This is a genomic window from Herbaspirillum sp. WGmk3, from assembly GCF_023952535.1.
GTDB lineage: Bacteria > Pseudomonadota > Gammaproteobacteria > Burkholderiales > Burkholderiaceae_D > Herbaspirillum > Herbaspirillum huttiense.
Window position 1 is genome coordinate 998709 of the sequence record NZ_JAKYWT010000002.1, and the last position, 114035, is coordinate 1112743.

Below are 114035 nucleotides of genomic sequence, written 5' to 3' on the forward strand. Positions count from 1 at the left end.
GGAGCGGGAGAAGAGTCTCGAACTCTCGACCTATACCTTGGCAAGGTATCGCTCTACCAACTGAGCTACTCCCGCATCGAAAACAGAACGCTATTATAAGGCAGCGTTGGTATTTGTCAACTATCGATCTTAATTATTTAATTATTTTTTTCTGTTCCCGGCATCGGCTTCTCTGATCATCGGCATCGCGCGGCGCAGGTAGTACAGCATCGACCATACCGTCAGCACCGCCGCCACCAGCAGCAGCAGGCTGCCCCACAGTCGCGTATCGATGAAGCCAAACAGGCTGTCGTAGTACAGCAGCATGGGGATGGCGATCATCTGTGCGGTGGTCTTGATCTTGCCCAGCGAACTGACCGCCACCGACTTGGAGGCACCGATCTGGGCCATCCATTCGCGCAGCGCCGAGATGGCGATCTCTCGGCCGATGATGATGAAGGCGATCACCGGATGCACGCGGTCCAGATGCACCAGCACCAGCAAGGCACCGGTGACCATGAGCTTGTCGGCCACCGGGTCGAGGAAGGCACCAAAGGCGGAGGTCTGGTTCCAGCGGCGCGCCAGGAAGCCATCGAACCAGTCGGTGGCGGCCGCGACGATGAACACGGCCGTGGCGGCGATGCCTTGCTCGTAGCGGTTCAGGCCAATCTCAGGGAGGTAGTAGACCCCGACGACCAGAGGAATGAGCGCCACCCGCAACCAGGTCAGCAGAATCGGAATATTGAAAGGCATACGTCTTGGAGGGTTGGAGCGGCGTACACGAAAAAAAATTTACCGAATAGTAGCAGAGTCGTCCCCTGCTGCGCCCGCCTTTACGTCGGCGCGCGCAGCAACGGGTCAGCCGAGTGAACGAACTCAGTGCAACTGGCGGTAGATTTCTTCGGCCAGCTGGCGCGAGATGCCTTCGACGGAAGCCAGGTCATCCACGCTGGCATCGACCACCCCGCGCAGGCCACCGAAGCGCACCAGCAGGCGCTGGCGGCGCTTGGCACCGATGCCCTCGATCTCTTCCAGGCGCGAGGTCTGGCGTGCCTTGGCGCGCTTGGCGCGCATGCCGGTGATGGCGAAGCGGTGCGCTTCGTCGCGGATCTGGGCGATCAGCATCAGTGCAGCCGATTCCTTGCCCAGTTCCTTGGGGGCGCGGCCATCGGCGAAGACCAGGGTTTCCAGGCCGACCTTGCGCCCTTCCCCCTTGGCTACGCCGACGATGAGACTGATGTCCAGACCCAGTTCGGTCAGCACCTGACGCGCCATCTCGACCTGGCCTTTGCCGCCGTCGATGAGGACGATATCCGGCATCACGCCTTCGCCATTGGCCACCTTTTCGTAGCGGCGCGTAAGTACCTGGCGCATGGCGGCATAGTCATCGCCGGGCGTGATGTCGTTGATGTTGTAGCGGCGATATTCACCGTTCTGCATCGCATGGTGATGGAACACGACGCACGAGGCTTGCGTGGCTTCACCTTGCGTGTGGCTGATGTCGAAGCATTCGGCGCGCAGTTCGTCCAGGTCTTCACGTTCCAGTTCCAGCACTTCAGCCAGTGCACGCGTGCGGGCCTGTTGCGAGCCCTGCTCGGACAGCAGGCGCGCCAGTGCGATCTCGGCCCCCTTGGCGGCCATTTCCAGCCACTGGCGGCGTTGGCCCTGCGGCTGGAAGGTCAGCGTGATGCGGTGGCCGCACTGCTCCATCAAGGCCATCATCAGCGCCGGATCATCGAACTCGGTGCCGACGATGAGCGAGCCGGGAATGAACTTGTCGATGTAGTGCTGGGCCAGGAAGGCCTTGAGCACTTCAACCTCGATGCTCTCCTCGGCGGTATCCATCGCATCATCCACGTGCGTGGGGAAATAGGCGCGATCCCCGAGATGGCGGCCGCCGCGCACCATCGCCAGATTCACGCAGGCACGTCCGCCCTGCACCGTCACGGCGATGATGTCGATGTCGGCGTCGCTGACCGTCTCCATGCTCTGCTGGTGCAGGACGCTGGAGAGTGAACCGATCTGGTCGCGCACGGCAGCGGCCTGCTCGAACTTCAGGTCGGCGGCGAAGGCGTGCATCTTCTGCTCCAGCGCTTCCATCACTTCGCTCTGGCGGCCGCGCAGGAATTTGGAGGCATTCTCCACGTCGAGCGCGTAATCCTCGCGGCTGACCAGGTTCACGCAGGGACCGCTGCAGCGGTGGATCTGGTGCAGCAGGCAAGGCCGCGTGCGGTTGGTGAAGACGGTGTCTTCGCAGGTGCGCAGCAGGAACACCTTCTGCAGGATCTGAATCGATTCCTTCACGGCCCCGGCATTGGGGAACGGGCCGAAATACTGGCTGCGCTTGTCCACCGCGCCGCGATAGTAGGCCATGCGCGGAAAGGCGTGGCCGGTGATCTTCAGGTAGGGATAGGACTTGTCGTCGCGAAAGAGGATGTTGAAGCGCGGACGCAGCGTCTTGATGAGATTGTTTTCCAGCAGCAGCGCTTCGGCCTCGCTGCGGGTGACCGTGGTTTCCAGGCGCGCGATGCGCTCGACCATCATGGCGATGCGCGGGCTGGTCAGGGTCTTCTGGAAATAGCTGGAGACGCGCTTCTTGAGGTCACGCGCCTTGCCCACGTAGAGCACGTTGTCTTCAGCGTCGAAGTAGCGATAGACACCCGGCAGGTGCGGCAGCCGGGCAACCGTCTCCAGCACGACTTCACGCGGGTCGGGGAGCGGGGATACTGGAATCTCGGACATGAGCGGAAGCGAAAAACTTACAGCGACTGCAGCAGCGCGCGTGCGGCCAGGTAGCGCGGATCGGCTTGCAGCGCATCCCAGGCCAGCGCCTCGCCACAGGGCAGCAAGGTCGCGCGGCGCGCGGCGGAGGCGGCGTCGGTGCCGCCCTGAAGACCGGCGAGAATGGCGTCGGCCTTGTCCGGCGAATTGCAGATCAGCGCCACATCACAGCCTGCATCCAGCGCCGCCTGTGCGGTTTGCAGCGGACCACCGGCGACACTGGCACCGTGCATGCTGAGGTCGTCACTGAAGATCACCCCCTGGAAGCCGAAGCGCTCGCGCAGCATCGACAGCCAGACCTTGGAGAAACCGGCCGGTTGCGCATCCACCTTGGGGTAGATGACGTGCGCCGGCATCACGGCGGCCAGGCTCATGCCCAGCCAGTCATAAGGGGTGGCATCATCGCCGAGGATCTCATCGAGGCCGCGCTCATCGACCGGAATGGCCACGTGAGAGTCGGCCGTGACGAAACCATGGCCGGGGAAATGCTTGCCGCAATTGGCCATGCCTGCCAGCGCCAGGCCGTGATTGAGGCTCTTGGCCATGAGCGTGACCACGCGCGGATCGCGATGGAAGGAACGGTCGCCGATGACGCTGGAGACACCGTAATCCAGATCCAGCACCGGGGTGAACGACAGGTCGATGCCACAGGCGCGCAGTTCGGCGGCGAGCACGAAGCCGGTGGCCGTGGCCACCTTGGTGGCTTGCAGCACGTCGCGATCCCAGAGCTGGCCGAGCTGGCCCATGGCCGGCAGACGCGTAAAACCATCGGTGCGGAAACGCTGCACGCGGCCGCCTTCGTGGTCCACGGCGATCAGGATGCCGGGACGCGCCTGGCGAATGGCATCGGTCAGCGCAACCAGCTGCGCACGGTTTTCATAGTTGCGGGCAAACAGGATGACCCCACCCGTCAGCGGGTGCTGGAGGCGCCCGATATCGGCGGCGTCCAGCGTGGTGCCGACCACGTCCAGCATCACCGGACCGAGCGGCTTGACGGCTTGATTCATGACTTCTCCACGATGACAAAGGCGACGGCGTATTCCACTTCGTCGGTGACGGAAACCTGGGCGCTCAGCCCCTGCTCTTCCATCCATTCTTGCAAGGCGCCGCTGCAGACCACCACCGGCTTGCCGCTGGGCGCGTTCAATACCTGCATGGCGCGCCAGGTCATGGGCATGCGCATGCCCATGCCGATGGCCTTGGAAAAGGCTTCCTTGGCGGCGAAGCGGGTGGCCAGGAAACGCACACCGCGCGCTTCCACCTTGGCTTTGCGGCGCAGATATTTTTCCATTTCCTGCGGGCCCAGGATCTTGGCGGCGAAGCGGTCGCCGTGACGTCCCAGGGTCGCCTCCAGGCGCGAGATCTGGAGGATGTCAGTACCGATGCCGTAGATCATGCGGGGCGCCTCAAACCTTGGCCTTGAGGGCGTCCAGGCGGGCCTTGACCATGATGGCCTTCATCTCGGAGACCGCATTGCGCCAGCCGGCAAAGACCGCATGCGCGACAACGGCGTGGCCGATGTTCAGCTCAGCGATCTCGGGAATGGCGGCGATGGCCTGGACGTTGGTGTAATGCAGCCCGTGGCCGGCATTGACCTTCAGGCCGAGCTTGACGCCAGCCTGCACGGCGATGCGGATGCGCTCCAGCTCTTCCTGCTGTTCACGCTCGCTGGTGGCATCGGCATAACGGCCTGTATGAAGTTCGATGACAGGGGCGCCCGATTCTGCGGCGGCCTGGATCTGCTCCACATCCGGATCAATGAACAAAGAGACGCGAATGCTCTCCTGCTGCAACTGGCGGATCGCCGCCTGCACGTCGGCAAAATGGCCGCGCACGTCCAGGCCGCCTTCGGTGGTGACTTCGGTGCGCTTCTCCGGCACCAGGCAGACATCCTGCGGCTGGATGCCACAGGCGAAATCGATCATTTCTTTGGTGACGGCGGCTTCCAGATTCATGCGCGTCTGCAGCAGCGGGCGGATGGCCTTGACGTCCTCATCACGGATGTGGCGGCGGTCTTCACGCAGGTGCAGGGTGATCGCATCGGCACCGGCTTCCTCGGCTTCCAGCGCGGCGCGGATGGGATCGGGGTAACGAGTGCCGCGCGCATTGCGCAAGGTGGCGACGTGATCGATGTTGATGCCCAGGTCGATGACCGGGCCGGCAGGCTGCAGGAAACTCATGGTGTCAGGAAGCTTCGTTGGAATGATGTCGGGATGTGCTCAAGGCTGCACGTGAAGAACCGTGCAGCCAGTTCCGGATTGTAGCGGCTCGGGATCGCACGCGGGAACAGACGGGATCAATTGGCAGCATGTTCTGGCCCGCGGCAGAGGAGCCGCCGCGCATCACAGCTGCATCAGGTCGATCAGGATCTGGCGCGTGTTCAGCTGCGCACCGCCCAGGTGATGCGACAGCAGGTAGCGCATCAGGAACTTGCTCTGCAATTGCGTGGTGGGGTCGCTGTAGTCTTCGCGCTCCATGTCCAGCAGCGTCTTGCCGGAGACCTTGGGGGCACGATCGGAAATGCGTTCAGGACGCGTGCCCTGCTCCGGATCAACGACGTAGATGCCATCGGGCTGCACGGTCTTGCCGCTGGTCACGCAATGGCTCCAGTTGCCGGCCACGCCGGTCTGCTTCAACAGGATGCGTTCGAACTGGCGCAGCACGATGGGAGCATTTTCGCCATGGGCCAGCTTGTTGAGGGTGGCCACGTAATGGTCGAACAGCGCCGGGTGCGCATCTTCGCGCGCCAGCAGCTTGACCAGCAATTCATTGAGGTAGAAACCGCACAGCAGCGCTGATTTTTCCAGCGGCAGCAGACCGCCTACCCATTCGGCATCGGTCAGCGTGCGCACTTCGGACTTGCCGCTCCACGACAGCGACAGCGGCTGGAAGGTCTGCAAGGCTCCACGCAGTTTGGAATGCGGACGCTTGGCCCCCTTGGCCACCAAGGCGATACGGCCGTGATCCCGGGAGAACACGTCGATGATCAGGCTGGTTTCCTTGTAGGGATAGCTGTGCAGCACGAAGCCCGGCTGCGCCAGGACCTTGTGCTCCTTCTCCGGCACCGTGCGGCTGCGCGCACGGGGCGCAGCCGGCTTGCGCGCCGGGGCCTTGGCCGGTGCCTGGGGCGCGACCGGCGCGGCCGGATCAGCTACCTGGCCGTCGAGCTGGGGTTCGTTGAGCATGGTGGTCATGGATATCCGTCCTGAATGCGTGAAGCCACGTCGTTGGGGCGCGGCGTAATGCCATGATTATGCAGGGATTGCGCGCAGCCCGCAGAAGGCCGCACGCGGGCTCACTCGTAGCCGTAGGCGCGCAGGCCGGCTTCGTTGTCGGCCCAGCCCGATTTGACCTTGACCCAGATCTCCAGATAGACCGGACCACCGAAGAGGCGCTCCATGTCCAGGCGCGCCTGCGTGGAAATTTCCTTCAGGCGGGCGCCCTTCTGGCCGATCACCATGGCCTTGTGGGTGTCGCGCTCGACCAGGATGGCCGCGAAGATGCGGCGCAGGTTGCCTTCCTGCTCGAACTTCTCGATCAGGACCGTGCTGGTGTAGGGCAATTCTTCACCGACGAAGCGGAACACCTTCTCCCGCACGATTTCGGAGGCCAGGAATTTCTCGCTGCGGTCGGTGATGTCGTCTTCGTCGAACATCGGCGGATTCTGCGGCAGCAGCTTGCGCACTTCTTCCTGCAGGCGATCAAGCTGGAAGCGCTGCTTGGCCGAGACCGGCACCACAGCCGCAAAATCATGGTGCGAAGCCACTTCGCGAGCGAAGGGCATGAGCGTGGTCTTGTCCTTGTTGCGATCCGCCTTGTTCAACACCAGGATGCAGGGCACGTTGGCCGGCAGGAGATCGAGCACCTGCTTGTCGGCCGGGCCGAAGGTACCGGCTTCGATCACGAAGAGGATCACGTCCGACGCCGTCAGGGTATTGGTGACGGTGCGGTTCAGGGTCTTGTTAAGGGCATTGCTGTGACGCGTCTGGAAGCCCGGCGTGTCGACGTAGACATACTGGGTGTTCTCGATGGTCTGGATGCCGGTGATGCGGTGGCGCGTGGTCTGGGCCTTGCGCGAAGTGATGCTGACCTTGGCGCCGACCAGCACGTTCATGAGGGTCGACTTGCCAACGTTGGGACGACCGACGATGGCGATGTAGCCGCAACGGTAATCGCTCTCGGGGGTCTGCGCCGATGCGTCATCGGCCATGGGGGAATCTGTCATGCTGTTCTGGATTGCGAGGCGGATGAAGCCGCCGAAATGGGTTCTGCTGCGGCCGTTTCAGTGCGGTCGCCGGTGGTCTTGCCTTCGTTGCGCGCCGCAACCGGCGCACCCTTCTGTTCCTTGGGTTCCTTCTGCTCCTTGGCTGGCTTGGCAGGCTTGCTGCCATTGGCCGTCGAGGCGTCGGGACGATTGCCCTTGCCCGCATCGTGTTCGGGGGCATCCGGCTGGATGGTGGCAATGCCGGCCAGTTTCAGCTGGGTGGTGCGAGCACGCGGCTTGCGGCCGGCAGACGGCGTCTTGGCCAGTGCCAGTTGCACCGCTTCCAGGGCCAGCTTGGCGGCGGCCTGTTCGCCGGCGCGGCGGCTGCCGCCGGTACCGAAGACCTGGATGTCCAGCTTGGGCACCAGGCATTCGATCTCGAATTCCTGGCTGTGGGCCGCACCATGGGTGGCGATGACGTTGTACTGCGGCAGCGGGATCTTCTTGCCCTGCAAAAACTCCTGCAGCAGGGTCTTGGCATCCTTGCCCAGGGTCTTGGGATCGACGTGTTCCAGTACCGGGACATAGAGCGAGCGAATCACCGCACGCGCTGCCTCGAAACCGGAATCCAGGAAGATCGCGCCAAAGAGCGCCTCCAGCGTATCGGCCAGGATCGAGGGACGGCGGAAGCCGCCGGATTTGAGTTCGCCTTCACCCAGGCGCAGGAACTGCGAGAGCTCCAGCCGCTGGGCGATTTCATACAGGGATTGCTGCTTGACCAGGTTGGCGCGCAGGCGCGAGAGGTCGCCTTCGTCGATCTTGTCGTAGCGTTCGAAGAGCAGCGAGGCCACCACGCAGTTCAGCACCGAATCGCCGAGGAATTCCAGCCGCTCGTTATGCAAGGCGCTATGGCTACGGTGGGTCAAGGCCTGCTGCAGGAGCGAAGCATCCTTGAATGGGTGGCCTAGCCGTTGTTGCAAGAGTTGAGGATCCATTTTTTCATCCGTCATTCAGTCTGCCGCCCCGATACGCGCAGTGGCGCGTGGATCGGGGATTACCAGCCTGACCAGTCAGCGGGATCGGTTCAAAGCAAAGCTGAAAACTGCTCCGGGTCTGCCTCCACAATGCAAAGTTGCCAATTGGAAACTGCAGAAACTGCGCAAGCTGCTGGACCAGGATGCGGCGCGCTCTTAGTGGAAGCTGCCGATCCGCTTGATATCGCCCAGGTTCATCCAGACAAAGAAGGCCTTGCCGACGATGTTCTGGTCCGGCACGAAGCCCCAGTAGCGACTGTCGAGGCTGTTGTCCCGGTTGTCGCCCATCATGAAATATTCACCCGGCGGCACCGTGCAGGCGAAACCTTCGGCGTTGTAGGTGCACAGCTCATGATGCGGGAAGGCATCGGGATTGGGCACGAAGTTGGGAGCACGCTCATCAGTGAGAATCTTGTGCTCCACGCCGGTCAGGTTTTCCTGCCATTGCTTATAGTACGTCAGATTTTCGTCATCCAGATAATCCGGCAGCGCTTTGTAAGAAATTTGTTCACCATTAACCGTTAAGCGCTTGTTTTTATAGACTATTTTATCACCAGGCACGCCCACCACGCGCTTGATGTAGTCCACCGACATGTCCTTCGGGTACTTGAAGACCATGACGTCGCCGCGTTGCGGCTGGTTCACTTCGATGATCTTCTTGTTGATGATGGGCAGGCGGATACCGTAGGTGAATTTGTTTACCAGGATCAGGTCGCCCACCAGCAGCGTCGGCACCATCGAGCTGGACGGGATCTTGAACGGTTCATACAGGAAGGAGCGCAGGCAGAACACCAGCGCGATCACCGGGAAGAAGCTGCCGGAATATTCGATCCAGGCCGGCTGCTTCAGGTGGCGCGCCTGCAGGTCGGCACGGGCGGTGGCGACGGTACCGTCACGCTTGACGCCTTGCGCCTGGTCGCGCGCGACAGCGGCGTCGAACTCGGCCAGGGCGGCGTCGGCGCGAGCGCGGCGCTGCTTGGAGAGGAAGAAGGTGTCGGCAAACCAGATCACGCCGGTCACCAGCATCAGCACGAACAGAATGAGTGCGAAGTTGCCCAACAAAGCCTGCATGTTATTTATCGTCCACTTGTAAGATTGCCAGGAATGCTTCCTGCGGAATTTCGACCGAGCCCACCTGCTTCATGCGCTTCTTGCCGGCCTTCTGCTTTTCCAGCAGCTTGCGCTTGCGGGAGATGTCGCCGCCGTAGCACTTGGCCAGCACGTTCTTGCGCATGGCCTTGACGTTTTCGCGCGAGATGATGGTCGCACCAATGGCCGCCTGGATCGCCACATCGAACATCTGGCGCGGGATCAGTTCGCGCATCTTGGCCGCCACCTGGCGACCGCGGATCTGGGCTGCGGCACGGTGCACGATGATGGCCAGCGCATCGACCTTTTCGCTGTTGATCAGCATGTCGACCTTGACCACGTCTGCCGCACGGTATTCCTTGAACTCGTAGTCCATGGAGGCATAGCCGCGCGAGGTGGACTTCAGGCGATCGAAGAAGTCCAGCACGATTTCGGCCATCGGCATTTCATAGGTCAGTTGCACCTGCTTGCCGTGATAGCTCATGTTCATCTGGATGCCGCGCTTCTGCGTGCACAGGGTGATGACCGAGCCCACGTATTCCTGCGGCATGTACAGGTTGACGGTGACGATGGGTTCGCGGATTTCCTCGATCTTGGACACTTCCGGCATCTTCGACGGATTGTCCACCATCAGCATGGTGCCGTCGCGCTGCTGCACTTCGTACACCACCGTCGGCGCGGTGGTGATGAGGTCCATGTCGAACTCGCGCTCCAGCCGTTCCTGCACGATTTCCATGTGCAGCAGGCCCAGGAAGCCGCAGCGGAAGCCGAAGCCCAGCGCCTGCGAGACTTCCGGCTCATACATCAGGGCGGCGTCATTGAGCTTCAATTTTTCCAGCGAATCGCGCAGGGCGTCGTACTGGTTGGCTTCTACCGGGAACAGGCCCGCAAACACCTGCGGCTGCACTTCCTTGAAGCCGGGCAGCGGTGCCGGGGCCGGCTTGCCAGCCAGGGTGATGGTGTCGCCCACGCGCGCGGACTTCAGTTCCTTGATGCCGGCGATGACGAAACCGACCTGCCCTGCCGTCAAGGAGTCGCGCGATTGCGACTTGGGCGTGAACACGCCAATGCTTTCGGTCAGGTACTGGGTCTCGGTGGCCATCAGCAGGATCTTGTCCTTGGGACGCAAGGTGCCATTGACGATGCGCACCAGCATGACCACACCGACGTAGTTGTCGAACCAGGAATCGATGATCAGCGCCTGCAGCGGCGCATCCGGGTCACCCTTGGGGGCCGGCACCTTGGCCACGATGGCTTCGAGTACGTCTTCCACGCCCAGGCCGGTCTTGGCCGAGCAGGGAGTGGCGTCGGCGGCGTCGATGCCGATCACGTCTTCGATCTCGCTCTTGGCGTTGTCCGGATCAGCGGAGGGCAGGTCGATCTTGTTCAAGACCGGCACCACTTCCACGCCCAGGTCCAGGGCGGTGTAGCAGTTGGCCACCGTCTGCGCTTCCACGCCCTGGGAGGCGTCGACCACCAGCAGCGCGCCTTCGCAGGCCGACAGCGAGCGCGAGACTTCATAGCTGAAGTCGACGTGACCCGGGGTATCGATCAGGTTGAGGTTGTAGATCTGGCCATCCTTGGCCTTGTAGGCCAGGGCTGCGGTCTGGGCCTTGATGGTGATGCCGCGCTCGCGCTCGATATCCATCGAATCCAGCACCTGGGCTTCCATCTCGCGGTTGGACAAGCCCCCGCACAACTGGATGATGCGGTCGGCGAGCGTGGACTTGCCGTGATCGATGTGGGCGATGATCGAGAAATTACGGATATTGTTCATTAACAGACTGGAAACGATGAAAAAAGGCGCTCTGTAGCGGGCTTTGCCCAGCCGAGCGCCTTTGCAACAGCTTATTCGACCCGGCATTTTACCGGAATTCACAGGGACAAGCCCGACTTTCCGGTGCCAGGCCGTGCAGCCGGACTTGGCTGCGACAACACAACTTATTTCATTTCAGCAACAAATGCGTGCAGGCGCGCCTTGTCCAGATGGTAATGGCACAACTCCTGCCACTGACCATTACTGCCCTGCCCCATCAGCACCGGCACCAGCTCGTCGTAACGCGCGACCAGCGCCTCATCGGCATCCACATCGACCATCTCGATCACGGCCGGGATCTCGCCCAGTGCCTGGCGCAAGGCGTCACGCAGGTCTTCGCACAGGTGGCAGTAGCTGCGCGAATAGATGATGAAGTGCAAGGCTTGCCCTGCGGCTGAGGGCGAAGAAGGGGTGGTCATAGGCTCATATGAAAGTTTCTTCCCTCAGCCCGACGCGAACCAAGGAAAAAGGCTGCGGCCCCAGGGAGCCGCAGCCTTCATGCTGAAGTATCAGGCAATTTTACGGAAAAATGGCCCGGCCTCAGTTGCCGCCGTTCGGACGCAGCGGCACGAACTGCGAGGAGTCGCCACGGCGCACCAGCACCGCAGCCCGCTTCTTGGCATCGAGCTTGGCCACCAGCTGGCCGAACTGCTTGCTGTCGTTGACATCGACCTCGTTGAGGCGCTGGATCACATCGCCCGGACGGATGCCGGCGGCGGCAGCGGCACCGCTGACGTTTTCCACCAGCACGCCGTTGTCGACCTTCAGCTCCTTCTTCTGCGCATCACTCAGGTCGCTCACCACCAGGCCCAGGGAGTTGGGGGTGTTGTCGGGCTTGGCCTTCTTTTCCTCGGCCTGCTTGGGCTTGTCGGCTTCCAGCTCGACCACGGTCACGCTGACGTCGCGGGCGCTGCCCTTGCGCCAGATATTGACGGTGGCCTTGGCTCCCGGCTTGGTGGCACCGACCATGCGCGGCAGGTCGCTGGGGCGCTCGATGGCCGCACCGTTGTATTTCAGGATGATGTCGCCTGCCTCAAGGCCCGCCTTGTCAGCCGGGCCACCGGCTTCCACGCGTTGCACCAGCGCGCCTTGCGCGCGGGCCAGGCCCAGCGATTCGGCCACATCCTTGGTCACTTCACCGATCTGTACGCCGATACGGCCGCGCGTGACGCGTCCGCTGGCCTTGAGCTGGTCGGCTACCCGCAGCGCCTCATCAATGGGCACCGCAAAGGAGATCCCCATGAAGCCGCCGGAACGGCTGTAGATCTGCGAGTTGATGCCGACCACTTCACCCTTGAGGTTGATCAGCGGACCACCCGAGTTGCCCGGGTTGACCGCCACGTCGGTCTGGATCAGAGGCAGGTAGTCACCGGTGTCGCGCGCCTTGGCCGAGACGATGCCGGCGGTCACAGTATTTTCCAGGCCGAAGGGCGAGCCGATGGCCAGCACCCACTCACCGACACGGATCTTGTCGGAGTCGCCCATGTTCAGGCGCGGCAGGTTGCTGCCATCGATCTTGAGCACGGCCACGTCGGTGCGGGTATCCGAACCCACGATCCTGGCCTTGAATTCACGTTTGTCGGTCAGGGTCACGTAGACCTCGCTGGCCCCATCCACCACGTGCGCATTGGTCATGATGAAACCATCGGCCGAGATGATGAAGCCCGAGCCCACGCCACGCGGCACTTCTTCCTGCTGGCCCTGGCCACCCTGCTTGCCATTGCCGCGCGGGGTGCCCGGCTGCTGCTGACGCGGGATGGGAATACCGAAGAAGCGGCGGAAGAATTCCTGCATTTCCGGATCATCCATGCCGCCACCCTGCCCCTGGGCATTCTGGCGTACGCGCTCGGTAGTACGAATATTCACCACCGCCGGACCGGTGCGCTCGACGATGTCAGCGAAGTCAGGCAGGGCTGCCACCGTGGGCGAAGCCACGGGAGGCGCGGCCTGCACGGCCGGTGCTGCAGCGAAGACGGAAGCGGCCAGCAAGGCGCCGGCAAGGGTTTTCTTCATGGGAGTCATTGCAACGGTCTCTTTTATTTGGATTTCAGTTCAATGGAATTGGCTACCTGACGGATTGCAGCGGCGGGCACTTCTCCAACGACCGTCAGCCAGTAATCGCCCTGGCGTCGGCCCAGGATGTTCATGGCACCCTGCTGTATCGTACCCTCTTCCCGGCCCTGGCTGCCCGGCTCGATGAAGACCGAAATGGCCGCCAGCCCGTCGGAAAACACGATCTGCGAGACTTCGCGCTCAGCCGGACGGTTCTGTGCCGGTGCCGCGCCCGCTTCGCCACTATCGGAAATCACGCGCCGCACCTGCTGGATCTTCTGGAAACCCGGCGGCGGCGTGATCTGCCAGGCAGACAGGTCGGCCGGCACCAAGGCCGCCTTCTCGATGCGCCAGCCACGCGTGTCCTTGTAAGTGGGGTTGACCCGGGCACGATCAATCCCCCCGATGTCGATCTGGGTAAAGGCGATCTGTTCGATCACCTCGCCGCGGCCATCCAGCGTCTGCGCGCGCAAGAGCAGGCCGGTGGCCTGGTCGGCGCAGAAACGGTAGCCGTAGCGCAGCTTGTCGCGCGGTGCCAGCACGATGACCTGGCAGCTGCGGCCGGCCACACGTTCATCGCCATCGGACTGCAACCGGTAGAAGCGCGCCAAGTCCTCCGGGCGTGCATCGACGATGGCCGGAAAGGTGTCGCGCGTGACCCGTTTTTCCCGGCGCACGATGCGCTGGTCGGGGTCATAGCTGGCCACATCCTCGTTGTCGCGCACGAATTCGCGCGGCTTGCCATCGAGCAGCTCCAGCTTTTCCAGCTCGCTCTTGCCGGCTACCACATGGGTGACCCGCGAGCTGCGCATCTGCGCCGCCTGCTGATAGACGAAACTGCCTGAGTAATTGAGACGCTGGGCAGCAGATTGCATTTTTTGCAATTGCACCAGCAACGCGGAAGAAGTGGTGGCTTCACTGGCCGCAGTTGTAGAAACGCCATCCGCCGCTTGAGCGGATGGCGTCAAGGAGAACCCTAACAACGTGGCCAGCAAGCACAGTACGCCGTACAGACGCCCCGTCAGATGCATCTTACTTGTCTGCGTCCGAGGAGAAGGCTGCGGAACGGGCGTATTGCGCCGAACTGTAGGAAGGCGAGAAGCGCTGGTGAGCGAACAGGTAGTCGTCGATGCGCGGATCGCGCTTGACTTCACCCTGCTGGGCCAGCGAGCTCAGTTGATTCACGTTCTGCGGATTGCCGTTGGTGTCAGCCACGGTAGCAATGGCCGAAGGCACATTGACCGGAGCCGACGCCACCTGGGCCACCGGTGCAGCCACTTTGGCGTCCGCCGTCACCACCGCTTGCTGCGGCATGGCCACGAACACGGCGGCCACGGCAGCAGCAGCCGCTGCGGCGCTAGGCATCAGGAAACGCACCAGGCGGCCTGGACGGCTCGCGCGATGGTCGCCATTGGCAGCCGCCACAGCTTGCACCACCGGAGCAGCCGCGGCTGCCTTGACCGGCTCGGCCACTGCGGCCTGCGGGGCAACGATGGTCGGTTCGGCATCGAGCAGCGCGCTCATCTTGGCCGAGAAGCCGGCACTCAGGGAGACATCCATCTCCTCCGAACGCAGCACCTCGCCGATGCGATGGTAATCCTCCCAAGCGTCCTGGGCGTCCTTGGAAGAACGCAGGGCCGCGAAGGCAAGGGTCATTTCTTCAGTGCTCAGCTCACCATCGGCGAGGGCTGAGATCTGTTCTTTGGTCGTTACTTTGGTATCCATGTGCAGTCACCCGGCAAATATCTTAGTTCCATACCCGCTTTATTATTTTCTTTTTGACAACAGGCTTGTGGCCTCATTACCAGCGCTTGTCCGCTGCCGTATCCAGCAATGGACGCAGCTTCTCGGCAATAGCTTCCCGGGCGCGGAAAATGCGGCTGCGCACGGTGCCGATCGGACAATTCATCGCATCTGCAATCTCGTCGTAGCTCAACCCCTCGATCTCGCGCAACGTGATGGCAGTACGTAATTCTTCCGGCAATGCCTCCATCGCCACGTTGACCGTCTGAGCAATCTGCTTGGTGGCCAACATCGACTCTGGAGTGTTGATGTCCCTCAGATGGTCTGCATCGTCAAAAGTTTCAGCTTCTTCTGCATCTGCTTCTGTCGAAGTTGGCGCCCTGCGTCCCATGGTGACCAAATAGTTCTTGGCAGTGTTGATGCCGATGCGGTAAAGCCAGGTATAGAAGGCCGAATCGCCGCGGAATTGCGGCAGCGCGCGATAAGCCTTGATGAAGGCTTCCTGCACCACGTCTTCGGCTTCGGCCTGGTCACGCACCAGGCGTGACACCAGGCGCATCAGCTTGCGTTGATACTTGACTACCAATAGCTCGAACGCCTTCTTGTCGCCACGCTGGACGCGCTCAACAAGCTGTTGGTCTATTTCGCGTTCTGTCGTCAAACCGGATTCCTTGTTTTTTATGGCCGTGTTGTTTTATCGTCATTGCCTTTGGCAGATGCTTCCAGCTCGGCAATTTTCAAGCCCGACGGCCTCATTTTTCCAGCAGTCTTGCCTTGGCCGTATTGTGACTGATCAGCCAGCGGCACGCCACGGAAAGTGCACGGAATGTATCTTCAGAGACGGAATCCGTGAGGATGGGGATGGTACGTATCTTGCCGTTTTCCAGCCGCAGGCGCAGGAACAGCATGCCCGGCCAGATGGTGCTGCCGGCCAGCAGCTGGGCCAGTCCGGCCTTCATCACCTGGGGCTTGGCGCGCGCCGAGGGCAGCAAGTGTTCCACCACGCGGATCTGCCCGGTGCCGGAAATGTGCAACCAAATGACTTTGCGATCACGCAACACCAGCACCAGGGCCAGTGCGGCAGCGAGGACGCTGGCCATGGCCAGCGCGATGCGCGCCACCCAGGACAGCGAACCCGGCATCCCGAACGCCAGCACCACGCCCGTCAGGGCCACGCACAGGCAAGCGAAAGCCGTCACCAGCAGCAACAAGCGGGAAGGTTTGATATCTGCGGAAACGGCGATCGACATGAGATACCCGGAAGCAAGGCGCACCCGCAACAACGGGCAGCATAAAAACGACAAACCCGGCTTCGGTAAGGAAGCCGGGTCTTGCATTTTACATCTTGCCGATGACCAGGGTACCGTTGGTGCCGCCGAACCCGAAGGAGTTCTTGACGGCAATATCGATCTTCATGTCCCGCGCCTGGTTGGCGCAGTAATCCAGATCGCACTCCGGATCCTGGTTGAAGATGTTCATCGTCGGCGGCGACACCTGATTGTGCACTGCCAGCACGGTCAACACCGTTTCCAGGCCACCGGCACCACCCAGAAGGTGACCGGTCATGGATTTGGTCGAATTGACAACCATCTTGTAAGCATGGTCGCCGAATGCGGCCTTGATCGCGTCGGATTCGTTCTTGTCGCCCAAGGGGGTCGACGTACCGTGCGCGTTCAGGTACTGCACTTCATCCGGATTGACGCCGGCATCGCGCAGTGCATTGAGCACGCAGCGGCGCGGACCATCCAGGTTGGGCGCAGTCATGTGGTAAGCATCGCCGCTCATGCCGAAGCCGAGCAGTTCTGCATAGATCTTGGCGCCACGGGCCTTGGCGTGTTCGTACTCTTCGAGCACCATCACGCCGGCACCCTCGCCCAGCACGAAGCCGTCGCGATCCTTGTCCCAGGGGCGGGACGCAGTCGCGGGATCGTCGTTGCGGGTCGACAGTGCGCGCGCCGAAGCGAAGCCACCGATACCCAGCGGCGAAACGCTGGATTCAGCGCCGCCGGCCACCATCACATCCGCATCGCCGTACATGATCATGCGTGCGGCAGAGCCGATGCAATGCAGGCCGGTGGTGCAGGCGGTGACGATCGCCAGGTTGGGGCCCTTCAGACCGAACTTGATGGACAAGTTGCCCGAGATCATGTTGATGATCGAGGCCGGAATGAAGAAGGGGCTGATGCGGCGCGGACCACGGTTGGTCAGTTCGGCATGGGTTTCTTCGATCAGCGGCAAGCCGCCGATGCCCGAACCGATCATGACGCCAATGCGCTCGGCATTCTCATCGGTCACCGTCAATCCACTGTCCTGGATGGCCTGGATACCGGCGGCCATGCCGAAGTGGATGAAGGTATCCATATGACGCGCTTCCTTGGCGGGGATGTAATCCTCGATATTGAAGCCCTTGACTTCACCGGCGAAGTGCGTGGTGAAGGGGGTTGCGTCGAACTTGGTGACGGTAGCGATGCCGGACTTGCCTTCCTTGATGGCACTCCACGTATCGGCGACGTTGTTGCCGACAGGCGAGATGCATCCCAGGCCGGTAATGACTACACGACGTTCACGAGTGCGGCTCAAGCAATTCTCCTGAAACTTTGACCAAAGCCCTTATCAGGCCTTGACTTGCGACTTTGCGTAGTCGATCGCCTGTTGCACGGTGGTGATCTTTTCAGCTTGTTCGTCGGGGATTTCCATTTCGAACTCATCTTCCAGCGCCATGACCAGCTCGACGGTGTCCAGCGAGTCGGCGCCCAGGTCGTCCACGAACGACGATTCGTTCTTGATGTCGGCTTCGGCGACGCCCAGTTGCTCAGCGACGATCTTCTTCACGCGTTGTTCGATATCGGACATAGTGTTCCTCCAGAGGGATGATAGGTTACAAAAGTGCGCGCATTTTAGCAGGTTTGCGCGCGGAAAATTTACTTTTAACTATTCCTGGCAAGATTGTGCCAAGTCCAGCTTAACTGCAAACAAAAGTCGTCAAAAGGACTTGAATCAAGCCCCCAAGACTTACTTAACCCATGTACATGCCGCCATTGACATTGAGCGTCGTGCCGGTGATGTAGGCCGCTTGCGGCGAGGCCAGGAAGGCCACCGCATAGGCGATCTCCTCAGCCGCACCCAGGCGTCCCAGCGGAATCTGCTGCAGGATGGCGGCGGACTGCTGCTCGTTCAGCGCCTTGGTCATGTCGGTATCGATGAAGCCGGGCGCCACGCAATTGACGGTGATGTTGCGGCTGCCGATCTCACGCGCCAGCGCGCGGCTCATGCCGGCCACGCCGGCCTTGGCAGCGGCATAGTTCATCTGGCCGGGATTGCCGGCCTCGCCCACCACCGAGGTGATGTTGATGATGCGGCCGGTACGGGCCTTCATCATGCCACGCAGCACGGCGCGCGAAAGGCGGCCGACGGCGGTCAGGTTGGTGGCGATCACGCTGTCCCACTCCTCGTCCTTCATGCGCATGGCCAGTTGGTCCTGGGTGATGCCGGCATTGTTGACCAGGATGGAGAGCGCGCCGAATTCCTTCTGCACCCGCTCCACCAGCGCCACGCTGGCTTCGGCATCATTGACATTGAGCACCGCACCACGGCCGGCTTCCGGACCCAGCGCCGCCAGGTATTCGGTGATGGCGGCAGCGCCCGACTCCGAGGTCGCCGTACCGACCACCTTGGCACCCTGTCGGGCCAGTTCGGTGGCGATGGCACGGCCGATGCCGCGCGAAGCGCCGGTCACCAGGGCGACCTGGCCTTGCAGATTCAATGCACTCATTTCAGCAACTCCAATACTTTGTTCAAGGATTCCTGGTCGACGATGGCTTCACCCACCAGGTCACCATTGATGCGCTTGGTCAGGCCGGTCAGCACCTTGCCCGGACCGCATTCGATCAGGTGCGTGACGCCGTCGGCGCCCATCTTCTGCACCGTCTCGACCCAGCGTACCGGCGCAGCCGCCTGGCGCACCAGGGCATCCTTGATGGCAGCCGGATCGTTGACCACGGCCACATCGACGTTGTTGATCAGCGGGATCTGCGGCGCGGCGAAGGCGACGTTGGCCAGATAGGCTTGCAGGCGGTCCGAAGCCGGCTTGAGCAGCGAGGAGTGGAACGGCGCCGACACCGGCAGCGGCAGCGCGCGCTTGGCACCCTTGGCCTTGGCGATGTCGCAGGCACGGCCGACAGCGGCCTTGTGGCCGGCGATCACGACTTGTGCGGGGGCATTGAAGTTGACGGCCTCGACCACTTCACCTTGCGCCGCTTCGGCGCAGGCAGCACGCACGTCTTCATCAGACAGACCGAGAATGGCGGCCATACCACCCTGCCCGACCGGCACCGCTTCCTGCATGGCTTGCGCGCGGAAGCGCACCAGCGGTACCGCATCCTTGAAGGCGATCACGCCGGCGGCGACCAGTGCCGAATATTCGCCCAGGCTGTGGCCGGCGACGAGCACCGGTGCCTTGCCGCCTGCAGCCAGCCAGGCGCGATAGAAGGCCACGGCAGCCGTCAGCATGACGGGCTGGGTGTTGGTGGTCAGGTCCAGGTCTTCCTTGGGACCTTCAGCGATGAGCTTGCCCAGGTCGAACTGCAGGGCATCGGAAGCTTCTGCGACGGTCTGACGGACGACTTCATTGTCGGCGAAACCATTGAGCATCCCGATGGCCTGCGAACCCTGGCCCGGGAAGACGAAAGCGAATGTTGTCATGCTTGGAAGTAGATAATTTGGATGAAAATGCAGGAAATCGAAGAGATCAGTGAACGAAAGGACTGCCGCAGCAGCCCCCTGCCCGCTTTACATGCGCGCCAGCACGGCGCCCCAGGTGAAGCCACCGCCGACGCCTTCCATCATGACGGTATGACCCGGCCGGATGCGGCCATCGCGCACCGCCTGGTCCAGCGCCAAGGGAATGGAGGCGGCCGAGGTATTGCCGTGTTCAGCCACGGTGACGACCATCTTTTCCAGCGGCAGCCCCATCTTCTTGGCCGTGCCCTGCATGATGCGGATATTGGCCTGGTGCGGCACCAGCCAATCCACCTCGGTGGATTGCATCCTGGCCGCTTCCAGCGCTTCGCGCGCCACCTTGTCCAGCAAGGAAACGGCCAGCTTGAAGACGGCCGGGCCATCCATGTAAAGGTAGGCGCTGCCGGCGACGGCACCGTTGTTGACGCTGCCCGGCACGCACAGGATGTGACCGTGGCTGCCATCGGCATGCAGCTTGGTCGCCAGCACGCCCGGCTCCTGCGAGGCACTCATGATGACCGCACCAGCACCATCGCCGAAGAGCACACAGGTGGTGCGATCCTTGAAATCCAGAATGCGCGAGAACACTTCGGCACCAATGACCAGAACGTTCTTGTGGGCACCGGATTTGATGAAGCTGTCCGCCACCGACATGGCGTAGACAAAGCCGCTGCAGACGGCCTGCACATCCATGGCCGGCGCACCATTGGTGATGCCCAGCTTGCGCTGGACCACACAGGCGGTGCTGGGGAAGCCACCCAGGTGATCCGGGGTGGAGGTGGCCATGATGATCAGATCGATGTCATTGGCCTGCATGCCCGCCGCTTCCAGGGCGCGCTGCGCCGCGTGCAGGGCGAGATCACTGGAAAGCTGGCCCGGCTCGGCATAGTGGCGCGCGGAGATGCCGCTGCGCGTGACGATCCATTCGTCCGAGGTCTCGATGCCCTGCTCGGCCAGCTGCGCGGCCAGCTCATGGTTGGTGACGCGCTTGGCCGGCAGGTAGCTGCCGGTGCCGACGATTTTGCTGTAAGTGGTCATGCCGTCTTCTTGCTCTGTTAGTTCGGTTGATCCAGCGAGACCGGTGCGGGCTCGAAAGCCTTGGCAACGGCCTCGGCCGTGCGCCCCTGCTCCTGGGGCATCAGCTCCGCCATGCTGGCGGCAATACGGGCGAGCACATCATACTTGGCCGCATCATATGCGCGGCGGATGGCCCATTCGAACGCATACACATCGGCCCCGCCGTGGCTCTTGAAGACCAGGCCCTTCAGGCCCAGCAAGCTGGCGCCATTGTAGCGGGAAGGATTGAGGCGGCGCGACAGCGCCTTGATGGCACCATAGGCGATCAGGGCACCGAGCTTGTTGATGATGCCCTTTTTGAATTCGCTGGTGAGCACCTGCTTGACGAAGCGCCCCAGGCCTTCGGAGGCCTTCAGGGTCACGTTGCCCACGAAACCGTCGCACACCACCAGGTCGGTCGTGCCTTCGAAGATGTCGTTGCCTTCCACGTTGCCGTAGAAATTGAGGATACCCTTCTCATGGTCGCCCCGCAGCAGGGCGGCGGTCGCCTTGACCAGCTCGTTGCCCTTCATGTCCTCTTCACCCACGTTCAACAGGCCCACGGTCGGCTTGGCCTTGCCTTCCATGACCGCGACCAGGGCCGAGCCCATGAGTGCAAATTGATGTAAATGCTGTGGCTCGCAGTCGACGTTGGCGCCGAGGTCGAGCATGTAGGTGGGGCCATCCTTCTGGTTCGGGAGGATGGTGCAGATGGCCGGACGATCCACGCCCGGCAGGGTCTTCAACACATAGCGCGAGACCGCCATGAGGGCACCGGTATTGCCGGCCGAGACGGCGGCGTGGGCCTGCCCCTCCTTGACCAGGGTCACGGCTACGCGCAGGGAAGAATCCTTCTTGCGACGCAGGGCGACCTCGATCGGGTCGTCCATGGTCACCACTTCGGAGGCATTGTGAATGCGGATGCGGGCTTCGCCGGCCAGCTTGTATTTCTTCAGCAGCGGCTGCAGCACGGCTTCCTGGCCGACCAGGATCAGCTCTGCATCAGGTTGGCGCTTGAGGAAGGAGGCAGCGGCCGGGAGCGTGACTGACGGGCCATGATCGCCACCCATGCAGTCGATTGAAATTTTGATGGTCATCGATTTGATTCAAAGCCTTGCCAGCCCACATTATGAGGCAGATTGCAAAGCCTTCAAAATGGCACACTCAGACAGCGCGCCAGATGAAGCTTCACGCAAGCAGGCAGGCAGGTCCGCTGACGGATGTCGCGGACATAAAAAAGCGGCGCAAAATGAACCTCCTGAAACAGAAGCTCATTGCGCCGCTTTTCTCCAAAAACAGCAAGCTCAATGAATGAGATTACTCGTCGTTCTTGGTCTTCAGCACCTTGCGACCACGGTAGAAACCGTTGGGGCTGATGTGGTGACGCAGGTGGGTTTCACCAGTCGTCGGCTCCACAGCCAGCGGGGGTGCAGTCAGAAAGTCGTGTGCACGATGCATACCGCGCTTGGACGGGGTCTTTTTGTTCTGTTGAACGGCCATGATTACTCCTAAACCTTACTTAAGATTGAAAATTTTAACACATCGGATCGGTGTTTCTCCAACCCCGCTGTGCCGCTGCCCGGCCTTTGCCAGACATTCCCCAACAATACTTGTTACTGCTTCAACTTCTTCAGTACCTCAAACGGGGAAGCCCGTTCAGCACCTTTGGCCTCGGCCGCCACGCTACCGTCAGGACAGACGTCATGCTTGGGTGCCACCGGCAGGGCCAGCAGCGCATCGTCCTCAATCAGGTAGTTCACGTCGAAGGCTGCCGAACCGACGATGACATCAATCTCGTCATCATCCAGCAGCTCTTCGATGGTGTCGGCTTGCGCCTCATCTTTTGCCAATACCAGCAGCGACTTCGAATCAATCTCGAAATTCAATGCCGTCAGGCAACGCTGACAGATCAGATTAACTGCACCCGACACTGCCAGACTGAGTTGAGCATGTCCCAGCTTGTCGATATCGCCGGACAGAGCCCAGTGAATCGTGCCGGAACGGTCAACCGTCTCTTGCGCCAGACGACCTAATTCAGCAACCGGAATCTCACCCTGCGCCTGCTGTTTCAGCCTGCAGAATTCGAACGCGTCGATAACAAATGCATTCATAGCCAAAGCAGAATCCGGAAAACCTGCGATCATAACAGAAAATTTCCTTACCAGTCAAAGCCTTAGCGCCTTGCTTGCGAAATTCTCGCGAAAAATGGCTTCATCGGAGGAAGCGCTCTCACTTTTGTGGCGAATTTCCGCCAAAATCCGGGTTTTATTGTTTCAGCACAGCGCGTGGCGCGCCTTCACCATGACACAACACCGCACCGATTCCACCCTGCCCCGCCTGATTCTCGGCTCCAGTTCCGTCTATCGCAAGGAATTGCTGGGTCGCCTCGGCCTGCCTTTCGAGACCATGGCCCCGGACATCGACGAAACCCCGCAACCCGGCAAAAACCCGGAAGCCACGGCCTTGCGACTGGCGCGCGAGAAGGCCGCCGCCATTGCCGTCCGGGTCGGCCCTGCCCTGGTGATCGGCTCGGACCAGGTCGCCACGCTGGACGGCCTGCAGATCGGCAAACCCGGCAATCACGCCAATGCCTTGAAGCAATTGCAGCTGATGCGCGGGCGCGAAGTGATCTTCCATACGGCGCTGTGCCTGTGGGATGGCCGCCAAGCCGATTCCGCCGCTGCGCAGGTCTGCAATGTACAGACCGTGGTGCGCTTCCGCGACCTCGAAGATGCCGAACTCGATGCCTACCTGCGTATCGAGCAGCCCTACGACTGTGCCGGCAGCGCCAAGAACGAGGGCCTGGGCATCGCCATCCTGGAGAGCATTCGCAGCGACGATCCCACCGCCCTCACCGGCCTGCCGCTGATCGCCTTGACCGGCATGCTGCGCCGGGCCGGCGTTCCATTCTTCAGCGCCGGCCGCGCGGCTCAGTAATTACGGCGCGGATAGCCTTCGGCCAGGATGCGCTGCCACACCACTTCGCGCTGATCCTTGTCCATGAAGACCCATTGCGCCACTTCATCGACGGTACGGCCGCAGCCGCGGCAGACATCGTCAAAGGTGGTGGAGCACACGGCCACGCAAGGCGTGTCGGGGCGCTCGGGTGCGGACGGAACGGCGGACTGCGAAGAAGAGCTGGAAGACATTGAGTGAATCTGAATGAGGAAGATGAAGCATTGCGCAAGCGGCCCGCCCGGATCCCAACGGAATACGGACAAAAACCTTCACTTGGCCAACAACGCGATAGTTCGCATCTTACCAAGAACCGAAGGCAAGCTCTCCCTGCTGATCGAAGGGATATGAAGAGTTCATCACCCCCGAACCAAACCGACAGGCAAAAAAAAGCCCGCGACCAAGAGGTGCGGGCTTGAATCCAATTTCTTAAGGAGATTGGAGGAGACAGGTGCAACTATAGCGATGCACCCCGGCCGAGTCTGCTTTATTGTGGCAATAGCAGATATTCACATTCTTCATATCTGCCGTCAGAACCGCGCCACAACAAGCATCCGCCGCACCATCCGGCGTTCACCCCATCCGCAAATCACCCTGCACCGCCGACGTCATCGGCTTGGGCGGATTGCCGCCCTTGCGGTCACAGGCTTGCAATGACAATAACAGAGCGATCCCCAGCAAAATCAGCGCATTCGTTCTCATCACAGTCTCCCGGAATGAATTCCCTTGCAAAGAATGCCACCTTCCGCCCGCCCTGCCCGTCTGTCAAGCCGATCAGGCGGCGCTACGCAGGCTGCTCACCGCGCCGGCTACCGGTAGCGTGCGGGTGGCCGCCAGGTTTTTCTCATAGAGGGCCGCGATCATATCCGACTGCGTCAGCATGCCGGCCAGCTTGCCATCGGCCTGCACCACCGGAATCTGGTGCAAGCCATCGGCCATGCGCGGCACCAGTTCCAGCACCGGCGTATCGACCTGGGCGGTAATGACCGGGCGGCTCATGATCTGGCCGACCACTTCCGGCTTGTCCGAATGCGTGAACGGCACCCGGTGCAGCAGGCGGCGCAACTGCGCGGCCAGGCCCGTATGCACTTCCACGCCGGCATGCTCCAGAAAATCCGTACGACTGACGATCCCGATGACATGCCGCCCGCGATCGAGCACCGGCAAGGCCCGCAACCGGTGCTGCCGCAACAGATGCCAGGCCTCGTCCAGGCCAGTGGCGAATTCCACCGCGACCACATCGCGCGACATCACCGCGGCGCACAGAGTCTGGCCGAAGCGGCGGTGATAGGCCCGCATTTCGGTTTGCAGGAAGATTTCTTCAAGATCGTCGCGGCCGATGTCGAGCACCTGATTGAAATCCTTCAGGACTGCGTCCAGATCTTCATGCGAGAACCCCAGCCGCGTGATCGGCAATTCATCCCGGGTCTGGTGCGGATGGGGTGCGGCGCTGTGCTGGGCATGCGGGTAGCGGCGTCCGGTGGCGTTGTTGTAGAACAGCGCGGCCGCCAGCAGCAGCGCCGAGTTGAGCAGCACCGGCGAAAGCACGAAGGCATAGCCCATGTCATGCACCACCGGGCCGCCCAGCACCGCCGTCAAGGCCACCGCCCCGCTGGGCGGGTGAATGCAGCGCAGCAGGAACATGCCGCCAATGGCCAGCGCGATGGCCAGCGCCGCCGCCAGGGCCGGCTCCTGCACCAGCTTCGCGCAGGTCACACCGATGAGCGCCGCGCAGAGGTTGCCGCCCAGGATGGACCAGGGCTGGGCCAGCGGACTGGACGGCACCGCAAACAGCAACACGGCAGACGCCCCCATGGGCGCGATCAGCCAGATGGTGCGCGCCTCATGCGGCAGCAGCGCATAGCTGGTCAGGCCGACCAGCAGGATGCCGAACAGACTGCCAGCGCAAGCGCGCATGCGCTCGAAGCGATCGACATTGGTCTTGGCAGGAATAAAACTTTTCAACCACAGCAAGATAGAATCGGGCATATCCCTTCCGTGACGACGGGTCTTCAACACGGCACGCGGCGTGACAGCGCCCGCGCCAAAGCCACAATTACATCACAAGATGATATATATGTCCCGTTTGCCCCTCTCCCTTTTACTTCACAGCGAAGGTGCATTCCGATGAATGCCACGCCCCGCCTGCAAAAAGACGATTTCGAAGCCCTGTCGGAATTTCGCTACCAGCTGCGCCGTTTCCTGCGCTTCTCGGAGGATGCCGCCCAGAGCGAAGGCCTGACGCCCCTGCAATACCTGCTCATGCTGCACATCAAGGGCTATCCCGGCCGCGAATGGGCCAGCATCAGCGAACTGGCCGAGCGCCTGCAGGCCCAGCACCACGGCGTCGTGGCCCTGGTCACGCGCTGCGTGAAAGCCGGCCTGGTCACGCGCACCCCGGACGACCGCGACAAGCGCCTGGTCCAGGTGCGCCTGACCGAACTGGGCGAGCAATACCTGCATCGCCTGGCGCAATTGCATCGCAATGAGTTGCACTCATTGTCGGGCGTATTCCAGGTATCGCACATCTCGGCCTTCAACGACCGCGACTGAACGCGGCCACCCATCTTGCAGCAACGGTCTTGTGGATGTCCGCAAGACCGGCCGGGGCTAGCTGCTGTTATGCTTGCGACAACTTCTCTCCAGCCTTTCCCATGACCCGCAAAACCGATCCTGCCGCAGCATCTACCCGCGCCATCACCAAGGAAGACGTGGCGCGTGCTGCGGGGGTATCGCATATCACGGTCTCGCGGGTCATCAATACGCCGGAAAAGGTGTCCCCCGCCACGCGCGAACGGGTCGAATCCTTCATCAGCAGCATGGGCTATATCCCCAACATGCTGGCCGGCGGCCTGGCCTCGCGGCGCACGCGCATCGTGGCGGCCATCGTGCCGACCATCAGCCATTCGATCTTTGCCGAGACCGTGCGCGGACTGTCCGAGCAACTGAGCCTGCAGGGCTACCAGTTGCTGCTGGGGCAAACCAATTATTCGGAAGACGCGGAAACCGGCCTGGTGGAAGCCTTCATCGGCCGCCGGGTGGATGGCCTGGTGCTGACCGGCGTACAACATTCGGCGCGCACGCGCCAGCGCCTCAAGGCGGCCGGCATTCCGGTAGTGGAAACCTGGGACATGAGCCCGCAGCCCATCGACATGCTGGTCGGCTTCGACAACCATGCGGCCGGGCAGGCCATGGGGGAGTATCTGGTGCGCAAGGGCTATCGCCGCATGGCCTTCGTGGGCGGGGATGATCCGCGCGGCCTGGCGCGCTTTGCCGGGATGCGGGAGGCGCTGCTGGCGCAGGGCGCGCCGGAGCCGGTGCATCTGGTGGTGCCGGTAGGCAGCTTCCTGCAGGCCGGACGCGAGACCATCTGCCGCCTGTTGGCGCTGCAGCCGGACATCGAGGCCGCCTTCTTCAGCAATGACGTCATGGCCGCCGGTGCAGCCCTGGAATGCGCACGGCGCGGCATCGCGGTGCCAAAGCGCATCGCCCTGGCCGGATTCGCCAACCTGGAGATCGCCACGGAAGTCCTGCCCGCCCTTACCACGGTGCAGATCAGCGCACACCAGATCGGTGTCACGGCAGCGGAGATGCTGCTCACCCGCTTCGACGGCCAGCCGGTCGCGCAAGCGGTGTGCGATCTGGGCTATTCCATCCTGGAACGCGACAGCGCCTGATCAGGGCTCTTCCAGCTCATTCCCGGCCAGCTCGACCCGATTGCGCCCCAGCCGCTTGGCGCGGTAGAGCGCGATGTCGGCGCGCTTGGTCAGCTTGTCCAGCGCCTCTCCTCCGGCCAGCGTAGCCACGCCGAAACTGGCCGTCACGTTGATACGGCGATCCCCTTCGGTCTCGAACACGCGCTCTTCCAGCGCCGCGCGCAGCTTGTCAGCCACGGCGGCGGCCTGCGCCAGATCGGATTCGGGCAGCAGGATGATGAATTCTTCGCCGCCATAGCGCGCCAGCACATCCACCTTGCGCAGCAGCTGCGCCACACACTGGCTCACGCCGATCAGGATGGCGTCGCCGGCCTGGTGACCATAGCTGTCGTTGATGCGCTTGAAATGATCGATGTCGAACAGCACCACCGAGACCGCCCGCCCATAGCGTTGCGCCACACCCAGCTGCTGATCGGCATGGGTGTAGAAGGCGCGGCGGTTCAATACGCCGGTCAGGAAATCGGTATTGGATGAGGTCTGCAATTGCGTGATCAGCGCCTCGCGCTCCTTGGCCAGACTGTTGCGCTCGCGCATGCGCTGCTTGAGCACGCGCAGCGCACGCATCATCGCGCCGATCTCATCCTGATGGCGCGCCTCGGGGATTTCCTGCTCCAGCTTGCCGTCCACCAGACCCGACACCAGATCGGTCGCCTGCACCAGCGGACGCACCACACGCCGCCCGATCAGCACCACCAGCATCTGGAAGAACAGGCAAGCCACCAGCGTCAGGCTCACCACCAGAATCAACAGGTTGCGGGCCCGCGTATTGTGGCGCTCCGCCTGCTCCAGCAGATCATCGAGCAGCAGATCGCGCAGGTCCGTGATGGAGGCCATCGAGGGCACATAGAACTTGAAGAGATCGGAGGGCGTGACCCCGAAGTCACCGGATTTCAGCCCTATCTGCAGCAGGAAATCGAGGAACTGGAAGCCACTGTCGAAATATTCCTTCTCCACCCGCTCCAGGGCCGCGGCGAATTCCGGCGCGCGGCTGTAACTGCCCAACTGGCCGGCGATGAAGCTGCGCAGCAACTCGATGCGGCCATAGAGGCGTCCGATTTCAATGACTTCATCCTGGGTCAGCTGACGATGCGCAATCAGTGGGGCGACAAAACGCGACCCGACCTGCCCGGCGTACTCGCGCAGGCTGGCGACTGCGCGCACGGCCGAGAGGCCATCACGCAGCAAGGGATCGGCGCGGTCAGCCTCATTGCTCAGATCACTCACCACGCGCACCATCAACGGCATCAGATCGACCATGCTGCTCACGGCCGAGACCACCAGCACGTCGCTGCGATCCTGCGGCGCCAGGCGCGCCACCCGGTCAACATTGGCGCGCGCCGGACCCAGGCCTTGCTGGACCAGCCGCACCTTGTCCATGGCCCACGACTGCCGCAGCCTGGCATCCGCCTCCAGCGCAGCGCGCAATTGGCTCAGGGCGGCATCGCTCTGGGCGCGGGCATTGGCCAGCCTGGCCTGCAGCTCCGGCGGCAGCGAGGCACCGGCCCCCATGACGGCGTTGGCCGGACCACGTTCGGCGGAAATCTTTTCCATCGCCAGCAGCGCCAGGCGCAGCTTGCGCAAGGCCGGCACGCTGTTGGCACCGCTGCGGTAGGTGTTCCACTCCGTCCAGACCAGGGCCACCGCAAACGCCAGGAACAGCGCCAGCAAGGCGACCGAGATCAGCCGGAACAGACGATTCAGGGACATGATGAGCCCGCCATGGAAAGCAAACGCAGATGCATGAGACGAATATATCAAGCCGCAGCCAAGGGTGGCGCGGCGACTTCGCGAGCGGGAAGAAATTTGTCCGGACTATCGCGGCGATGCCACGAAACCGGCAGGAACCCTCCCAGTACATGGGACGGCTCTGGCGCAACGCCGATGTTCTCCCCCTCGAAAAACATCCGGTGACCAGTCAATGATTTGCCGCCGACTGCACTCCCTCCAGCGCGGAACCGACGGACAAAAAAATAAGGCCCTGACAAAATCAGAGCCTTATCTCTACAGCTTCACAACACTTGAGCCAACTGGCGGAGAGGGTGGGATTCGAACCCACGGTACGGGAAACCGTACGCCTGATTTCGAGTCAGGTACATTCGACCACTCTGCCACCTCTCCGGTCAACTTCGGTCGTTTCACTGCGTGGTGCAGCGAAGACAGCGACTATAGCAGAACTATTTTCAGAGTGGAACTATTTTTTAAAAAATATTCAAAAAACTTATCTCCTCGTCATTGCATCTCCCGCCGGACAGACTAGCAGAAGCAAAGTTCATACATAAAACCATCAAGCTGAATTGCTTATCATCATCTTGTCATAAATCACTTCTAGGATCCGTAAACTATTTTGCGATGCATTGCCGTTCTTTGACTCTCTCGAATCCGGATTCAGCCAGATGGCTCCCCTCTCCAATCCAATCTTTCCGCTCGGCGCCGAAGTCGTCGATCTGATCGCCCGCGCCTCCGGTGCGGCCCTGCGCGGCGCCGACGACCCGATGTTGTCATTGCTGCATGAGATCATTGCTCAACGCAAGCTGTCGGCGCTGTTCCAGCCCATCGTGCGCATGCGCAACGGCGAGATCCTGGGATATGAAGGTTTGATCCGCGGCCCCTCCAATACCCCGCTGCATTCGCCGCTGGCGCTGTTCAAGGTGGCACGCGCGCACAACCTGTCGGTACAGATGGAATATCTGTGCCGCCACATCGTGATGACCCGCTTCGCGCAACTGGGCTTGCCGGGCAACCTGTTCCTGAACGTGTCGCCGGGGGCACTGATGCAGCCGGAGGCGATCCAGGGCGAGACCTTGCGCTATCTGGAAAAGCTGGGCGTCAACCCGCAGCGCATCATCATCGAACTGACCGAGAACGAGCCGACCTACGACTATGCGCTGCTGCGCAATGCGGCCATGCATTACCGCGATATGGGCTTCCAGATCGCCATCGACGATCTGGGTGAAGGTTTCTCCAGCCTGCGCCTGTGGTCGGAGCTGCAGCCGGAATACGTCAAGGTCGACATGCACTTCGTGCAAGGCATCAACCATGATCCGATGAAGCTGCAGTTCGTGCGCTCGATCCAGGAGATTGCCGAAAAGTCCGGCTCCATCGTCATCGCCGAAGGCATCGAATCCCAGGCCGAACTGCTGACTATCCGCGACCTCGGCATTGCCTGCGGCCAGGGCTATCACATCTCGCGTCCGCTACCGGAGCCGCCGGTCTCGATCTCGGACGATGTCACCAAAACCCTGCGGCGCGACAAGGTCCCGCTGGCCGCCAACAAGTATGGCCCCGGCAAGCGCAGCGCCACCGTCGCCAAGCTGCTGCGCGAGACCCAGTACGTCAGCCCGGAAGTGACCAATGATGCGGCCTACGACATGTTCGTCAACGATCCGCAGCTGCAGGCCCTGCCGGTAGTCAGCAATGGCTTGCCGATCGGGCTCATCAACCGCTACAGCATGGTGGAGCGCTTTGCCCGCCTGTACGGCCGCGAACTGTATGGCAAGAAGTCCTGCGCCTTCTTCATGGACCCCAATCCCATCCTGACCGAGCAGGACACCAGCCTGCAGGACCTCTCCAACCTGCTGGTGCATGCCGAATCGCACCATCTCTCCAACGGCTTCATCATCACCGACCGCGGCCAGTACGTGGGGCTGGGCACCGGCCACGACCTGCTGCGCGAGATCACGCAGATGCAGATCGACGCTGCCCGCCATGCCAATCCGCTGACGCAGTTGCCGGGCAACGTGCCCATCAACGATCACATCGAATACCTGCTGCAAAGCGGGGTGGAATTCTGCATCTGCTACTGCGACCTCGATCAGTTCAAGCCCTTCAACGATGTCTACGGCTATCGCAAGGGCGATGACATGATCCAGGCCACCGGCCGCGTGCTGCAGCAGGCCTGCGACCCCAACCTGGACTTCATCGGCCACATCGGCGGGGACGATTTCCTCATCCTGTTCCAGAGCGAGGATTGGGAAAAGCGCTGCCGCACCATCCTCGATACCTTCGAAGCCGAAACCCGCGCCTTCTACTACGACGAAGACGTGCAGCGCAAAGGCTATTACACCGAGGATCGCCAAGGCAACCGGGTGTTCCACCCGCTGGTCTCGCTGTCGCTGGGCTCGGTGAAGATCGAACCCTCGCAATACTCCTCACCGCACCAGATCGCCTCGGCCGCCACCCGCGCCAAGAAGGAAGCCAAGAAGATCCAGGGCAACAGCCTCTTCATCGAGCGCCGCATCCCGACCACCTTCTCCTGGGCGCTCAAGGACGCTTAGCCAGCCTGCTTACGAAAACGTTTTCTCGCCCGGTGCGACGATAAAAAAACGACTGTCTCTTGCGAGGCAGCCGTCTTCATTTGGCGCTCAGGAAAACTGAATCAGGCGCCCGGCACCAGCTTGGTCACGCCGCCCATGTAGGGCTGCAGCACCTCGGGGATTTCCACGCTGCCATCGGCCTGCTGGTAGTTTTCCAGCACGGCCACCAGGGTGCGTCCCACAGCCAGGCCGGAACCGTTCAGGGTATGCAGCAGTTCAGGCTTGCCCTGGGCATTGCGGAAGCGGGCCTGCATGCGGCGCGCCTGGAAGGCTTCACAGTTGGAGACCGAGGAGATCTCGCGATAGGTGTTCTGCGCCGGCAGCCAGACTTCGATGTCATAGGTCTTGGCCGCACCAAAGCCCATGTCGCCGGTGCACAGGGTGATGACGCGATATGGCAGGCCGAGCTTCTTGAGGATGGTCTCGGCGTGGCCCAGCATCTCGTCCAGGGCTTCGTAGGACTTCTCGGGATGGACGATCTGCACCATTTCCACCTTGTCGAACTGGTGCTGGCGGATCATGCCGCGCGTGTCGCGGCCATAGGAACCGGCTTCCGAGCGGAAGCAAGGCGAGTGCGCCGTGAACTTCATCGGCAGCGCGTCGCCGGCGACGATTTCATCGCGCACGAAGTTGGTCAGCGGCACTTCAGCCGTCGGGATCAGATAGAGTGCGGCGTTTTCGGCTTCACCTTCCTGGCCGCCCTTCTTGGCCGCGAACAGGTCCGCCTCGAACTTGGGCAACTGGCCGGTGCCGCGCAGGCTGTCGGCGTTGACGATGTAGGGGGTGTAGCACTCGGTGTAGCCATGCTCCATGGTGTGGGTGTTGAGCATGAACTGCGCCAGCGCGCGATGCAGGCGGGCGATGCCGCCCTTGAGTACGGCGAAGCGCGAACCGGTCAGCTTGGTGGCGGTATCGAAGTCCAGGCCCAGCGGCGCGCCGACGTCGACGTGATCCTTGATCTCGAAGTCGAAGCTGCGGGGCGTGCCGACCTTGCGCAGCTCGACGTTGCCGCTTTCGTCATTGCCGGCCGGCACGGATTCGTGCGGCAGGTTGGGCACGGCCTGCAGGAACAGGGTCATCTGCTGCTGCACTTCTTCCAGGCGGGTGGCGGAGGCCTTCAACTCGTCGCCGATGCCGTTGACTTCGGCCATGACGGCGGAAGCGTCTTCACCTTTGCCCTTGAGCATGCCGATCTGCTTGGACAGCGAATTGCGCTTGCCCTGCAGTTCTTCGGTACGGGTCTGGATCTGCTTGCGCTCGGCTTCCAGCGCATTGAAGCCGGCCACGTCCAGGACGAACTTGCGGGCCGCCAGGCGGGCTGCGACGTTCTCGATGTCTTTACGGAGGAGTTGAATGTCGATCATGGGAAGAAATTACGATAGGGTTGATGCTCGAAACCGCGATTGTACCAAGTCGCGCGCCCGCCACGGGCCTCCCGTGCGCCCTGCCCGCAATAAAATCCGGCCGCAGCGGTAGCCGCCACCGCCCATGCGGGTTACCATGCGGCCCATTGCATCCCTCATGAGACCCGTTTGCCCATGTCCGTCCAGCCCGAATCCCGCCCGCCGCGCGAAGTCCCCGTCCTGTTTTCCCTGCTGGGCCTGGTCGCCGCCCTGGCCGTGGGCCTGTGGGCCGGCATCCACTACATGTCCAACGAGGCCAGCCTGTTCTACGGGCTGATCGCCGGGCTTTCCTTCGGTGCCACCTTCGCCTTCGGCCAGCAGATCAAGAACCGCCTGGTGCCGCCCAAGGTCCGCAAGACTGACTGGAAAGTGCAGGCACCGGGCGCTGCCGAGCTGTCGCCCACGCGGGTGGCGGCCCAGCAGGCACGCAAGATCAGCGTGGAATTCGATGATGAAGAAATCCGCACCATGGTGCGCGGGGCCAAGCGCGAGGGCATCGCCTGGAGTGCAGTCGATGACGTCACCATCCGCATCAGCGACGATGCCCTGCCGCAACCGCAATGGATCCTCGCCGGCAAGAGCGCCGAGGGCATCAAGGGCGTGCTGGTCCCCAATGACGCCGATGGCCTGGAAGCCTTGATGGAAGCCATGAAGACGCGCCTGCCCGGCTACGACGATGACAAGAACTATGAAACCGTGATCGCCGCCATGTCCTCCATGGAAGGCAGCTTCCACATCTGGCACCGCCCTGCGGCCTGATCCCTTCAGCGCACCGGCTTGGCGCCCGGTGCCAGGGCCGGCTCCTGCGCCAGCCGCTGCGCAAGAAACTGCACAAAGGCGCTCAGGCGCGGCGGCAGATGGCGCGTGGCCGGATACAGCGCCCACAACTCACCGCAATAACGCGTTTTGAAACTCCACTGGGGCAGCACCTGCACCAGCCTCCCCTCCTCCAATGCCGGCCTGGCGATGAAATACGGCAGGCTGGCAATGCCCAGATGCCGCAGCGTGGCATCGAGCCGCACGCCGGTATGGTTGGCGGCATACCTTCCCCGTACTTCTACATTGACGGTCTTGCCCTGCCGGCGAAAGCGCCAGCGTGCGTCCGCCGGTGATTCGCCGAGGTAGATGCAGCTGTGCTCCTTCAAGGCCTGCGGGTGCGCAGGCGCCCCGTGCTGCTGCAGGTAGTGCGGCGTGGCGCACAGCAGATGGTCGATGCGCATCAGGCGCCGGCCCATCAGGCCTGGCGGCGGCTGGTCGGTGATACGGATGGCCAGGTCGACCTGATCGTCGATGAGGTCCATGTAGCGGTCCTCCAGCCGCAACAGCACGTCCACCTTGGGATGGGCGGCCAGGAAATCCGGCATATGCGGATGCACCAGCGCATGGCCGACCGCCTTGGGCACGCTCACCCTCACCTGCCCTTGCGGCTCGGCATCGAAGGCAGCGGAGACGGCCAGCACGGCTTGCGCGGCATTGAGCATGTCGCGGCAGCGGGCGTGGATTTCCTCGCCACTCGCGCTCAGGCGCAGCTTGCGGGTGGTCCGCTGGAGGAGTTGCGTACCCAGCGCCTTTTCCAGGCGGGCGATGGCGCGGCTGGTGGCCGAGGGCGTGGCGCCCAGCTGGCGTGCGGCTTCGGAGAAACTGCCCGTCTCCACCACCTTGGCGAAGACGGCCATTTCGTTCAGGAGGGCAATGCTTTGATTTGTGCTCATGATGCAAAGATCCTTTGCGTCGATACCGGATTATCGCAACTTCGTGCGGCCGCTACAATGCACGACACTCGCAGCAAGCCACATTGAAAGCCTCGCCATGACTGAACGCCTCTACCTGACCGACCGCGCCTTGCGCGCCGACATCCACGTGCTGAACTGCACCCCGCAGGACGATGGCCGCTACGCCGTGCGCCTGTCGGCCACGCCCTTTCATCCTCAGGGCGGCGGACAACCCAGCGATACCGGCCGCATCGGCGACGTGGAAGTGCTGCGCGTGGTCAGCGAAAGTGAAGGCATCGTTCATTACACCGCAGCCCCTGTTGCAGCGGGCCCGGCCGTGGCGGCCGTCGACGCCGAGCCGCGCCGGTTGCATGCCCGCTTGCATTCGGCAGGCCATGTGATCGGGCAAGTGATGGCGGAACTGGGATGGAAGCCGACCAAAGCCCATCACTGGCCGGGAGAAGCGCGCGTGGTGGGCGTGGGTGCTGCAGCTGATGGCACGGCGCAGGAACTGGTGCCAGCAGAACTGGAGCGCCGCTGCAATGAATTGCTGGCGCAGGATCTGCCCTGTGTGATGGCCATGGAAAATGGCTTGCGTCAGATCGGCTTTGGCGAATTGCCCGCCTATCCTTGTGGCGGGACGCACGTGGCGGCGCTGGGGGAGATCGGACAGATTCGGATTGAATCGGTGCGGATCAAGAAGGGGGAGGCGTTGGTCCGGTATGACGTCATCGGCTGAGTGCAAATCTGACTCGACCGAATATGGAGTCAAATTCGTTCTGGAATGACTGAAATAAATCGGGCATTTTTCTCCGTCGAGTCCAATGCCGCACCTATGGACGATTTCTAACGCAAGTCCACGCACGTACCGTCTGAGCTTTTTGACCATGCTCAGGGGTGACGATGGCAAAAGCAAGACGGCGCAAGCTTGCAGAACAAGCTGAACAACACAAACAGCAGGACTCTCCCCAAACTCAATTACGAGAACCGGGGCCGCAGAGTCTGGCCGCTGAACATCACTACAAAATTCCAAAATATGACCTGCAAGATCTTCCCGATACAAGTCGCACCGGAGGACGAATATCAATAAAGAAGAGAGCCCGCAGCCAGCCCGAGCGGTACGTGCTCAATAGACCTGTCGCGCTCTGTATTGGAACGATATGCCGTCCATACGAAAATACTTTATCTGGTCAATAAAGAACCTTGCCATCATCCTGAGTTTGATTGTTATCGCGATTTCAGGATTATTGGCACTTGCTCAGATTGGGGAATTCCAGCTAGCAGGAAAAATATTCTTCCTTCTTTTTTACTTCAAAGAATATACCGCCCTTGGGATCCTATTCGTGGTTCTGATTTTCTTTGGAAATAAAGCCAATAGCTTCAAGAAAAAAGGAAATGATCTAAGAAAAGAATTTCGAAAAATGATCCCGACCATTATTTTCTGGCTGGTGTTTTCGCTTGTTTCCACCCTTTTGATCACTAACTATCTTGCTGCAAACAGCAGAAAATTCGATTGCAGAAAATATGATTACACCGATGAATTAAATGGCGGAATCAAAGAATTTCAAAATCAAAAGTATTCAATAAAGATTTGTGGAAGCGGGACAAGTCACGGAGGAATTCTTTCTGACGACGTACCGGACCTGGCTGAACTGACGATTACAAATGAACAGGGAGAGCACCTGGTAAAAAGGCGTTATGTCATCGTATGGGATGGCAAACCCGGACATGAGCCGCTGGTAATCGGACATGACCGCATCATCTATCAGGACGATGAAAAGCAGGAGGACCACGTCATTACGATGCCGCCATCCCTCATTGACAGATTGAAAGCCAAATATTTATTTTAAAAGTTAAGCAACTTGGCTCAAAAAAGAGCTATCAATGATGCGTAGTGAATTTCAACCCGATCCACTCCTTCATTAAAGGAAAAAAATGACAAGTTACGCAGATCTCCAAGCGCAAATCAAGAAGCTGCAAGACCAGGCTGAAAAGCAGAAGGCAAAAGAACTGGAAAGCGTTATCACCGGCATCAAGCAGCAAATCGCTGAATACGGCCTGACAGCGGAACAGCTTGGATTGGCGCCTGCCAGAAAGAAAACCGTCAAGAAAGCTGCCGCCAAAACGGCGGTGGTGATGTACCGAAATGGCGATCTCACCTGGTCAGGCGCTGCCCGTGGCCGCAAGCCGGGCTGGGTCAAGGAGATCACGGATGCGGGCGGCGATATCGAGAAATATCGCGTGAAGGGAAAATCTCATCGATGAAAAGCGGCCGCGCTTTGTTGAAAAAGCACCTGATCAGGTGCTTTTTTTTCTTAATTCTGCCCCGCCTCTTCATCCCACTTCTTCAGCAGGGTCAGCTTCTCACCAATCTTGATTTCCAACCCCCGCGGCACAGGCTGATACCACCCCGGCTCGGCAATACCGTCCGGCAGATAAGTCTCCCCCGCCGCATAAGCATTGGGCTCATCATGGGCATACCGATATTCATGCCCATACCCCAATTCCTTCATCAGCTTGGTCGGCGCATTGCGCAGATGCACCGGCACTTCGCGGCTCTTGTCCTGCTTCACGAAAGCGCGCGCGGCGTTGTAGGCGTTATAGCCGGCATTGCTCTTGGCCGCCACCGCCAGGTAGATCACCGCCTGCCCCAGCGCCAGTTCACCCTCGGGGCTGCCCAGCCGCTCATAGGTCAGCGCAGCATCGTTGGCGATCTGCATGGCGCGCGGGTCGGCCAGGCCGATGTCTTCCCACGCCATGCGCACGATGCGCCGCGACAGGTAGCGCGGATCGGCACCGCCGTCGAGCATGCGCGTCAACCAGTACAACGCCGCATCCGGATGCGAACCGCGCACCGACTTGTGCAGCGCTGAAATCTGATCGTAGAAATTGTCGCCGCCCTTGTCGAACCGACGGCTGTTGAGGGTCAACGCGTTCTGCAGGAATTCCGCCGTCACCACCTGGGTACCGGTAGTGTGCGCGGCGGTCTGGGTCTGCTCCAGCAGGTTCAGGAACCGCCGCGCATCGCCATCGGCGTAACCGATGATCGTTTCCGTGGCTTGGTCATCGAACTGCAGGTCGCCCAGCGCCTTGTCCTGCGCACGCTTGAGCAATTGCTTCAGCTCCTCATCGGTGAGCGACTTCAGCACATAGACCTGCGCCCGCGACAGCAGCGCCGAATTGACCTCGAAGGAAGGATTCTCGGTAGTGGCACCGACGAAGGTCACCAGCCCGCTTTCCGCATAGGGCAACAGCGCATCCTGCTGCGACTTGTTGAAGCGGTGGATTTCATCGACGAACAGGATGGTGTGCTTGCCCATCGCCAGATTCTGCTCGGCCTGTTCCATGGCCGCGCGGATATCCTTCACGCCCGAGAACACCGCCGACAGCGCGATGAATTCGCAGTCGAAGGCGGTGGCCGTGAGCCGCGCCAGCGTGGTCTTGCCCACGCCCGGCGGGCCCCAGAAGATCATCGAATGCGGCTTGCCGGACTGGAAGGCCAGGCGCAGCGGCTTGCCTTCTCCGAGCAGGTGCGACTGCCCGATCACCTCGTCCAGCGTCTTGGGCCGCAGGGCCTCCGCCAGCGGCGCGGTCGGTTCTTGCGCAAACAGGTCAGCCATGGGCAGCCTCCTGCAGGCAACGGGAATCAACAGGCAAAGAAGACGGCCACCGGGCGGCCAGGGAAATAAAGTTCATAGTCATCAGGATGCGGGCGCAGCGCCGGATTGCAAGGCGCGTTCACCAAAGGCCGTAGTCTAACGCAGCAGGCCGCTGCGAGGGCAATGGCGCGATGACGGGCTGCGCCTGCAGCCATCGGGCGCAGCGGTTAAAATGCGGCCTGTGCGTTTTACTTCACATCGCCCTTTTACCTGCCCTTTCCCCTGCTTTCCATGCCCTTCGTCGTCACCGATTCCTGTATCCAGTGCAAGTACACCGATTGCGTCAGCGTCTGCCCCATGGACTGCTTCGTGGAAGGCCCGAATTTTTTGGCCATCGATCCGGACGGCTGCATCGACTGCTCCATGTGCGTGCCGGAATGCCCGGTCGGCGCCATCTACAACGCCACCGACCTGCCCGCCGCCCTGTCGCACTTCGAGGACCTCAACGCCCGCCTCGCCAAGCTGCCCGGCTGGAAACCCATCACCAAGGCCCAGCCGCCCCTGCCCGATCACGCGCAGTGGAAGGACGTTACAGGCAAGCTGCCCCTGCTGAAGATGCCCGAACCCTGACGCGCATGCCCCTCACATGAAAACAGCCCCGCAAGCGCAAGCCTGCGGGGCTGTTTGACGTAAAGGGGAAGCCGATCAGTTCTCGAACACGTCCGCACCCTTAGGCACCGTGAAGTTGAAGCTGTTGCCCTTGAGCGGCGGATTCTTCTCGAAGCTATCAAAGCTCAGCACCGACACCTGGCCAAAGGAATCATGCAGTTCCATGGCCACCGGCGTGCCGTTCTTCAGGCCGATGCCGATGTTGTCGAAGGTCGTGTCCTTGCTCTTGGGCACGGCTTGCAGCCATTCCAGGCCATCCTTGGTGCCGGCTTCCTTCAGGGTGAAGTTTTTTTCAAGATCATTGCTGCCGAAAAGGATGGCAGCCGGCGAAGAACCCAGCGCATTGCCCAGTTTCTTGGTCGTGACCTGGTTGAGGTCCTTGTCGTAGATGAAGAGTTTTTCTCCATCAGCCTGGATCACCTGCTCATAGGGCTTCTGGTAGGTCCAGATGAATTTGCCCGGACGCGAAAACACGAAGCTGCCGCTGGACGTATTGACCACCTTGGAGCTGCCGTTCTCGACCCGCACCATGCGCTGGGTGAAGGCACCTTTGGCCGATTGCGTGCTGCTGACGAACTGCTTGAACTGGTCCAGGGCGGCGGCCGAAGCGCGGCCCGGGGTCAGCGCGGTGATGGCGATGGCACCGGCCACCGCCAGTGCCGAAAGACCGGCCGCCATGACCAGGCGGCGCAGGTTGAACGTGCGGGCTTGCGCAGTGCGCGAGCGGAAAGCGTTTCTGGAATTGTCCATGTTATTCGATTCCTTCTTGACGGATGCCACCTGCAAGGTGGCGGCCGGCGCGACAGTGGCCGGCCTTCAGGGCGTGCTGTTGATGACGGGATGCAATCTGGCGCGCAACTGGATCGGAACCCGGCTTATTCAGCCGCGTCGCCGGCACCTGCCGGCACCAGGATTTCACGGTTGCCATTGGATTGCATGGTGGAGACCAGGCCGCTTTGCTCCATCTGCTCCAGCAAGCGCGCCGCGCGGTTGTAGCCGATGCGCAGGTGACGCTGCACCAGCGAGATCGAGGCCCGGCGATGTTTCAGGACCACGGCCACGGCCTGGTCGTACATCTCGTCGCCTTCGCCGCCACCGGCACCGGCACCGGCCGCAGCACCGCTGCCACCGCCACCGTCCTCCAGCACGCCTCCCTCTAGGATGCCCTCGATGTAATTCGGTTCCCCCTGGGCTTTGAGGTGCTCGACCACGCGATGCACTTCATCATCCGAGACGAAGGCGCCGTGCACCCGCACCGGCAAGGCCGTACCCGGGGCGTTGTAGAGCATGTCACCCATGCCCAGCAGGGCTTCGGCGCCCATCTGGTCAAGGATGGTGCGGGAGTCGATCTTGGACGACACCTGGAAGGCAATGCGCGTAGGCACGTTGGCCTTGATCAGGCCGGTGATGACGTCCACCGACGGGCGCTGCGTGGCCAGGATCAGGTGGATGCCGGCCGCGCGCGCCTTCTGGGCGATGCGGGCGATCAGTTCTTCCACCTTCTTGCCCACCACCATCATCAGGTCGGCCAGTTCGTCGATGATGATGACGATGGTTTCCAGCTGCTCCAGCGGTTCCGGCGCATCCGGGGTGAGGCTGAAGGGATTGGGGATCTTCTCGCCGCGCTTCTCGGCATCGATGATCTTCTGGTTGTAACCGGCCAGGTTGCGCACGCCCAGCTTGGACATCTTCTTGTAGCGGCGCTCCATCTCTTCCACCGCCCAGTTCAGGGCATGGCCGGCCTGGCGCATGTCGGTCACCACCGGCGCCAGCAGGTGCGGAATGCCTTCGTAGATCGACAGTTCCAGCATCTTGGGATCGATCAGGATCAGGCGCACCTGGCGCGGCGAAGATTTGTACAGCAGCGAAAGAATGGTGGCATTGATCCCCACCGACTTGCCCGAACCGGTGGTACCGGCCACCAGCAAGTGCGGCATCTTGGCCAGGTCGGCCACCACCGGGTTGCCGGCAATGTCCTTGCCCAGCGCCACGGTCAGGCTGGAATGGCTGTCGTTGTAGACCTTGGAGCCGAGGATCTCGGTCAGGCGCACGATCTGGCGCTTGGGATTGGGCAGCTCCAGGCCCATGAAATTCTTGCCCTGGATGACTTCCACCACGCGAATCGACGTCAGCGACAGCGAGCGCGCCAGGTCGCGCGCCAAGTTGACGATCTGGCTGCCCTTCACGCCCGTGGCCGGTTCGATTTCATAGCGGGTGATCACCGGGCCGGGATAGGCCGCCACCACCTTGACCTCGACACCGAAGTCGGCCAGTTTCTTTTCGATCAGGCGGCTGGTGAATTCCAAGGTTTCCACCGAGACCGTCTGCTGCGCCGGCGGTGCTTCATCCAGCAGCGACAACGGCGGCAATTCGCTGTTGAGGTCATCGAAGAGGCTGGTCTGCTTCTCCTTCTGGACGCGGTCGGATTTCTGCACTTCGACGATTTGCGGCTCGATGCGGATCGGCGGCGCCTCGACGATCTTGGCGCGTTCCTGCACCACGGTCTCCTCGCGCTTGACGGCGGCTTCCTGGCCGGCGCGGCGATCGGCCCGGGCGGCGAAGAAGTCCCGCACCCAGAACAGGCCATCCTCGATCATGCCGCCGATGCGCTCCACCGCCGCCAGCCAGGAGACCTGGAACAGCAGCGAGAAGCCCAGTCCGAACAGCAGCAACAGCAACAAGGTGGAGCCCGTGAAGCCGAAGGTCGGCTGCATGGCCGAACCGATCATCTCGCCCAGCACGCCACCGGACGAATGCGGCAACTTGGGCGCTAAGCGCTGCATGCGGGTGAATTCGATGCCCATGCTGCCGGTCAGCATGAAGACAAAGCCCACGGCGCGGATCAGCGGCTCCTGGTGATGCTCCGGTTCCACCGGCTGGGCCACCAGGAAGCGGTTCGACAGGCGCCGGTAGCCGGTCCACACCGAGCGCCCCAGCAAGACGCACCACCACCAGGCCGAGAGCCCGAAGATGTAGAGCAGCAAGTCGGCCATCCAGGCACCGACGCGGCCGCCCCAGTTGCCCACGCGCGGCACCGAGCTGGCCACCGACCAGCCGGGGTCGGTCTTGGCATAGCTCAGCAGGATCAGCGCCAGATAGGCCAGCAAGGCCGCCAGCGCCAGCCAGCGCGCCTCCGATAACAGCCGTACCAGACGGTTGGGCATGGGAGGTGCCGGCGTCTTGTTGGTGCGGATGTGGGCTTGACTCGTCTTGGACATAACTTCCGTACAAAAAAAACTAGCCGTCATTGTAACGGCATTGACTTGGCGCTTCGCGGTTTTGCGCTGGGCGGCGGGAAACCCGCTGCACTGACCTTGATTGACCGCTATCGTTCTGGGGGTGCTGTCATTTTGTTCATATTTTCGACAGCGTTGCTGCTACTGTCTGCCACGCCGGCGGCTATCACCGGCATAGCGTAATTCCATGAGCCCCGTTGAGGGCATGGACTATAATCTTACCCGTTTTGCAGCGCGGCAAACCGCAAACTTGTGCGCTGGCAACCGCCCCGCTTGTGCCGGCCGGTCTGGCTGAACTGCCTGACCGGCCGGGAATTGAAATCCCCGGGAGTCGCCTCATTTGCAGAAGCGATCCCACAACATTTGATGAGTAGCTTATGAGCACGCCCAAACATGCCAAGGTCCTGATTCTCGGCTCCGGCCCCGCCGGCTATAGCGCCGCCGTCTATGCCGCGCGCGCCAACCTGAACCCGGTGCTGATCACCGGCGTGGAGCAAGGCGGCCAGCTGATGACCACCACCGACGTCGAGAACTGGCCCGGCGACCCGCTGGGCGTGCAAGGCCCGGAACTGATGCAGCGCCTGCTGCAGCACGCCGAGCGTTTCAATACCGAGATCATCTTCGATCACATCCACACCACCAAGCTCTCCGAGCGCCCGTTCCGCCTGATCGGCGACAGCGGCGAGTACACGGCCGATGCCCTGATCATCGCCACCGGCGCCTCGGCCCAATACCTGGGCCTGCCCTCGGAACAGGCCTTCATGGGCCGTGGCGTGTCGGCTTGCGCCACCTGTGACGGTTTCTTCTACCGCGGCAAGGAAGTGGCCGTGGTCGGCGGCGGCAACACCGCCGTGGAAGAAGCGCTGTACCTCTCCAACATCGCCAGCAAGGTCACCATCGTGCACCGCCGCGACAAGTTCCGCGCCGAGCCCATCCTGATCGACCGCCTGCTGCACAAGGTCACCGAAGGCAAGATCGCCATCCAGTGGCATTCCACTCTGGATGAAGTGGTCGGCGACGACAGCGGCGTGACCGGCATCAAGATCAAGTCGACCCAGGACGGCGCCATCACCGAGATCCCTGTGCACGGCCTGTTCATCGCCATCGGCCACAAGCCCAACACCAGCATCTTCGACGGCCAGCTGGAGATGCAGAACGGCTACCTGAAGACCCGCACCGGCACCGAAGGCTTTGCCACCGCCACCAGCGTCGACGGCGTCTTCGCCGCCGGCGACGTGCAGGATCACATCTACCGCCAGGCCATCACCAGCGCCGGTACGGGTTGCATGGCAGCACTGGATGCACAGCGCTATCTGGAAGGCCTCGAATAAGCAGGTAAAGAGATGTAAAATGCTGCGCTGCGAGAACTCGCAACGCAACGGGCACTCCAAAAGCCGGTGACGAGTTGTCGTCCCGGCTTTTTTGTTTCACTCGAGCAATCCCATATCAGAATCATCAAGACCGAGGAAAGCATCGTGCCCTATTACTCATCCCCTTCCCGCGACGGTCGCCGCTCGCCGGTGCTCAAGGCCGTGCTGGCCACCATGAGCCTGGGTGCCGTGCTGGTCGCCTGCAGTGCCTCCCGCGAAACCCCGGTGGCCGACGCCACGGCCGGCCAATGCGATGCCTCGCGTGCCGATCACCTGATCGGCGAAAACTACAGCGGCTACGTGGAGCGCCAGGCACTGGCCGAATCCGGTGCCACCGACATCCGCGTGCTCAAGCCGGACGACGCCGCCACCATGGACTTCAACCCGCGCCGCCTCAATCTGCACGTCGATCCGGGCCTGGTGATCATCAAGGTGGCCTGCGGCTGAAGAGCTCGCCTGCTTCTGCTAAAGTAGTCACTTAGGGAACAAACCGCTACAGGGTTGGGTGGCTGTCATGGCGACAATGAAGGATTTCTCGGCGCTCCAGGGATTGCGCCGCGATCTGCAGGAACAGGAAAAAGCGCGCGCACTGGCCTTGGCCGAGCGCCAGCGCCAGGAAGCGGCAGCCCGCGAGGAAGCCAACATCTTCCGCAACAGCATCGGCCAGGTGGCGCCCTTGCGCCCGGAAGTGGTCGACAAGGCCCATTACCTGCCGGAACCTCCCCTCCCCATTCCCCGCCAGCACCTGGCAGATGAACAGGCCGCGCTGCTGGAGTCGCTGTCCGACGAGTTCACCGTCGACACGCTCATGGACAGCGACGAAAACCTCAGTTTCGCCCGCCCCGGCGTGGGCATGGATGTCTTGAGCAAGCTGCGGCGCGGCAACTGGGTGATCCAGGCCCAGCTGGACCTGCACGGCTATCGCCGCGACCAGGCGCGTGAGGCCTTGGGTGAATTCTTGCGCCAGGCACGCCGCCGCGGCCTGCGCTGCGTGCGGGTGATCCACGGCAAGGGACTCGGTTCGGTGAACAAGGAGCCCGTGCTCAAGCACAAGGTCCGCAACTGGCTGGCGCAGAAGGATGAAGTGATGGCCTTCTGCCAGGCGCGCGCAGCCGATGGCGGTGCGGGCGCGCTGGTGGTGCTGCTGCGTTCGAGCGAACGGGTCTGAACGCCGCTTCAGTCCGCAGTCAGATGGTCCAGCATGGCCACGATGGCCTCGAAATGCGGCCGGGCGGCAGCATCGGCGCTCAGGCAGGCCTGGCGCACCCCGGCCAGGGCCGCACGCTGCTTCTTGCCGGATTCATCTTGCGGCTGGCCATGTGCCAGCAACTCTTCCAGCAGACAGCCATAGGCCCGCACTTCCATGGCCTGCACGCCCCATGCATGCGGCTGTTGGACATAGTAGAACCAGGCCGCGCCGAAATCGCCAAGCAGGGCTTCGCCATCCCGATGCAGGATGTTGTGACCGTAGAGGTCGCCATGCACGATGCCCTGCGCATGCAGGTGGGCGGCTGCCGAGGCGATATCGCGTGCAATGGCGATCACCTGGCTCCAGGCGAGCGTGAAGCCTTGCGCATACACATCGCGCGTACAGGATTGCAGGCTGGGCGGGCCGGCCAACACCTTGAAATCGGGATCGATCAGCGGCATCACCAATCCCTGCACCGCTTGCGGATGCCCTTGCAGGCGGCCCAGCACGGGAATGAGGCCGCGATGGCTACCGGCCATGATGCAGGCCGCCATCTCGCGCTCGGGCAGGCCATCGCTGGTGACTGCGCCCTTGAAGAGCTTCACCGCCACTGGCTGCGACCTGTCTGCCACGGTCCAGCGGGCAGCGTGGATCACTCCTGAGGCGCCTTCCCCCAGCTTTTCGCCCAAGGCCAGATCATCCCAAGCTATGGCCGCGACTTGCGCGTTGCGGTCCGCCGTTTCCTCCACTGCTTCACACCAGGGATTGCCCGCCATGGCCAGCCAGCTCAGGCGCGGCAGCGTCAGCAGCCAATGCGGAAACGCCTCCAGCGCATTGGCCGACAGGCGCAGCAGTTCCAGGTTGCGGCAGGCCGCCAGTTCCGGCGGCAGCGCGCGCAGGCGGTTGCCCGCCAGCATCAGCTTCTGCAGGCGCAGGCACTGCCCGATGCTCGATGGCAGCTGTTCGATGCAGTTGTCGGTCAGCACCAGCCAGCGCAGCGTGGGTGGCAGCGATTCGGCAGGTACATGCTCGATCCGGTTGGCCTTGAAACCGATCATCTCCAGCGACGGGCAGCGGCCCAGTACGGCGGGCAATTCGGTGAAGGGATTGTCGGAACAGAAGACGATGCGCAGCCGGTGCAAACGCGGCAGGTCGTCGGGCAAGGCGGTCAGTTCGTTGCCGCTGAGGTCCAGAATCTCAAGGGTTTCAGCCAGGGTGAAGATTTCTGGCGGGAATTCGCGCAGGCCGCACGAGAGAGACAGGCGGGTAATGCCTTCCAGCGCGCCGCTGCGCAGTTGTTCCAGAGTGTGCATGCAAAGAAGTGAAGAAACGGACTAAAACGCGGATCTTACCAGCCGCCGGCCGTCTGCCTCAGAACAAATCCAGCTGGGCATCGCCCGCCGGGCGCCCCTGCCCCGCCGGCACCACCATGGGCCGCTTGAAGCGGCTGGCATCCAGGGTGGCAAAAGCCCGATTGCGATGATCGATGCCCAGGCGCCGGCTGGCCTTCTCGAAGCGCTGATGCAGCAAATCGGCCCAGACGCCGGTGCCCCGCATGCGGGTGGCGAAATCGGCGTCGTAATCCTTGCCGCCACGCATGTCCTGGATGCGGTTCATCACCCGCGCCGCACGGTCGGGGAAATGCGCCTGCAGCCACTGCCGAAACAGCGGGCTGACTTCCCAAGGCAGGCGCAGCACGATATAGCCCGCCTGGCGCGCCCCGGCCTCCACGGCCGCTTCCATGACGCGTTCCAGGTCCGGTTCGGTGACGAAGGGAATCACCGGCGCAATCGACACGCTCACCGGAATGCCCGCCTCGGCCAGCGTGCGGATCACCCGCAATCGCCGCGCCGGGCTGGCCGCGCGTGGTTCCAGCGTGCGCGCGATGGCCGCATCCAGCGTGGTGATCGTCACCGCAACAATGGCCTGCCCCTTGGCCGCCATCGGGGCCAGCAAATCGATATCCCGCTCGACCAGCGAGGACTTGGTGATGAGCGCCACCGGATTCTCGCAATCGTGCAGGATCTGCAGGATGCGCCGGGTCAGCTGGCGTTCGCGCTCGATGGGCTGGTAGGCGTCGGTATTGATGCCCACCGTGATGGTGTCGGGTTCATAGGACGGCTTGGCCAGTTCGCGCAGCAGCACCTCGGGGGCATTGCGCTTGGCCACCAGCCGGCTTTCGAAATCCAGCCCCGGGGACAGGCCCAAATAGCTGTGAGAAGGCCGCGCGAAGCAGTAAATGCAGCCGTGCTCGCAGCCCCGGTAGGGATTGAGCGAAAGCGAAAACGGCAAATCCGGCGAGCTGTTGCGGGTGATGATGGATCGGGCGTCTTCCTCGGTGACGATGGTCTTCAGGCGGGGTGGCTCATCCTCCTCGGTACTCTCAGCCGCCTGCGGCCCGGCCTCGGCAAAATGGACGGCCTGCCAGCCATCGTCGAACTCTTCCCGCGCCACCGATTCATAGCGCCCACGCAGGTTGGTCACCGCGCCCCGGCCCTTCTGGGCGGTCTGATCGCGATGGATGAAGGTTTCTGGCGTCAGGGTCGCGTCGTCCTCGCCGGAGGCGGCCGACCGGGTCGGCTGCTCTGGAAAAGGCCGGGCAATGCCCTGCGGAAATTTAGGGAAGGAAGCCACGTAAAGCTCATCAATACTGTATTTATATACAGTATTTTGCCTTCACTTCGGATGCGCTGCAAATGCTGTTTCAATTTGTCCGGCTGCCACATTAATCGGTTATGCTTGTTCACCCTCAGCTTCCCATCAGAGAAGAAAGCCGACACAAGGGGGAACAAGGACCGCCAGAGGTCCCAAGGAGACAAGGATGCAATACCAGGCAAACCGGCCCGGTGCCGGTGCATTGCTGGGCGCTTCGCCCCTGGTGCAGGCCAGCGCCGATGGCGTGCCGGATCTGCAGGCCATCGAACGCTCGCACCAGCGCAGCTCGTCCTACGGCATCACGCGCGGCCAGCGGCCCGACCTGGATTCACTCTCGCGCGCCGACCTGGCCCAGACGCTGGAAGCCAACCAGGCCCTCTCCGGCCATGCCCGCCCGGTCATGGAAACCCTCTACGACCAGATCCGCAATACCCACAGCATGGTCATCCTCTCGGACGCCGAAGGCACCATCCTGCATACGCTGGGCGACAGCGATTTCCTGGCCAAGGCCGACCGTGTGTCCCTCGGGCCCGGTGGACGCTGGTCCGAACAATTGCGCGGCACCAATGCCATCGGCACGGCGCTCTTCGAGCAGAAGCCCACCACTGTGCACGCCCAGCAGCACTACCTGGATGCCAACCGCTTCCTGACCTGTTCGGCCGCCCCCATCTTCGACCATCGCGGCCAAGTGCTGGGAGTGCTGGATGTCTCGGGCGAATGCGGCAGCTTCCACAAGCACACCATGGCCTTGGTGCGGATGTCGGCGCAGATGATTGAAAACCACCTGCTGGCCGGCAGCTTCCCCGATTGCATCACCCTGCACTTCCACAGTCGCTCCGAATTCGTGGGTACGCTGGTCGAAGGCATCGTCAGCTTCACGCCCGGCGGGCGTTTCCTGGCGGCCAACCGCAGTGCGCAGTTCCAGCTGGGGCTGACACTCGCGGCGCTGCAGTCGCATACCTTTGCGTCGCTCTTCGGGGTGCCGCTGTCGCTGCTGTTCGAACACCATCGCAAGGCCGCCTCGGGCTTGCTGGAGCTGTGCCTGCACAACGGCATCCGCATCCATGGCCGCGCCGAACTGCGGCTGCGCGACCAGCATTTCCAGAATGCGCGGGAAGCCGTGATCGAGGCACCGGAAGTACTGCCCGCCAGCCCATCTGCTCGCCCGGCCCCACCTGTGCGCCCCCATCCGGGCCAGCCGCGCGGCGGACTGCAAGCCCTCGATACCGGGGACGCCCGCATGAGCGCCATCATCGCCAAGTTGCGCAAGGTGATCGACCGCGACATCCCGGTCCTCATCACCGGCGAAACCGGCACTGGCAAGGAGTGGCTGGCCCAGGCCATCCACCGCGAAAGCGCGCGCTTCCACGCCACGCAAACCCGGGGCGGCGCCGCGCCCTTCGTGGCCGTGAATTGCTCGGCCATTCCCGAGAACCTGATCGAGGCCGAACTCTTCGGTTATGAAGACGGCGCCTTCACCGGCGCCCGCCGCAAAGGCGCACTGGGCAAGATCGCGCAAGCCCAGGGCGGCACCCTCTTCCTCGATGAAATCGGCGACATGCCGCTGGCCCTGCAGGGCCGCCTGCTGCGCGTGCTGCAGGAACGCGCTGTGACGCCGCTGGGCAGCCAGCGCGTGATTCCGGTGGACTTCGCTCTGGTATGCGCCACCAACCAGCCGTTGCGAGAAATCGCGGCGCGCCATGCCTTCCGTGAAGACCTGTACTACCGCATCAATGGCTTGCAGGTAAAACTGCCCGCCTTGCGCGAGCGCAGCGACCTGGGCGCCCTGATCGACCGCATCCTGGAACAGGAAGGCGGCCGTCACGCGCCGCGCTTCGATGCCCAGGCCCTGGCGTTGCTGCAATCCAGCCGCTGGCCGGGCAACCTGCGGCAACTGTCCAACCTGATCCGCACCGCCCTGGCCATGGCCGATGGCGAGGCCTGGATAGGGGTGGAACACTTGCCAGATGACTTTCTGGACGAGGCAGCGCCGCTGCAGGCGGCTGGCGGAATGCCGGCCCCGGCAGCGCATGAAGAAACGGACGAAAAACCGCTCTCCATGCACGACAGCGAATGGGCCGCCATCGAACGCGCCCTGCGCACCCATGACGGCAACGTCAGCGCCGCCGCCAAGGCGCTGGGGGTGTCGCGCAATACGCTCTATCGCCGCTTCAAGTCACGCGGGCACTGAGCGGGGCAAGCGCGTCGTATTCCTCATCGGTAAAGAGCCGCGAGCGCGTCAGGAAGCGCTTGCCGCTGCCGTTCTCCAGCGAGAACATGCCGCCGTTGCCGCTGACCACGTCGATGATCAGTTGCGTGTGTTTCCAATATTCGAACTGGTCGGCGCCGATGTAGAACGGCACGCCATCGATCTCCCCGAGATGCACGTCGGTATCACCCAGCGTGAAGTCGCCAGCCGGATAGCACATCGGCGCACTGCCATCGCAGCAGCCCCCGGATTGAAAAAAGATCAGCTCGCCATGCCGCGCCTTCAACTGGCGCAGCAACTCCACCGTGGCCTCGGTGGCCGTCACCCTGGGCAATGCATCCATTCGCCGCTCTCCTGTTGAGTCTGGATCTGCCAATAAAAGCGGCACCGGCCGCGCGAGTTGCGGACCGGTGCCGAAGCTGCCTTGCTGCAAGGAGTCAAACGAAGTCACACGATCAGAAGAAGCCCAGCGCCTTGGGGCTGTAGCTGACCAGCAGGTTCTTGGTCTGCTGGTAGTGGTCCAGCATCATCTTGTGGTTCTCGCGGCCGATGCCGGACTGCTTGTAGCCACCGAAGGCTGCATGCGCCGGATACAGGTGATAGCAGTTGGTCCACACGCGGCCAGCCTGGATCTCGCGGCCCATGCGGAAGGCACGCGTGCCATCTCGGGTCCACAGGCCTGCACCCAGGCCGTACAGGGTGTCGTTGGCGATAGACAGGGCTTCTTCCTCATCCTTGAAGGTGGTCACCGACACCACGGGGCCGAAGATTTCTTCCTGGAAGATGCGCATCTTGTTGTTGCCCTGGAAGACGGTCGGCTTGACGTAGTAGCCAGTGGCCAGATCACCGCCCAGTTCTTCACGTCCGCCGCCGGCCAGCACCTTGGCGCCTTCCTGCTTGCCGATGTCGATGTAGGAGAGGATTTTCTCCAACTGCTCCTGCGAGGCCTGCGCGCCGATCATGGTGCTCTTGTCCAGCGGGTTGCCCTGCTTGATGGCGGCCACGCGCTTCAAGGCACGTTCGATGAAACGGTCATAGATCGATTCCTGCACCAGCACGCGCGAGGGGCAGGTGCAGACCTCGCCCTGGTTCAGCGCAAACATGGCGAAGCCTTCCAGGGCCTTGTCGAAGAATTCGTCGTCCTTGTCCAGCACGTCGGCGAAGAAGATGTTGGGCGACTTGCCACCCAGCTCCAGGGTCACCGGGATCAGGTTCTGCGAGGCGTACTGCATGATCAGGCGGCCGGTAGTGGTCTCGCCGGTGAAGGCGATCTTGGCGATGCGCTTGTTGGAGGCCAGCGGCTTGCCGGCTTCCACGCCGAAGCCCTGCACGATGTTGACCACGCCCGGCGGGATCAGGTCGGCGATCAGTTCGATCAGGACCATGATGGAAGCCGGCGTCTGCTCGGCCGGTTTCAGGACCACGCAGTTGCCGGCGGCCAGCGCCGGAGCGAGCTTCCACACCGCCATCAGGATGGGGAAGTTCCACGGGATGATCTGGCCGACCACGCCCAGCGGTTCATGGAAGTGATAGGCGTAGGTGTCGCTGTCGATGGTGCAGATGCTGCCTTCCTGAGTGCGCACGGCGGCGGCGAAATAGCGGAAGTGGTCGATGGCCAACGGGATGTCGGCGGCCATGGTTTCGCGGATGGGCTTGCCGTTGTCCAGGGTCTCGGCGGTGGCCAGCAATTCCAGGTTGGCTTCCATGCGGTCGGCGATCTTGAGCAGCACGTTGGCGCGCTCGGCGGGGGAAGTCTTGCCCCAGCTCTTCTTGGCGGCGTGGGCGGCGTCCAGCGCCAGTTCCACGTCTTCGGCGCTGGAACGCGCCACTTCACAGAAGGCGCGGCCGATCACCGGGCTGATGTTCTCGAAGTATTCGCCCTTGACCGGCGGCACGAATTTGCCACCGATGAAGTTGTCGTAACGTTGCTTGAAGGGATCGCGTACGCCGAGTTTGCTGATGTCTGCCAGGTTCATGTCGTCTCCGTTCGGGTTATGGTTGAAATCCCGCCGCGATCATGGCCGCAGCGGACGTTCACCCCTCAAGATGGCAAATCGCATGCCAGCCTGCAAACCCGCTCTGCAAGCGGATCTTGCGCCAGCGCCAGTGTCACGCTGTGTCAATCTGGCGCAGCCTGGGACAGCGTGCAGCAACAGCCTGCCACACCCTGAGCGCTTTTCTGATGACGTAAAAAAACCGGCCAGTGGCCGGTTTTTCGCAATGCGCGGAGATCTGTGGATCAGACGGCATCCGGGCCGGTTTCGCCGGTACGGATACGGATCACCTGCTCCACTTCCTGCACGAAGATCTTGCCGTCGCCGATCTTGCCGGTGCGGGCGGCCTTGATGATGGCGTCCACGGCCTGCTCGACCACCTTGTCGTCCACCACGACCTCGATCTTGACCTTGGGCAGGAAGTCGACCACGTATTCGGCACCGCGATAGAGTTCGGTGTGGCCCTTCTGCCGTCCGAAGCCCTTCACTTCGGTGACCGTCAGGCCCGTGACGCCGACTTCGGCGAGGGATTCACGCACCTCGTCCAGCTTGAACGGTTTGATGATGGCGGTCACTTGTTTCATGGCAATTCCTCTCTTGGTATGTCGTAAAGAAACGATCTCAACGATCTATTGAATAGCGGATACAACCTTTGTTCTTATTTTACTGGCAAGACCGTGGCGTCCCGCCCACTTGCACATTGTCAATCAGGCGTGCCCGGCTTTCAACCTTCTTGAACCCGCCGGGCCATGAAAAGCCGTTATTCAGGTCTCCAGATCGGGAATGCGCTCCAGATCCTGCAGCCAGACGGTGGCCTCGCCATCGCTGGGTGCGCGCCAGTCGCCACGCGGCGAAAGCGAGCCGCCCGAGCCGACCTTGGGGGCATTGGGCACGCAGGAGCGCTTGAACTGGCTGGTCTTGAAGAAGCGATAGACGAAGATGCCCAGGTTTTTCTTGATCTGCGGCAAGCTGTACTGGTTGCGCGCACCGTGCAGGCCATCCGGCCAGTGGCCGATGCTGCGGTCCTGCCAGGCGCTGTGCGCCAGGAAGGCCACCTTCGCCGGCGTGAAGCCGTAGCGCAGGATGTAGTAGAGATTGAAATCCTGCAGCTCGTAAGGGCCGATGAAATCCTGCGTGCGCTGGCCCGGTTCGCCGTCGGAGGCGCCCGGCACCAGTTCAGGACTGATTTCGGTTTCGAGGATGTGGATCAGCACTTCCGGCTGCTTCAGTTCCAGCGAACCGGATTCCGCCACCCAGCGCACCAGGTGCGTGATGAGGGTCTTGGGTACGCTGGCGTTGACGTTGTAATGCGACATGTGGTCGCCCACGCCGTAGGTGCACCAGCCCAGCGCCAGTTCGGACAGGTCGCCGGTCCCGATGACGATGGCACCGTGATGATTGGCCAGGCGGAACAGGTGATTGGTGCGCTCGCCGGCCTGCACGTTCTCGAAGGTGATGTCATAGACCGGCTCGCCGCGTGAATACGGGTGATCCAGGTCCTTCAGCATCTGTTCGCAACTGGGGCGGATATCGATCTCCTGCGCCGAACACCCCACTTGCGCCATCAGCTGATGCGCCTGCACCAGCGTGCGGCTGCTGGTGGCGAAGCCCGGCATGGTATAGGCCAGGATGTTGGCGCGCGGCAGGCCCAGCTTGTCCATGGCCTTGGCGCAGACCAGCAGGGCGTGCGTCGAATCGAGGCCACCGGAAACACCGATGACGACCTTCTTGATATTCGAGGAAGACAGGCGCTGCACCAGTGCCTGCACCTGGATGTTGTAGACCTCGCGGCAACGCAGTTCGCGCTGTTCGGCATTGGCCGGCACATAGGGGAAGCGCGCGACCCGGCGCTGCAGCGGCAGGTCCTGGTCCTGCGGCACCTGCACGTCGAAGCGCACCACTTCAAAGCGGCGCACTTCCTCCGCATGGCGGCGCACCGACTGGCCAAACGTGGTCTGGTGGAAGCGTTCACGCGAGAGGCGCTCCAGGTCGATGTCGGCATAGATGACGTGACCGCCTTCGGCGAAGCGCTCGGACTCGGCCAGCAGTTCACCGTTCTCGCAGATCAGTGCCTGGCCATCCCAAGCCAGGTCGGTGGTGGATTCACCATTGCCCGCCGACGAATACAGATAGGCCGCCAGGCAGCGCGCCGATTGCTGCGACACCAGCTGATGGCGGTAGCCCGACTTGCCGACCACGATGTTGGAGGCCGACAGGTTCACCAGCACGGTGGCACCGGCCAGCGCGGCGAAGGAAGACGGCGGGATCGGCACCCACACGTCTTCGCAGATCTCGATATGGAAACGGAAGTCGGGGATATTGCCGATCTCGAACAGCAGATGGCTGCCGAAGTCCACGTCCTGGCCCAGCAGCCGGGTGCGGCGGGTGACGGCGCAATCGGCGCTGCTGAACTGGCGCGCTTCGTAGAATTCGCTGTAGTTGGGCAGGTAGCTCTTGGGCACCACGCCGAGGATGCGGCCGGCATGCACGACCACCGCACAGTTGTAGAGCTGGTGATCGACCTTCAGCGGCAGGCCGACGATGAGGGCCGGGGCGATGCGCAGGGAAGCTTGCAGCACCGATTGCAATGCCTGCAGGGAAGCCTCCAGCAAGGCACGTTGCTGGAACAGGTCTTCGCAGCTGTAGGCCGACAGGCCCAGTTCGGGGAAGGACACCAGGGCCGCGCCACGGGCGGCGGCCTGTTCGGCCAAGGCGATGGTGCGCTCGGCGTTGAAGGCGGGATCGGCCACCTTGCAGTCCGGCACCGCTACGGCGATGCGTGCGAAACCGTGGTTGTAGAGATTGAAGAAGGGGCTAGGCATAGCGTGTGTTGGACTCCGTGCTCTTCGCCATGGCGGCGACGCGTTCTGTTCATTTTGCGTAGAATGCCTGTTCCAGCGGGGCCGAGGGCCGCGCCAACTTTCGCAGGTCACTCGCAGTCCATGGATTATCGCACGCGAATCGTTTCTTCTCTGGCCGAGATCGGCCCGGCCCGCTGGGATGCGCTGGTGGCCGCCCAGGCCGAGGGCAATCCCTTCCTTTCTTATGCCTTCCTGCATGCGCTGCATGAGAGCGGCAGCGCCAGTCCCGAGTCCGGCTGGGAGCCGCATTACCTGACGCTGTGGCAGGGTGAGGACCAACAAGAGCAACTGGTGGCCGCCCTGCCCCTGTACCGCAAGTTTCACTCGTATGGCGAATACGTCTTCGACTGGGCCTGGGCCGAGGCTTACCAGCGGCATGGCGTGGAGTACTACCCCAAGCTGCTCTCGGCCATCCCCTTCACGCCGGTACGCGGTGCGCGCCTGATGGCTGTCGATGAGACAGCACGCGGCGCGCTGGTGGCCGCGCTACGGGCGCTGCAGGAGCGAAATGAAGTTTCCTCCACCCACATCCTCTATCCCCCGCCGGAACAGGCGCAGCAGCTGGCTGACGCGGGATACCTGCTGCGCAGCGGCGTGCAGTTCCATTGGCACAATGAAGGGTATGGCAATTTTTCGGAATTCGTCGATACGCTGGATCGCAAGAAGCGCAAGAACATCCTGGCCGAACGGCGCAAGGTGGCCGAGCAAGGCGTGCGTTTCGTCTGGCTGCGCGGGGCCGAGATCACGGAGGCGCACTGGCGCTTCTTCAACCGCTGCTATCGGCATACCTATGCGGCGCACTATTCCACGCCTTACCTGAATCTGGATTTCTTCCGCCGCATCGGTGAAACCATGCCGCAGCACCTGTTGCTGACGGTGGCCCTGCGCGGCGACGAACCGATCGCATCGTCCCTGACGGTGTATGACGCCGACACGCTCTACGGCCGCTACTGGGGCGCGCTGGAACACGTGCCCTGCCTGCATTTCGAGACGGCGTATTACCAGCCGCTGGAGTTCTGCATCGCCGAGAAGATCACCTGGTTCGAAGGCGGTGCCCAGGGCGAGCACAAGATGGCACGCGGTTTCCTGCCGCAGAAGACCTGGTCGGCGCACTGGCTGGCGCATCCGGGGTTCTATGATGCGGTGGAACATTTCCTGTCGCGTGAAAGCAATGGCATCGATGGCTATATCTCGGAGTTGAACGAACACAATCCCTTCCGGGATCCGCCGCGCTGATTCGCCCTCCTCTCGCAGACATAAAAAAAACCGGCCCGCACATCGCACGGACCGGCCTCATCAAAAAAATATAAACGATTTAAATCGTTTAAATCCTTTTAATTATTTATAACCCACGCGATCCAGCATCTGCAACACCTTCTGCTGGTTGGCGCCGACCGCACCCACATTGATGACTTCGGCCTTGAACGGGCCCATCTTCACCAGTGCCGGGTTTTCGGTCTTCACGTTCTTGACGGCAGGCCATTCATTGTTGCCTTCAGCGAAGTAACGCTGCGCCGAATCGCTGGCCAGGTATTCCAGGAACTGCACGGCTTCAGCCTTGTGGGGCGCGTTCTTGGCCACACCGCCCCCGGCGATGTTGACGTGCGCACCGTAGCTCTTCTGGTTGGGCCAGACAATGCCAACCTTTTCCATCAGCGCCACATCTTCCGGCTTGGTGGAACGCAGCAGGCGCGCCACGTAATAAGAATTGGAAATGGCCACGCCGCACTCACCCGAACCGACCGCCTTGATCTGGTCGGTATCGCCACCGACCGGCTGGCGCGCCTGGTTGGCGACCATGCCCTTCAGAATGGCTTCGGTCTTGGCCGCGCCGTCATGTTCCAGCAATGCGCCGAACAGCGACACGTTGTAAGGGTGCGAACCGCTGCGGGTACACAGCTTGCCCTTGTTCTTCGGGTCGCCCAGGGCTTCATAGGTATCCACGTCTTCCGGCTTCACGCTGGCCTTGTTGTAGACGATCACGCGGGCACGGGTGGAGAAACCGAACCACTGCGTACCGTCGCTGCCTTCCTTGCTGTGCAGGTTGGCAGGGATGCGCTCATCGAGCAGCTTGGACTTGACCGGCTGGAACAGACCCTCGCTCTGCGCCTTCCACAGGCGGGCCGCATCCACCAGCAGGATCACGTCGGCCGGGCTGGAGGCGCCTTCGCTCTTCAAGCGCGCAAGGATGCCGGCATCGTCACCGTCGACACGGTTGATCTTGATGCCGGTGGCCTTGGTGAAATCGGCATACAGGGCTTCGTCAGTCTGGTAGTGGCGCGCCGAATAGAGATTGATGACCTTCTCCTGCGCAAAGCTGGAAGCGGCAATGGCAGCCAGCACGGCGCCGACGGCGAGTTGACGGTGGAACATGGACCATCCTTTTCAAAAAGAGTGAACGACCGCCGTCGCGGGAACGGCGTTTTCTTTTGGCGCGGAAGGCGGTCCAGGAAGAGTGGACTTGGCTGTCGCAGTGGGCAATCTCGGGATCGCCTCGTTGTGGGCGCGTGGTGTTGGCGCCATGGCTGTGCGGTTCATAGACCGCTGGCGACTATAGCACAAACAAGAAGCATTATCATCTGCGCGCATGCACATCGCACAGGCCGCCATGAAAAACGCCCTTGCCGGCAGCCGCTCGGCAAGGGCGTTTCAGGGACGAAGAGAAGAAATCAGATGACCTTGACCGCAAAGTCCACACCGATGCCGGCCCACCATTCCTGCTCCTTCTGGAACCAGAAGGAAATGCTCGGATGCTCCTTGATGTAATCGCGGCGAATCTCCAGGTCGATGCGGCTCTTGAGCTTGACCCGGACCTTCTCCAGGTCCAGCGTGATGTGCGCATGGCGGAACATCACCGCCAGCCGCAAGGCCAACACTGCCTTGGCGAAATCGACATCGGCCAGCATCTCGCTGATCTTCTTGAGGTTGCCCTTTTGCCCGAGGATGAGCGTGCTCATCAGGCGCTGCTCGCGCGTGGTGAAACCGGGCAAGTCGGCATTGGCGATCATGTAGGCCGAATGCTTGTGATATCCGGTCGGCGAGACCACCAGGCCGGTCTCGTGCAGCAACGCGCTCCAGTAGAGATAGCGCACATACGAATCAGTGGCCGGTTTCAAACTCTCGAAAAAGCCCAGCGCCGTATCGGCCACGCCATGGGCGCGTGCCGCATCGACGTGGAAGCGGCGACCAAATTCTTCCACCGAACGGTCGCGGCGATCGGCCTTGGTGGCGCGCAACTGCAGGTCCCACATCACACCCATGCGCAGGCCGGCTTCCACCGGCGTGATGACCTCGATGCCGAACTCCTGCATGAAACCGATCAGCACGGCGAGCCCACCCATGATGACGCCGGCGCGGTCCGGCTTCATGCCGTCCAGCGAAATCTGGCTGACGTGGCCGAAATCGATCAGGCGCTGCATCAGGTCGGCCAGGCTGGGCAGCGTGACGCGGCCATCGCCCATGTTGTTGCGGCGGATGGTATCGGCGATGGCCCGCATGGTGCCGGACGATCCATAGACATTGACGGCGGCCGCATCGAAGCTGAACAGGTGCACCGCATCTTCCACATGCGAACGCGCAGAGATGATGGCGCGCTCGAAGGCCGCTGCCGTGATCGCCCCATCGGGGAAGAAGGCCAGGCTCTGGTTGACGGTACCGATGCCGAAGGATTCAACGTGGCGGATATGTTCGCCCAAGCCACGGATGACTTCGGTGGAACCCCCGCCGATGTCGATGACCATGCGTTCTTCGCCCGCATCGGCGAGTACGCCGGCCACCCCCATGTAGATCAGGCGCCCTTCTTCCTCGCCGGAAATGATCTCGACCGGATAACCGATGGCGCGCTCCAGTTCCGGCAACAACTCGGCGGCATTCTTGGCCACGCGCAAGGTATTGGTGGCCACCACCCGCACGGCGGTCAGCGGATAGTCGCGCAGGACGGAGCGAAAACGGGTCAGCGAATCGATGGCGCTCTGACAGGCCTGCGGCGTGAGGTTGCCGCTCTTGTCGATGCCCGCCGCCAGGCGGATGGGGTCACGCGCGCTCTTGATGACGCGTATGCTGTCGTCCTCGTACTTGCCGATATGCAAGCGAAAACTGTTGGAACCGAGATCTACCGCAGCAAACATGCATTTCCTTTCGCAAGGGCTCCGGGCCGGGCGGCACGCAGCAATTGCTAAATAATTTAAACCGCATCCTGTCTCCCAGCCGACAAGATAATGGCCGCGCATTACACTTTGATGACAGCTTGCACCCTGTAGAATGGCGGCTCAGCGAAGTCGTGCTGCGTTGCACATATTATTTTATACAATTTATCCCATTTTCCCTTCCATGCCCGGCATTCTTTACCTGGTTCCCAACACGCTGGGAACGACCGAGCTTCCCGCCGACACTGACGCATTGCATCCGCTGGAGTCCATCATCCCGCGCCAGGTGCAGGCCATCGCGGCGCGCCTGGATTATTTCGTGGCCGAGAACGCCAAGACCACACGTGCCTTCCTCAAGCTCCTGGGCAGCAGCACCGCACTGGCCAAGCCCATCCAGGAAATCCAGATCAGCGAACTGAACGTCAACACGCCTTCCGCCGCCCTGCCCGCCTTGCTGGCACCGCTGCTGGAAGGCCGCGACGGTGGCCTGATCTCGGAAGCCGGTGTGCCGGCCGTAGCCGACCCCGGTGCCAACCTGGTGCGCCTGGCGCATCAGCACGGCATCCAGGTGCGGCCGCTGGTCGGGCCGTCGTCCCTGTTGCTGGCGGTGATGGCCAGCGGCCTGAACGGCCAGAGCTTCGCCTTCAACGGCTACCTGCCCACCGACGCCGAGGCGCGCAGCAAGCGCATCCGCCAGCTGGAGGATCGTTCCCGCAAGGAGAAGCAGACCCAGCTGCTGATCGAAACGCCCTATCGCAACGGTGCCATGCTGGAAGCGCTGGTGCAGTCCTGCCAGCCGGGCACGCTGATCTGTGTGGCGACCGATCTTTCGCTGCCCACCGAAACGGTCCGCACGCAGACCGCCGCGCAATGGAAGGCGGCGCTGGCTGCCAACAAGGCGCCGGACTTCCACAAGAAGCCGACGGTGTTCCTGCTGCTGGCGGAATAGGCATCACAAAAAAACAAAGGCCGGTTGCATCAGCAACCGGCCTTTTGCTTGGAAGCTGTGGATTCGCTCAGCGCAACTGCGACAACGGCGCCGACATCAGGGTCTTGGCAAAGCCCGCACCGAAGGCCACACCGAATTTCTTGAGCACGCGTTCGGAGAGATTCTCTGTCTGGGTGTAATCGACTACATCTTCGGCCTTGATCACATCGCGCGCCACGCTGTCGACCGTGCCATAGCCATCGGCCAGACCCAGTTCGACGGCCTTGGAGCCGGTCCACACCAGGCCCGAGAAGGTATCCGGCGTTTCCTTCAGGCGCGTGCCACGACCCTGGCGCACCACTTCGATGAACTGCTGGTGGATCTCCTGCAGCATCGATTGCGCATATTCACGCTGCTTGGGGCTCTGCGGACTGAAGGGATCGAGGAAGCTCTTGTTCTCGCCCGCCGTCAGCAGGCGGCGCTCCACGCCCAGCTTGTCCATCAGGCCGGTGAAGCCGAAACCATCCATCAGCACGCCCACCGAACCGATCAGGCTGGCCTTGTTGACGTAGATCTTGTCGGCCGCCACCGCGATGTAATAGCCGCCGGAAGCGCACATCTCTTCCACCACCACATAGATCGGCTTCTTGGGATAGGCCTTGCGCAGGCGGGTGATCTCGTCGTTGATCATGCCGGCCTGCACGGGGCTGCCGCCGGGGCTGTTGATCTTCAGGATCACGCCCACCGAGTCGCTGGCCGCAAAGGCTTTGTCGAGCGCCGGAATGACCACGCCGGCCGAGCCCTGCCCTTCGGATTCGATGGTGCCGCGAATCTCGACCAGGGCAGTATGGGTGCCCAGCGGCTCGCTCTCGATCTTGTTGTAGGTGAAGGCCATCCAGCCGCCCAGCACGATCACCACCAGAATGGCGATGCGAAAGAAGATGCCCCAGCGGCGGCGGGCGCGCTGCTCCTTGACGGCGAACAGGGCCAGCTTTTCCAGGACGTCGCGCTCCCAGCCGCTCTTCTTGTCCTCGCGCACGCTGGCGGGGATGGAAGAAGACGGTGCAGCAGGCGGCGGGGAGGCCGGGGAAGACGAGGAAGACTGAGGGGGGCGGTCTTGCGGGTTGTCAGATTCGTTGTTGCTCATAGGCTCACTCTGGGCAGCGCCATCGCGCTGCACTGGTTTTTTCCGCGAAGCTCATGCCTCGACGGGCTGGACGATGTCATCCGGACGCCAGAACACCTGGCCGTCGCGTTCCACCGCCATGATCTTACGCAAATGCGCACCGGTACAAGGTCCGCCTGCGCATTTTCCGGTATCGGGCGCATAAACTGCGCCATGTGTTGCGCACATGAGATACAGGCCGCTGGATTCAAAGAATTCGCCCTCGGCCCAATCCAGTTCAATGGGCACGTGGGCGCAGCGATTCAGATAGCCATAGACCACGCCGCCATAGCGCACCACGAAGCCGGTGGTCTCATCCCCATGCACCTGCACCGGGAAGCGCTTGCCCAGACCGCCCTCCTGGAGGGCGCTTGAGGGGCAAATGAAGATTTCTTCAGGCGTCGTCATGGCAAGCCGCTTCAGGCGTGGTCATTGAGCCATTGATGCAGCTCGCGGATGGAGCGGGCTGAATAAAGAGGCGCCAAAGTCTGCAGCTGCTGCGGCGGATGCGCGCCGAACTCCACCGCCACCCCCTTGGCTCCGGCGTTGATGGCCATCTGCAGGTCGTGGGTGGTGTCGCCGATCATGACGGTACGGTGCATGTCCTGGCCCAGTTCGCGGGTCAGTTCCTGCAGCATGGCCGGATGCGGCTTGGAGAAGGTTTCATCGGCGCAGCGCGTGGCATCGAACTTGGAGAGCAGGCCGGTACTGTTCATGGCCCGGTTCAGCCCCACCCGGCTCTTGCCGGTGGCCACGGCCAGGAAATAGCCCTGCTGCGACAGGTCGGCCAGCATCTCGGGCACGCCCTCGAAGAGCGTGAGGTCCTTGTCCTGCCCGAGATAGTGATGGCGATAGCGCTCCACGATGCGTGGATAGTACTTCGGGTCCACATCCGGAATGGCGGCCTGCATCGCGTCCTGCAAGCCCAGGCCGATCACGTAGGAGGCCGCGCTCTTGTCGGGAATGGGCAGCCCCAGGTCGCGCGCAGCCGCCTGGATGCAGCGCACGATGGTCGAGGTGCTGTCCATCAGGGTGCCGTCCCAGTCGAAGACGATCAGGTCGAATTGCTTTCTTGCCATGTGCTGAGCTCTTTCCGCTGGCATGCTCCCGGCTCGGTTGCCATTGTGGCAATTGCCAGATGAGCATGCGTTTCTGTTAATGCCGGGCAGAAAGTATCACATCCCGGCCGTCTGCGTGTATCCCTTCACTCTTCGGTTCCGGCCAGCATGTTGTGGGGCAGCAGGTCGCCCTCGGCGCCGCCTTCGAGGCTGCGCAGGAAACGCGCGCATTCCTCGGGCAGGCCGGCCTTGAGGGTGACTGTCTCGCCGCTTTCCGGATGGCGAAAACTGATGCGCCAGGCATGCAGGAACATGCGCTTGAAGGCCACGCGATTGCCATCGGCCTTCTGCAGCGACTTGTTCAAAGTGAAATCGCCGTACTTGTCATCGCCCACGATGGGGAAACCGCTGGAAGACAGGTGCACCCGGATCTGATGGGTGCGGCCGGTTTTCAGTTCAGCTTCCAGCAGGGCAAATTCGCCGAAGCGGCGCAAGAGCGAAAAGATGGTGTGCGAAGGCTGGCCATCGGCCTGCACGCGCACGCGGCGCTCGCCGTCCGGGGTGCTGTACTTGAAGAGCGGCAATTTCACGTGCTGGCGGGCATTCTTCCAGTCGCCCTGCACCAGGGTGAAATACCGCTTGTCGGTGGTGCCTTCGCGCATCTGGTCGTGCAGGTTGGTCAGGGCCGAACGCTTCTTGGCGATCAGCAGCACGCCCGAGGTATCGCGGTCCAGGCGGTGCACCAGCTCCAGGAACTTGGCCTGCGGCCGCGCCGCACGCAGCTGTTCGATCACGCCATAACTCACGCCCGAGCCGCCGTGCACGGCGACGCCGGCCGGCTTGTCGATGACCAGCATGTGGCTGTCTTCCAGCAGGATGCGGAATTCCGCGCCGGGGACCACCTGTTCTTGTTTCTCGGCAACTCGTATTGGCGGCACGCGCACCACGTCCCCTTCGGCCAGTCGATAGGTCTGGTCGATGCGGCCCTTGTTGACGCGCACCTCGCCCGAACGCAGGACACGGTAGATATGGCTCTTGGGAACACCCTTGCAGATACGCAGCAGGAAATTGTCAATCCGCTGCCCGGCTTCTTCGTCGGAAATGGTCAGCAACTGCACCTGGGGAAGGTTCTGCGAGGCGGCTTCGCTCCGGGAGGCAGGCGCGGTTGCGGCGCTTTCAGAAGCCCCCCTAGAAAATCTCGCTAAGTCCTTCATTTTGAATATATAATCGTTCGACGCTGAACAAAAAATCAGCGTCAGTAGAATAAAAAGGAACATTCTACACAAGAGGAGACTTCGTCAGCCTCGCTCATTTGCAAAATAGACGGAGGGGGCCCCGAAAACCACGACGCGCGGCATCGCAGACGCAATAAAAGCGCTGCAACGGTTGACAATACAGCCGATCATGCCGCTTGCCTGGTCCACGTAAAGGCCTCGAAACGAGTACGCACCTTCCCTGCGCGATTCCAGTTTGCACCGCAGTTGCAATCGGACAGCGCGCCTGGAAGTGGAACAGAATTGTTTGGATCATCAGGATAAAAGTCTGGCAAGACTCGCATCCGGTGTTCCGGTTCAGGTCCGCAGCGCACAGCCCCCGGCAAAGCAGTATCTTGCAGCGCATCCGGCGGCAGGCTCATCCGCCCGCCCCTCATGCAGCGCATTGCCCGGGCCATGCCGCAGTCCTGGCCGAAGCATCGCGAAGCTTGCCGGTTGATGCAACAGAACCCGATCGCCGTCGCCAACCCATCACCATGTTACGTTTGGCTCCACAGACCAGCTTACCGTCCGCAGTTGCCTGCGCGACCGCCTATGGCGGAGCGCGCGGCGCGGATACGGTGCTGCCCGGCGTTCCCGTCTGCCGCATCCGCGCCCCCTTGTGCTGGAGCGCCCGCTAAGGCGCACTCACACAATCAAGGCAATTCCCTCCCCAATCACTTCGTTCTCGCGTACATCCCCTGTACTTTTGGCCCGCTACCACATACGGACGGGCCATTTGAAGGATCTTCGGATCCCGGAGTGAAAACATGAAACGTATGTTGTTCAACGCCACGCAGCAGGAAGAACTGCGCGTAGCGATCGTTGACGGTCAGAAACTGATCGACATCGACATCGAAACCACCGGACGCGAGCAGCGCAAGTCCAACATCTACAAGGGCGTCATCACCCGCATCGAGCCCTCGCTGGAAGCCTGCTTCGTCAACTACGGCGAAGAACGCCACGGCTTCCTGCCCTTCAAGGAAGTGGCCCGCACCTATTTCAAGGAAGGCATTGACGTCCGCAACGCCAGCATCAAGGAAGCGCTGCGCGAAGGCCAGGAAATCATCGTCCAGGTCGAGAAGGAAGAACGCGGCAACAAGGGCGCGGCCCTGACCTCGTTCATCTCCCTGGCCGGCCGCTACCTGGTGCTCATGCCCAACAATCCGCGCGGTGGCGGCGTGTCGCGCCGTGTCGAAGGCGAAGACCGCCAGGAACTGCGCGAAACCATGGACAAGCTGGACCTGCCCAACGGCATGTCCGTCATCGCCCGCACCGCCGGCATCGGCCGCAACGTCGATGAACTGCAGTGGGACCTGAACTACCTGATGCAACTCTGGCGCGCCATCGAAGGCGCCGGCCAGTCCGGCTCGGGCGCCTTCCTGATCTACCAGGAATCGTCACTGGTCATCCGCGCCATCCGCGACTACTTCCAGCCCGACATCGGCGAAATCCTGATCGATACCGACGACATCCACGACCAGGCCCAGCAGTTCATGGCCCACGTGATGCCGGACATGGTTCACCGCGTCAAGCGCTACCGCGACGACGTGCCGCTGTTCTCGCGCTTCCAGATCGAACACCAGATCGAGACCGCCTACTCGCGTACGGTCCCGCTGCCTTCCGGCGGCGCCATCGTCATCGACCACACCGAAGCCCTGGTGTCGGTGGACGTGAACTCGGCGCGCGCCACCCGTGGCAGCGACATCGAGACCACCGCCTTCAACACCAACCTCGAAGCCGCCGATGAAGTGGCCCGCCAGTTGCGCCTGCGCGACCTGGGCGGCCTGATCGTGATCGACTTCATCGACATGGAGAACTCCAAGAACCAGCGCGAAGTGGAAGGCCGTCTGAAGGACGCCCTGCACCACGACCGCGCCCGCGTTCAGATGGGCAAGATCTCCCGCTTCGGCCTGATGGAACTGTCGCGCCAGCGCCTGCGTCCGTCGCTCTCCGAAGGCAGCCACGTGACCTGCCCGCGTTGCAACGGCACCGGCCACATCCGCGATACCGAATCCTCCGCCCTGCAGGTGCTGCGCATCATCCAGGAAGAGGCGATGAAGGAAAATTCAGCCGCCATCCACGTGCAAGCGCCGGTGGACGTGGCCGCCTTCCTGCTCAATGAAAAACGGGGCGAAATCCTGAAGATCGAGACGCGCCATCGCGTCACCGTCATCATGATCCCCAACAAGCACCTGGAAACCCCGCACTACAAGATGGAACGGATCAAGCACGACGATCCGCGCCTGGACGATGCCCAAGCCAGCTACACCATGGCCGAGCAAGCCGATACCGACATCGGCTACAGCAAGCGCCAGAAGGAAGAAGAACGTCCGCGCCAGGAAGCCGTGGTCAAGGGCATCACCCCCGACCAGCCGGCCCCGATCGTCGAACGCAAGGCACCGGAACCGGTGGCTGCCCCCGTGCCGCCGCCGACCCTGGCGCCGGAATCGGGTCTGCTGGGCAAGATCTTCGCCTTCTTCCGCAAGAAGCCGGTTGCTCCGGTGGAAGTGCCGGCCCCGGTCGAAGCCAAGGCGCCGGCCAAGCGCGAAGGTGATCGCAATGGCCGTGGCGGCGACCGCAATGGCCGCAACCGCAACCGTGGTGAACGCGGTGAGCGTGGCGATCGCGCCGAACGTGGCGAGCGCAATGCAGAGCAGCGTGCACCCCGCGGCCCGGCCGCCGTCGAACTGAAGACCGGCGATGCTGCGGAAGCCAAGCAGGCTCGCCCGCCTCGTGGTCCGCGCGAACCCAAGGAAGGTCGCGAACCGCGTGAAGGCCGTGAGGTGCGCGAGGGCCGTGAGCCGCGCGAAGCCCGCGAAGGCCAGGAACCGAAGGAAGCCCGCCGCAACGAGCCGCGTGAAGCCCGTGAGCCCCGCGAACCGCGCGAAGGCCGCGAGCCGCGCGAGGGTCGTGAAGGCCGTGAACCGCGCCAGCCGCGTGAACCGCGCGCCCCGCGTGGTGAACGCAAGGACCCCAAGGCCGAGGAAGGCCTGCCGCTGGAAGCCGCTCTGGCTGCCGGTGCAGCCACCGCAGGCGTAGCGGTTGCTGCTGGTGCCGTGGCCCTGTCCAATGACGAGCAAGCCGCCAAGGTGGAAGCTGCTCAAGTCGAAGGTGCCGAAGGCGCAGATGGCGTCGACGGTGCGGAAGCTGCCGAAGGCGGCACCGAGCCGCGTCGTCGTCGTCGCCGTGGTGGCCGCAACCGTCATCGTCGCGAACGTGATGAAAACGGTAACGTGATCGACAACGGCGAAGGTGAAGGATCGGAGCAATCCGAAGCCGCCGAAGGCGTCGACACCGTAGTCGTGGCCAGCGCCGCCGCTGCCGGCGTGAACGTCGAGACCGCTGCTGCCGAGACTTCGGCGGCTCCGGTGGAAGTGGCCCAAGCCGCTGTGGCGCAAGCTTCGTTCGCCGCCTCCCCGGTCCCGGAACAAGCCCCGGCTGAAGCTGCCGTGCACGTGGAAAGCGGTGTGAACTCGGTGGAAGCCGTCGCCGCTGCCGCTGCCGAAGCGACCCAGGCCGTGTTCTCGAACCAGCCGGCCATCGAACCGGCGGCCCCGTCGATCGATGCCAGCTTCGCCCCGACCCCGGCCTTCGAGTCGGTGCAGGCCCCCGTTGCTGCTCCGGCCGCATCGGAAGCCCCGGTCGAGGTGGTGCACGCTGCGCCCGCAGCCCCGGCCGTGCCGCAACAGATCAGCCTGCTGGACGCCGTCGAAGCCAGCCCGGCACCGGTAGCCGTCGAACCGGCTCCGGTGGTGGCTGAAGCCGCACCGGCTTCCCCTGCTGCCCCTGCCCCCGCAGTGGCGGCCAGCACCGGCAACGCTGCCCGTTCGGAGTCGCTGGAGCAGATGCTGTCGCAAGCCGGCCTGACCCTGGCCACCACGGACCCGGTCAAGCTGCGCGCGGCCCAGGAAGCCGCTGCTGCCTTCGTCCCGGCACCGCACGTGCCGCGCGAGCGCAAACCGCTGCCGCCGCAGTCGACCGAACCGCTGGTGCAGGTCGAAACCCGCCGTTAAGTAGGGTTCCGGCCACCCTGCCGCAGGGTGGTCCGGACGCTGTCAATATCGGCAATGAACAAGGGAGCTTCGGCTCCCTTTTTCATGTCTATCGGTTTCCAGATGAAGCCTTTGCCTTCACCGCCCATCGGCAAACGACCTCCTATTTGGTGACAGTTGCCCGCTCGCAGTCACGATACAGTCGCGGCAGCTTACGATGGCGCTGCAAGCCAGATGCCAGCAGGCCCGCGCGGCGGGCGGCGGCAGGCGCGAGATGCAGTTGCACGCATACACTATATGCATGATTGTGCATCTGCGCGGCGGCCTCAGGCGTGCTATCGTTACACACCTTTTATCGTCAGATCGTATGAACAAGCGCGTCATCCCCATCGTCGATGTCCGGCAAGCCCCGATCGCCACTGCGGCCGGCTTGCTGACGCCGGTTGCGGTCGAGCCGACCGGCTGGCTGGGCGACAGCCTGGGGCGTCCGCTGCATGACCTGCGCATTTCGGTGACTGACCGCTGCAATTTCCGCTGTGTCTATTGCATGCCCAAGGATGTCTTCGACAAGCAATACCAGTTCCTCCCGCACTCGGACCTGCTGACCTTCGAGGAGCTGACCCGCGTGGCAGCCCAGTTCGTGGCGCATGGCGTGCGCAAGATCCGCCTGACCGGCGGCGAGCCGCTGCTGCGCAAGAACATCGAAACCCTGATCGGCATGCTGTCCGCCCTGCGCACCCCGGAGGGCGAAGAAATCGACCTGACCCTCACCACCAACGGCACGCTGCTGAAGCAAAAGGCCCAGGCGCTCAAGGCCGCCGGACTCAGGCGCGTGACGGTGTCGCTCGATTCGCTGGATGACGAGAGCTTCCGCCGCATGAACGACGTCGATTTCCCGGTGGCGCGCGTGCTGGAAGGGATCGAAGCGGCGCACGCCGCCGGACTGGGCCCGATCAAGATCAACATGGTGGTCAAGAAGGGCGTCAACGACGACCAGATCCTGCCCATGGCGCGCTACTTCAAGGGCAGCCCGGCCATCCTGCGCTTCATCGAATACATGGACGTGGGCTCTTCCAACGGCTGGCGCATGGACGAAGTGCTGCCCTCGCGCGAAGTGGTCCGCCGCATCGCCGCCGAGATGCCATTGGAAGTGGCCGACCCCAACTACACCGGCGAGACCGCCGAGCGCTGGCGCTATGTGGATGGCAGCGGCGAGATCGGCGTGATCTCCAGCGTGACCCAGGCCTTCTGCCAGGACTGTTCACGCGCGCGCCTCTCCACCGAAGGCAAGGTCTACACCTGTCTGTTCGCCAGCGAAGGCCACGACCTGCGCAGCCTGGTGCGCAATGGCAGCAGCGATGCCGAGATTGCCGGTGCCATCGCCGCCCTCTGGGGCCAGCGCGGCGACCGTTATTCCGAGCTGCGCAGCGCCATGCAGGCGACTCCGGCGCGCAAGGTCGAGATGTCCTACATCGGCGGCTGATCCGGCACGCCTGCCCTGCTCTTTGCTCTTCCGCACCATGTCTTCCCCCGCCACCGCCGCCAGTCACATCACCGGCCTGGTCCTCTCCGGTGGCCGTGGCACGCGCATGGGCGGCGTGGAGAAGGGCCTGCAAGTCCTGTATGCCAAGCCGCTGGTGCAGCACGTGCTGGAACGCCTGGCCCCGCAGGTCGGTACGCTGGCGATCAACGCCAACCGCTCCCAGCTGGAGTACGCCCGTTTCGGCTATCCGGTCTGGCATGACCTGCAGGGGGATTTCCCCGGCCCGCTGGCGGGTCTGCAATGCGGCCTGGCCCATTGCCACACGCCGCTGCTGGCCACCGCCCCGTGCGACTCGCCGCTGATCCCCTATGACCTGGTAGCGCACCTGTACGATGCCCTCACCGCCAGCGGTGCACAGGCCGCCATCGCGGTCACCGAGGGCGTGCACGGGCGCCAGCGGCATCCTGTATGCTCGCTGCTGCAGACCAGCACGCGCGCCTCGCTGGACGCCTTCCTGGCGGCGGGCGAACGCAAGATGGACCACTGGTTTGCCAGCCTTGATTGCGTCGAAGTGGATTTCCCTGACGAGCGCGCCTTCAGCAACATCAACACCGGGCTGGATTTGCAACAGCTCGAAGCAGAACAATGACCGAGACCCACACCGCCACACTCCACGACATCGTCAGCTGCATCAGCGGCTATGACCCCAACGCCATGACGGTGGCACGCGCGCAAGCCGTGATCCAGGAATTCATCACGCCCATCGAGGCCGTCGAAAAGCTGGCCATCCGCAGCGCCCTCTCGCGCGTGCTGGCGTGCGACATCATCTCCCGCATCGACGTCCCGGCGCACGACAACTCCGCCATGGATGGCTATGCCCTGCGCGGCGAGGATGTGGCCGAGGGCCGGCAAGTGCGCCTGCAGATCATCGGTGCGGTGCACGCGGGTGAACAATTCGCCGGCAGCGTCGGCCCTGGCCAGTGCGTGCGCATCATGACCGGCGCACCCATGCCCGAGGGCTGCGACACCGTGATCCCGCAAGAACTGACCACCGACGCCGACGCGCACGGCGTGACCCTGCCTGCCGGCCGCGTGCGTCCCGGCGACAATCGCCGCCTGCGTGGCGAAGACCTGGCCCTGGGCAGCGTGGCCCTGCCGCGCGGCCGCGTGTTGCGGCCCTCCGACATCGGCCTGCTGGCCTCGCTGGGCATTGCCGAAGTACCGGTGCAGCGCCGTCTGCGTGTGGCCTTCTTCTCCACCGGCGACGAATTGCGTTCGGTCGGCGAGCCGCTCGATGCCGGCTGCGTCTATGACTCCAATCGCTACACCCTGCACGGCATGCTCACGCGCCTCGGTTGCGAAGTGCTGGACATGGGCGTGGTACCGGACGATCCGGCCGCCCTGGAAGCGGCGTTCCGCAGTGCCTGCGAAGAGGCCGATGCGGTCATCACCTCGGGAGGCGTGTCGGTCGGTGCGGCCGATTACACCAAGCAGATCATGGCCAGCCTGGGCGAGATGACGTTCTGGAAGATCGCCATGCGCCCCGGCCGCCCGCTGGCCTTCGGCCGCATCCGCTCGCGCGGACGGGAGGCTTATCTGTTCGGTTTGCCGGGCAATCCGGTGGCGGTGCAGGTGAGTTTTTCCTTCTTCGTGCGCGATGCGCTGCTGCGCCTGGCCGGAGCCGAAGCCAGGCCGCTGCCGCGCCTGCGGGTGAAGACGGCCACCGCCATTCGCAAGAAGGCCGGCCGCACCGAATACCAGCGCGGCATACTGGCTCCGGACGAGAACGGTCACTGGCAAGTGCGGCTGACCGGCATGCAGGGTTCGGGCATCCTGCGCTCGATGTCGGACGCCAACTGCATCATTGAACTGGAACACGAACGCGGCGAGGTGGCCGCTGGTGAAGAGGTGACGGTGGTGCTGTTCGACGGCTTGGTATGACGGCTTTCAGGCGCAGATGAAGAAAAAGGGACGGCAAGCCGTCCCTTCTGTTTTCCAGCCGCTTGAGCCACCTCTGCAGGTGAAGGAAGAAGCAAATCAGACGCCCTCGGCATCCTCGCCCAAATCCAGCTCCCCGGTCCCCAGCAGCTTCTGCGCATTCTCCACCGGCAGTGCCTCCACCGACTTGAGCTTGCGCGTCATCTGGCGGGTGCGGGTCTCGGCCTGGTCGATGTTCTTGGCCGCCCGCTCCAGCGCCGTCTTGGTGGCGGCCAGCACTTCGCCGAACTTGCCGAACTCGGTCTTGACCGCGCCCAGCACCTGCCACACCTCCGACGAACGCTTTTCCAGTGCCAGCGTACGGAAGCCCATCTGCAGGCTGTTGAGCAGCGCCGACAAGGTCGACGGCCCCGCAATGGTGACCCGGCAGGTGCGCTGCAATTCATCCGACAAGCCGGGCCGGCGCATCACTTCCGCATACAGTCCTTCGGTGGGCAGGAAGAGGATGGCGAAGTCGGTCGTCAACGGCGGCGACAGGTATTTCTCCGCAATCGTCTTGGCCTCGCCGCGCACTGCCCGCTCCAGCTCGCGGCCGGCCGTCGCCACACCGTCGGCATCGGCGCGCTCGGCGGCATCGACCAGGCGTTCGTACTGTTCCTTGGGGAATTTGGCGTCGATGGGCATCCAGACCTGGCCCGCGTCTTCCTTCGCACCCGGCAGCCGGATGGCGAATTCCACCCGCTCGCCGCTGGCCGGGACGGTCTCCACGTTCTTGGCGTACTGGTCGGGGGTGAGCATCTGCTCCAGCAGGATTTCCAGCTGCACTTCGCCCCAGGTGCCGCGCGTCTTGACGTTGGTCAGCACGCGCTTCAAGTCGCCCACGCCGGTGGCCAGCTGCTGCATTTCGCCCAGGCCCTGGTGGACCTTGTCCAGCCGGTCCGAGACCAGCTTGAAGGATTCACCGAGCCGCTGCTCCAGCGTGGCATGCAGTTTTTCGTCCACGGTCTTGCGCATCTCTTCCAGCTTTTGCGCATTGTCGTTCTGCAGGTCCTTGATCTTGGCTTCCAGCGTGGCGCGCACTTCGGCCATGCGTTGGGCGTTGGATTCGGTCAGCGCCGACAATTGCTGATTCAGCGTATCGCCGAAGCGCTTGAGCGAAACCGCCTGCTCTTCGCGGTTCACCTGGGCCTGCAGCGTGATGGACTGACGCATGCTTTCCAGTTGCTGGGTATTGCTTTCGTTGAGCTTGACCAGTTGCTGCGCGAAGCCATCGATCTGCTGGTTCTGCAAACCCGCCACGCTCGTCAGCTGCGTGGCCAGCGTCTGCTGCAGATGGGCAAAGTTCGCGCCCAGTTCCTGGCGCGTGCTCTGGGCACTGGCCTGCACCTGGCTGCGCAGCTCGCGCTCGATGCGCTCGCCGGTCTCCTGCTGATGGCGTTGCAGGTCCTGCTTGACCTGCAGCAGCGCGTCTTCGATCACCAGCGCAGTGTCGTCCTCCTGCCGCTGGCTACCGCGCAGCAGGATCAACACTTGCAGCACGACGCCGACCACGACCAGGCCGGTAAGGATCATTTCAAAAAGGGACATGGGACCAATCCAATGCGTGTTACTCGGGCTTGTTGCGCATCCAGTCGGCGGTCTGGTAGAGCGCCGCCAGCAGGCGCTTCATCAGGTCTTCCGGCAGGCCGACGTCCTGCATGGCCCAGGTCATGCAGCGCAGCCACTGGTCGCGCTCGGAGATGCCGATGGGGAAAGGCAGATGGCGCGCCCGCAGGCGCGGATGGCCGAATTTTTCCATGTACAGGCTGGGACCGCCGGTCCAGCCGGAGAGGAACATGTAAGTCTTCTCGCGCGAACCGTCCAGCGAAGGCGGATGCAGCGCGCGAATGCCGACGAACTCCGGCTCCAGGTCCATCAGGTCATAGAAACGGTCGACCATCTCGCGCAGCTTCTCTGCGCCGCCAATGAGTTCGAACGTGGTCGGTTGGTTGGGATCTTCGATTTGCATAAGACCGCCATGATACCGCAGCCGGCCGCCCGCGTCGGGCCGGTCCGGCTGCCAATGCCAGCCTTGCTTGATCTGTATCGGATCAGGCCTCGCGCAAGGTCTGCAGCGGCGGACGGCGCAGCACGTGGCGCAATCCGGCCCAGCCGCCCAAGGCCGAGCAAGCCGCGCCCAGCCCCATGCCCGCCACCCACACCAGCGGGCTGAAACTCCAGTCGAAATTGAAGACGTAATGCGCCAGCGCCCAGCCGATGCCGACCGCCCCGCTGGCCGCCAGCAACCCGGCCAGCGAACCCACCAGCAGCACCTCGATGCGCTGGGCGCGGGAGAGCTCTTGGCGAGTCGCACCAAGGGCACGCAACAGGCCAGCTTCCCGTACACGTTCATCCTGGGACCCTGCCAGTGCAGCGTACAGTACCAGTACACCTGAACACAAAGTGAACAGGAACAGGAACTCTACAGCTGCAATCACTTGACCGACCACTTCCTGAATCTGTGCCAGTACACTTCCTATGTCCACAACGGTCAGATTGGGGAAGTCACGCGCCAGCGTGTTGCCCAAAGCCTCCTGCTGCGGCGTCAGGTGTACCGCCGTGATCCAGCTTTGCGGCGTATCGCGCATGAGCGTCGGGTTGAGGATGACGAAGAAATTCACCCGCAGTGATCCCCACTCCAGCTTGCGCATGCTGGTTACGGGGGCTTCCACCAGTTGGCCGGCGATGTCGAATTGCAGCTTGTCCCCCAGCTTGATGCCCAGGGTCTGCGCCAGCCCGCGTTCCACCGAGGCTTCCGGGTGGCTGTCGTCGTACCAGCGGCCGCCCACGATGCCATTGCCGGGCGGGATGTCGCGCATGGTCGAGAGATTGAATTCGCGGTCCACCAGGCGCTTGGCGCGGTCTTCCTGATAGTCCGAGGGATTGACCGCGCGCCCGTTGATCTGCACCAGCCGCCCGCGAATCATCGGATACAGCGCCGCATCCTGCACCCCGCCCTGGCGCAGCGCCTGCTGCACGGCCTCACGCTGGTCCGGCTGGATGTTGATGATGAAGCGGTTGGGGGCATCAGCCGGCGTAGCCTGCTGCCATGCGCCCACCAAGTCGCCGCGGATCACGGTCAGCAGCAGCAGCGCCATCAGCCCCAGGCCCAAAGCCACCACCTGCATCACGGCCGCCGCCGGACGGCGTTGCAGGCCATCGATGGCGAAGCGCCAGCTCTGGCGATCCACCAGCCCGCGCAGCGAACGCAGCGCACGCAGGCACAGCCAGGCCACCAGCGCGAAGAGACCGAAGCCGCCGAGGAAACCGGCAATGGTCAGCAGCCCCAGCTTGAGATCGCCCGCCTGCCACAGCAGCAAGCCGGAAAACACCAGCGTGCCCAGCACATAGGTCCCGACCGTCAGCGCCTGCGGTGCGCCCTGGTCGCGCCGGATCACGCGGTTGTGCGGCACGTTGCGCAATTGCAGGATGGGCGGCAAGGCAAACCCGACCAGCAGCAGCAGGCCGGTGGCCACGCCCTGCAGCGCCGGTGCCCAGCCCGGTGGCGGCAAGGCGGTCGGCAGGAAGTTGCCCAACCATTGCAGCAACGCGAAGTGGGCGGCAAAGCCGACCAGCATGCCGATGAAGCTGGCTGCCAGCCCGATGAGAATGAATTCGGTGAGATAGAGCGAGGTCACCTGCGCCTGCGTCATGCCGAAACAGCGCAGCATCGCGCAGGCATCCAGATGGCGCAGCATGAAGCGGCGCGCCGCCATGGCCACGGCGAGCGCGGCCAGCATGGCCGACAGCAGCCCGACCAGCGACAGGAATTGCTCGGCGCGGTCCAGCGTGGCGCGCATTTCCGGGCGGCCGTTTTCCAGCGATTCGAGGCGCACGCCGCGCAGCCTGTCGGCCTCGATCTGGCGTTCGATCTGCTGCTGGTAGCGCTGCACGGCCTCGGGCGGTCCGGCGATCAGCAGGCGGTAGGTCACGCGCGACCCGACCTGCACCAGGTGCGTGGCGGCCAGGTCGGCCTCATTGAGCATCACGCGCGGCGCGAAATTGACGAAGGCGCTGCCGCGATCCGGTTCGATCGCGATGACGGCGGCGATCTTCAGCGCCAGATCACCCAGCCTGAGGGTATCGCCGACCTTCACGCCGAGCTGGGACAGGATCTGCGGATCGACCCAGATGGTCCCCGGCTGCGGAATCCCGTCGGCAGGCCGGTCGCGGCCATCGCTGCCCTGCAGACGCAACTGGCCGCGCAAGGGATAGCCCGCCGTGACGGCCTTGATGGATGAGAGTACCGAGCGGGCCGCATCCCCCTCCCCGGCTTGCGCCATGCTGGGGAAAACCTGGGTCTGCGCCTGCTGCAAGCCTTGCGTGGCGGCCTGCTGCAGCCATTGCGGTGACAGTGGCTGATCGGCCGCCACCAGCAGATCGGCCCCCAGCAACTGGTGCGCATCGCGCGTCATGCCGGCGCGCATGCGGTCGACGAAGAAACCGACCGAGGACAGTGCCGCCACCGCCACGATCAAGGCGATCAGCAGGAAACGAAGTTCACCGGTGCGCCAGTCGCGCAGGGTCATGCGCAATGCTTGTTGGAACATGCAGGGCCAGTCGTCAAGGAATCAGGGTTCAGGAAAATGCAAGAAAGCGTCAGCGCAGCCACACCGCCACCACGCCCACCGCCAGCAGCACGCAGAAAGCGCCCAGCATGCGCAGGCGGCGGCGCATGGCATCCATGGTGGCGACCAGTTGCGCATTCTGCTCGGCCAGGGTGTTGATCAACTGACTGGCTTCGAGCTGCTCGGCTTCCAGCTGGACGATACGCTGGGCCAGCTGGCCGACGTCGCCGGTGACCGGCGCGGGCGGCGCGGCATCGACTGCGGTCTTGGCCTTGCGGGTGCGCGACCACAGGTCACGCGCGCCCTTGACGATGCCGGGGGTGGCCTGGACCACGTCGCCCCAGGGAATCAGTTTGATGGCGGACAGCCAGCTCAATCCCATCTGCGCTACTCCTGAAAAAGATTTGGATAAGGTAAATCAGATACGGCTTGTTGCAATTTCGTTGCAGAAACGGGCGAACCGGCCTGCTCTGTCTTCTTCTAAGACAGGCAAAATGTCATTTTATCCCGACAAGCTGCAAGCCTTCCCAAGGTCGCCAGAATGACCTTGCCCACCGGAAGCATTGCAGCCTCGTCCCCTGAGAAACCGGAGTCCAGTCCCATGAAAGCCCCCTTGTCCCTGCTGGCAGCCACCCTGCTGCTGTGTGCCGGCAGTGCCTTCGCTGCCGATTGCACCAAGGCCGCCACCCAGGCCGAGATGAATGCCTGCGCCTCGCAGACCCTGACCCAGAACGATGCCGATCTCAACGCCACCTACATGGCCTATCGCGACAAGCTCAACAAGGCGCAACAGAACCAGTTGCGCGAAGTGCAGCTGGCCTGGCTGAAGTATCGCGACCTGTCCTGCCGCTTTGAGAGCTCGGCCAGCGCCGGCGGGTCTGCAGCTTCACTTGCGCTGCAGACCTGCCTGGCCGACAAGACCCGCCAGCGTGCGGACGAACTGAAGAATCTGGCAGGCTGCCAGGAAGGCGATCTCAACTGCGTGCGCTAGTCAGAACATTATCTTTCATGCTGTAATGCTCGCGTCTGAAGAATCAGACGCGATCAGACCCACGAATCCACCTTGCCCCAGGGAGTCTCTCATGAAAAAAATGCTCTTCGCCATGACCTCGTTCGCACTGGCCGCCCCGCTGCTGCTGGGTTCCCCCGCCATGGCGCAGAATGCGCAGCAGGACAAGATGAAGCAATGCAACGCCGACGCCGCCGGCAAGAAAGGCGATGAACGCAAGGCCTTCATGTCCTCCTGCCTGAAGAAGGAACAGCCCAAGCCGGCCACCCAGCAGGACAAGATGAAGCAATGTAACGCCGATGCCGCCGGCAAGAAGGGCGATGAGCGCAAAGCCTTCATGTCGTCCTGCCTGAAGAAGGACAAGTAATTTTCCTTCACGTCCCCGCCAACCCGGCCGGGACGCCCAACAAAAAACCCGCAAGCTGCCTTGCGGGTTTTTTGTTTTCTGCGCGGTGCTGCAATCAGTGCTGCGTGCGCTTGAAGAAGAACAGCCCGGCCCCCACCAGCATCAGCACGCCACCGAAGAAACGGTTCTGCGCCTTGATCGCCTTCTGGCTGCGGAAGAAGCGTTGCAGGCGGCTGGCCGCAAAGGCGTAGCCGTGCATCACCACTAGGTCCACCGCCACCATGGTCACGGCCAGCACCAGCAGCTGCAGCCACAGCGGCCGTTCGTGATCGATGAATTGCGGCAGCACTGCCACCATGAAGACGATGCCCTTGGGGTTGGTGGCATTGGTGAGGAAGCCCGTCATGCAACGCTGCCACCAGTGCTGGCCACGCTGCGCGCGTGCCACGGCATTGGCGTTGTCGAGGGCTTCGCCTTCCTGCTCCGAGGGCACGCGGGCGCGCCACTGCGAGAAGCCCAGGTAGATCAGGTACAGGGCACCGGCGATCTTGACCACATTGAAGGCGGTTTCGGAGGCCACCAGCAGCGAACCCACACCGGCACCAGCGATGATGAGAACCACCACCAGCGCGATTTCCAGGCCAAGGATGGTGGCCGTGGTACGGCGCAGGCCGTAATTGAGGCCGTGGCTCATGGAGAGCACCGCGCCCGATCCGGGCGAGATGGCGATGACACAGGCGGCGAGGAAAAATGCAAACCAAGTTTGATAGGCCATGAGAAAACTCGATGAGGCAACAGGAAAGAAGAAACGGCAAGACCACCGGCAAGGCACGCAGTGCAGCGGCGAAGCCCGGAAACAGCGCTGAAACAAGGCTGCACCAACGTGTTGACCATTATAAGCAAAGCAGCAACGAATGCTTACAAATACACGATGAATTGAAACACTTTCACGTCGTCTTTCACGTCGGCGGCTCGTTATAGGAAGCAAGGCGACACGACATGATGAAGCGATTACGCAAAATCAAGCGCCGAGCGTAACAACCACTTTCTAAAGGAAATTGCCATGAAAACCAAATCCGTCATCGTCGCTTCCCTGCTGACCGCACTGGCCCTGCCGGTGTTCGCACAGACCGGCAGCGCTGCGCCGGCCGCGCCAGCAGCAGCCACGGCCAAGGCGGAAGCCGGCAAGACCGACACCGCGGCCAAGGCCAAGACCACCCATCACGCCAAGCACAAGAAGTCCGAAAAGTCGGAGAAGAAGGCTGACGCCAAGAGCGAAGCCAAGACCGATACCAAGGCAGATGCCAAGGCCGCTACCGATACAGCGACCAAGACCAAGTAAGACCGTACCGGGCCAGTCCCGGTACAGATAGCAGATACAAAGCAGTAACGTAGCAGACACGCAGCACACACCGTACGCACCGTACTACTGACGCAAACAGACACTTGTCTCTGAAAGGACATCACCATGAATACCAAGACCATCATCGTTGCCTCCCTGCTGTCGGCCCTGACCCTGCCGGTGTTCGCCCAGACCGGTGCAGCCGCCGCTCCTGCCGCCCCGGCTGCCACCACCGCCGCCCCGGCCAAGGCGGAAGCCGCCAAGACCGAGACCGCACCGAAGGCCAAGGCCACGCATCACGCCAAGCACAAGAAGTCCGAAAAATCGGAGAAGAAGGCCGATACCAAGACTGAAGCCAAGGCTGAAAAGAAGGATGTCGGCACTGCGGACACCAAGACGGCCGCCACCGACACCGCTGCCAAGACCAAGTAATCCAGGCAAGACCGTACCGGGCCAGCGCCCGGTACACGTAGCAAACACATAGCAGACACACAGCACACACCGTGCACACAGTACTACTGACACTGACCAGACACTAGTCGTTGAAAGGACATCACCATGAAGACCAAGACCATCATCGTTGCTTCCCTGCTGTCGGCCCTGACCCTGCCGGTGTTCGCCCAGACCGGCGCCGCTGCCGCCCCGGCTGCTCCGGCCAAGGCGGAAGCCGCCAAGACCGAGACCGCGCCGAAGGCCAAGGCGGAACATCACGCCAAGCACAAGAAGTCGGAAAAGAAGGCGGAAGGCAAGAGCGAGAAGAAGGCCGCTGCCGGTACTGAAGCCAAGCCGGCCGCTGACGCCGCCGCCAAGTAAGGCGTCCGCAAGGAGCAGCACCCCGGGCATCGGATCCGTCTGAAGCCCGGACATGTCAGGGATGACAGGGATATCGCCCCCCGCACCGTCAGGTCCGGGGGCGATATTTTTTATATCATTTAAATGGTTTGCTTAGCTTCGGCTGTCCACTCACGCCGACACGCCCGATGCAGATCAATCCTGCTGCCACCGCAGGGCAATGCGCTCTCCCGCCTGTGCAAAATGCGCACAGTCCATGCCCACGCCTGCCGCAAACAACAGATCGTCCCCTGCCCACACCAGCGGCAGATAAGGCCGCTCCCACGCAGGGACATCGGCGCTCTGGTACTGCTGCTTGAGGCTGCGCGCCGGACGATTCTGCGCCAGCTTGATGCGCTCTCCCCCGCTGCGCCCGCACACCAGCAGCGATTGCGCACGCAGCCACGCGGCATCGAAGCCCGGCCGCGCATCGCCAGCGGGAATGGGCTCGAACTTCAGGGTGCCGTGGAAGACCGGCACATGGACCTGCGCCTGCCCGCTCCAGCGCAGCGACAGTGACGCGCCCTCATCGGGCAGGCGACGGCGCGGCGCCAGGAAGACGCGCTCGCGGTAACGATGGACTTCGCCGTCAGGGTGAGAGACGCACAGCTGCGCTTCCACATCGGCCTCCAGCAGTTGGGTGCGCATCTCCTGCATCCACGCCGATGACGGCATGCGCATGCCGCGCAGTCCGAACCAGTGACGCATCAGGTTCAGGAAGCGCTGTTCGCTCAGGGCACGCAGCGCAGGCATGCGCAGGTGATCGCCTTCACCGCATTGCGCCAGATCCTGTTCGGCCACTTCGTGCAGCAATTCCTGCGCACCCTGCGCATGCCCGGCCGCACGCGCCAGACGCTGCTGGTAGCCGGGGAAGACCTGGCCCAATGCCGGCATCACCTGATGGCGCAAAGCGTTGCGCGTGTAGCGCGGATCGCTGTTGGATTCGTCCTCGATCCAGGCGAGCGACCAGGCGCGTGCGCCCTCTTCCAGCTGCGCACGCGGAATGGCCAGGAAAGGCCGTGCGATCAGCGTGTCCGCATCGCCCAGCAAACCAGGCGCGGCATTGCATTGATCCATGCCGGACAGGCCCGCCAGCCCGCTGCCGCGCAGCAGTTGCAGCAGCACCGTTTCGGCCTGGTCGTCGAGATGATGGGCCGTCAGCAGCAGGCGCGCACCATGTGCCCGGCACAGCCGCCCCAGCGCGGCATACCGCGCCAGCCGTGCCGCTTCTTCCACACCGCTGTCGGCCACCCGTTCCAGTTGCACGCGCTCGTGCGCGCAGGTGATGCCGCGCTGCGCACATGCCTGCTCGGCATGCGCCAGCCAGGCATCCGCATTGGGCGAGAGTCCATGATGCACATGCAGGGCCACCACGCGCCCGCCGCTTTCACGCTGCCACTGCGCGGCCGCTTCCAGCAGCACCGTGGAATCGAGTCCACCGCTGAAGGCCACGGCCAGCGTGTCCTGCGCGGGATCGAAAGCGGTCACGGCCAGCGTGGCGTGCAATGCCTGCAGCAGCTTGCCGGTGGACTTGCCGGAGGAAGGAGAAGAAGAATGATCGGACATGGGAAACCGGCACCAGAAAAGACAAACGCCAGCGAAGCAATCGCTGGCGTCCGGGAAGAAGAAAATGCGAACCGAAAATTATTCGGCCGAATTCAGTTCCTTGAACTTGCCATAAGCCATCAGCTTTTCGTGACGCGCAGCCAGCAGGTCCTTGGTCTTCATGCCCTGGAACTGGCGCAGCGAATCCGACAGTGCGCGCTTGAGCAAACCGGCCATCTGCTTGGGGTCGCGATGAGCGCCGCCCAGCGGTTCGTTGACGATCTTGTCGATCAGGCCGATGGCCTTGAGGCGATGAGCGGTCAGGCCCAGCGCTTCAGCAGCATCAGCGGCACGGTCGGCAGTCTTCCACAGGATGGAAGCGCAGCCTTCCGGCGAAATCACCGAGTAGGTCGCATATTGCAGCATCAGCACCGAGTCGCCCACGGCGATCGCCAGCGCGCCGCCGGAACCGCCTTCACCGATGATGGTGGCGATCAGCGGCACCTTCAGTTCGGCCATCACGTACAGGTTGTGGCCGATGGCTTCGGACTGGCCGCGCTCTTCGGCATCGATGCCGGGGAATGCGCCCGGGGTATCGACAAAGGTAAAAATCGGCAAACCAAACTTCTCGGCCACCTTCATCAGGCGCATCGCCTTGCGATAGCCTTCCGGCTTGGGCATGCCGAAGTTGCGCATGGCGCGTTCCTTGGTGTCGCGCCCCTTCTGGTGGCCGATCACCATGCACGCCTGGCCGTTGAAACGGGCCAGGCCGCCGACGATGGACTGGTCGTCCGCGAAGGTGCGGTCGCCATGCAGTTCGTGGAAATCGGTGAAGATCTCGCGCACGTAGTCCATGGTGTAGGGACGCTGCGGATGGCGCGCAATCTGCGAGACCTGCCAGGGCGTGAGCTTGGCGTAGATGTCCTTGGTCAGCTGCTGGCTCTTCTTGACCAGGCGCTCGATCTCTTCGGAGATGTCGACGGCCGAGTCATCCTGTACAAAACGCAACTCTTCAATCTTGGCATCCAGCTCGGCGATGGCCTGCTCGAAGCCCAGAAAAGTCGTTGTCGATTTACTCATTGTGTTCCTTTTTCAACAAGTCCGATGATGTGGCGAGAATCGCTGACAATGCCGGCCCGGTGCGGGTTGCGGCGCGATGATCCCCGGTTGCATCGGTTTGCCTTCAAATCTTGGGAGGTGCGGAGTATACACCAGCACGGCCCCGGCGCAGCAGCGCCGGGCGCACCCTCTTCCTCTTGGATCAATAATCGGACGGCAGCGGATCCAGGCTGCGCCACAGGTACCAGGTCGCCACGGTGCGCCACGGTTCCCAATTCGCGGCGACTTCCCGCGCATCACTGCGCGAGACGGGCTCGCCCGAGAAATAGCTGATGCTGATGCCCTTGAGCAATCCCAGGTCATCCAGCGGCAGCACGTTCGGGCGCAGCAGATTAAATATCAAAAACATCTCGGCTGTCCAGCGGCCAATTCCGCGGATCTGGATCATCTCCGCAATGACGGCTTCGTCTTCCATCTCCGCCCATTTGTCGGGATGTACCGTCTTGGCCTTGAAGTGGGCCGCCAGATCGAGGATGTATTCGGCCTTGCGCTTGGACAGGCCGCACGCCGCCAGCCCTTCCGGACCGGTGCGCATCACCTGGCCCGGCGTGCAGCGCGGACAGGCTTCCAGGAAGCGCTGCCAGACCGCATTGGCGGCCTTGGTCGAGATTTGCTGGCCAATCACCGAACGCGCCAGCGTGGTGAAGGCGTCGCCGCGCACGGTCAGTTGCAGATCCCCGAACTGCGGAATGATCTTGCGCATGATGCGGTCGCGCTTCATCAGCTCGGCCTTGGCCTCTTCCCAGTAGGCCGGCACGATCAGGCTGGGATCGGCCTCGCTGGCTTTTCGGTTGGTATTCAAATCAAGCTCTCCGCCACTCGGTCAGGCCGCCCGGTTTGTCTTCCAGAATGATGCCGGCCGCGGTCAGCTCGGCACGGACCCGGTCGGCTTCGGCGAAGTTCTTGCCTGCCTTGGCCGCCTTGCGTGCTTCAATCAGGGCTTCGATCTCGGCTTCGCCCAGACCGTCTGCTGCTGCCACGCCGCCCTTGAGGTACTCCGCCGGCTCGCGCTGCAGCAGGCCGAGGATGCCGGCCAGCGCCTTCAACTGGCGCGCCTGCGCCGGCGAACGGTCACGGTTGACCTCATTGGCCAGTTCGAACAGCACCGAGATCGCGACCGGCGTGTTGAAGTCATCGTTCAGGGCCTCTGTGAACCTTTGTGCATGCCCTTCATCGGCCACCAGAGCGCCGGCTTCCGGCGGCACATCCTTCAAGGCCGTGTACAGGCGGGTGAGCGCCTGCCGGGCATCGTCCAGATGGGCATCCGAGTAGTTCAGCGGGCTGCGGTAGTGGGCGCGCAAGATGAAGAAACGCAACACTTCCGGGTCGTACTTCTTGAGCACGTCGCGAATCGTAAAGAAGTTGCCCAGAGACTTGGACATCTTCTCGTTGTCGATGCGCACGAAACCGTTGTGCATCCAGTAATTCACGAAGGTGTGCTGGTGCGCGCCTTCGGACTGGGCGATTTCATTTTCATGGTGCGGGAACTGAAGATCCTGGCCACCGCCGTGGATATCGAAATGGTCGCCCAGCAGGTCGCTGGACATGGCCGAGCACTCGATGTGCCAGCCCGGACGGCCACAACCCCAGGGCGAGTCCCACTTGGCTTCGTCCGGCTCGCTGGGCTTGGCCGCCTTCCAGAGCACGAAGTCCAGCGGATCGCGCTTGCCGGTGTTCACATCCACCCGTTCGCCGGCGCGCAGGTCGTCCAGCGACTTGCCGGAGAGCTTGCCGTAGCCGGGGAAATCGCGCACGGAGTAATTGACGTCACCATCGCTGGCCTTGTAGGCCAGGCCGTGCTTTTCCAGCTTGCCGATCAGGTCCAGCATCTTCGGCACGTACTTGGTCGCACGCGGTTCATGATCGGGACGCTGCACGCCCAGGGCGGCGGCATCCTCGTTCATGGCATCGATGAAGCGATTGGTCAGCTGGGCGATGGTCTCGCCGTTCTCGGCGGCGCGATGGATGATCTTGTCATCGATGTCGGTGATGTTGCGCACATAGGTCACGGCGTAGCCGGAGGCGCGCAGCCAGCGCTGCACCATGTCGAACACCACCAGCACGCGCGCATGGCCGATATGGCAATAGTCATACACGGTCATGCCGCACACGTACAAGCGCACCTTGCCGGGTTCGATCGGGGTAAAGGTCTGCTTGTCACGCGCCAGCGTGTTGTAAATCTTGAGCTCGCTCATGGGATGGGAATTCTGGGGTTGGCGTTGCCGCTGTGGGCGACGGGTTCATGCACTACCTGGGGCCGGCACCGTGAACAAGCGTGGCGCTGGCAGGCCCCTGCCGGGTTTCATTGTTCTAGCAGCAGTTGCAACATGAACGGGTCACGGTAGCCAAACCTCTTTTTGTCTTACTTGTTTGATATAAAATGCCAGCTTTCTTCGAATTTCTTCGAGTATAGCATCGATAAAACCATGGCCCCAGAATCACAAGAACAGACATCCATTCATGGTTTGCGCGGTTTGATCAGCAAGACTGCCCACAAGACGGCAGTGTTGTCCAGCCTGGTGGCTGCCCTGTTCGGGGTGCCCGCCACGCTTGCGCATGCCAGTGAAATGTCTGACATCAACAAGCTGATGCGGGCCGGACAGTATGCCGATGCACTGACCAAGACCGATGCCGTGCTGGCGAAACACCCGCGCGATGCGCAACTGCGTTTCACGAAGGGGCTGATCTTAGCAGAACAAAACCGTTCTGCCGAGGCCATCGCGGTGTTCAGCAAGCTGACCGAAGACTTCCCCGACCTGCCCGAGCCGTACAACAACCTGGCCGTGCTGTATGCAGCCGACGGCCAGTACGACAAGGCGCGCGCGGCGCTGGACATGGCCATGCGCACCAACCCGACCTATGCCACGGCACTGGAAAACCTGGGCGACGTCTATGCCAAGCTGGCCAGCCAGGCCTATGACAAGGCGCTGCAGATCGATCCGGGTGCCAACGTGCCTCAGCCCAAGCTGACCTTGCTGCGCTCGCTCAACGGCAACACTACCGGTGGCACGGTGCCGCGCCTGGCGTCGGCCGCATCGGCCCAGCGCGACGCCAAGGCCAAGGCCGAAGCGGCAGCGGCCGAACAGCAGGAACGCAATCGTGCCCTGGCGGCCGAGAAACTGGCGCAGCAGGCAGCCGCCGACAAGGCCGAAGCGGAAAAGACAGCCATCTCCAAGGCCACCAGCGAGAAGGAAAAAGCCGCAGCCGACAAGGCGGCCGCCGAGAAAGCCGCTGCCGACAAGGCCGCCGCAGACAAGGCCGCAGCAGAGAAGGCAGCAGCAGAGAAGGCAGCAGCAGACCGGGCCGCCGTCGACCGTGCCAAGGCCGAGAAGGCACGCGCCGAGCAACTGGCCGCCGAACAGGCGCGCGCCCAGAAGGCCGCCGCCGACAAGGCTGCCGCCGAGCAGAAGCAGAAGGAACTGCAGGCGCAGAAGGACAAGGAGCAAGCCGACAAACTGGCCCGCGAACAAGCCGCCCGCGCCGAGAAGGACAAGGCCGCCCAGGCTGCCGCCGAGAAGGCACAAGCCGACAAGCTGGCTGCGGCCGAGAAGGCCAAGGCGGAGAAACTGGCCGCCGCAGAAAAGGCCAAGGCCGAGAAACTGGCCGCGGCCGAGAAGGCCCGTGCCGACAAGGCCCGTGCCGACAAGGAAAAGGCCAAGGCCGAGGCCAGCGCCGAACAGGACAAGGCGGTCGTGCTGGCAGCATTGAATGGCTGGGCCAAGGCCTGGAGCGACAAGGACGTGCGCAGCTACCTGGGCCATTACGCCAGCGACTTCGAGACGCCCCGTGGCGCCTCCCGCAAGGAATGGGCCGAAGAGCGCCGCGCCCGCATCGAGGACAAGGGCCGCATCAGTGTCAAGGTCAGCAATGCCACGGTGAGCATCAATGGCAACATCGCGACCGTGCGCTATCGCCAGATATATAATTCGGATCGGCTGACGGTGGACAGCCGCAAGACCCTGATCTTCGTCAAACAGGGCAATCGATGGCTGATCAAACAGGAACGATCGGGAGGGTAATTGGTGGCTAGCGCTTTGCAAGGGCGTCCCGCGCGCATGCTGGGACGCCTGCTGATGTTGTGCCTGGCGGGCCTGCCTGCGATGGGCAGCGAGGCATCCTCTTCTTCCATTCCGCCGCAAGGCAATACGGCCGGCGCACCCGCTGCCAAGCCGGATCCGGAAGCCCTGCTCATTGATATCTACAAGGACCTCGGTGCCAACCGCCTGCGCGAAGCCCAGGCCAAGGCCGACGCTCTGGTCGCGGCCTATCCGACCTTCCGCCTGGGCCATCTGGTGCGCGGCGACCTGCTGCTGATGCATGCCCGCCCGGTGCGCAACTTCGGCGCGATGGCCGACGGACCCGGCGACAAGCTCAAGGAATTGCGCGACGAAGCCATGGTGCGCATCCGTTCCCTGCAGGAAAAACCGGATCCCAAGCTGATCCCCAAGGCCGTGCTGCAAGTCGGCGAGGACCAGAAGAACGTGCTGGTGGTCGATACCACGCGCTCGCGCCTGTACGTCTACGAGAACCAGGGCGGCGAGCTGAAATACATGACCGACTACTACGTCTCGCAAGGCCGCTTCGGTGCCAACAAGACCAAGTCGGGCGACCAGCGCACGCCCATCGGCGTGTATTACGTCAACAACCGCATCCCCGGCCCCAAGCTGCCCGATTTCTATGGCACGGGCGCGCTGCCGCTGTCCTATCCCAATGAGTGGGACAAGCGCAATGGCCGCAGCGGCTATGGTATCTGGCTGCACGGCACGCCCTCGGACAACTTCAGCCGCCCGCCCCTGTCCTCGGATGGCTGCGTGGTGCTGGCCAATCCGGACCTGCAGAGCCTGTATTCCACCGCCGAAGTCGGCAAGACCGTGGTGGTGATCAGCCAGCACGTGCAGTTCGTCGACAAGAGCGAATGGGCCAAACAGCGCGACGCCGCCTCGGCCATGCTGGAGCAATGGGGCCAGTCGCTGGAGAATGCGGATGCCGACAAGGTGCTGGCGTATTACTCTCCCGAATTCCGCTCGGCCCAGGGCGAGAACCTGGCCACCTGGTTCGGCCGCCAGCAGAAGAGCCTGAACGGCGCGCGCTATACCAGTGTCAAACTGCGCGATGTCAGCCTGTTCCGCTATCCCGGCACACCGGAAGACATGATCGTCAGCACTTTCACCCAGGAAAGTGCGGTCGGCAAAAGCAAGAACGCGATCCGCAAGCGCCAGTACTGGGTGCGTGAAGGATCGCAATGGAAAATCATTTACGAAGGCAACGCATGATCCTCTCCCGTCGTCATCTGCTGCGCATGGCCGCAGCATTCTCTCTCTCGGCCACGCTGGCTGCACCCGTCCTGGCGGCCGATGCACCGCGCGTGCTGCTCAAGACCAGCATGGGTGACATCACCCTGGAACTCAATCCCGAAAAGGCTCCGGTCTCGGTCGACAATTTCCTGAAATACGTCAAGAAGGGCCAGTACAACGGTACCGTCTTCCACCGCGTCATCAACGGCTTCATGATCCAGGGCGGCGGCTACGACCAGAACATGCGCGAGAAGACCACCGACGCGCCCATCAAGAACGAGGCCAATAACGGTTTGAAGAACGAGGTTTATACTGTGGCGATGGCGCGCACGTCGGCACCGCATTCGGCAACGGCCCAGTTCTTCATCAACGTGGCGGACAACCGCTTCCTGAACTACCCCGGCCAGGACGGCTGGGGCTATGCCGTCTTCGGCAAGGTCATCGCCGGTGCTGACGTGGTCGACAAGATCAAGCAAGTGCGCACCGGTGCCGGCGACGTGCCGGCCACGCCGGTGGTGATCGAATCGGCCACCCTGGTCAAGTAAGGCCGGCCTGCCGTCACGCAGCCAAGGCGGGCCCAAGTCGCCCGCCGGTTTTTTTCATTCCCCCACAAGCAAAGGATTCATCATGGCAGTTCTGCTCACCACCAACCACGGCACCATCAAGATCGAACTGGATGCCGAGAAGGCCCCCAAGACCGTTGAGAACTTCCTGGCCTACGTCAACGCCGGCCACTACAACGGCACCATCTTCCATCGCGTCATCGACGGTTTCATGATCCAGGGCGGCGGCTTCGAACCCGGCATGAAGCAGAAGGAAACCCGCGAGCCGATCGAGAACGAAGCCAAGAACGGCCTCAAGAACGAGCCCTACACCCTGGCCATGGCCCGCACCGCCGCTCCGCACTCGGCCTCGGCGCAGTTCTTCATCAACGTCAAGAACAACAGCTTCCTGGACTACCCGGGCCAGGACGGCTGGGGCTACTGTGTCTTCGGCAAGGTCGTCGAAGGCACTGAAGTGGTCGACAAGATCAAGGGCGTCAAGACCACCCGCGCCGGCATGTTCGCCGACGTGCCTGCAGAAGATGTGGTGATCGAGAAGGCAGAAGTGGTCTGAGCCTGACCCGGACCACTGACTTCACCGACCATGACTGATTTCCAGTTCATGCAGAAAGCGCAACCGACGGTTGCGCTTTTTGTTTCCGACCTCCATTTGCAAGCCGCCCTGCCCCGCACCACCGAGGCTTTTCTGTCCTTCCTGCAGCGCCATGCAGTACAGACGCAGCAACTGTACTTGCTGGGTGACGTGTTCGAGTACTGGGCCGGTGACGACGACCGTACTGCTCCCTACAACCAACTGATTGCTGACGCACTGCGAACTGTACAGGCGCAAGGCGTGCAACTGTACTGGATGGCTGGCAACCGCGATTTCCTGGTCGGACAGGCATTTGCCGATGCCGCAGGATTGACCCTGCTGCAGGACCCGCACGTCATCACCGCCGCCGGCCGCACGCTGGCGCTGGCCCATGGCGATGCGCAATGCACCGATGACCAGGCCTACATGGCTTTTCGCGCGCAGGTGCGGCAGCCGGCTTACCAGCAGCAATTCCTGTCCATGCCGCTGGCGCAGCGCAAGGCCATCATCGAAGGCATCCGCAAGAACAGTCAGGACGCCAACCAGAGCAAGGACATGGCGATCATGGACGTCAATGCCGGTGCCATCGATGCGCTCTTCGCGCAGACCGGCACCGATGTCCTGATCCACGGCCATACGCACCGCCCTGCCCTGCATCGCCTGGACGGCGGCAAGCTGCGCTATGTACTTCCAGATTGGGAATACGACGTGGAAACGCCGCGTGGCGGCTGGATCAGCCTGACGGCTGACGGTGCGCTGCACCGGCATGATGTGAACGGCGACGAGATCGCCTGATCCCGCACAGTTCACCGCCTCATCGCTTCATCGCTGCGGCAGATGCCGTGGCGACCTACGCAGCCGGTCTGAACCCGGCTGCGCCCCTGCTCCTCAATCGACCAGCCGGTTCAGTTGCGCGGCGTCGAATTGCCCGGCCTCTTCAAGGCGTCGACACCCTATCCCCGCTCCCTGCAAGGCGGCCAGCACGGCTTCCAGTTGCTGCTCCTGCGCAGCCACCTGGTTGATGAGTCCGTGCAGCGCCTTGGACAGCGGATCATCGCCATTGGGCATCACGCCATAGGCCGCAAACAGGCGCGCTGCCACCTGGTCGCGCCCGGCCACCACGGTGTTGCGCTCGATGATGCGCGCCGGGTTGCCCACGGCGGTGGCGCCGGCCGGCACTTCCTTGGTGACCACCGCATTGGAACCGACCTTGGCCCCGTCCCCGACCGTAAAGCCGCCCAGCACCTTGGCCCCGGCACCGATGATGACGCCGCGCCCCAGTGTCGGATGGCGCTTGGCGCCCTTGGCCAGCGAAGTGCCGCCCAAGGTCACGCCCTGGTAGATGGTGGAATCGTCGCCGACGATGGCGGTCTCGCCGATCACCACGCCCATGCCGTGATCAATGAAGACACGGCGGCCGATGGTGGCACCGGGATGAATCTCGATGCCGGTGAGGGTACGGCCCAGCTGCGAGATGAAGCGTCCCAGCCACTTCATCTCGACCTTCCAGCAAGCCTGGGCCCAGCGATGCAGGATCACCGCATGCAGGCCCGGATAACAGGTCAGCACCTCCCAGCTGTTGCGCGCGGCGGGGTCGCGCTCACGGATGCTGGCGATGTCTTCTCTGAGTCGGCTGAACATGGTGTGTTTCCTGAAACGTTGAATGAAAACGGCTACTGAAGTGAAATTGAAGTGATCCAAGAATGGAACGGCAAAAAAAATCGCCGGACGCGAAGTCCGGCGATGGTGTCATGCGGGATGACCGGACTTACTTGGGCAAGCGCTGGCGTCGCGCCTCGTACAGACAGACGCCGGAAGCCACGGAGACGTTGAGGCTCTCGACCGAACCGAACATGGGGATGTTGACCAGCACGTCGCAGGTCTCGCGGGTGAGACGGCGCATGCCTTCGCCTTCGGAGCCCATCACCAGTGCGGTGGGGCCAGTGAAGTCGCCTTCGTAGAGGCCCTTCTCGGCATCATCGGAGGTGCCGATGATCCACACGCCGCGCTCCTTCAGGTCGCGCATGGTGCGGGCCAGGTTGGTGACGGTGATGTAGGGCACGGTGTCGGACGCACCGCTGGAGACCTTCATGGCCGTGGCATTCAAGCCCACGGCGCGATCCTTGGGGGCGATCACGGCATGCGCGCCGGCACCATCGGCCACGCGCAGGCAGGCGCCGAGGTTGTGCGGATCGGTGATGCCGTCGAGGATCAGCAGCAGCGGCGGACCGACCACGGCATCCAGCAGTTCATCGAGGGTGCGCGCCAGCGACAGCGCGGCGGCCTTGGCCACCACGCCCTGGTGACGGCGCGTGCCGACCATGGCGGCCAGGCGCTGGTCGTCGGCCTGGATGATGCGCACATTGGCTTCCTTGGCGGCATGCAGCAAATCCAGCATGCGGCGGTCGCGGCGCTCGGCATCCACGTAAATCTCTTCCACCGAGGAAGCCTCGTGGCGGATGCGGGAGGTCACGGCATGGAAGCCGAAAATCATTTTGCTCTTCATAGATCCTGCTTGTGTCTTTCGTCTTGCTCGGGGCAACTGCCCCGCGTTCCATCAAACCCGGCCTGCGCATTGCGCAGGTCCGGGGACATGCTCATCGCTTCTTCTTGCCCTTGGTGTAGCCCTTGGATGCAGCGCGCTTGCGGTCAGCTTCGCCGGGGCGTGCCGTGGCGGTGCGCGCGGCACCGGCCTTGGCCTTGGCGCCACCCTTGGGCTTGCTGCCCGCTGCAGCGGCAGCTGGCTTGGCCGCACCCCTCTTGCCACGGGCTGCCGGCTGAGCTTCATCGGCACTCTGCCTGCCGCCACCGGACTTGCCGCGCGCGGCGTTTTCAGCGCGCTTGGCTTCGTTCTTGATGAGGGTACGGATGCCCGGCTCGTTGACCAGTGCCAGGTCGATCTTGCGTGCATCCAGGTCCACGCGGCTGACCTGCACGGTGACGCGGTCGGTCAGCTGGTAGCGGATGCCGGTACGTTCGCCGCGCAGTTCGTGGCGCGCTTCGTCGTACTGGAAGTAATCCGCACCCAGTTCGGTGACGTGCACCAAACCTTCGATGTAGAGCGCATCCAGTTGGACGAAGATGCCGAAGGTGGCCACGCCGGCGATGGTGCCGGTGAATTCCTCGCCCAGCTTGTCGCGGATGAAGTAGCACTTGAGCCAGGCTTCCACATCGCGCGAAGCCTCATCGGCACGGCGCTCATTGGCCGAACAGTGCAGGCCCAGCGCTTCCCAGATCGCCAGTGCGCTCTCGCCGCGCGGCTTCTTGCCGGCCGCCTTGTCGGTGGCGCGCTGCAACGCCTGCGCCTTGCGGGCGGCGGGCGAGATCGAGGTGTTCAGCGCAGTGCTGTCGATACCCTTGGGCTCGTAACGCTTGCCTTGCAGCACGGCCTTGATCGCACGGTGCGTCAGCAGGTCGGGATAGCGGCGGATCGGGCTGGTGAAGTGCGCATAGGATTCATAGGACAGGCCGAAGTGACCGATGTTGTCCGGGCTGTAGACCGCCTGCTGCATCGAGCGCAGCAGCATGGTCTGGATCAGCACCGCATCCGGACGCGCCTTGACCTTGGGCATGAGCTCGGCGTAGTCGGAGGCGCTGGGGGTGTCGCCACCACCCAGGGTCAGGCCGATCTGTTTGAGGAAGGTGCGCAGCTGCGTCAGCTTTTCCTTGGTCGGACCGGCGTGGATGCGGTAGAGCGCCGGGTGATCGTGGCGCTTCAACAGGTCGGCCGCGCAGACGTTGGCGGCCAGCATGCATTCCTCGATCAGGCGGTGCGCGTCGTTGCGGGTGCGCGGCAGGATCTTCTCGATCTTGCCGGCGGCGTTGCAGACGATGTAGGTCTCGGTGGTCTCGAAGTCGATGGCACCGCGTGCCTGGCGGGCCGTCAGCAGCGCCTGGAAGACTTCGTAGAGGTGCGTCAGGTGCGGCACCAGGCCGATGCGGCGCGCTGCTTCCGGGCCCTTGGTATTGGCCAGGATCGAGGCCACTTCGGTATAGGTCAGGCGAGCTGCGGAGTGGATCACGGCCGGATAGAACTGGTAGGCCTTGATCTCGCCCTTGGCGGTGATGACGGCATCGCACACCAGGGTCAGGCGGTCCACGTCCGGGTTCAGCGAGCACAAGCCGTTGGAGAGCTTTTCCGGCAGCATCGGGATCACCCGGCGCGGGAAATACACCGAGGTGCTGCGCTCCAGCGCGTCCACGTCCAGCGCGTCGTTGGGCTTGACGTAGTGGCTCACGTCGGCAATCGCGACGATCAGGCGATAGCCCTTGGTGCGGCCGATCTTGACGGGTTCGCAGTAGACGGCGTCATCGAAGTCGCGTGCGTCTTCGCCATCGATGGTGACCAGCGGCACGTCGCGCAGGTCGACGCGATCCTTGAGGTCGGCCGCCTTGACTTCGCTGGGCAGCTTGGAAGCCAGCTTCTTGGCGGCTTCCGAGAATTCGTGCGGCACGCCGTACTTGCGCACGGCGATTTCGATTTCCATGCCGGGGTCGTCGATATCGCCCAGGATCTCGACGATCTTGCCCACGGGTTGCGTGTAGCGGGAAGGATGTTCGGTCAGCTCCACGCTGACCACCTGCCCGGCCTTGGCCTTGCCCGGGGGGCCGGCCAGCAGCACGTCGTGGCCGATGCGCTTGTCTTCGGGGGCGACCACCCAGACGCCGTTCTCATTGAGCAGACGGCCGATCACGTGGGTGTTGGCGCGTTCCACCACTTCGACGATGGTGCCTTCCGGACGGCCACGGCGGTCGGTGCCGGTGATGCGGGCCTGCACGCGGTCGCCGTGCATGACCTTCTGCATTTCCTTCTCGGGCAGGAACAGATCATCGGCCCCTTCATCGGGCAGCAGGAAACCGAAGCCATCGCGATGGGCGGAGACGCGGCCCAGGATGAAGTCGGGCGAGTGGGTCAGCTTGTAGTTGCCGGCGCGATCCGGCTTGATCTGGCCGTCGCGTTCCATGGCGTTGAGGCGGCGCGTCAGGCCGTCCATTTCTTCCGGCTTGACGCCGAGCGCGGCGGCCAGGGCGGCAGCGTTTTGCGCGCCCGAGGAAGTACGCAGGATGCCGAGGATCTCTTCCCGGCTGGGAATGGAATAGGGGAATTGGCTCAAAAGTTTCGTTTCGCGCAATTGTTATAAATGCCAAGGCGAAGCTCGCCCAGGCGGACGGATGTGCCTAGTGTAACGGAGTTGCGGCCATTTACCTAACCGCAATACGGGGGTAAAACAGGGGTGAAGCATCGTATTGCAACGAAAATGATGCCATGGAAGCGAAAAAGTTGTTGACAGCGCTTTTAGACCGTCTATAATCACGGTCTTCGCTTTACAGCGCAGCCCACGTGGCGGAATTGGTAGACGCGCATGGTTCAGGTCCATGTGCCGCGAGGTGTGGGGGTTCGAGTCCCTCCGTGGGCACCAAACAAAAAAGGTCGATTGATGAAAATCAATCGACCTTTTGCGTTTTGGGGGCCACGAGCAAAGCGCCTGCGCGCTTTGCGGGAGGGACGAGAAAGTCCGGCCTTGCAAGGCCGGACGGGGTCGCGGGACGTGACCGAGGTCCTCCGTGGGCACCAAAATAGAAAAGGTCGATTGACGAAAGTCAGTCGGCCTTTTGTATTTTGGGGGCCACGAGCAAGGCGCCTGCGCGCCTTGCGGGAGGGACGAGAAAGTCCGGCCTTGCAAGGCCGGACGGGGTCGCGGAACGTGACCGAGGTCCTCCATGGGCAGCAAACAAAAAAGGCCGAATGATGAAAATCATTTAGCCTTTTTTGTTTTTTGACTTCAAGAAAAATAGGGGCAAGACATCATCGCCTCCCCTCTATTTTCTTACCCCCTCAAACGGAACACGCTCACGGTCTCGCTCAGCCCCGCCGCCTGCTCCTGCATCTGCCGCGCCGCCGCAGCCGCCTGCTCCACCAGCGCCGCATTCTGCTGGGTTGCTTCGTCCATCAGGTTGATGGCCTGGTTGACCTGTTCGATCCCGTCACTCTGCTCCTGCGACGCCGAGGTGATTTCGGCCACGATGTCGGTCACGCGGCGCACGCTGGCCACCACCTCTTCCATCGTCGAACCGGCTTGCTCGACCAGCCTGCTGCCCGCCTCCACCTTGCCCACCGAGTCGCCGATGAGTTCCTTGATCTCCTTGGCCGCGCTGGCAGAGCGCTGCGCCAGCGTGCGCACTTCGGAGGCGACCACCGCAAAGCCGCGCCCCTGCTCACCCGCACGCGCGGCTTCCACGGCGGCGTTGAGCGCGAGGATATTGGTCTGGAAGGCGATGCCATCGATGACGGCAATGATGTCCACGATCTTGCGCGAGGAATCATTGATCGAGCCCATCGTGGCCACCACTTCCGAGACCACCGAACCGCCCTGTACCGCCACCTCCGATGCCGACACCGCCAGCTGATTGGCCTGGCGTGCGTTGTCGGCGTTCTGCTTCACGGTCGAGGTCAGTTCTTCCATCGCCGAGGCGGTCTCTTCCAGCGAGCTGGCCTGCTGCTCGGTGCGATTGGACAGGTCCAGGTTGCCATCGGCGATCTCGCTGGAGGCGGTGGCGATGGTATCCGTACCCTGGCGTACACGGGTGACGATGCCCACCAGGTTGTCATTCATTTCCTTGAGCGCGCGCATGAGCTGGCCGGTTTCGTCCAGGCTGCGCACCTCGATCTGGTTGTCCAGGTGGCCGTTGGCCACACGGCTGGCCACGTTGACCGCCTTGTGCAGCGGTGCCGTGATCGACCGGGTGATGGCCCATGCCAGCGCCACGCCCAGCAGCAGTGCCACTGCGCCCAGCACGATCATGAGCGTGCGCGCATTGCGGAAGAGACTGTCAATTTCCGCAGTCTGGTTCTTGATGCGGTCGGACTGCATCACGGCCAGCTTGTCGATGGCGGCCAGATAGACGCGCGTACTCGGCAGCAGCTGCTCGTCCACTGCCTTGCGAGCACCCTCTTCGTTGCCCGCCTCCTTTTCCTTGAAGACCTGCGCATTGGCCGCCAACACCACCTTCCGGCGTTCGTTGATCTCGGCCAGGGCAGCGCGCCCGGCGTCATCGGTGATCAGCTCTTCCATGCGCTTGACCAGCTCATTGTTCTTGCTGATGGTGGCGCCGATCTCCTGCCTGTAGAACTTCTGCTGTTCGACATCCGGATTCTTGGCGGCCGCCACGATGCGGCCGACGTTGAGTTCGATGGAGCGATAGAAGGTAACGACCAGCCTCTCCTTGACCAGCGCATCATTGACCATCGTGTCATTGAGGCTCCCCACCGCCTGCAGCCGCCCCACGCCAATGGCGGCAATCACCAGCATCAAACCCAGAATCGCGGCAAAACCCAGCCCCAGCCGAGTGCCGATCGTCATCTTCTTCATTGTTTCCCCATCTCCCATTGCACGAGACGCATGCGGATCGCAGCGCCCTCCCTCGTTCTCCGCATCGTATGCGGATGCGTCATTATCGGCCAGACGATAGCCCCCTTGAGATGCGACGGGTCAAATCGATGAAAATCTTTTATCATTCACACGAACGCTACCAATCAGTAGCCACCGCCGGAATGTGATCCCGCTGGCCCCACGGGGCGAAGACCAACCCATTGAAGAAGAACACCAACGCAATGCCCCAATTCGACAAGTCCCTGGTCTGGTTCCGCCGTGACCTGCGCCACACCGATCATGCCGCCCTTTACTACGCACTCTCGCAGAGCCAGTCCGTGTGGTGCGTGTTCGTCTTCGATACCGACATTCTCGATGCGCTCAAAGCCGAGGGTGTCGAGCAGGATCGCCGCGTTGATTTCCTGCTGGCCAGCGTGGCCGAACTGGACGAGGCGCTGCGCAAGGCGGGCGGCGGGCTGATCGTGCTGCACGGAGCGGCCGCCAGGTGCATTCCGGAAATGGCTGCCGAACTGGCGGTGCAGGCGGTCTTCGTCAACACCGACTACGAGCCCGCCGCAGTGGAACGCGATGCGGCGGTCGACAAGGCCCTGAAAAAACATGGCGCGCAATTGCTGAGCTACAAGGACCAGGTGATCTTTGAAAAGGATGAGGTGCTGACCCAGTCCGCCAAGCCCTTCTCCGTTTTCACCCCTTACAAGAATGCGTGGATGGCCAAGCTGGCCGCCGCCGGTGGCGACTTCTATCTCAAACCCTATCCGGTCGAGAAATACTTCAAAGCCCTGGCCAAGCCACCGGGCAAGGCGCACCACGGACTGCCTTCACACAAGACACTGGGCTTCCACCCCAGCAATTTGCAGGAACTGAACATTTCTACCGGCATGTCCGGTGCCGAGGCCCTGCTGGAGGACTTCCTGGGCCGCATCGGTGCCTACGGCACGGCGCGCGATTTTCCGGCAGTGAAGGGTCCGTCCTATCTGTCGATCCACCTGCGCTTTGGCACGGTCTCCATCCGCACGCTCGCGCGGGCTGCGATGCAGGCCATGCATGCGGGCCAAGGCGCGGCCGGTGCGGCTGTGTGGCTGTCGGAACTGACCTGGCGCGATTTCTATTTCATGATCCTGCACCACCATCCGCGCGTGACCGACAAGGCCTTCAAGCCCGAGTACGATGCGATCAAGTGGGAGCACGGCAAGCATGCCGAAGAACTGTTCGCCGCCTGGTGCGAGGGACGCACCGGCTATCCGCTGGTGGATGCGGCCATGGCCCAGATCAACCAGACCGGCTACATGCACAACCGCCTGCGCATGGTGGTGGCCAGTTTCCTCACCAAGGACCTGGGCATCGACTGGCGCTGGGGTGAGAAATATTTCGCGATCCATCTCAACGACTTCGACCTCTCGGCCAACAATGGCGGCTGGCAGTGGGCATCGTCTTCAGGCTGTGATGCGCAGCCCTACTTCCGCATCTTCAATCCGGTCACGCAATCGGAGAAGTTTGATCCGGACGGCAAGTTCATCCGCCGCTATCTGCCGCAACTGGCCAAGCTGTCCGACAAGCGCATCCATGCGCCGTGGACGGCCACACCCGATGAGCGCATGTCGGCCGGCGTGACGCTGGGGACGAACTATCCGCGCCCTATCGTCGACCATGCCGAGGCGCGTGAGCGCACGCTGGCGCGCTATGCGGTGGTGAAGAAGACAGAGAAGACCGAATAAGCGCACGCTCCACCTCAAGAAAAAAAAACGGACCCACGGGTCCGTTTTTGCATGCGGCCAGCCGCTTATTCCGACATCACCGGCTCCACCTTCTTGTCCTGGTCAAAGCGGATCGGCGGCACGCGCCTTACCATCCACAACCCCACCAGCGCGGCCACGATGGCAATGGCGATGCCCATGTGAATGGCCCCGACCAGCGCCTCGCGCGCCGCTTCCAGCAAGGCCGAACCGTCATGCCCGGCCTGCATCAGCTGGGCCAGCAGCACCGACTGGATGTCATGATTGACCAGCACTTCGGGATCGCTGAAGTCCTTGAGCCACTGCGCCGCGTGATCTCCTTCCAGGGCCTTCTGCACGCCTGCGCCATACATCTGGCTCACCAGCGTGCCGGTGATGGCCGTGCCCAGCATGCCCCCGATCATGCGCAAGGACTGCAGCAAGGCGGTAGCGATACCCAGGTGCTCGCGTGCAGCGGCCTGCTGCGCAAATACGGTGAGATTGGGCAAGACCAGTCCCAGCCCGAAACCACCGGCCAGCATCACTGTCAGCAAAAAACCATTGCCGGTGGTGCGATCACACAGCACCACGCCGAGACAGGAAGCAGCAATCAGCGCAAAGCCCAGGTTCATCATCAGGTTGGGATTGGGAATGCGCGTGATGATGCGGCCATTGACGATGCTGGCCACGGTAATACAGGCCACCAGCGGCGTGATGAGCAGCCCCGCTTCACGCGGGCTCAACCCGAATCCGCCCTGGAACAGCAACGGCGCATACATCAGCAGCGAGAACATGGCAAAGCCCGCCAGCACCGACAAGACGAACAGGCTGGCCAGCGCCTTGTCGCGCATCATCTCGAAGGGCAGGATGGGCTGCGCGGCGCGCTGCTCCCACTTCCACAAGGCGTAGAAGGCCGCCACCGACACGGCCAGCAACACCAACATGCCGCCCGTGATGCCGCGCTTGGGCAGCAGTTCCACCAGCAATTGCAGGCTGCCCAGCGACAGTGAAATCAGCAGCGCGCCGGGCCAGTCCAGCCGCATCTTGCCGGCGTGTTGCATGTGGCGGATATGCGGCACGAAGCGCCAGACGAAATACAGCGACAGCACGCCGATGGGCAGGTTGCAGTAGAACACCCAGCGCCAGCCCAGCCCTTGCGTGAGGAAGCCGCCCAGCGAAGGACCGACAGCCGTGGCAATGCCGAAGGAGGCCGACAGGATGATCTGCCAGCGCAGCCGCACGCGCGGATCGGGAAACAGGTCAGCGATGGAAGCGAAACAGGTGCCCACCAGCATGCCGCCACCGATGCCCTGCAGCCCGCGCGCAAGCACCAGGAACAGCATGCTGTTGGCCATGCCGCACAAGGCGGAAGCGCCGACGAAAACGACGATGGACGCAATCACGAACGGCTTGCGCCCGAAGTAATCGCCGAGCCGTCCGAAGATGGGCACGGTAATGACCGAGGTCAGCAGATAGGCCGTGGCGACCCAGGCATAGAGATCGAAGCCCTTCAGTTCAGCCACGATGGTCGGCAGGGCGGTGCCGACGATGGTCTGGTCCAGGGCCACCAGCATGATGACGAAGCAGATGCCCAGCGTGGCCAGCAGGGATTCGCGGAACGGCAGGACTTGGCCGCTGGAGTGGGCGGCGTCGGTGTGTAGGGCCATGTGCGGAGGATGAATATCCGAAGTTGCGCGTGTGCGCCAATCCGACATTCTAGCGCCGCATGGCATGGCTTGCCCTGCGTGCTACAGCAGCAGTTCGTAACGCTGCTCGTTGAGCTTGACGCCCCAATGCGAGCCGATGCGCTCCTCGGCCAGCACGAATCCGTGGCGCTGGTACAGGTTGTGCGCGGCGTGCAAACCTTCGAAGGTCCAGAGATAAATCGATGGAAAATCACACTCCGCGCAGAAACGGATGGCCTCGGTCAGCAGGGCATCACCCACGCCGCGACCGCGCAGTTTTTCGGAAGAGATGAACCAGCGCAGCCACGCGCCTTGCTGCTGCGCATGCTGGCCGTCGATGGTCAGCGAACCTTCGACGCGGCCATGCACGGTGGCAGTCCAGAAGCCATCGCGGCTGTCGTCGTAGCGGCTCATGAAGGCCGCCAGTTCGGTGGCGATGCGGGCTTCGAAATACACGCCGAAGCTCCAGTTTTCGGTGTAATACGCGGCGTGCAGCTCGGCTACACGTCCGATGGCGCCTGGCAGATAGCCGCGCCGGATGTGGATGTCGTCCATGGCTTGCCTCCCCGAAATGGGCGGCGCCGGCCGTGGCGCCACCCGGCTCGCCAGCGGCGGCCGGGCAGCGTGCGGCACGATCAGTCGCCAGCGATGGTCATGTTTTCCAGCAGGATGGAACCCGTTTCCTTGGTGCCGCGAATGAGCGTGTCGTTACCCACGGCCACGATCTGGCGCAGCATGTCCTTCATGTTGCCCGCGATGGTGATTTCTTCCACCGGATACTGGATCACGCCATTCTCGACCCAATAACCCGAGGCACCACGTGAATAGTCACCCGTCACGTAGTTCACGCCCTGCCCCATCAGCTCGGTCACCAGCAGCCCGGTGCCCATCTTCTTCAGCATGCCCTTGAAGGTATCGGCCTTGGTGGTCAGGTCCGAGCGCAGCGTCAGGTTGTGCGAGCCGCCGGAGTTGCCGGTGGTCTGCATGCCCAGCTTGCGAGCAGAATACGTCGACAGGAAGTAGCCCTGCACCACGCCATCCTTGATCACCTCGCGCTTGACGGTGCGCACGCCTTCTTCATCGAAGGGCGCGGAACCCACACCGCCGACCACGTGCGGATCTTCCAGGATCTGGATGTGCTCGGGGAAAACCTGCTGACCCAGCGAATCGAGCAGGAAGGTCGACTTGCGATACAGCGCACCGCCCGACACCGCTTGTACAAAGGCCCCCAGCAGACCCGCTGCGAGCGGCGCTTCGAACAGCACCGGGCATTTGCGGGTCGTGAGCTTGCGCGCGTTCAGGCGGGCCAGCGCACGTTCGGCAGCGTAGCGGCCGATGGCTTCGGGCTTGGCGAGTTTCTTCGGATCGCGTTTGGACGAATACCAGTCATCGCGCTGCATGCCCGCGCCCTTGCCGGCGATGGGCGCGACCGAGATGGTGTGGCGCGAGAACGGATAGCCGCCCATGAAACCACGGCTGTTGGCCGCGATGAAATGCGAGTGCTGCACGTAGACGCCAGCGCCTTCGCTGTTGGTAATGCGCGGGTCGGTCTCGAGGGCTGCGGTTTCGCAGCGTTGGGCCAGCGCCACAGCTTCTTCGGCGGAAATATTCCACGGCGAAAACAGTTTCAGGTCGCGCGGGGCCATTTCCAGCATCTCGGCGTCGGGCAGGCCGGCGCAGTCATCGATGGCGGTGAAGCGTGCGATGTTGTAGGCGGCCTCGACCGTTTCCTTCAATGCCTGCTGCGAGAAATCCGAGGTGCTGGCGTTGCCGCGCCGCACCTGGCGGCCTTCTCCGAGGAACACGGTCACGCCGATGCCCTTGTCCTTGTTCTGCTCGATGGTCTCGATCTTGCCCTTGCGCACCGCTACCGACAGGCCGCTGCCCTCGCTGATGTCGACGGCGGCGTCCGAGGCGCCCTTGTCCCGGGCATAACGCAGGACATCCTGCGCCAACTGCTTCAACTGGTCCTGACTGTGCGTGAATGGGGTATCGCTCATGAGCCTGTTTTCTCTGAAATGCGGGTAAAACGGTTATCATAGCAGCCGTTAAGCTTTATTTCTCGAAGTCACGATATGCCCAATGCCAATCGCGGTGCTGTCGGATTCCAATCCAGCGAATTCGAACAGGAATACGACCGCCCCTCCAAGTCCCAGCTCAAGCGCGAGATGGATGCCCTGCAAAAGCTCGGCGAATCGCTGGTCAATGAACCGCGCGACCGCGTCAAGCGCGTCCCCATGCCCGAAGACGTGCGCGACGCCATCCTCGAATGCCAGCAGATCAAGGACCACGAAGGCCGTCGCCGCCAGATGCAATACGTGGGCAAGAAGATGCGCACGCTGGAAGCCGACGAGATCGCCATCATCCAGAAGACCATCGACAGCTGGCACGGTGCCTCCAAGGCCGAAACCGCCGCCATGCACGCCCTGGAACGCCGCCGCGAAAAGCTGCTGGCCGATGACCAGGCGCTGACCGAACTGCTGAACCGCCATCCCGACGTCGACGTGCAGCACATGCGCACGCTGATCCGCAATGCCCGCAAGGAGCAGGCGGAAAACAAGCCGCCCAAGGCTTACCGCGAAATCTTCCAGATCCTCAAGCAATTGCAGGCGCAGGCTGCACGCGCCAAGAGCGAAGCCGCCGAGGATGAGGCAGACGAGCAGGATGACGATGAGCGTTGAGGCTGTAACGCCCATCGCCCGTGAGGTGCTGCGGGTCGGACTGATCTCCATCTCCGACCGCGCCTCCGGTGGCGTCTACCAGGACCAGGGCATCCCCGCCCTGCAGGAATGGCTCAGCAAAGCGCTCACCAGCGCCTTTGAAGTCGAGACGCGACTGATCCCCGATGAACGCGCACAGATCGAACAGACCCTGGTGGAACTGGTCGATGTGGCCCGCTGCGACTTGGTGCTGACCACGGGTGGCACCGGCCCGTCGCGCCGCGATGTCACGCCCGAAGCCACGCTGGCCATCGGTACCAAGGAAATGCCCGGCTTTGGCGAACAGATGCGCCAGATCAGCCTGCAGTTCGTGCCGACCGCGATTCTCTCGCGCCAGGTCGCCGTCATCCGAGAGACCGACGGCCATGCTGCACTGGTACTGAACCTGCCCGGCCAGCCCAAGTCCATCCGCGAAACACTGGAAGGATTGAAGGACCAGGACGGCAAGGTCAAGGTGCCCGGCATCTTTGCCGCCATCCCCTACTGCATCGACCTCATCGGCGGTCCTTACATCGAAACCGATGAGAGCGTCTGCAAGGCCTTCCGTCCCAAGTCGGCCATCCGGCCCGCCAGCAAGTAACAGCATCTCAGCGGCCCGCACCACGATGCGGGCCTGCCCTCCCCTCAGTTCGGACACTTCCCCTCATCCGGCCCTCCGCACAGCGTGGCCGCATTCAGCAGATCCAAATACTGTTGCAACGCTGCCGGCGAGATCCGGTAGGGATACTGCTTGAAGGCGTTTTCGGTCGGCGGACGCCAGCTGAACTGCACCACGAACAGTTGCTGCTTGCCCTGATACACCGCCAGTACAGTTCCCTCGCCATAGGGCGCAACTGGCCCGGTACGGTCGCAGAAGCCGCCGCTGACAGAGACGGGAATATTGTTGGTGCTGCCATCCTTTTGCGCCATCGCCACGAAGCGGCCCGGGCAATTGCGCTGGGCTCCCTGCATCACTTCAGTCAGGGCCACCTGTGCCACGGTCAGGTTGCGCGCCTGGATGTTGGCGACCAGTCCGGCATCGGGATAGCCACGGCGCTGCACGCCCATGTAGCCCTCGCGCCAGGAGTCGTGCGCTTCGTTGGGCGGCAGGAAATCGACCACGTAATTGCCGTCAGGATCGCCGTCCATGTAGGCCAGCCGCCAGCCCGGCGGAGGCGAGATCATCAGGTTTTCGCCGCGCGGCTGGAACAATCGGCCTTCGGCTTCGGCATGGCCGGCCAGGGGTGCCATGGCCAGCAGGAAGGCCAGCAGCGGGGCCAGCAGGCGATGCGATGGGATGCACTTCATGGGTTTTCCTTTTGCAGCGCCGCCATCGCGGCGGCGTTCATCGTATGATGTGAGCCCATTGCAGCACAGACGCTGCGCATGACCACGGGCAAGGCCGTATTGTGCTCCCGCGCCGGGACAGACACAAATGCCGCGCCCCGCCCTTTCATCCACCGACCGCAACAGGAACCGCACGCTTATGTCCGCTCCCCTCGAAACGATACAGATCGATACCGCCCCCAACCCCACTGCCTCCGTCATCTGGCTGCACGGCCTGGGTGCCGATGGTTCGGACTTCGTGCCCATCGTGCGCGAGCTGGACCTGTCGGGCTGCCCACCCATCCGTTTCATCTTCCCGACCGCGCCGACCATGCCGGTGACCATCAACGGCGGCTACGTGATGCGCGCCTGGTACGACATCTTCGCACCCGACCTGGTCCGCCGTGAGGACGAACCGGGCCTGCGTGCCTCGCAGGCCGCCATTGAAGCGCTGATCGCGCAGGAGCGCGCACGCGGCATCCCCGCCGAGCGCATCGTGCTGGCCGGTTTCTCGCAAGGCTGCGCCATGACCTTGCAGACCGGCCTGCGTCATCCGGAACGCCTGGCCGGCCTGATGTGCCTGTCCGGCTATCTGCCGCTGGCCGCCACCATCGAAGCCGAACGCCACGGTGCCAACCATGACACCCCCATCTTCATGGCCCACGGCACCATGGATCCGGTGGTGGTGCTGGAGCGCGCCGTCAAGTCGCGCGAATTGCTTACCCAGCTGGGCCACAAGGTCGAGTGGCATGACTATCCGATGCAGCATTCGGTGTGCGGTGAGGAGGTCGAGGATATTGGCGCCTGGCTCACACGCGTGCTGGCATAAAGATTGATTTGCAAAGGTACGCAAAATTGCGTTTGCGTTCCGCTACCCGTTCGTCCTGAGTAGCGGCGACTGCCGCGTATCGAAGGCGCTACGGCCTGTGCACCTTCGATACGGCCCGTGCGGGCCTACTCAGGACGAACGGTCGACACGTGCGCAGACGCGAAGAAACAAGGCTCCGGACGCTTGCATGCGCCGGGGCCTTGACCATTTGGAGAACGGCTCGCTGCGGTTTCACCCGCAGGACCGCCTTGCAATCACTTCAGGCGGAACTTCAGTTCCTCGCCCGCCTGGCGCATCGCGGTCTGCACGGCAGGCACCTTGGCCAGTACGTTGAGCAGGCCGAAGTCGTGGATCATGCCGTTGTAGCGCACGCTGGTCACGGCCACGCCGGCGGCTTGCAGCTTGCGGCCATAGGCCTCGCCTTCATCACGCAGCACGTCGTTTTCGGCGGTCTGGATCAGGGTCGGCGGCAGGCCGGCCAGTTGCGCCGGGGTCGCATTCAAGGGCGAGGCGGTGATTTCCTTGCGCTTGGCGGCGTCGGTGGTGTAGCTGTCCCAGAACCACTTCATCATGTTCTTGGTGAGGAAGTAGCCATTGGCGAACTGGTTGTAGGAAGCCGTTTCGAAGTTGGCATCGGTCACCGGCCACAGCAGCACTTCCGAACGCAGGGCGGGGCCGCCCTTGTCCTTGGCCATCAGGGCCACGACCGCAGCCATGTTGCCACCGACGCTGTTGCCGGCCACGGCCAGGCGCTTGCCATCGACCTTGATTTCCTTGCCGTGCTCGGCCACCCACTTGGTGGCGGCATACGCCTGGTTGATGGCCACGCCGTAGCCGGCTTCCGGCGACGGCGTGTAGTTCACGAACACGGCCACCGCACCCGAGTTGGCCACCAGGTCACGCACCAGGCGTTCGTGGGTCGGGAAGTCGCCCAGCACCCAGCCGCCGCCGTGGAAGAACATGAAGGCCGGCAGGGTCTTGGTCACGCCCGCCGGACGCACGATGGTCAGCTTGATCTGCTGGCCGTCGGCGGTGATGGTCTTTTCCGACACGTCTGCCTTGGGCAGTTCCAGCTTCACGCTGGCTTGCGCACCGACCAGCACGGCGCGCGCATCCTGCGGCGAGAGCTGTTCCAGGGGCTTGCCACCGCCGGCTTCCAGCGCCTGCAAGAAGGATTGGGTGGTCGGTTCCACACCGGCATCACCGGCGGCATAGGCATTGCCAAAAACCAGGCCGATGGCGGCGACGGCGGCGAGTTGCTTGAACGAGGTCATGATCTTCTTCCTTTTCTCTAATCTCAGATGAGCGAATCGGTGGATTCACCGGGTAAGTGCTGCGAGGGAACTGCGTACTTGTTGCTGTGCTGCCTGGTACTGCGGTACTGCACCGGCCGTTCGTGGCCAGGAAAACTGTCGATACCACGATAAAACTAAAATCCTATTAAATAGCAAACTACTTAGTTGACGCTATTGGCTCTGCGTATAACGGCCGCTCGGAGGGCGGGACAATGCCGCCATTCCGTTCCGTCTGCCGATGCCGCTTATCTGGCATTCTTGCGAGCAATTCATCAACAATATAAAGCGCTATTCAGTAGTGCACTATATATTTAACTTTCAAAAAGGGACTTGGCCTGGTCGCCGCATCCCTTCAACCTGCCCTGCTCACTCGCCCGTATTCTTGTGCAAGCGGGCACGCAAGGCCATCAATTCTTCCTTCATCGCCGTCAGTTCGGCCGCCGTCGACTCGGTTGCCCGCAACACTTCACGGGGCAGTTCCACCGCCTGTTCGCGCAGCTTGTCACCTTCTGCAGTGAGCGAGATGACCACCTGCCGTTCATCGCTGGCCGCGCGTTCCCGGGTCACCAGGCCCTGCGCTTCCATGCGCTTGAGCAGCGGGGTCAGCGTGGCTGAATCCAGCACCAGGCGCTCACCGATATCGGACACCGTCAGCTGGTCCTGCTCCCACAACACCATCAGCACCAGATACTGCGAATAGGTGATGCCCATGTTGCGCAACAGCTTGCGATAGAGCTTGCTCATCGACAGCGAAGTCGAGTACAGCGCAAAACACAACTGGGCATCCAGCAGCGGGGCCGACTTGCGTTTGTCTGTTTTCGAATTCATGCAGCGCAGTTTAGCGAGGCCAAAATTAAATAGCAAGCGACTTAATCAAAATATTTACGCTTGGCCGTCGCCACTTCGCCACGCCCCTTCCTCGGGCGGACTGGGCCCCGATTGCGCACCATCGCGAAGCAGGCCTGCACTGGCACGATGGACTGATGCGCAACCTTGCACGCCATTTCCCTCGTCGCAGCCATCCGGCGGGAGGACCGCCCCGCCTGCATTCCCGGCTACTGATACAAGCTTGCCGACTGACGCGAAGCTGACGCCATGGCACGCTTCCTGCATGTCTTCTTCGTTGTATACATTGACGTATCCGTGCTTGCCTTCACCATGTCCATCGCCTAAGCTGGCCCGATGGCCGTGGCAGGCGGGCTTGCCGCCCAGGCCGGTTGCGCTCGATCCGTGATGACTTCTGAAAGGAAAAACGAATGAACCAGCGTGTCTCCCGTTTCCTGCTGTCCGCGATGTCCTCGGCCGTGCTGGCCGCCTGTACCCTGCCCGCCTGGGCGGTGACGCTCAATATCTCGCTGGACGCCGACCCCGGCAAGCTCGACCCCACGCAGTCCTCCATGCTCAACGAGCGCATCGTCTACCAGAGCATCTTCGACAAGCTGGTGGACCTGGATGGCGAGGGCAAGATCATCCCCATGCTGGCCGAGCGCTGGACCGTGTCCGAGGATCAGAAAACCTACACGCTGTATCTGCGCAAGGGCGTCAAATTCCAGGACGGCACGCCCTTCGATGCCAAGGCGGTGGAATTCAACCTGCTGCGCGGCCAGGAGAAAACCTCCCTGCGCCGCAACGAACTGAAATACGTCAGCAAGATCACGGTGGTGGATGAGCACACCATCAAGCTGGACCTGTCGACGCCCTTCGCGCCCTTCCTCTCCATCCTCACCGATCGCGCCGGCATGATGTCGTCACCGGCCGCCGTGAAGAAATACGGAGAAGACTACGTCAACCATCCGGTCGGTACCGGCCCCTTCGTCTACGAAGGCCGCCTCAAGGGCGCCACCATCACGCTCAAGAAGAATCCCGACTACTGGCGTGCCGGCCTGCCCAAGGTGGATGAAGTGGTCTACAAGATCATGCCGGACGTCAATGTGGCCTTCAACAACCTGCGCAGCGGCCAGGTCGACATCAGCAACCGCTTTCCCTACAAGGAAATCACCAACGTCCCGGCCAACGCCAGCTACACGGTGCTCAACAAGCCGTCGCTGGGCTTCCGTGGCTTCTACATGAACACCGGCAAGCCGCCCTTCGACAAGAAGGAAGTGCGCGAAGCCGTGGATATCCTGATCGACCGCAACGCCATCGCCAAGGTGGTCTACAACAATGCAGTGGCCGCCGGCCATTCGCCCTTCTCCAAGGCGCAGTTTGCCAATGGCCCCAGCGACGTGCCGCCCAAGGTCGACGTGGCCCGCGCCAAGGCCCTGCTCAAGGCCGCCGGCAAGGAAGGCGGCTTCAGCTTCAAGCTGACCCTGCCGACCACGCCCGATGAATTGCAAGTCGGCCAGATGATCCAGGGCATGCTGCGCCCGGCCGGCATCACCGTCACGCTGGAGAAGACCGAACTGGCCACCCAGATTGAGGCCGGCAAGACCGGCAACTTCGAAGGCCTGTTCGTGGGCTGGAGCGGCCGCCCCGATCCGGACCAGAACATCTATGACTTCGTCACCACCAACGGCTCGCTGAACTATTCACACTTCGGGTCCAAGGAGGTGGACGACCTGCTGCAGCAGGCCCGCGTGGAAGGCGACCAGGCCAAGCGCAAGGCGCTCTATGACCAAGCGATGGCGATCCTGGTCAAGGAAGTGCCCTACGTCTACACCGTGCATGACAACGTGCTGTTCGGTATCGCCAAGTCGGTCAAGGGCTTCCAGTACGTGCCCGATGGCGTGATCCGCACTGCGACCGTGTCCAAGTAAGTCCCATGGCCACGACGATCAAGCTGCCCAAGCTGGCCCAGCGCCTGCTGCTGTCGGTCCCTACCCTGCTGCTGGTGAGCATGGTGGTGTTTTCCCTGCTGGCGGTGCTGCCGGGTGATCCGGTGGCCGCCATCCTCGGCATGGAAGCCACGCCGGAAGCGGCCGCCGCCCTGCGCCTGAAACTGGGGCTGGATGATCCGCTGCTGGTGCAGTACGGGCGCTGGCTGTGGGCGGTGCTGCATGGCGACCTGGGCCGCTCCTTCATCGACAACACCCCGGTGGCCGATGCCTTGTGGCAGCGCCTGCCGGTGACCATCGAACTGGCCATCGGCAGCTTCCTGGTGGCGGTCGTCATTGCGGTGCCGGCCGGCATCCTGTCGGCGGCCCGCCCGCGCGGCTGGGCCAATGCGGTCGGCACCTTGATTGCCTTGTTCGGCATGTCAGTACCGCACTTCTGGCTGGGCATGCTGTTCATCATCCTGTTTGCAGTGAAGCTGGGCTGGCTGCCGGCCTCAGGCTTCGTGCCGCTGTCGGTGGACTGGCACGCCAACCTGATCGCCATGATCATGCCCATGGTTGTGACCGGCCTGCGTGAATCGGCCATCCTCATGCGCATGGTGCGCAGCAGTTTGCTGGAAGTGCTCAACGAGGATTACATCCGCACCGCCTTCTCCAAGGGCCTGCGCGACTGGCAGGTGGTGCTGGGCCATGCGCTGCGCAATGCCATGATCCCGGTGGTCACGGCCAGCGGCCTGATGGTCTCGGGCATGCTGGGCGGACTGGTCATCACCGAAAGCATCTTCGGCATTCCCGGCATGGGCAAGATGATCGTCGACGCCATCTTCCAGCGCGACTACGTGACTGTACAGGCCGGTGTACTGGCCGCCACCGTCATGGTGGTCATCGTCAACCTGTGCGTGGACCTGCTCTACAGCGTGATCGACCCGCGCATCGCCCGCTGAAGTCTGCCCAACGCCTCCAACCATGACGTCTCCCGACATGAACTCTCCCTCCCCTGCGCAGGCCCTGCCGGCGCTGCCCCGCTGGCGTACCCTGCGCCGCTTCAGCCGCAACCGTCTGGCGGTGATCGGTGCGGTGATCATCACTGTACTGGTACTGTTGGCCATCACTGCACCGGTACTGGCCCGGTACGATCCCATCTTTGACCAGGACTACGGCAACCTGCTGTCTGGCCCCAGCGCCGAGCACTGGCTCGGTACGGATGACCTGGGCCGCGACATCTACACCCGCATGCTGTACGGTTCGCGCATCTCGCTGCAGGCCGCGCTGATCTCGGTCGGGCTGGCCTTCTCACTGGGCGTGCCCATCGGCATCGTCAGCGGCTACTATCGCGGCGCGGTCGATGCCATCGTCATGCGCGTGGTCGATGCGCTACAAGCCTTTCCTTCGCTGATCCTGGCGCTGGCCCTGGCCGCCGCGCTGGGGGGCGGTTTCTACAACGCCATGGTGGCCGTCGGCATCGGCTTCACCTCGTCCTTCGTGCGGCTGGCACGCGGGCAGGCCATGACCATCCGCAACCTCGACTACGTGATGGCGGCGCGCTCCATCGGTGCCGGGCACCTGCGCATCATGTGGCGCTACATCCTCCCCAATTCGCTGGCGCCCCTGGTGATCCAGGCCACCTTTGCCATGGGCACGGCCATCATCGCCGAAGCCGGGCTGTCCTATCTCGGCCTGGGGGCCAAGCCGGAAGATCCGAGCTGGGGTTCCATGCTGCACATCGCCCAGGGCTACCTGAACACCACGCCGATGCTGGCCATGTGGCCGGGCCTGGCGATCTTCCTGGTGGTGCTGGGCTTCAACCTGCTGGGCGATGGCATCCGTGAAGTGTTCGATCCCAAACTGAGCCGCTGAGGAACCGCCATGCTCACCATCGAGAATCTCAAGATCGAATTCCTCAGCCACGGCCGCCGCGTTGCGCCCGTCGATGGCGTTTCCTTCTCACTGGGCCAGGACGAAACCGTGGGCCTGCTGGGTGAATCCGGCTGCGGCAAGAGCGTCACCTCCCTGTCCATCCTGCGCCTGTTCCCCATGGCCAGCCAGGCCAGGCTGTCGGGTGCGATCCGCTTTGGCGAGCGCGACCTGCTGCAGGCCGATGATGCCACCCTGCGCAGCATCCGCGGCAAGGAGATCGCCATGATCTTCCAGGAGCCGATGACCTCGCTGAACCCGCTGCATCGCATCGGCGAGCAATTGGGCGAGATGCTGCGCATCCACACCTCCCTGCCGCGCCAGGAGATCGACGCCAAGGTCGTCGCCATGCTGGAACGCGTGGGCCTCTCGCGCGCGGCGCAACTGGTGGACGAATATCCGCACAGCCTCTCCGGCGGCATGCGCCAGCGCGTCATGATCGCCATGGCCTTGCTGTGCCAGCCGCGCCTGTTGATCTGCGATGAACCGACGACTGCACTGGACGTGACCATCCAGGCGCAGATCCTCGACCTGATGCGCGACCTCAAGCGCGAGCAGAAGACCTCCATCCTCATGATCACCCACGACTTGGGCGTAGTGGCTGAGATGTGCCAGCGCGTGGTGGTGATGTATGCCGGACAGGTGGTGGAGCAGAGCAGCGTGGAAGATCTTTTCGACCGCCCCGCCCATCCTTATACGCATGCACTGATGCGCGCACGACCGGCGCTGGATGCTACGCCCGGTGCGCCCCTGACCGCCATCCCTGGCAGCGTGCCGCCGCCCGGCACCGTCACGCAAGGCTGCCGCTTCGCCGCTCGTTGCGCGCGCGCCCAGGACATCTGCCGCCAGGAGATGCCGGCATTGGAAAACCTGGGTGATGGCCACAGCGTGCGCTGCTGGTATCCGCATTGAAGGTATAGAAGGCCCGATCATGACGACACTTCCTCCCCTGCTCGAAGTCCACGGACTGAAAAAATATTTCGCTTCCGGCAGCAGCACCGTCAAGGCTGTTGACGATGTCTCCTTCAGCCTGGCTGAAGGCCAGACCCTGGGCCTGGTCGGTGAATCCGGCTGCGGCAAGTCCACCACCGGGCGCAGCGTGCTGCGCCTGATCGAACCCAGCGAAGGCAGCGTGCGCTTCATGGGCCAGGAACTGACCCTGCTGCCCGAGGGCCAGCTGCGCACCATGCGCCGTCACATGCAGATGGTGTTCCAGGACCCGTATGCCTCGCTGAACCCGCGGATGACCATTGGCGAAGTGCTGGAAGAACCCTTGATCGTGCACAAGCTGCACGACCGCGCCACCCGCAAGCGCAAGGTGGCCGAGGCACTGGAGATGGTCGGGCTCAACCCGGCCTACGCGGCGCGCCATCCGCATGAATTCTCCGGTGGCCAGCGCCAGCGCGTAGGCATTGCCCGCGCCATCATCACGCGGCCCAAGCTGGTGGTGGCCGATGAAGCCGTGTCGGCCCTCGATGTCTCGATCCAGGCGCAGATCCTGAATCTTCTGCGTGAGTTGCAGCAGGAGCTGGGGTTGACCTATCTTTTCGTCTCGCACGACCTGGCCGTGATCCGCCATGTCAGCGACAGCATCGGCGTGATGTATCTCGGACGCATGGTGGAATCGGGCACATGTGAAGAGGTCTACACCCGGCCGCGCCATCCCTACACGCAGGCGCTGCTGTCGGCCATACCACGTGAACATCCGCGCCAACAGCGTGAGCGCATCATCCTGCAGGGCAGCATCCCCAACCCGGCCGCCCCGCCCTCGGGCTGTCATTTCCATCCACGCTGCCCGTCCTGCATGGAGGTGTGCAAGACCGAAGCACCGCCTGCGGTCAAGGTCAGTGCCACCCATACCGTAGCCTGCCACCTGAGCCGGACCGAGCTGACGCTGCGCCCCACGTAATACGCAAGCTACCCGATAAAATACGCCCCTGAACCAAGAACGAGAGACCGCCATGCCCGCCTTCCCCGACTTCAGCAGCAACCACTATCCCTACTTCTCCCGCCGCAGCGCCGTCTATGCCCGGCGCGGCATGGTGGCGACCTCGCAGCCGCTGGCCGCGCAGGCCGGGCTGGAAGTCCTGCAGCGCGGCGGCAATGCCATCGATGCAGCCATCGCAGCGGCGGCCGCCTTGACGGTGGTGGAACCGACCGCCAACGGCATCGGTGGCGATGCCTTCGCGCTGGTCTGGCATGGCGGCAAGCTGCATGGCCTGAATGCCAGCGGCCCGGCGCCGCAATCGATTTCCGCCGACAAGCTCACCAGCGCCAGCCTGAAGGACGTGCCCAAGTACGGTGCCCTGCCCGTGACCGTGCCCGGCACGCCCAGTGCCTGGGCCGCGATGGCCAAGCGCTTCGGCAAGCTGGCGCTGACTGATTCCATGGCCGGTGCCATCACCCTGGCGCGCGAGGGCTTCCCGGTCTCGCCGATGGTGGCGCATGCCTGGCAGGTAGCGCAGCAGAACTTCAGGCGCGAGTTCAAGGAGCCGCATTTCCAATCGTGGTTCGATACCTTCTGCGTCGACGGCCAGGCACCGCAAGCCGGCCAGCTGTGGCGCTCGGCGGGCCATGCCGCCACCCTGCAGGCGATTGCCGAGGACAATGCCGAGGGCTTCTATCGCGGTGCCCTGGCCGAAAAGATTGCGGCCTTCCTGCAGCAGGCCGGCGGCTACATGCAGGCCTCCGACCTGGCCGCCTTCCAGCCGGAATGGGTGGACCCCATCGGCGTGAATTATCGCGGATATGACGTTTGGGAAATCCCCCCCAATGGCCACGGCATGGTGGCCCTGATGGCGCTGAACCTGCTGAAGGCTTACGACTTCTCCGAGCGCGACACGCTGGCGACCTACCACCGCCAGATCGAAGCCATCAAGCTGGCCTACGCCGATGGCCTCGCCCATATCGCCGATCCCGCGCACATGAAGGTGACGGTGGAGCAATTGCTCTCGGACGCCTATGCCGATGAGCGCCGCAAGCTGATCGGTCCGCGCGCCACGCTGCCGGTAGCCGGCGACCCGTCGCGCGGCGGCACCGTGTACCTGTGCACGGCCGATGCCGAGGGCAACATGGTGTCCTTCATCCAGAGCAACTACATGGGCTTCGGCTCGGGCCTGGTGGTACCGGGCACCGGCATTGCGCTCCACAATCGCGGCAACAATTTCACGCTGGAAGCCGGGCATCCCAATGTGCTGGCACCGGGCAAGCGTCCGTATCACACCATCATTCCCGGCTTCATGACGCGCAATGGCCAGGCCGTCGGCCCCTTCGGCGTGATGGGCGGTTTCATGCAGCCGCAGGGCCACGTGCAGATGGTGATGAACACCGTCGACTTCGGCCTCAACCCGCAAGCCGCGCTGGATGCGCCGCGCTGGGAATGGGAAAAAGGAAACAAGGTCAGCATCGAACACAGCACGGCCGAACATCTCTTCCGTGGACTGGGCGGGCTGGGCCATGAAGTGGCGTGGTCGGGCAACCAGCTGGGCTTCGGCCGTGGCCAGATCATCTGGCGCAATGACGAAGGCGTACTGTGCGGCGGCACCGAACCGCGTACCGATGGCAGCGTGGCCGCCTGGTAAAGAAAGCCCATCGTGAAAAGCCTGGCTGCTCCCGCCCCCGCCGCTGACGCCGGCGCGCTCGCCTCCGATCTTGAGGGCGAAGACGCGCTGGTGCGCAATGGCTCCCTGCCCGAATATGTCTACGCGCAATTGCGGCAGGACATTTTCGACATGCGCCTCTTGCCCGGCGACCAGATCACCGAAACCGAAATCGCGGCGTATTTCAAGGTCTCGCGCACGCCGGTGCGGCAGGCGCTGCAACGCCTGCAGAACGATGGCCTGATGCAGGGCTATGTACGCGGTGGCTGGGAGGTGGTGCCGATCGACTTCAAGCGTTTTTCCGATCTCTATGAAATGCGCAAGCTCATCGAGACGCACGCCGTGCGCCGCCTGTGTGCGCAAGCCGGAGACCAGTCGGTGCTGGCCGGTCTGCGCGCCACCTGGTGCGTGGCCGCCGAGGCACGCGAACCGGATGGACCCAAGGCGGCCCTGCTCGATGAAGTCTTCCACCAGACGCTGGTGCGCGCGGCCGGCAACCAGGAGATGGCAGAGTCGTTCGACCGTCTCACCGACCGCATCCGCATCGTGCGGCGGCTGGATTTCCTGTACGGTGATTGCCTGCACTCGACCTACGAGGAACATGCCGCCATCCTCGACAGCATCGCCGCCGGCGACGCCGAGGGCGCGATGCGCCTGATGGGTGAGCACATCGATGGCAGCCATGCGGAGGTCAACCAGATCACCTTGCATCGGCTGCACAGTGCGCGGGCCACGGCGACCACCAAGCCGCCGGCTTATGTGTCGGTGCGGGTGCGGCGGTCATTCTGACCGATGCTGACCAGGCACTGAAAGCCTGGCGCTGCTGTGTTAGGCTTCCCGCCTGACTTCAATTTGCCAAGCGGGGAGACACACATGAAAGTTGCCGTGATGGGCGCAGGTGCCGTGGGATGTTATTTCGCCGGGATGCTGGCGCGGGCAGGACACGATGTGGTCCTGGTGGGCCGGCCGCAGCACGTGGAGGCATTCAATACCAAGGGCCTGCGGCTGGAAGCCAAAACCTTCGATGAGACCATCCCCGTCGAGGCCAGCACCGATCCCGCCATCGTGGCGGGTGCCGACCTGGTGCTCTTCTGCGTCAAATCCCCCGATACCGAAACCGCTGGCGCGCAACTGCGTCCGCACCTCGCCCCCGATACGCTGGTGCTGACCCTGCAGAACGGCACCGACAATGCCGAGCGCCTGCGCACGGTGATCCCGCAGCCGGTCTCGGCGGCGGTAGTCTACGT

At 62.9% G+C, this 114035-nt stretch carries 106 protein-coding genes and 3 tRNA genes (1 of these 109 only partly in view); 43 read left to right on the forward strand and 66 right to left on the reverse strand.

All coding sequences use genetic code 11. The features are described 5' to 3' along the window. Window positions 1–2: 2 nt before the first annotated feature. The 23 genes from MKD49_RS10400 to plsX all read right to left on the reverse strand — a co-directional run bounded on the left by MKD49_RS10400 (window position 3) and on the right by plsX (window position 21588). A tRNA-Gly gene (locus MKD49_RS10400) sits at window positions 3–75 on the reverse strand. 66 nt (window positions 76–141) lie between these two features. Beyond that, window positions 142–732 (reverse strand): CDP-diacylglycerol--glycerol-3-phosphate 3-phosphatidyltransferase, encoded by a 591-nt coding sequence (gene pgsA / locus MKD49_RS10405; RefSeq protein WP_039786370.1) that lies wholly within the window; start codon window positions 730–732, stop codon window positions 142–144. A gap of 123 nt (window positions 733–855) precedes the next feature. Next, complete coding sequence (uvrC, locus tag MKD49_RS10410; RefSeq protein WP_252696214.1) at window positions 856–2721, reverse strand: excinuclease ABC subunit UvrC; 1866 nt, start codon at window positions 2719–2721, stop codon at window positions 856–858. Between the two features lie 17 nt (window positions 2722–2738). Continuing rightward, window positions 2739–3767, reverse strand: a complete 1029-nt coding sequence (gene nagZ, locus MKD49_RS10415) for a beta-N-acetylhexosaminidase (RefSeq protein ID WP_252696215.1) — start codon at window positions 3765–3767, stop codon at window positions 2739–2741. Then, window positions 3764–4156 (reverse strand): holo-ACP synthase, encoded by a 393-nt coding sequence (acpS, locus tag MKD49_RS10420; protein ID WP_088753669.1) that lies wholly within the window; start codon window positions 4154–4156, stop codon window positions 3764–3766. The genes nagZ and acpS overlap by 4 nt, the downstream gene beginning before the upstream one ends. Window positions 4157–4166: 10 nt before the next feature. Then, on the reverse strand, window positions 4167–4940 hold the full coding sequence (gene pdxJ, locus MKD49_RS10425; protein ID WP_252696216.1) for a pyridoxine 5'-phosphate synthase: 774 nt from the start codon (window positions 4938–4940) through the stop codon (window positions 4167–4169). Between the two features lie 162 nt (window positions 4941–5102). Next, window positions 5103–5954: a DNA repair protein RecO gene (gene recO / locus MKD49_RS10430; protein ID WP_252696217.1), complete on the reverse strand. Its 852-nt coding sequence runs from the start codon at window positions 5952–5954 to the stop codon at window positions 5103–5105. 101 nt (window positions 5955–6055) lie between these two features. Beyond that, a complete protein-coding gene (era, locus tag MKD49_RS10435) occupies window positions 6056–6985 on the reverse strand; it encodes a GTPase Era (RefSeq protein ID WP_088753666.1) in 930 nt (309 codons plus the stop codon). Beyond that, window positions 6982–7959 (reverse strand): ribonuclease III, encoded by a 978-nt coding sequence (gene rnc / locus MKD49_RS10440; RefSeq protein ID WP_121039553.1) that lies wholly within the window; start codon window positions 7957–7959, stop codon window positions 6982–6984. Before rnc ends, era begins: the two co-directional genes overlap by 4 nt. Before the next feature lie 195 nt (window positions 7960–8154). Next, on the reverse strand, window positions 8155–9069 hold the full coding sequence (gene lepB / locus MKD49_RS10445) for a signal peptidase I (protein ID WP_121039550.1): 915 nt from the start codon (window positions 9067–9069) through the stop codon (window positions 8155–8157). A gap of 1 nt (window position 9070) precedes the next feature. Next, the gene (gene lepA / locus MKD49_RS10450; RefSeq protein WP_252696218.1) at window positions 9071–10864 is read right to left on the reverse strand and encodes a translation elongation factor 4; all 1794 of its coding nucleotides are present in this window, start codon (window positions 10862–10864) and stop codon (window positions 9071–9073) included. A gap of 164 nt (window positions 10865–11028) precedes the next feature. After that, window positions 11029–11322: a glutaredoxin family protein gene (locus MKD49_RS10455; RefSeq protein WP_252696219.1), complete on the reverse strand. Its 294-nt coding sequence runs from the start codon at window positions 11320–11322 to the stop codon at window positions 11029–11031. 121 nt (window positions 11323–11443) lie between these two features. Next, window positions 11444–12925: a DegQ family serine endoprotease gene (locus MKD49_RS10460; RefSeq protein WP_252696220.1), complete on the reverse strand. Its 1482-nt coding sequence runs from the start codon at window positions 12923–12925 to the stop codon at window positions 11444–11446. Window positions 12926–12939: 14 nt separating this feature from the next. After that, complete coding sequence (locus MKD49_RS10465; RefSeq protein WP_371925454.1) at window positions 12940–13986, reverse strand: MucB/RseB C-terminal domain-containing protein; 1047 nt, start codon at window positions 13984–13986, stop codon at window positions 12940–12942. Window position 13987: 1 nt separating this feature from the next. Beyond that, window positions 13988–14680: a sigma-E factor negative regulatory protein gene (locus MKD49_RS10470; protein WP_121039535.1), complete on the reverse strand. Its 693-nt coding sequence runs from the start codon at window positions 14678–14680 to the stop codon at window positions 13988–13990. Window positions 14681–14756: 76 nt separating this feature from the next. Next, window positions 14757–15359: an RNA polymerase sigma factor RpoE gene (gene rpoE, locus MKD49_RS10475; protein WP_006463502.1), complete on the reverse strand. Its 603-nt coding sequence runs from the start codon at window positions 15357–15359 to the stop codon at window positions 14757–14759. A gap of 91 nt (window positions 15360–15450) precedes the next feature. Beyond that, window positions 15451–15948 (reverse strand): protein YgfX, encoded by a 498-nt coding sequence (locus tag MKD49_RS10480; RefSeq protein ID WP_252696222.1) that lies wholly within the window; start codon window positions 15946–15948, stop codon window positions 15451–15453. Window positions 15949–16036: 88 nt separating this feature from the next. Next, window positions 16037–17278, reverse strand: a complete 1242-nt coding sequence (fabF, locus tag MKD49_RS10485) for a beta-ketoacyl-ACP synthase II (protein WP_039786392.1) — start codon at window positions 17276–17278, stop codon at window positions 16037–16039. Window positions 17279–17311: 33 nt separating this feature from the next. Further along, window positions 17312–17551, reverse strand: coding sequence for an acyl carrier protein (gene acpP / locus MKD49_RS10490; RefSeq protein WP_006463505.1), 240 nt, complete (start codon window positions 17549–17551; stop codon window positions 17312–17314). A 163-nt stretch (window positions 17552–17714) separates the two neighbouring features. After that, window positions 17715–18470, reverse strand: coding sequence for a 3-oxoacyl-ACP reductase FabG (fabG, locus tag MKD49_RS10495; protein WP_252696223.1), 756 nt, complete (start codon window positions 18468–18470; stop codon window positions 17715–17717). After that, on the reverse strand, window positions 18467–19399 hold the full coding sequence (fabD, locus tag MKD49_RS10500) for an ACP S-malonyltransferase (protein WP_252696224.1): 933 nt from the start codon (window positions 19397–19399) through the stop codon (window positions 18467–18469). The genes fabG and fabD overlap by 4 nt, the downstream gene beginning before the upstream one ends. An 87-nt stretch (window positions 19400–19486) precedes the next feature. Continuing rightward, complete coding sequence (locus MKD49_RS10505; RefSeq protein WP_252696225.1) at window positions 19487–20473, reverse strand: beta-ketoacyl-ACP synthase III; 987 nt, start codon at window positions 20471–20473, stop codon at window positions 19487–19489. A gap of 17 nt (window positions 20474–20490) precedes the next feature. After that, on the reverse strand, window positions 20491–21588 hold the full coding sequence (gene plsX, locus MKD49_RS10510; RefSeq protein WP_039786400.1) for a phosphate acyltransferase PlsX: 1098 nt from the start codon (window positions 21586–21588) through the stop codon (window positions 20491–20493). On the opposite strand from plsX, the gene MKD49_RS10515 reads away from it, so the two are divergent. After that, entirely contained in the window at window positions 21581–21802 is a 222-nt protein-coding gene (locus MKD49_RS10515; RefSeq protein ID WP_209533168.1) for a hypothetical protein, read from the forward strand. The two genes, plsX and MKD49_RS10515, sit on opposite strands and share 8 nt — an antisense overlap. Before the next feature lie 6 nt (window positions 21803–21808). Here MKD49_RS10515 and rpmF read toward each other — a convergent pair whose 3' ends face one another. Together rpmF and MKD49_RS10525 are read right to left on the reverse strand one after the other, a co-directional pair. Then, the gene (rpmF, locus tag MKD49_RS10520) at window positions 21809–21991 is read right to left on the reverse strand and encodes a 50S ribosomal protein L32 (protein WP_006463510.1); all 183 of its coding nucleotides are present in this window, start codon (window positions 21989–21991) and stop codon (window positions 21809–21811) included. Between the two features lie 113 nt (window positions 21992–22104). Continuing rightward, window positions 22105–22635 (reverse strand): DUF177 domain-containing protein, encoded by a 531-nt coding sequence (locus tag MKD49_RS10525; protein ID WP_121039520.1) that lies wholly within the window; start codon window positions 22633–22635, stop codon window positions 22105–22107. Window positions 22636–22792: 157 nt separating this feature from the next. On the opposite strand from MKD49_RS10525, the gene MKD49_RS10530 reads away from it, so the two are divergent. Next, entirely contained in the window at window positions 22793–23428 is a 636-nt protein-coding gene (locus tag MKD49_RS10530; RefSeq protein WP_252696226.1) for a Maf-like protein, read from the forward strand. Here MKD49_RS10530 and MKD49_RS10535 read toward each other — a convergent pair. The 3 genes from MKD49_RS10535 to MKD49_RS10540 all read right to left on the reverse strand — a co-directional run bounded on the left by MKD49_RS10535 (window position 23422) and on the right by MKD49_RS10540 (window position 25435). Further along, complete coding sequence (locus MKD49_RS10535) at window positions 23422–23640, reverse strand: DUF1289 domain-containing protein (RefSeq protein ID WP_034331679.1); 219 nt, start codon at window positions 23638–23640, stop codon at window positions 23422–23424. The two genes, MKD49_RS10530 and MKD49_RS10535, sit on opposite strands and share 7 nt — an antisense overlap. 379 nt (window positions 23641–24019) lie before the next feature. Next, window positions 24020–24148 carry a hypothetical protein gene (locus MKD49_RS26440; RefSeq protein WP_256497641.1) on the reverse strand — a complete coding sequence of 43 codons (129 nt, stop codon included), beginning with the start codon at window positions 24146–24148 and terminating at the stop codon, window positions 24020–24022. 72 nt (window positions 24149–24220) lie between these two features. Then, the gene (locus MKD49_RS10540; protein ID WP_209580778.1) at window positions 24221–25435 is read right to left on the reverse strand and encodes an HPP family protein; all 1215 of its coding nucleotides are present in this window, start codon (window positions 25433–25435) and stop codon (window positions 24221–24223) included. Window positions 25436–25573: 138 nt separating this feature from the next. Here MKD49_RS10540 and MKD49_RS10545 point away from each other — a divergent pair, with 138 nt between their 5' ends. Next, complete coding sequence (locus MKD49_RS10545; RefSeq protein ID WP_121039514.1) at window positions 25574–25999, forward strand: MarR family winged helix-turn-helix transcriptional regulator; 426 nt, start codon at window positions 25574–25576, stop codon at window positions 25997–25999. A 101-nt stretch (window positions 26000–26100) separates the two neighbouring features. Then, entirely contained in the window at window positions 26101–27123 is a 1023-nt protein-coding gene (locus MKD49_RS10550; protein ID WP_252696227.1) for a LacI family DNA-binding transcriptional regulator, read from the forward strand. On the opposite strand, the gene MKD49_RS10555 is transcribed toward MKD49_RS10550, so the two are convergent. Then, on the reverse strand, window positions 27124–28869 hold the full coding sequence (locus MKD49_RS10555) for a diguanylate cyclase (protein ID WP_252696228.1): 1746 nt from the start codon (window positions 28867–28869) through the stop codon (window positions 27124–27126). A 321-nt stretch (window positions 28870–29190) separates the two neighbouring features. Further along, window positions 29191–29280 (reverse strand) — tRNA-Ser (locus tag MKD49_RS10560). A 275-nt stretch (window positions 29281–29555) separates the two neighbouring features. On the opposite strand from MKD49_RS10560, the gene MKD49_RS10565 reads away from it, so the two are divergent. Next, a complete protein-coding gene (locus MKD49_RS10565; RefSeq protein WP_134222087.1) occupies window positions 29556–31436 on the forward strand; it encodes a GGDEF domain-containing protein in 1881 nt (626 codons plus the stop codon). Between the two features lie 101 nt (window positions 31437–31537). On the opposite strand, the gene serS is transcribed toward MKD49_RS10565, so the two are convergent. Continuing rightward, window positions 31538–32839: a serine--tRNA ligase gene (gene serS, locus MKD49_RS10570; RefSeq protein WP_034331782.1), complete on the reverse strand. Its 1302-nt coding sequence runs from the start codon at window positions 32837–32839 to the stop codon at window positions 31538–31540. 174 nt (window positions 32840–33013) lie between these two features. On the opposite strand from serS, the gene MKD49_RS10575 reads away from it, so the two are divergent. Beyond that, a complete protein-coding gene (locus tag MKD49_RS10575; RefSeq protein WP_252696229.1) occupies window positions 33014–33637 on the forward strand; it encodes an anaphase-promoting protein in 624 nt (207 codons plus the stop codon). A 5-nt stretch (window positions 33638–33642) separates the two neighbouring features. Here the strand turns inward: MKD49_RS10575 and MKD49_RS10580 are convergent, their stop codons facing one another. Then, on the reverse strand, window positions 33643–34590 hold the full coding sequence (locus MKD49_RS10580; protein ID WP_121039502.1) for a LysR family transcriptional regulator: 948 nt from the start codon (window positions 34588–34590) through the stop codon (window positions 33643–33645). A gap of 97 nt (window positions 34591–34687) precedes the next feature. Here MKD49_RS10580 and MKD49_RS10585 point away from each other — a divergent pair, with 97 nt between their 5' ends. The 3 genes from MKD49_RS10585 to MKD49_RS10595 all read left to right on the forward strand — a co-directional run bounded on the left by MKD49_RS10585 (window position 34688) and on the right by MKD49_RS10595 (window position 36855). Next, the gene (locus tag MKD49_RS10585; protein ID WP_252696230.1) at window positions 34688–35329 is read left to right on the forward strand and encodes an alanyl-tRNA editing protein; all 642 of its coding nucleotides are present in this window, start codon (window positions 34688–34690) and stop codon (window positions 35327–35329) included. Between the two features lie 421 nt (window positions 35330–35750). After that, a complete protein-coding gene (locus MKD49_RS10590; RefSeq protein ID WP_252696231.1) occupies window positions 35751–36440 on the forward strand; it encodes a hypothetical protein in 690 nt (229 codons plus the stop codon). Between the two features lie 85 nt (window positions 36441–36525). Beyond that, a complete protein-coding gene (locus MKD49_RS10595) occupies window positions 36526–36855 on the forward strand; it encodes an H-NS family nucleoid-associated regulatory protein (RefSeq protein ID WP_252696232.1) in 330 nt (109 codons plus the stop codon). A gap of 50 nt (window positions 36856–36905) precedes the next feature. On the opposite strand, the gene MKD49_RS10600 is transcribed toward MKD49_RS10595, so the two are convergent. Further along, the gene (locus tag MKD49_RS10600) at window positions 36906–38210 is read right to left on the reverse strand and encodes a replication-associated recombination protein A (protein ID WP_252696233.1); all 1305 of its coding nucleotides are present in this window, start codon (window positions 38208–38210) and stop codon (window positions 36906–36908) included. Window positions 38211–38480: 270 nt separating this feature from the next. Here MKD49_RS10600 and fdxA point away from each other — a divergent pair, with 270 nt between their 5' ends. Next, window positions 38481–38819, forward strand: coding sequence for a ferredoxin FdxA (gene fdxA, locus MKD49_RS10605; protein WP_088753639.1), 339 nt, complete (start codon window positions 38481–38483; stop codon window positions 38817–38819). A 75-nt stretch (window positions 38820–38894) separates the two neighbouring features. Here fdxA and lolA read toward each other — a convergent pair whose 3' ends face one another. After that, the gene (gene lolA, locus MKD49_RS10610; RefSeq protein ID WP_134135188.1) at window positions 38895–39608 is read right to left on the reverse strand and encodes an outer membrane lipoprotein chaperone LolA; all 714 of its coding nucleotides are present in this window, start codon (window positions 39606–39608) and stop codon (window positions 38895–38897) included. Between the two features lie 125 nt (window positions 39609–39733). Next, window positions 39734–42076 carry a DNA translocase FtsK gene (locus tag MKD49_RS10615; protein WP_252696234.1) on the reverse strand — a complete coding sequence of 781 codons (2343 nt, stop codon included), beginning with the start codon at window positions 42074–42076 and terminating at the stop codon, window positions 39734–39736. A 395-nt stretch (window positions 42077–42471) separates the two neighbouring features. Between MKD49_RS10615 and trxB the strand changes: the two genes are divergently transcribed. The 3 genes from trxB (at window position 42472) to MKD49_RS10630 (ending at window position 44632) form a co-directional block, all read left to right on the forward strand. Further along, the gene (trxB, locus tag MKD49_RS10620; protein WP_252696235.1) at window positions 42472–43425 is read left to right on the forward strand and encodes a thioredoxin-disulfide reductase; all 954 of its coding nucleotides are present in this window, start codon (window positions 42472–42474) and stop codon (window positions 43423–43425) included. A 144-nt stretch (window positions 43426–43569) separates the two neighbouring features. After that, window positions 43570–43911 (forward strand): I78 family peptidase inhibitor, encoded by a 342-nt coding sequence (locus MKD49_RS10625; protein ID WP_209569133.1) that lies wholly within the window; start codon window positions 43570–43572, stop codon window positions 43909–43911. A 67-nt stretch (window positions 43912–43978) separates the two neighbouring features. Continuing rightward, window positions 43979–44632: a Smr/MutS family protein gene (locus MKD49_RS10630; RefSeq protein WP_252696236.1), complete on the forward strand. Its 654-nt coding sequence runs from the start codon at window positions 43979–43981 to the stop codon at window positions 44630–44632. An 8-nt stretch (window positions 44633–44640) separates the two neighbouring features. Here the strand turns inward: MKD49_RS10630 and MKD49_RS10635 are convergent, their stop codons facing one another. Both MKD49_RS10635 and MKD49_RS10640 read right to left on the reverse strand, forming a co-directional pair. Beyond that, on the reverse strand, window positions 44641–45966 hold the full coding sequence (locus MKD49_RS10635) for a leucine-rich repeat-containing protein kinase family protein (RefSeq protein ID WP_252696237.1): 1326 nt from the start codon (window positions 45964–45966) through the stop codon (window positions 44641–44643). 58 nt (window positions 45967–46024) lie between these two features. Continuing rightward, on the reverse strand, window positions 46025–47287 hold the full coding sequence (locus MKD49_RS10640) for a PA0069 family radical SAM protein (protein ID WP_134135184.1): 1263 nt from the start codon (window positions 47285–47287) through the stop codon (window positions 46025–46027). A 187-nt stretch (window positions 47288–47474) separates the two neighbouring features. Here MKD49_RS10640 and MKD49_RS10645 point away from each other — a divergent pair, with 187 nt between their 5' ends. After that, entirely contained in the window at window positions 47475–49499 is a 2025-nt protein-coding gene (locus MKD49_RS10645) for a sigma-54-dependent Fis family transcriptional regulator (RefSeq protein WP_252696238.1), read from the forward strand. On the opposite strand, the gene MKD49_RS10650 is transcribed toward MKD49_RS10645, so the two are convergent. The 4 genes from MKD49_RS10650 to MKD49_RS10665 all read right to left on the reverse strand — a co-directional run bounded on the left by MKD49_RS10650 (window position 49480) and on the right by MKD49_RS10665 (window position 54333). Next, complete coding sequence (locus MKD49_RS10650) at window positions 49480–49860, reverse strand: DUF779 domain-containing protein (RefSeq protein WP_252696239.1); 381 nt, start codon at window positions 49858–49860, stop codon at window positions 49480–49482. The genes MKD49_RS10645 and MKD49_RS10650 overlap by 20 nt on opposite strands. A gap of 112 nt (window positions 49861–49972) precedes the next feature. After that, window positions 49973–51493, reverse strand: coding sequence for an aldehyde dehydrogenase (adh, locus tag MKD49_RS10655; RefSeq protein ID WP_252696240.1), 1521 nt, complete (start codon window positions 51491–51493; stop codon window positions 49973–49975). Window positions 51494–51756: 263 nt separating this feature from the next. Then, on the reverse strand, window positions 51757–52095 hold the full coding sequence (locus MKD49_RS10660; RefSeq protein WP_006463535.1) for a P-II family nitrogen regulator: 339 nt from the start codon (window positions 52093–52095) through the stop codon (window positions 51757–51759). A 180-nt stretch (window positions 52096–52275) separates the two neighbouring features. Further along, window positions 52276–54333, reverse strand: a complete 2058-nt coding sequence (locus MKD49_RS10665) for an NAD(+) synthase (protein ID WP_252696241.1) — start codon at window positions 54331–54333, stop codon at window positions 52276–52278. A 120-nt stretch (window positions 54334–54453) separates the two neighbouring features. Here MKD49_RS10665 and MKD49_RS10670 point away from each other — a divergent pair, with 120 nt between their 5' ends. After that, the gene (locus MKD49_RS10670) at window positions 54454–55608 is read left to right on the forward strand and encodes a GNAT family N-acetyltransferase (RefSeq protein WP_252696242.1); all 1155 of its coding nucleotides are present in this window, start codon (window positions 54454–54456) and stop codon (window positions 55606–55608) included. Between the two features lie 102 nt (window positions 55609–55710). Here MKD49_RS10670 and MKD49_RS10675 read toward each other — a convergent pair whose 3' ends face one another. Next, window positions 55711–56745, reverse strand: a complete 1035-nt coding sequence (locus MKD49_RS10675; RefSeq protein ID WP_252696243.1) for an extracellular solute-binding protein — start codon at window positions 56743–56745, stop codon at window positions 55711–55713. Between the two features lie 296 nt (window positions 56746–57041). After that, the gene (locus MKD49_RS10680; protein WP_252696244.1) at window positions 57042–58499 is read right to left on the reverse strand and encodes a Ppx/GppA phosphatase family protein; all 1458 of its coding nucleotides are present in this window, start codon (window positions 58497–58499) and stop codon (window positions 57042–57044) included. A gap of 202 nt (window positions 58500–58701) precedes the next feature. Here MKD49_RS10680 and MKD49_RS10685 point away from each other — a divergent pair, with 202 nt between their 5' ends. Continuing rightward, a complete protein-coding gene (locus tag MKD49_RS10685) occupies window positions 58702–59466 on the forward strand; it encodes an SAM-dependent methyltransferase (protein ID WP_252696245.1) in 765 nt (254 codons plus the stop codon). A gap of 67 nt (window positions 59467–59533) precedes the next feature. On the opposite strand, the gene MKD49_RS10690 is transcribed toward MKD49_RS10685, so the two are convergent. From MKD49_RS10690 to rluC, 4 genes are all read right to left on the reverse strand, one after another. Then, on the reverse strand, window positions 59534–60592 hold the full coding sequence (locus MKD49_RS10690; RefSeq protein WP_034332211.1) for a S49 family peptidase: 1059 nt from the start codon (window positions 60590–60592) through the stop codon (window positions 59534–59536). A gap of 51 nt (window positions 60593–60643) precedes the next feature. Next, complete coding sequence (locus MKD49_RS10695) at window positions 60644–61018, reverse strand: Rieske (2Fe-2S) protein (protein ID WP_252696246.1); 375 nt, start codon at window positions 61016–61018, stop codon at window positions 60644–60646. Between the two features lie 11 nt (window positions 61019–61029). Next, window positions 61030–61689, reverse strand: coding sequence for an HAD-IIIA family hydrolase (locus MKD49_RS10700; RefSeq protein ID WP_034331648.1), 660 nt, complete (start codon window positions 61687–61689; stop codon window positions 61030–61032). A gap of 125 nt (window positions 61690–61814) precedes the next feature. Next, entirely contained in the window at window positions 61815–62882 is a 1068-nt protein-coding gene (gene rluC / locus MKD49_RS10705; protein ID WP_088754288.1) for a 23S rRNA pseudouridine(955/2504/2580) synthase RluC, read from the reverse strand. A gap of 809 nt (window positions 62883–63691) precedes the next feature. Between rluC and MKD49_RS10710 the strand changes: the two genes are divergently transcribed. The 4 genes from MKD49_RS10710 (at window position 63692) to glp (ending at window position 70340) form a co-directional block, all read left to right on the forward strand. After that, window positions 63692–66937, forward strand: a complete 3246-nt coding sequence (locus tag MKD49_RS10710; RefSeq protein WP_252696247.1) for an Rne/Rng family ribonuclease — start codon at window positions 63692–63694, stop codon at window positions 66935–66937. A 346-nt stretch (window positions 66938–67283) separates the two neighbouring features. Continuing rightward, window positions 67284–68399, forward strand: coding sequence for a GTP 3',8-cyclase MoaA (gene moaA / locus MKD49_RS10715; RefSeq protein WP_252696248.1), 1116 nt, complete (start codon window positions 67284–67286; stop codon window positions 68397–68399). 37 nt (window positions 68400–68436) lie between these two features. Further along, entirely contained in the window at window positions 68437–69048 is a 612-nt protein-coding gene (gene mobA, locus MKD49_RS10720; RefSeq protein WP_252696249.1) for a molybdenum cofactor guanylyltransferase MobA, read from the forward strand. Beyond that, window positions 69045–70340, forward strand: coding sequence for a gephyrin-like molybdotransferase Glp (gene glp, locus MKD49_RS10725; protein ID WP_252696250.1), 1296 nt, complete (start codon window positions 69045–69047; stop codon window positions 70338–70340). Before mobA ends, glp begins: the two co-directional genes overlap by 4 nt. Before the next feature lie 96 nt (window positions 70341–70436). Here glp and rmuC read toward each other — a convergent pair whose 3' ends face one another. From rmuC to MKD49_RS10745, 4 genes are all read right to left on the reverse strand, one after another. Next, window positions 70437–71924 carry a DNA recombination protein RmuC gene (rmuC, locus tag MKD49_RS10730; RefSeq protein WP_199725014.1) on the reverse strand — a complete coding sequence of 496 codons (1488 nt, stop codon included), beginning with the start codon at window positions 71922–71924 and terminating at the stop codon, window positions 70437–70439. Between the two features lie 19 nt (window positions 71925–71943). Beyond that, a complete protein-coding gene (locus MKD49_RS10735) occupies window positions 71944–72345 on the reverse strand; it encodes a group II truncated hemoglobin (protein ID WP_252696251.1) in 402 nt (133 codons plus the stop codon). Between the two features lie 82 nt (window positions 72346–72427). After that, window positions 72428–74926: an ABC transporter permease gene (locus tag MKD49_RS10740; protein WP_252696252.1), complete on the reverse strand. Its 2499-nt coding sequence runs from the start codon at window positions 74924–74926 to the stop codon at window positions 72428–72430. Between the two features lie 49 nt (window positions 74927–74975). Beyond that, window positions 74976–75326: a hypothetical protein gene (locus MKD49_RS10745; protein WP_121039432.1), complete on the reverse strand. Its 351-nt coding sequence runs from the start codon at window positions 75324–75326 to the stop codon at window positions 74976–74978. A 219-nt stretch (window positions 75327–75545) separates the two neighbouring features. Here MKD49_RS10745 and MKD49_RS10750 point away from each other — a divergent pair, with 219 nt between their 5' ends. Further along, complete coding sequence (locus MKD49_RS10750; protein WP_252696253.1) at window positions 75546–75935, forward strand: lysozyme inhibitor LprI family protein; 390 nt, start codon at window positions 75546–75548, stop codon at window positions 75933–75935. Between the two features lie 91 nt (window positions 75936–76026). After that, window positions 76027–76320 carry a PsiF family protein gene (locus MKD49_RS10755; protein ID WP_083859824.1) on the forward strand — a complete coding sequence of 98 codons (294 nt, stop codon included), beginning with the start codon at window positions 76027–76029 and terminating at the stop codon, window positions 76318–76320. A gap of 94 nt (window positions 76321–76414) precedes the next feature. On the opposite strand, the gene MKD49_RS10760 is transcribed toward MKD49_RS10755, so the two are convergent. Further along, a complete protein-coding gene (locus MKD49_RS10760) occupies window positions 76415–77074 on the reverse strand; it encodes a LysE family transporter (RefSeq protein ID WP_034339732.1) in 660 nt (219 codons plus the stop codon). A 288-nt stretch (window positions 77075–77362) separates the two neighbouring features. Between MKD49_RS10760 and MKD49_RS10765 the strand changes: the two genes are divergently transcribed. From MKD49_RS10765 to MKD49_RS10775, 3 genes are all read left to right on the forward strand, one after another. Beyond that, window positions 77363–77641: a hypothetical protein gene (locus MKD49_RS10765; RefSeq protein ID WP_252696254.1), complete on the forward strand. Its 279-nt coding sequence runs from the start codon at window positions 77363–77365 to the stop codon at window positions 77639–77641. Between the two features lie 126 nt (window positions 77642–77767). Beyond that, the gene (locus MKD49_RS10770; protein ID WP_252696255.1) at window positions 77768–78073 is read left to right on the forward strand and encodes a hypothetical protein; all 306 of its coding nucleotides are present in this window, start codon (window positions 77768–77770) and stop codon (window positions 78071–78073) included. A 126-nt stretch (window positions 78074–78199) separates the two neighbouring features. Next, window positions 78200–78454, forward strand: coding sequence for a hypothetical protein (locus tag MKD49_RS10775; protein ID WP_134135161.1), 255 nt, complete (start codon window positions 78200–78202; stop codon window positions 78452–78454). A gap of 174 nt (window positions 78455–78628) precedes the next feature. Here MKD49_RS10775 and tilS read toward each other — a convergent pair whose 3' ends face one another. The 4 genes from tilS to cysS all read right to left on the reverse strand — a co-directional run bounded on the left by tilS (window position 78629) and on the right by cysS (window position 83331). Next, window positions 78629–80038: a tRNA lysidine(34) synthetase TilS gene (gene tilS, locus MKD49_RS10780; protein ID WP_252696256.1), complete on the reverse strand. Its 1410-nt coding sequence runs from the start codon at window positions 80036–80038 to the stop codon at window positions 78629–78631. 78 nt (window positions 80039–80116) lie between these two features. Then, window positions 80117–81097, reverse strand: coding sequence for an acetyl-CoA carboxylase carboxyltransferase subunit alpha (locus MKD49_RS10785; protein ID WP_008327848.1), 981 nt, complete (start codon window positions 81095–81097; stop codon window positions 80117–80119). Between the two features lie 181 nt (window positions 81098–81278). After that, a complete protein-coding gene (locus tag MKD49_RS10790) occupies window positions 81279–81938 on the reverse strand; it encodes a DNA-3-methyladenine glycosylase (RefSeq protein ID WP_034335513.1) in 660 nt (219 codons plus the stop codon). Between the two features lies 1 nt (window position 81939). Continuing rightward, window positions 81940–83331, reverse strand: a complete 1392-nt coding sequence (cysS, locus tag MKD49_RS10795; RefSeq protein ID WP_252696257.1) for a cysteine--tRNA ligase — start codon at window positions 83329–83331, stop codon at window positions 81940–81942. A gap of 231 nt (window positions 83332–83562) precedes the next feature. Here cysS and MKD49_RS10800 point away from each other — a divergent pair, with 231 nt between their 5' ends. From MKD49_RS10800 to MKD49_RS10820, 5 genes are all read left to right on the forward strand, one after another. Next, window positions 83563–85155, forward strand: a complete 1593-nt coding sequence (locus MKD49_RS10800) for a tetratricopeptide repeat protein (RefSeq protein WP_252696258.1) — start codon at window positions 83563–83565, stop codon at window positions 85153–85155. Between the two features lie 36 nt (window positions 85156–85191). Next, on the forward strand, window positions 85192–86409 hold the full coding sequence (locus tag MKD49_RS10805; protein ID WP_121039411.1) for a murein L,D-transpeptidase family protein: 1218 nt from the start codon (window positions 85192–85194) through the stop codon (window positions 86407–86409). Further along, window positions 86406–86975 carry a peptidylprolyl isomerase gene (locus MKD49_RS10810; protein ID WP_209580848.1) on the forward strand — a complete coding sequence of 190 codons (570 nt, stop codon included), beginning with the start codon at window positions 86406–86408 and terminating at the stop codon, window positions 86973–86975. The genes MKD49_RS10805 and MKD49_RS10810 overlap by 4 nt, the downstream gene beginning before the upstream one ends. A gap of 82 nt (window positions 86976–87057) precedes the next feature. Beyond that, window positions 87058–87546 (forward strand): peptidylprolyl isomerase, encoded by a 489-nt coding sequence (locus MKD49_RS10815; protein WP_013233868.1) that lies wholly within the window; start codon window positions 87058–87060, stop codon window positions 87544–87546. 30 nt (window positions 87547–87576) lie between these two features. Then, the gene (locus tag MKD49_RS10820; RefSeq protein ID WP_252696259.1) at window positions 87577–88359 is read left to right on the forward strand and encodes a UDP-2,3-diacylglucosamine diphosphatase; all 783 of its coding nucleotides are present in this window, start codon (window positions 87577–87579) and stop codon (window positions 88357–88359) included. Between the two features lie 93 nt (window positions 88360–88452). Here the strand turns inward: MKD49_RS10820 and cysE are convergent, their stop codons facing one another. The 3 genes from cysE to rnr form a co-directional block, all read right to left on the reverse strand. Continuing rightward, window positions 88453–89205 (reverse strand): serine O-acetyltransferase, encoded by a 753-nt coding sequence (cysE, locus tag MKD49_RS10825; RefSeq protein ID WP_252696260.1) that lies wholly within the window; start codon window positions 89203–89205, stop codon window positions 88453–88455. A 127-nt stretch (window positions 89206–89332) separates the two neighbouring features. Continuing rightward, window positions 89333–90070, reverse strand: a complete 738-nt coding sequence (gene rlmB, locus MKD49_RS10830) for a 23S rRNA (guanosine(2251)-2'-O)-methyltransferase RlmB (RefSeq protein ID WP_121039396.1) — start codon at window positions 90068–90070, stop codon at window positions 89333–89335. A gap of 91 nt (window positions 90071–90161) precedes the next feature. Then, window positions 90162–92678 carry a ribonuclease R gene (gene rnr, locus MKD49_RS10835; RefSeq protein ID WP_121039393.1) on the reverse strand — a complete coding sequence of 839 codons (2517 nt, stop codon included), beginning with the start codon at window positions 92676–92678 and terminating at the stop codon, window positions 90162–90164. 221 nt (window positions 92679–92899) lie between these two features. On the opposite strand from rnr, the gene MKD49_RS10840 reads away from it, so the two are divergent. Beyond that, window positions 92900–92984, forward strand: a tRNA-Leu gene (locus MKD49_RS10840). Between the two features lie 408 nt (window positions 92985–93392). Here the strand turns inward: MKD49_RS10840 and MKD49_RS10845 are convergent. Continuing rightward, complete coding sequence (locus MKD49_RS10845; protein ID WP_252696261.1) at window positions 93393–94934, reverse strand: methyl-accepting chemotaxis protein; 1542 nt, start codon at window positions 94932–94934, stop codon at window positions 93393–93395. Between the two features lie 242 nt (window positions 94935–95176). Here MKD49_RS10845 and MKD49_RS10850 point away from each other — a divergent pair, with 242 nt between their 5' ends. Beyond that, entirely contained in the window at window positions 95177–96670 is a 1494-nt protein-coding gene (locus tag MKD49_RS10850; RefSeq protein ID WP_252696262.1) for a deoxyribodipyrimidine photo-lyase, read from the forward strand. Window positions 96671–96735: 65 nt separating this feature from the next. Here MKD49_RS10850 and MKD49_RS10855 read toward each other — a convergent pair whose 3' ends face one another. The 3 genes from MKD49_RS10855 to pmbA all read right to left on the reverse strand — a co-directional run bounded on the left by MKD49_RS10855 (window position 96736) and on the right by pmbA (window position 100352). Further along, on the reverse strand, window positions 96736–98334 hold the full coding sequence (locus MKD49_RS10855) for an MDR family MFS transporter (protein WP_121039382.1): 1599 nt from the start codon (window positions 98332–98334) through the stop codon (window positions 96736–96738). An 81-nt stretch (window positions 98335–98415) separates the two neighbouring features. After that, window positions 98416–98907, reverse strand: a complete 492-nt coding sequence (locus tag MKD49_RS10860; protein WP_051057585.1) for a GNAT family N-acetyltransferase — start codon at window positions 98905–98907, stop codon at window positions 98416–98418. A gap of 80 nt (window positions 98908–98987) precedes the next feature. Further along, the gene (pmbA, locus tag MKD49_RS10865) at window positions 98988–100352 is read right to left on the reverse strand and encodes a metalloprotease PmbA (RefSeq protein WP_034335393.1); all 1365 of its coding nucleotides are present in this window, start codon (window positions 100350–100352) and stop codon (window positions 98988–98990) included. Window positions 100353–100427: 75 nt separating this feature from the next. On the opposite strand from pmbA, the gene yjgA reads away from it, so the two are divergent. After that, a complete protein-coding gene (yjgA, locus tag MKD49_RS10870; RefSeq protein WP_034335392.1) occupies window positions 100428–101033 on the forward strand; it encodes a ribosome biogenesis factor YjgA in 606 nt (201 codons plus the stop codon). Beyond that, window positions 101023–101652: a molybdopterin adenylyltransferase gene (gene mog / locus MKD49_RS10875; protein WP_252696263.1), complete on the forward strand. Its 630-nt coding sequence runs from the start codon at window positions 101023–101025 to the stop codon at window positions 101650–101652. Before yjgA ends, mog begins: the two co-directional genes overlap by 11 nt. A 44-nt stretch (window positions 101653–101696) precedes the next feature. On the opposite strand, the gene MKD49_RS10880 is transcribed toward mog, so the two are convergent. Further along, window positions 101697–102359, reverse strand: a complete 663-nt coding sequence (locus tag MKD49_RS10880) for a hypothetical protein (protein WP_204725329.1) — start codon at window positions 102357–102359, stop codon at window positions 101697–101699. Between the two features lie 178 nt (window positions 102360–102537). Between MKD49_RS10880 and MKD49_RS10885 the strand changes: the two genes are divergently transcribed. After that, window positions 102538–103206, forward strand: coding sequence for an alpha/beta hydrolase (locus tag MKD49_RS10885; RefSeq protein WP_209533251.1), 669 nt, complete (start codon window positions 102538–102540; stop codon window positions 103204–103206). A gap of 254 nt (window positions 103207–103460) precedes the next feature. Here MKD49_RS10885 and MKD49_RS10890 read toward each other — a convergent pair whose 3' ends face one another. Together MKD49_RS10890 and MKD49_RS10895 are read right to left on the reverse strand one after the other, a co-directional pair. After that, window positions 103461–104480, reverse strand: a complete 1020-nt coding sequence (locus MKD49_RS10890; protein WP_039786511.1) for an alpha/beta hydrolase — start codon at window positions 104478–104480, stop codon at window positions 103461–103463. Window positions 104481–104867: 387 nt separating this feature from the next. Beyond that, window positions 104868–105329 carry a MarR family winged helix-turn-helix transcriptional regulator gene (locus tag MKD49_RS10895; protein WP_039786512.1) on the reverse strand — a complete coding sequence of 154 codons (462 nt, stop codon included), beginning with the start codon at window positions 105327–105329 and terminating at the stop codon, window positions 104868–104870. Window positions 105330–105757: 428 nt separating this feature from the next. Between MKD49_RS10895 and MKD49_RS10900 the strand changes: the two genes are divergently transcribed. From MKD49_RS10900 to MKD49_RS10935, 8 genes are all read left to right on the forward strand, one after another. Then, window positions 105758–107257 (forward strand): ABC transporter substrate-binding protein, encoded by a 1500-nt coding sequence (locus tag MKD49_RS10900; protein WP_252696264.1) that lies wholly within the window; start codon window positions 105758–105760, stop codon window positions 107255–107257. A 5-nt stretch (window positions 107258–107262) separates the two neighbouring features. Continuing rightward, a complete protein-coding gene (locus tag MKD49_RS10905; protein ID WP_209533253.1) occupies window positions 107263–108219 on the forward strand; it encodes an ABC transporter permease in 957 nt (318 codons plus the stop codon). Between the two features lie 37 nt (window positions 108220–108256). Further along, a complete protein-coding gene (locus MKD49_RS10910; RefSeq protein ID WP_227022618.1) occupies window positions 108257–109132 on the forward strand; it encodes an ABC transporter permease in 876 nt (291 codons plus the stop codon). A gap of 9 nt (window positions 109133–109141) precedes the next feature. Further along, window positions 109142–110101: an ABC transporter ATP-binding protein gene (locus tag MKD49_RS10915; protein WP_252696265.1), complete on the forward strand. Its 960-nt coding sequence runs from the start codon at window positions 109142–109144 to the stop codon at window positions 110099–110101. 19 nt (window positions 110102–110120) lie between these two features. Further along, window positions 110121–111098, forward strand: coding sequence for an ABC transporter ATP-binding protein (locus MKD49_RS10920; protein ID WP_252696266.1), 978 nt, complete (start codon window positions 110121–110123; stop codon window positions 111096–111098). Between the two features lie 52 nt (window positions 111099–111150). Continuing rightward, window positions 111151–112770, forward strand: coding sequence for a gamma-glutamyltransferase family protein (locus tag MKD49_RS10925; protein WP_252696267.1), 1620 nt, complete (start codon window positions 111151–111153; stop codon window positions 112768–112770). Between the two features lie 12 nt (window positions 112771–112782). Beyond that, window positions 112783–113577, forward strand: a complete 795-nt coding sequence (locus tag MKD49_RS10930) for an FCD domain-containing protein (protein WP_252696268.1) — start codon at window positions 112783–112785, stop codon at window positions 113575–113577. Between the two features lie 84 nt (window positions 113578–113661). Then, window positions 113662–114035: the 5' portion of a ketopantoate reductase family protein gene (locus tag MKD49_RS10935; RefSeq protein ID WP_252696269.1), read on the forward strand. 514 nt of this gene lie beyond the right edge of the window; 374 of the gene's 888 nt are visible here — the first part of the coding sequence; its start codon is at window positions 113662–113664; its stop codon lies beyond the right edge, outside the window.

Bases quoted from the DNA above. Each gene is read 5' to 3' on its own strand.
- pgsA (WP_039786370.1), bottom strand. From the start codon at position 732: ATGCCTTTCAATATTCCGATTCTGCTGACCTGGTTGCGGGTGGCGCTC.
- uvrC (WP_252696214.1), bottom strand. From the start codon at position 2,721: ATGTCCGAGATTCCAGTATCCCCGCTCCCCGACCCGCGTGAAGTCGTG.
- nagZ (WP_252696215.1), bottom strand. From the start codon at position 3,767: ATGAATCAAGCCGTCAAGCCGCTCGGTCCGGTGATGCTGGACGTGGTC.
- acpS (WP_088753669.1), bottom strand. From the start codon at position 4,156: ATGATCTACGGCATCGGTACTGACATCCTCCAGATCTCGCGCCTGGAG.
- pdxJ (WP_252696216.1), bottom strand. From the start codon at position 4,940: ATGAGTTTCCTGCAGCCTGCCGGCCCGGTCATCGACCTGGGCATCAAC.
- recO (WP_252696217.1), bottom strand. From the start codon at position 5,954: ATGACCACCATGCTCAACGAACCCCAGCTCGACGGCCAGGTAGCTGAT.
- era (WP_088753666.1), bottom strand. From the start codon at position 6,985: ATGACAGATTCCCCCATGGCCGATGACGCATCGGCGCAGACCCCCGAG.
- rnc (WP_121039553.1), bottom strand. From the start codon at position 7,959: ATGGATCCTCAACTCTTGCAACAACGGCTAGGCCACCCATTCAAGGAT.
- lepB (WP_121039550.1), bottom strand. From the start codon at position 9,069: ATGCAGGCTTTGTTGGGCAACTTCGCACTCATTCTGTTCGTGCTGATG.
- lepA (WP_252696218.1), bottom strand. From the start codon at position 10,864: ATGAACAATATCCGTAATTTCTCGATCATCGCCCACATCGATCACGGC.
- MKD49_RS10455 (WP_252696219.1), bottom strand. From the start codon at position 11,322: ATGACCACCCCTTCTTCGCCCTCAGCCGCAGGGCAAGCCTTGCACTTC.
- MKD49_RS10460 (WP_252696220.1), bottom strand. From the start codon at position 12,925: ATGACTCCCATGAAGAAAACCCTTGCCGGCGCCTTGCTGGCCGCTTCC.
- MKD49_RS10465 (WP_371925454.1), bottom strand. From the start codon at position 13,986: ATGCATCTGACGGGGCGTCTGTACGGCGTACTGTGCTTGCTGGCCACG.
- MKD49_RS10470 (WP_121039535.1), bottom strand. From the start codon at position 14,680: ATGGATACCAAAGTAACGACCAAAGAACAGATCTCAGCCCTCGCCGAT.
- MKD49_RS10480 (WP_252696222.1), bottom strand. From the start codon at position 15,948: ATGTCGATCGCCGTTTCCGCAGATATCAAACCTTCCCGCTTGTTGCTG.
- acpP (WP_006463505.1), bottom strand. From the start codon at position 17,551: ATGTCCGATATCGAACAACGCGTGAAGAAGATCGTCGCTGAGCAACTG.
- fabG (WP_252696223.1), bottom strand. From the start codon at position 18,470: ATGAGTGCATTGAATCTGCAAGGCCAGGTCGCCCTGGTGACCGGCGCT.
- fabD (WP_252696224.1), bottom strand. From the start codon at position 19,399: ATGACAACATTCGCTTTCGTCTTCCCGGGCCAGGGTTCGCAGGCCATC.
- MKD49_RS10505 (WP_252696225.1), bottom strand. From the start codon at position 20,473: ATGACCACTTACAGCAAAATCGTCGGCACCGGCAGCTACCTGCCGGCC.
- MKD49_RS10515 (WP_209533168.1), top strand. From the start codon at position 21,581: ATGGTCATCGATTTGATTCAAAGCCTTGCCAGCCCACATTATGAGGCA.
- plsX (WP_039786400.1), bottom strand. From the start codon at position 21,588: ATGACCATCAAAATTTCAATCGACTGCATGGGTGGCGATCATGGCCCG.
- rpmF (WP_006463510.1), bottom strand. From the start codon at position 21,991: ATGGCCGTTCAACAGAACAAAAAGACCCCGTCCAAGCGCGGTATGCAT.
- MKD49_RS10525 (WP_121039520.1), bottom strand. From the start codon at position 22,635: ATGATCGCAGGTTTTCCGGATTCTGCTTTGGCTATGAATGCATTTGTT.
- MKD49_RS10530 (WP_252696226.1), top strand. From the start codon at position 22,793: ATGACACAACACCGCACCGATTCCACCCTGCCCCGCCTGATTCTCGGC.
- MKD49_RS10535 (WP_034331679.1), bottom strand. From the start codon at position 23,640: ATGTCTTCCAGCTCTTCTTCGCAGTCCGCCGTTCCGTCCGCACCCGAG.
- MKD49_RS26440 (WP_256497641.1), bottom strand. From the start codon at position 24,148: ATGAGAACGAATGCGCTGATTTTGCTGGGGATCGCTCTGTTATTGTCA.
- MKD49_RS10540 (WP_209580778.1), bottom strand. From the start codon at position 25,435: ATGCCCGATTCTATCTTGCTGTGGTTGAAAAGTTTTATTCCTGCCAAG.
- MKD49_RS10545 (WP_121039514.1), top strand. From the start codon at position 25,574: ATGAATGCCACGCCCCGCCTGCAAAAAGACGATTTCGAAGCCCTGTCG.
- MKD49_RS10550 (WP_252696227.1), top strand. From the start codon at position 26,101: ATGACCCGCAAAACCGATCCTGCCGCAGCATCTACCCGCGCCATCACC.
- MKD49_RS10555 (WP_252696228.1), bottom strand. From the start codon at position 28,869: ATGTCCCTGAATCGTCTGTTCCGGCTGATCTCGGTCGCCTTGCTGGCG.
- MKD49_RS10565 (WP_134222087.1), top strand. From the start codon at position 29,556: ATGGCTCCCCTCTCCAATCCAATCTTTCCGCTCGGCGCCGAAGTCGTC.
- serS (WP_034331782.1), bottom strand. From the start codon at position 32,839: ATGATCGACATTCAACTCCTCCGTAAAGACATCGAGAACGTCGCAGCC.
- MKD49_RS10575 (WP_252696229.1), top strand. From the start codon at position 33,014: ATGTCCGTCCAGCCCGAATCCCGCCCGCCGCGCGAAGTCCCCGTCCTG.
- MKD49_RS10580 (WP_121039502.1), bottom strand. From the start codon at position 34,590: ATGAGCACAAATCAAAGCATTGCCCTCCTGAACGAAATGGCCGTCTTC.
- MKD49_RS10585 (WP_252696230.1), top strand. From the start codon at position 34,688: ATGACTGAACGCCTCTACCTGACCGACCGCGCCTTGCGCGCCGACATC.
- MKD49_RS10590 (WP_252696231.1), top strand. From the start codon at position 35,751: ATGCCGTCCATACGAAAATACTTTATCTGGTCAATAAAGAACCTTGCC.
- MKD49_RS10595 (WP_252696232.1), top strand. From the start codon at position 36,526: ATGACAAGTTACGCAGATCTCCAAGCGCAAATCAAGAAGCTGCAAGAC.
- MKD49_RS10600 (WP_252696233.1), bottom strand. From the start codon at position 38,210: ATGGCTGACCTGTTTGCGCAAGAACCGACCGCGCCGCTGGCGGAGGCC.
- fdxA (WP_088753639.1), top strand. From the start codon at position 38,481: ATGCCCTTCGTCGTCACCGATTCCTGTATCCAGTGCAAGTACACCGAT.
- lolA (WP_134135188.1), bottom strand. From the start codon at position 39,608: ATGGACAATTCCAGAAACGCTTTCCGCTCGCGCACTGCGCAAGCCCGC.
- MKD49_RS10615 (WP_252696234.1), bottom strand. From the start codon at position 42,076: ATGTCCAAGACGAGTCAAGCCCACATCCGCACCAACAAGACGCCGGCA.
- trxB (WP_252696235.1), top strand. From the start codon at position 42,472: ATGAGCACGCCCAAACATGCCAAGGTCCTGATTCTCGGCTCCGGCCCC.
- MKD49_RS10630 (WP_252696236.1), top strand. From the start codon at position 43,979: ATGGCGACAATGAAGGATTTCTCGGCGCTCCAGGGATTGCGCCGCGAT.
- MKD49_RS10635 (WP_252696237.1), bottom strand. From the start codon at position 45,966: ATGCACACTCTGGAACAACTGCGCAGCGGCGCGCTGGAAGGCATTACC.
- MKD49_RS10645 (WP_252696238.1), top strand. From the start codon at position 47,475: ATGCAATACCAGGCAAACCGGCCCGGTGCCGGTGCATTGCTGGGCGCT.
- MKD49_RS10650 (WP_252696239.1), bottom strand. From the start codon at position 49,860: ATGGATGCATTGCCCAGGGTGACGGCCACCGAGGCCACGGTGGAGTTG.
- adh (WP_252696240.1), bottom strand. From the start codon at position 51,493: ATGAACCTGGCAGACATCAGCAAACTCGGCGTACGCGATCCCTTCAAG.
- MKD49_RS10660 (WP_006463535.1), bottom strand. From the start codon at position 52,095: ATGAAACAAGTGACCGCCATCATCAAACCGTTCAAGCTGGACGAGGTG.
- MKD49_RS10665 (WP_252696241.1), bottom strand. From the start codon at position 54,333: ATGCCTAGCCCCTTCTTCAATCTCTACAACCACGGTTTCGCACGCATC.
- MKD49_RS10670 (WP_252696242.1), top strand. From the start codon at position 54,454: ATGGATTATCGCACGCGAATCGTTTCTTCTCTGGCCGAGATCGGCCCG.
- MKD49_RS10675 (WP_252696243.1), bottom strand. From the start codon at position 56,745: ATGTTCCACCGTCAACTCGCCGTCGGCGCCGTGCTGGCTGCCATTGCC.
- MKD49_RS10680 (WP_252696244.1), bottom strand. From the start codon at position 58,499: ATGTTTGCTGCGGTAGATCTCGGTTCCAACAGTTTTCGCTTGCATATC.
- MKD49_RS10685 (WP_252696245.1), top strand. From the start codon at position 58,702: ATGCCCGGCATTCTTTACCTGGTTCCCAACACGCTGGGAACGACCGAG.
- MKD49_RS10690 (WP_034332211.1), bottom strand. From the start codon at position 60,592: ATGAGCAACAACGAATCTGACAACCCGCAAGACCGCCCCCCTCAGTCT.
- MKD49_RS10695 (WP_252696246.1), bottom strand. From the start codon at position 61,018: ATGACGACGCCTGAAGAAATCTTCATTTGCCCCTCAAGCGCCCTCCAG.
- MKD49_RS10700 (WP_034331648.1), bottom strand. From the start codon at position 61,689: ATGGCAAGAAAGCAATTCGACCTGATCGTCTTCGACTGGGACGGCACC.
- rluC (WP_088754288.1), bottom strand. From the start codon at position 62,882: ATGAAGGACTTAGCGAGATTTTCTAGGGGGGCTTCTGAAAGCGCCGCA.
- MKD49_RS10710 (WP_252696247.1), top strand. From the start codon at position 63,692: ATGAAACGTATGTTGTTCAACGCCACGCAGCAGGAAGAACTGCGCGTA.
- moaA (WP_252696248.1), top strand. From the start codon at position 67,284: ATGAACAAGCGCGTCATCCCCATCGTCGATGTCCGGCAAGCCCCGATC.
- mobA (WP_252696249.1), top strand. From the start codon at position 68,437: ATGTCTTCCCCCGCCACCGCCGCCAGTCACATCACCGGCCTGGTCCTC.
- glp (WP_252696250.1), top strand. From the start codon at position 69,045: ATGACCGAGACCCACACCGCCACACTCCACGACATCGTCAGCTGCATC.
- rmuC (WP_199725014.1), bottom strand. From the start codon at position 71,924: ATGTCCCTTTTTGAAATGATCCTTACCGGCCTGGTCGTGGTCGGCGTC.
- MKD49_RS10735 (WP_252696251.1), bottom strand. From the start codon at position 72,345: ATGCAAATCGAAGATCCCAACCAACCGACCACGTTCGAACTCATTGGC.
- MKD49_RS10740 (WP_252696252.1), bottom strand. From the start codon at position 74,926: ATGTTCCAACAAGCATTGCGCATGACCCTGCGCGACTGGCGCACCGGT.
- MKD49_RS10745 (WP_121039432.1), bottom strand. From the start codon at position 75,326: ATGGGATTGAGCTGGCTGTCCGCCATCAAACTGATTCCCTGGGGCGAC.
- MKD49_RS10750 (WP_252696253.1), top strand. From the start codon at position 75,546: ATGAAAGCCCCCTTGTCCCTGCTGGCAGCCACCCTGCTGCTGTGTGCC.
- MKD49_RS10755 (WP_083859824.1), top strand. From the start codon at position 76,027: ATGAAAAAAATGCTCTTCGCCATGACCTCGTTCGCACTGGCCGCCCCG.
- MKD49_RS10760 (WP_034339732.1), bottom strand. From the start codon at position 77,074: ATGGCCTATCAAACTTGGTTTGCATTTTTCCTCGCCGCCTGTGTCATC.
- MKD49_RS10765 (WP_252696254.1), top strand. From the start codon at position 77,363: ATGAAAACCAAATCCGTCATCGTCGCTTCCCTGCTGACCGCACTGGCC.
- MKD49_RS10770 (WP_252696255.1), top strand. From the start codon at position 77,768: ATGAATACCAAGACCATCATCGTTGCCTCCCTGCTGTCGGCCCTGACC.
- MKD49_RS10775 (WP_134135161.1), top strand. From the start codon at position 78,200: ATGAAGACCAAGACCATCATCGTTGCTTCCCTGCTGTCGGCCCTGACC.
- tilS (WP_252696256.1), bottom strand. From the start codon at position 80,038: ATGTCCGATCATTCTTCTTCTCCTTCCTCCGGCAAGTCCACCGGCAAG.
- MKD49_RS10785 (WP_008327848.1), bottom strand. From the start codon at position 81,097: ATGAGTAAATCGACAACGACTTTTCTGGGCTTCGAGCAGGCCATCGCC.
- cysS (WP_252696257.1), bottom strand. From the start codon at position 83,331: ATGAGCGAGCTCAAGATTTACAACACGCTGGCGCGTGACAAGCAGACC.
- MKD49_RS10800 (WP_252696258.1), top strand. From the start codon at position 83,563: ATGGCCCCAGAATCACAAGAACAGACATCCATTCATGGTTTGCGCGGT.
- MKD49_RS10805 (WP_121039411.1), top strand. From the start codon at position 85,192: ATGCTGGGACGCCTGCTGATGTTGTGCCTGGCGGGCCTGCCTGCGATG.
- MKD49_RS10810 (WP_209580848.1), top strand. From the start codon at position 86,406: ATGATCCTCTCCCGTCGTCATCTGCTGCGCATGGCCGCAGCATTCTCT.
- MKD49_RS10815 (WP_013233868.1), top strand. From the start codon at position 87,058: ATGGCAGTTCTGCTCACCACCAACCACGGCACCATCAAGATCGAACTG.
- MKD49_RS10820 (WP_252696259.1), top strand. From the start codon at position 87,577: ATGACTGATTTCCAGTTCATGCAGAAAGCGCAACCGACGGTTGCGCTT.
- cysE (WP_252696260.1), bottom strand. From the start codon at position 89,205: ATGTTCAGCCGACTCAGAGAAGACATCGCCAGCATCCGTGAGCGCGAC.
- rlmB (WP_121039396.1), bottom strand. From the start codon at position 90,070: ATGAAGAGCAAAATGATTTTCGGCTTCCATGCCGTGACCTCCCGCATC.
- MKD49_RS10845 (WP_252696261.1), bottom strand. From the start codon at position 94,934: ATGAAGAAGATGACGATCGGCACTCGGCTGGGGCTGGGTTTTGCCGCG.
- MKD49_RS10850 (WP_252696262.1), top strand. From the start codon at position 95,177: ATGCCCCAATTCGACAAGTCCCTGGTCTGGTTCCGCCGTGACCTGCGC.
- MKD49_RS10855 (WP_121039382.1), bottom strand. From the start codon at position 98,334: ATGGCCCTACACACCGACGCCGCCCACTCCAGCGGCCAAGTCCTGCCG.
- MKD49_RS10860 (WP_051057585.1), bottom strand. From the start codon at position 98,907: ATGGACGACATCCACATCCGGCGCGGCTATCTGCCAGGCGCCATCGGA.
- pmbA (WP_034335393.1), bottom strand. From the start codon at position 100,352: ATGAGCGATACCCCATTCACGCACAGTCAGGACCAGTTGAAGCAGTTG.
- yjgA (WP_034335392.1), top strand. From the start codon at position 100,428: ATGCCCAATGCCAATCGCGGTGCTGTCGGATTCCAATCCAGCGAATTC.
- mog (WP_252696263.1), top strand. From the start codon at position 101,023: ATGAGCGTTGAGGCTGTAACGCCCATCGCCCGTGAGGTGCTGCGGGTC.
- MKD49_RS10880 (WP_204725329.1), bottom strand. From the start codon at position 102,359: ATGAAGTGCATCCCATCGCATCGCCTGCTGGCCCCGCTGCTGGCCTTC.
- MKD49_RS10885 (WP_209533251.1), top strand. From the start codon at position 102,538: ATGTCCGCTCCCCTCGAAACGATACAGATCGATACCGCCCCCAACCCC.
- MKD49_RS10890 (WP_039786511.1), bottom strand. From the start codon at position 104,480: ATGACCTCGTTCAAGCAACTCGCCGCCGTCGCCGCCATCGGCCTGGTT.
- MKD49_RS10895 (WP_039786512.1), bottom strand. From the start codon at position 105,329: ATGAATTCGAAAACAGACAAACGCAAGTCGGCCCCGCTGCTGGATGCC.
- MKD49_RS10900 (WP_252696264.1), top strand. From the start codon at position 105,758: ATGAACCAGCGTGTCTCCCGTTTCCTGCTGTCCGCGATGTCCTCGGCC.
- MKD49_RS10905 (WP_209533253.1), top strand. From the start codon at position 107,263: ATGGCCACGACGATCAAGCTGCCCAAGCTGGCCCAGCGCCTGCTGCTG.
- MKD49_RS10910 (WP_227022618.1), top strand. From the start codon at position 108,257: ATGAACTCTCCCTCCCCTGCGCAGGCCCTGCCGGCGCTGCCCCGCTGG.
- MKD49_RS10915 (WP_252696265.1), top strand. From the start codon at position 109,142: ATGCTCACCATCGAGAATCTCAAGATCGAATTCCTCAGCCACGGCCGC.
- MKD49_RS10920 (WP_252696266.1), top strand. From the start codon at position 110,121: ATGACGACACTTCCTCCCCTGCTCGAAGTCCACGGACTGAAAAAATAT.
- MKD49_RS10925 (WP_252696267.1), top strand. From the start codon at position 111,151: ATGCCCGCCTTCCCCGACTTCAGCAGCAACCACTATCCCTACTTCTCC.